The organism is Mycobacterium sp. IS-2888 (genome assembly GCF_001954215.1).
GTDB lineage: Bacteria > Actinomycetota > Actinomycetes > Mycobacteriales > Mycobacteriaceae > Mycobacterium.
The window spans coordinates 112592-223017 of record NZ_MBET01000094.1; the positions used below are offsets into that span (position 1 = coordinate 112592).

Here is a 110426-nt window from a genome sequence, read left to right on the forward strand (position 1 = left end):
TCCCCATTTTGGACCGAGAATGGGGGCTTTTGCGTCTTCTCACAAATCTCAGCTGATTGATAACTGGCGCGTGTAATGTCCTCGGACGTTCGGTAAGTCACTACGAGGATGAGGCTGGCGGCCATGACCGAGTTTCAGGGCAAGATCGAGCTGGATATTCGCGATTCGGAGCCGGACTGGGGTCCGTACGCCGCGCCGACCGCGCCGCCGAACTCGCCGAACATCCTCTATCTGGTCTGGGACGACACCGGTATCGCGACCTGGGACTGCTTCGGCGGCCTGGTCGAGATGCCCGCCATGACGCGGATCGCCGAGCGCGGGGTGCGCCTGTCCCAGTTCCACACCACCGCGCTGTGCTCACCGACCCGCGCGTCGTTGCTGACCGGTCGCAACGCCACCACCGTGGGCATGGCCACCATCGAGGAATTCACCGACGGCTTCCCCAATTGCAACGGTCGCATTCCGCCCGACACCGCACTGCTGTCCGAAGCGCTCGCCGAACGCGGCTACAACACCTATTGCGTCGGCAAGTGGCATCTGACTCCGCTCGAGGAGTCCAGCATGGCGTCGACCAAGCGGCACTGGCCGACCTCGCGCGGTTTCGAACGGTTCTACGGGTTCCTCGGGGGCGAGACCGACCAGTGGTATCCCGACCTGGTGTACGACAACCACCCGGTGAATCCGCCGGGCACACCGGAAGACGGCTATCACTTGTCGAAGGACATCGCCGACAAGACCATCGAATTCATCCGCGACGCCAAGGTGATCGCGCCCGACAAACCGTGGTTCAGCTACGTGTGCCCCGGCGCCGGACACGCGCCGCACCACGTCTTCAAGGAATGGGCCGACAAATACGCGGGCCGGTTCGACATGGGTTATGAGCGCTACCGCGAGATCGTTCTGGAAAAGCAGAAGTCGATGGGGATCGTGCCCCCGGACACCGAATTGTCGCCCGTCAACCCGTATTTGGACGTGACGGGACCGCAGGGCCAGGCGTGGCCGATGCAGGACACGGTGCGGCCGTGGGATTCGCTGGGCGACGAAGAGAAAAAGCTGTTCAACCGGATGGCCGAGGTGTTCGCCGGCTTCCTCAGCTACACCGATGCCCAGATCGGCCGAATCCTGGACTATCTCGAGGAGTCCGGCCAGCTGGACAACACCATCATCGTGGTGATCTCCGACAACGGCGCCAGCGGCGAGGGCGGTCCGAACGGATCGGTCAACGAAGGTAAGTTCTTCAACGGCTACATCGACACGGTCGAAGAGAGCATGAAGCTGTTCGACCACCTCGGCGGGCCGGAGACCTACAACCATTACCCGATCGGTTGGGCGATGGCCTTCAACACGCCCTACAAGCTCTTCAAACGCTACGCCTCGCACGAAGGCGGCATCGCCGACACCGCGATCATCTCCTGGCCCGACGGTATTGCCGCACACGGCGAGGTCCGCGACAACTACGTCAACGTCTGCGATATCACGCCCACGGTCTACGACCTGTTGGACATGACGCCGCCGGAGTCGGTCAAGGGCATCCCGCAGAAGCCGCTGGACGGCGTGAGCTTCAAAGCGGCCCTTGCCGATCCGGACGCCGACACAGGGAAGCAGACCCAGTTCTACGCCATGCTGGGCACCCGCGGAATCTGGCACCAGGGCTGGTTCGCCAACACGATCCACGCGGCGACACCGGCGGGCTGGTCGCATTTCGACGCCGACCGCTGGGAGCTGTTCCACATCGAGGCCGATCGCAGCCAATGCCACGACCTGGCCGCCGAGCAACCCGAGAAGCTGGAAGAGCTTAAGGCGCTGTGGTTTTCCGAGGCTGACAAGTACAACGGCCTTCCGCTGGCCGATCTGGACCTCATGGAAACGCTGACACGTTTCCGCCCCTACCTGGTCGGCGAGCGGACCAGCTACACCTACTATCCGAACTGCGCCGACGTCGGCATCGGCGCCGCCGCCGAGATTCGTGGCCGGTCGTTTGCCGTGCTGGCCGATGTGACCATCGATACCACCGGCGCCGAAGGCGTTCTTTTCAAGCAGGGCGGCGCCCACGGAGGGCATGTGCTGTTCATCCAGGACGGGCGCCTGCACTACGTCTACAACTTCCTCGGCGAGCGGCAGCAGCTGGTTTCGTCGTCGGACCCGGTTCCGCTGGGCCGGCACGTGTTCGGCGTCGGCTATCTGCGGACCGGAACCGTCGCGAACAGCCACACCCCGCTCGGTGACCTCACGCTGTTCGTCGACGACAAGGAAGTCGGCACGCTCGCCGATGTGAGCACCCATCCCGGAACGTTCGGGCTGGCCGGTGCCGGCATCACGGTCGGGCGCAACGGCGGTTCGGGAGTGTCCAGTCGCTACAAGGCGCCGTTCGAGTTCACCGGTGGCACCATCAAGCAGGTCGACGTCGACCTGTCCGGCCGGCCCTACATCGACGTGGAAGCCGAAGTTGCGCTTGCGTTTTCGCGCGACTGAACTGGGCATCGGCCTGCTTTGCCTGTGCGCGGGCGTCGCGGTGGGCTGCGAGCGGACCACCGGTGGCACCGCCACCCCGGTGACATCCAGACATCCCGACCCGGCCGAGCCCGTACCGGGCGTCGAAGTCACCCTGCCCGACCACATCCCGCCGAACGCCGTCGCGTGCATGCCGCCACCGCCGACCAGCGGAAGCATGGCCAGGGCGGCGGTGGCGGATCCGGTGGCACCGATGATCGTCACGCCGCTGCCGGACGGCTGGAACTCGACTTCCGGCAGCGGCGACGTGGCGCTGACATCGACCGGCCCCGAAGGGATGTCGGTGAAAGTGACCATCACCCCGACGGACCTCGATCCCGGGGGAGCGTTCCTGCGCTACGCCGCCGACCTGCGCACGGCCAAACCCGACGTCCGCCTCACCGTCGCACCGGCCCAGTTCTGCGGCTACAGCAGCCAGCTGCTGAACGGCATGGGGTCGGGCACTGCCTTCGCCGATCGCATCACCCACATCTGGACGAACACCAGGGCGTACCTGGTGGTCATCCATCTTGAAGGCCCCGCGGGCGCGCCCGGCTTCGATGCGGCGAAATCCACGGTGACGCAGCAGTTCGCGGTCGTAATCCCCTGAAAGTCCGTTTTCGTTGTTGGGCCGCTGCTAGCATCTGGCCCCGTGATGCCTCTATGACCGCCGGACCTCTGCCGCCGCCGGCGCCGGCCGGGGGGCGCGGCCGCCAGCTCGCGATCGCGTTCGCGATCCTGGTGGCCGTCATCGTCGTCTATGTCCTTTCGCTGATCGCCGTGCACCTGCTGGCCAAGTCGGCGCCCCCGCTGCCCGCGGTGGACCTGAGCAAGGTCGAGGCCGAGGACAGCGTCGTGCAGGTGCGCCTGGAGAAGCTGGATACCGTCGCCAACCGCTTGACGGTGAATGTTCTTGTCTATCCGAAGGATTCGCTGTACGACAAGAATTTCGGGGTGCTCACCACCGATGCCGCGGTTCGGCTGTATCCGGAGAACGACCTGGGGGACCTGCAGTACCCGGTGGGCAAGGCGCCGGCGCAAGTCAGCACCACCATCGGCGCGCAGGGTGACCCCGGAAACTGGCCGTTCGACTCCTACAAGACGGAGGTCATCGCGGCCGACGTGTTCACCGGCTCCGGGCCCAACCGCGAAAAGGCGCCCGCCCGTGTCGAAGCCACCGGGAAGCTCGACGGCTGGGACGCCACCGTCACCCGCGTCCACGATCCCGACGATGCCAACCCCAACGTGCAGGACAACGTGATCATCACGTTGCATAGGGCCAAGGGGCCGCTGATCTTCGACGTCGGCATCTGCCTGGTCCTGATCGCCCTGCCCGTGCTGGCGTTGTGGGTGGCCATTCCCGTGGCGTTGGGCCGGACCGCCTTCTTACCGCCGATGACAACCTGGTACGGCGCGATGCTGTTTGCGATTGTCCCGCTGCGAAACATCTTGCCCGGCAGCCCACCGTACGGTTCGTGGATCGACCAAGCCGTCGTGCTGTGGGTGTTGATCGGGCTGGTGGTCGCGATGGCGCTCTTCCTGGTCGGTTGGTGGCGCCAACGGGAGCGACGGCAAAAGCCCTGACCTACTGCGGGTTCGGTGCTCCGGTGATGGCGTCGACGGCGCTGGATACCCGTGCCTGGAAGTCGGACGACAGCGGGATGTAACCGCTTTTGTTGAGGTCGATCTGGCCGGGGCCGATGGCTGCCTGCAGAAATGCCTTGACCGCCTGGGCCACATCGGGGCTCGGGTAGGTGGAGCAGACGATCTCGTAGGTGGCCAACACGATCGGGTAGACGTCGGGCTGGGCGGGGTTGTAGAACGACGAAAGGTCGAGGACGAGGTCGTTGCCGTTGCCGATGATTTTGGCTCCGGTGATGGTCTTGCCGACCGTGTCGGTGCCGATCCGGACCGGGCGCAGCGACCTACGGCTCGCCGGGGTTTTGATCTCGGCGGCGTAAAGCCCTTGCTGCAGCGCGAAAGACAACTCGTTGTAGCTGATCGCGCCCTCGGTGGTTTTCACGGCCGCCGAGGTGCCGACGTTTCCCGCGGCACCGGTGCCGACCCCGCCGTTGAACATCTTGCCCGCGCCCTTGCTCCACGCACCGCCCGACGCGGCCTGGAGGTAGGACTGGAAGTTGTCGGTGGTGCCGGATGCGTCGCTGCGATAGATGACCCGGATGTCCTCCGCCGGCATGGATGCGTTGAGCGCCGTCAGCGCCGGGTCGTCCCAGCGCGTGATGGTGCCGTTGAAGATCTTTGCCAGCGTGGGAGCGTCGAGCACCAACGAGTCGACGGAGCTGAGGTTGTAGGTGATGGCGAGGGGGCTGAAGACCACCGGCAGGTTCCAGGCGTCGGCGCCTCCGCATCGCTGCTTGGCGGCGGCGTATTGGTCGCCCGAGAGGGGCGTGTCCGATCCACCGAAATCGGTTTTGGCACTGAGGAATTCGCTGATCCCCGCGCCCGAGCCGTTGGCCGTGTAGTTTAGCGTCTGCCCGGAGCAGACCTTGGTGTAGGCCGCGACGAATCGGGTCATCGCATGGGCCTGCGCGGTCGAGCCGCTGGCGGCCAGGGCCTGCTTGCCGCCACAGTCCACCTTGGCCCCGGCGGCATACGCCAGGGTCGCATGGGAGTTGCTGCAGGCGGTGAGGGCGATGGCGCCCGCGGCGAGCACGCTCACGGCGGCGGATGATCGCTTGTGCTTCACAGGCAGACATTTACCGCGACCGGATTAACAGGCAAACCAACACCGGATGAACGGGTTCGCTGAGAGGGTCGGCGGGTTGCCGGAAATTGCCTATTGATCGCGGAAATTTCGATTGTCCGCGCGGACCGCACCGGTTCGCTAACATCGAATCCTCGTGTGCTCGCCCACCGGGCTGCCGCAACCTCACGGAGGTCTTGACCGATGACCCACCAAGCTCCACCAGCGCCACCGCCCTCGACGCCTCCCACGCCGACGCCCGAGGCTCCACCCAAACGGGGGGGACGGCGCACGCTGTTGGTGATCGGCATCCTGGTGGCATTCATCATCGTCTACGGCCTGTCGCTCTTCGGCGTCCACTTGCTGTCCAAATCGGCGGCACCGATCAAGCCGCCGGACTTGAACGCCACCGGCGACACCGTCGTGCTGGTGCGCCTCGAAAAGCTGGAAACCGTCGCGAATCGCCTCACGGTGAAGGTGCTGGTGATCCCCGAGGATTCCATGTTCGACAAGCGCCTCGACGTCCTCAAGACCGACACCGCGGTGCGGATGGACCCTCCTAACGATCTCGGCGACCTCCAATACCCGGCGGGCAAGTCGCCCGCGCAGGTTGCCACCACGATCGAGGCGCATGGCGATCCGAACAACTGGCCGTTCGACTCTTACAGCACAGACACCCTGTCGGCGGAGGTGCTCGTCGGGCAAGGCGATGCCCGCCAGTACATACCCGCCCGGGTGGAAGTGACCGGGGCACTGGACGGTTGGGACGTCAGCGTCCAGCGCGTGGGCGAGGCCAGCCAGGAGGCGGATCGCCCGGACAACGTCATCATCACGTTGCATCGCGCCAAGGGGCCGCTGATCTTCGACCTGGGCATTTGCCTGGTCCTGTTCGCCCTACCCACGCTGGCTTTTGCCGTGGCCATTCAAATCGCGCTGGGCAGACGGAAATTCGTGCCGCCCTTCGTGACGTGGTTCGCCGCCATGCTGTTCGCCGTGATCCCGATACGCAATTTCCTGCCGGGGTCTCCGCCGCCGGGCGCATGGATCGACCAGGTTCTGGTGATCTGGGTGCTGATGGCGCTCGTCGCTGCGATGGCCCTGTACATGTTCACCTGGTACCGACAATCGGACTGAGCCGCTTCGCGGCCGTCCTACCCTGAGGGAGTGCTCACCGAGCTAGTCGACCTGCCGGGCGGATCGTTCCGCATGGGCTCGACGAGCTTCTACCCCGAAGAGGCGCCGATCCACACCGTGACCGTCGCCGCATTCGCGGTGGAGCGGCACCCGGTGACCAATGCGCAATTCGCCGAATTCGTCGACGCCACAGGATATGTGACGGTCGCCGAGCAACCGATCGATCCGACGCTGTACCCCGGTGCGGACCCGGCCGACCTGTGCCCGGGAGCGATGGTTTTCCGCCCGACGCGGGGCCCGGTCGATCTGCGCGACTGGCGGCAGTGGTGGGGCTGGGCGCCGGGTGCGACCTGGCGCCATCCGTTCGGTCCCGACGGCCCGGAAAGCACCGCCGACCGAGCCGATCACCCGGTGGTCCAGGTGGCCTATCCCGACGCCGCGGCGTACGCGCGCTGGGCGGGGCGGCGGCTGCCGACCGAGGCCGAGTGGGAGTACGCCGCGCGCGGCGGCGCCACGACGACCTACGCGTGGGGCGACGAGGAGAAGCCCGGCGGCCGGCTGATGGCCAACACTTGGCAGGGCAGCTTCCCGTACCGCAACGATGGGGCGCTCGGCTGGAAGGGGACGTCGCCGGTGGGGACCTTCCCCCCCAACGGTTTTGGCCTCGTCGACATGATCGGCAACGTCTGGGAGTGGACCGCCACCGAGTTTTCCGCGCACCACCGGCTCGACCGGCCGCCGAAGGCCTGCTGCACACCAACGGGGCCCGCCGATCCGGCCGTCAGTCAGACGTTGAAGGGTGGCTCGCACCTGTGCGCTCCGGAGTATTGCCATCGCTACCGTCCCGCCGCGCGGTCGCCTCAGTCGCAGGACACCGCGACCACCCACATCGGGTTTCGCTGCGTGGCCGATCCAGCGTCCGGCTAGCAACGTCGGGGGCACTCGCCGGTCGCGCCCGACTCGGGTCGTCCGTCCGGCAGGTGAACGGTGGATGTCCGGTGGGTGACGGAACCGCCATACGCACGCCGACATGCGATTTCGCCGCGCGGGCCGCGCGGCCGTTCGCTACCATCTGACGACGTGGCGCCCCGAAAAACTGGATCGCACCGGCCAGCTCCAGACCGGCTCCAGCAACGATGACCACGCAAGCGCGGCCGGCACCGCCCGCGGCCCCGTCGACGGACCAGCCGTCGCCGCCCGCCGTCTCGTCGACGGCGTCGTCGGGAAACGGGAAGCCACCGCAGAAGCCGAAAGCCTCGAAACCGCGCATCGCGATCGGGGTCGGTGTCCTGGTGACCGTCGTCGCCGCCTACGCCCTGTCGCTGCTGGGCGTCCACTGGCTGGAAAGGTCGGAGGGGCCGCTGCCTCCGCTGGATCTGAGCCAGGGCGGGGGAGACGCGACCATCGTGCAGCTGCGCGTCGAGGAGCTGAAGCCGGTCGCACACCGCCTCTCGGTGAATGTGCTTGTGTATCCGGGAGTTTCGGCGTATGACAACCGCTACGACGTGCTCGGCACTGATGTCGCGGTGCGCCTGTATCCGACCAGCGACCTTGGGGACCTGCATTACCCGAGGGGAAAGGCGCCCGCACAACTGAGCACCACCGTCGAGGCCCGCGGCGATCCCGGCAACTGGCCGTTCGACTCCTACCAGACCGAGCCGATCTCGGCCGATGCGTTCGTCGGAGCGGGCGACAGCCCCAAGAAAGTGCCCGCCCGCGTCGAGGTGACGGGGGAGCTGGACGGTTGGGACATCAGCGTCCACCGCGTCCACGACCCTGCCGCGCTGCCGACGTCTCGCGCCAGCGACAACGGAAATGTCGTCATCACCCTGCGAAGGGCCAAGGGGCCGTTGATCTTTGACCTGGGCATCTGCTTGGTGCTGATCAGCCTGCCTACCCTGGCGCTGTTGGTGGCCATTCCGATGGCCCTGGGCAGGAGAAAATTCCTGCCGCCGTTCGCGACCTGGTACGCCGCGAACCTGTTCGCCATCGTCCCGCTGCGCAACATCCTCCCCGGGGCCCCGCCGCCGGGCTCGTGGATCGACCAAGCGATCGTGCAGTGGGTGCTGATCGCCTTGGTGACGGCGATGAGCTTGTACATCTTCGCGTGGGTCCGGCAAGGGGACTGATTTTCGCGTGCGCCGGTGTCGGTGCTGTTAAATGCTTGTAAGAGCATAGTTTTACGCGCTGCTAGCAAACAGCTCCGTTGATAGCGTTTTACTTCGTGTCGGTGCTCAGAGACTTAGCTGCTGCCGCGGATGATCCCGCTGCCGAGGCGGCGGCCAAGTTCCTCGCGCCGGAAACCGTGGCGCCCGCTACGGGCCCCGCCAATGGCAGTGAAGCTCCGCCGGCCCCGCGACCCACTGCGACCCAGCAACAGGGACCGTCGCGGCCCGAGAAGACGGCTCATAAACCGCGACGACGACACCTCGTGCTCGATGTCTCCATCATCGTGGGAGTCGTGGTCGTCTACGTCCTATCCCTGCTCGGCTATCACTGGTTGGCCAGCGCCCCCGGTCCGTTGCCCGATCCGGACCTGAGCACCACCGACAACACCGTGGTGTTGGTGCGCTTGGAGAAGTTGGACACCATCGCAAAGCGCGTCGAAGTCAAAGTAGAGGTGATGCCGGACGATTCGATGGTCGACCATCGCCTCAATGTGTTGAACACCGACACGTCCGTGCGTTTCCTTCCGCACAACGACCTGGGAGACCTGCAATTCCCGGCCGGCAAGTCGCCGGCGCGGGTGACCACCACCATCGAGGTGCACGGCGACCCCGGTGACTGGCCTTTCGACTCATACCGGACCGATACCATCCAAGGGGACGTGCTCGTCGGAAGTGGCGAGAACCGTCAGTACATACCCGCCCGGGTCGAAGTGACCGGATCGCTGGAGGGCTGGGATCTCTCGGTCAGTCGAGTCGGGCGGGACAGCCACGACTCGGATCGCCCGGACAACGTCGTCGTGACGGTGAAGCGGGCCAAGGGTCCGCTGGTCTTCGACCTGGGTATCTGCCTGGTGCTCATCACGCTGCCGACGCTGGCACTGTTCGTGGCCATTCAGATGCTTACCGGCAGGCGACAATTCTTGCCGCCCTTTTCCACTTGGTACGCGGCGATGCTGTTTGCCGTCGTGCCGTTGCGCAACATCCTGCCCGGCACCCCGCCCGCTGGTTCGTGGATCGACCAAGCCGTTGTGATCTGGGTGCTGATTGCGCTGGCCACGGCTCTGGTGCTGTATATCGCCGCGTGGTACCGCCACTCGAGCTAGGGCGGTTGTCGTAGGGACGTGCCATACTCGAACACATGTTCGATGGACGGCTGCACGAGTACTGGGAGCCCCCGCAGACCGAGGGCTCGCGGGCGCTGGTGGACCGCATGTGCGCCTCGTGGCGAGCCGAGGCCCGGGCGGCCGCGGCTCGGCTGGACGCCATTGGCGAACTGTTCGAGATGCGGCGGGCCCAGCGCGGCGAGCGGCCCGACTGGGCAGTGGACACGTGGGCCGCGGTGGGGGCCGAAGTGGCCGCGGCGTTTCGGATCAGCCTGGCGCTGGCCGGCAGCTTCATGCGGTACGCGCTGGCGATGCGCGAGCGACTACCGGAGGTGGCTGCGGTTTTTCGCGCCGGCGACATCGACTATCGGATGTTCCAGACACTGATGTATCGCACCGATCTGATCACCGACGCCGACGTGCTGGCGGCGGTGGACGCGACCCTGGCCGCCAATGTGGTGCGGTGGCCGTCGATGACCCAGGGCCGATTGGCCGGGCAGGTCGACAAGATCGTCGCCAGGGCCGACGCGGATGCGGTGCGCCGGCGCCGAAAGAGCCAGGGCGACCGCGAGATCTGGATCGGCGATCGGGTCGCGGACGGAGTCTCGGAAATCCATGGCAGCATGCTGACCCCAGATGCGCACGCGCTGGACCAGCGGTTGAACGCGTTGGCCGCCACGGTATGTGAGCATGACCCGCGCAGCCAGCAGCAGCGCCGCGCCGATGCCCTCGGGGCACTGGCCGTTGGGGCCGACCGGCTGGGATGCCGATGCGGGCGGCGTGATTGCGCCGCCGGAAAACGCCGGCCGGCCTCGCCGGTGGTGATCCACGTGATCGCCGAGCAGGCCACCCTCGACGGCCGTGGTAGTGCCCCGGGCTCGGAGCTGGGCGCCGACGTGCTGATTCCACCCGAGCTGGTGGCCGAACTAGCCAAGTCGGCCAAGCTGATGCCGCTCAGCCACCCCAGCGATGCCCCACCCGAAAATGGTTATCTGCCCTCGGCCGCGCTGGCCGATTTCGTTCGGTGCCGGGACCTGACGTGCCGCTGGCCCGGCTGTGACCAACCGGCTGTCGACTGCGATGTGGACCACACCATCCCCTATAGCCAGGGCGGGCCCACCCACGCGAGCAACCTCAAGTGCTATTGCCGCACCCATCATCTGGTTAAGACGTTTTTCGGCTGGACCGAACAGCAGCTGCCCGACGGCACGCTGATTTTGACCTCGCCGGCCGGGCGGACATATGTCACCACCCCGGGCAGCGCGCTGCTGTTCCCCAGCCTATGTCGCTCGATGGGTGGCATGCCCGCCGCCGAGGTCGACGTGCCCCAGGATTACTGCGCCGAGCGCGCCGCGATGATGCCCAAGCGGCGGCGCACCCGCGCCCAGAACCGCGCGAGCGCCGTCGCCATCGAGCGCAACCACAACCGCCGGGCCCGCCTGGAGCGCCAGGCGCTTCTGGCCGGACCCGCCCCACCCCAGGAAGACGACGAACCGCCACCGTTCTAGGTGGAGGATGTTCCCATGCCCGCGCCGCTGCCGCCGCTCGCCGAGGAGGATCACGTCTGCGACGTCTGTGGGATCGCATTCGCGGAGACCCGGATCGACGACGCGCTTGGCGTCATTGCCGGCATACCGGACGCGGCGCGGGATGCCGCGCACGCGATACCCGCGGAGGCTCGCCGGGTTCGGCCCGGTCCCGGTGTGTGGTCGGTCAACGAGTATGTCTGCCACCTGCGGGACGTCTACGTGAGCTTCACCATCCGGCTGTACCGCGTCCGCACCGAGGACCAGCCGGCGTTCGAGCCGATGTACAACGACCTGCGGGCCCGTCGTTTCCAATACAACGAGTGCGACATCGAAGCCACGCTCGACGAGCTGGCGAGGGCGGCGGCGGGTTTCCGCGACGAAATCGCACGAGTGCGCGACGACGGCTGGGACCGCGTGGGGTCTCGGTTGCCGGGGGAGATACGCACCGCGCGGTGGCTGGTGCGGCAGGCGATGCACGAAGGCGTTCACCACCTCGGCGACATCCGCGGCATCGGCGAAATCGCCCGCTGACGGCAATTCGCCGGCAAATTTGGCCCTGAGCTGGCCGTCCCCTAGACTCTAGGGGTTGCCTTGGGCAGACCTCGGCCGGTGTGAATCGGCCCCGCGTGCCCTTCGGCCACACAGACCGCGCACGTCAGGTTTTGGGTTTCCCCTGCCGTGCACACGCAACCAGGTCAGGAGATCGAGTGATTCAGCAGGAATCGCGGCTGAAGGTCGCCGACAACACCGGCGCCAAGGAGATCTTGTGCATCCGGGTGCTCGGCGGTTCGTCGCGACGCTACGCCGGCATCGGCGACGTCATCGTTGCCACCGTCAAGGACGCCATTCCGGGCGGCAACGTCAAACGTGGTGAGGTCGTTAAAGCCGTCGTCGTGCGCACGGTCAAGGAGCGCAGACGTCCCGACGGCAGTTACATCAAGTTCGACGAGAACGCCGCGGTGATCATCAAGCCCGACAACGACCCGCGCGGGACGCGTATCTTCGGCCCGGTCGGCCGCGAACTGCGCGAGAAGCGATTCATGAAGATCATCTCGCTGGCCCCGGAGGTGCTGTAGATGAAGGTCAAAAAGGACGACACCGTCCTGGTGATCGCCGGTAAGGACAAGGGCGCCAAAGGCAAGGTGCTGAAGGTCTACCCGGACCGCAGCCGGGTGTTGGTCGAGGGCGTCAACCGAATCAAGAAGCACACCGCGGTTTCCACCACTCAGCGCGGGGCCCGGTCCGGCGGCATCGTCACCCAGGAAGCCCCGATCCACGTTTCCAACGTGATGGTGGTCGACTCGGACGGCAAGCCCGCCCGCATCGGCTACCGGCTCGACGAGGAAACCGGCAAGCGGGTCCGCATTTCCAAGCGCAACGGCAAGGACATCTGATGACAACCGCTGAGAAGGTGCAGCCGCGCCTTAAAGAGCGCTACCGCAACGAGATTCGGGACGCGTTGCACAAGCAGTTCGGCTACGGCAACGTCATGCAGATCCCGACGGTGACAAAGGTTGTCGTCAACATGGGGGTCGGTGACGCGGCCCGGGACGCCAAGCTGATCAACGGCGCGGTCAACGACCTGGCGCTAATCACCGGTCAACGCCCCGAGATTCGCAAGGCGCGCAAGTCGATCGCGCAATTCAAGCTGCGCGAAGGCATGCCGATCGGCGTGCGGGTTACCTTGCGCGGCGACCGGATGTGGGAGTTCCTCGACCGCCTCACGTCCATCGCGCTGCCACGTATTCGTGACTTCCGCGGGCTTTCGCCCAAGCAGTTCGACGGTGTCGGCAACTACACCTTCGGTCTGGCCGAGCAGTCGGTGTTCCACGAGATCGACGTCGACAAGATCGACCGGGTCCGCGGCATGGACATCAGCGTCGTCACCTCGGCGACAAACGACGACGAAGGACGAGCGCTGTTGCGGGCCCTCGGCTTTCCCTTCAAGGAGAACTGACTAGATGGCTAAGAAGGCACTGGTTAACAAGGCCGCGCGCAAGCCGAAGTTCGCGGTGCGCAGCTACACCCGCTGCAGCAAGTGCGGCCGTCCGCGCGCGGTGTTCCGCAAGTTCGGGCTCTGCAGGATCTGCCTGCGCGAGATGGCGCACGCGGGTGAGCTGCCCGGCGTGCAGAAGAGCAGCTGGTGACGGGACATAGGACGCAACTATGACGATGACCGACCCGATCGCGGACTTCTTGACACGTCTGCGCAACGCCAATTCGGCCTACCACGACGAGGTGAGCCTGCCCCACTCGAAGATCAAGGCGAACATCGCCCAGATCCTCAAGAGCGAGGGCTACATCAGCGACTACCGGACCGAGGATGCTCGGGTCGGCAAGTCGCTGGTCATCCAGCTCAAGTACGGGCCGAGCCGCGAACGCAGCATCGCCGGTTTGCGCCGGGTGTCCAAGCCGGGCCTGCGTGTGTACGCGAAATCCACCAATCTGCCGCGGGTGCTCGGCGGCCTGGGTGTGGCGATCATCTCGACCTCCTCGGGCCTGCTGACCGACCGTCAGGCAGCCAGACAGGGCGTGGGCGGCGAAGTCCTCGCATACGTGTGGTGAGGGGTTGAGGAAAAGCCATGTCGCGCATTGGTAAGCAGCCGATTCCGGTCCCCTCCGGAGTCGACGTCACGATCGAAGGCCAGAACGTCTCGGTGAAGGGACCCAAGGGCACCCTGGATCTGAAGGTCGCCGAGCCGATCGCCGTGTCGCGCAACGACGACGGTGCCATCGTGGTCACCCGTCCCGACGACGAGCGGCGCAACCGCTCCCTGCACGGGTTGTCCCGCACCCTGGTCTCCAACCTGGTCACCGGTGTCACCGAGGGTTACACCACCAAGATGGAGATCTTCGGCGTCGGCTACCGGGTCCAGCTCAAGGGTTCCAACCTCGAGTTCGCGCTGGGATACAGCCATCCCGTGGTGATCGAGGCCCCCGAGGGCATCACATTCGCGGTCCAGTCGCCGACGAAATTCACGATCACCGGGATCGACAAGCAGAAGGTCGGCCAGATTTCGGCGAATATCCGCCGCCTGCGCCGCCCCGACCCCTACAAGGGCAAGGGCGTGCGCTACGAGGGCGAGCAGATCCGCCGCAAGGTCGGAAAGACAGGTAAGTAGCCATGGCGAAATCACAAGCTGCCGCCGTGCGAAAGTCGGTGGGGCAGAGCGTGTCCGAAGCGCGACGGGTCTCGCGGGTGCGCAGGCACGCGCGGCTGCGCAAGAAGATCTCGGGCACCGGCGAGCGCCCGCGTTTGGTTGTGCACCGGTCCGCGCGGCACATTCACGTGCAGTTGGTCAACGACGAAAACGGCACCACGCTGGCCGCCGCGTCGTCGATCGAGGCCGATGTGCGCGGCGTGGACGGTGACAAGAAAGCCCACAGCGTGCGGGTCGGTCAACTGATCGCCGAGCGCGCCAAGGCCGCCGGCATCGAGAGCGCGGTGTTCGACCGCGGCGGATACACCTACGGCGGACGGATCGCGGCGCTGGCCGATGCCGCACGCGAGAACGGATTGAGTTTCTGATGACAACTGGAAGGACCGCATAATGGCGGAGCAGCCAGCCGGCGGGCAAGGCGCCCCAGAGGGCCGCGACGCGCGCGGTGACGGCCGCGATTCCCGCGGCAGGCGGGACGGCGGCGGCCGCGGCCGCGACCGTGACGGCGACAAGAGCAACTACCTGGAACGGGTCGTCGCCATCAACCGCGTCTCCAAGGTGGTCAAGGGTGGTCGGCGATTCAGCTTCACCGCACTGGTCATCGTCGGTGATGGCAACGGCATGGTCGGCGTCGGTTACGGCAAGGCCAAGGAAGTCCCGGCCGCGATCGCCAAGGGTGTGGAAGAGGCACGCAAGGGCTTCTTCCGGGTTCCCTTGATCGGCGGCACCATCACTCACCCGGTGCAGGGTGAGGCGGCCGCCGGCGTGGTGCTGTTGCGCCCGGCCAGTCCGGGTACCGGTGTGATCGCCGGTGGCGCGGCCCGCGCGGTGCTGGAATGTGCTGGGGTGCGCGACATCCTGGCCAAATCGTTGGGCAGCGACAATGCGATCAACGTGGTGCACGCCACCGTCGCCGCGCTCAAGCTCCTGCAGCGTCCCGAAGAGGTGGCCGCCCGCCGCGGACTGCCGATCGAGGACGTCGCCCCGGCCGGGATGCTCAAGGCGCGACGTGAGAGTGAAGCGCTGGCGAGTGCGACCGCGGCCCGGGAGGCGCAGCCATGAGTCAGCTGAAGATCACCCAGGTGCGCAGCACCATCGGGACACGCTGGAAGCAGCGCGAGAGCCTGCGCACGCTGGGACTGCACCGGATTCGCCATTCGGTGGTCCGCGAAGACAACCCGCAGACGCGCGGCCTGATCGCGGTGGTGAGCCATCTCGTCGAGGTGGAGCCGGCCGAGACGGGCGCCGGAGGTAAGACCAAATGACACTCAAGCTGCACGACCTACGGCCCGCGCCCGGGTCGAAAACCGCCCGCACCCGCGTCGGCCGCGGCGAGGGCTCCAAGGGCAAGACCGCGGGCCGTGGCACCAAGGGCACCAAGGCCCGCAAGAACGTCCCGGCCACCTTCGAGGGCGGGCAGATGCCGATTCACATGCGGCTGCCCAAGCTCAAGGGGTTTCGCAACCGGTTCCGCACCGAGTACGAGATCGTCAACGTCGGCGACATCAACCGGCTGTTCCCCAAGGGGGGCGCCGTCGGGGTGGACGACCTGGTGGCCAAGGGCGCCGTTCGCAAGAACTCGTTGGTCAAGGTCCTCGGCGACGGCAAGTTGACCGTGAAGGTCGACCTGTCCGCGCACAAGTTCAGCGGCAGCGCCCGCGAGAAGATCACCGCCGCGGGCGGCTCGGTCACCGAGCTCTAGTCACCGCAGCTGCGGAATCACCTCCGCGGCAAGGCGTTCCATCTGCGCGCCGTTCTCCGCGACATCCGCGGCGACGGGGTTGAGCAGCAGCATCTCCGCTCCGGCATCGATCACCTCGCGCAGTCCACGCGCCACGTCGTCGGGTGTACCCGACACCGGAACCGCATCGATGCCCGACATTTCGCCGTAGATGCGGCGCAGCCCGGCGAGTACCCGTTCGCGCGCCCGCGCGGCATCGTCGTCGATCATCAGATAGACCCGCTTGCCGATGGTGAAGTGCGCCGGGTCTTTGTGTTGTTCGTCGAGTTCGCGGCGCACGATGCCGACGGCTTCGGCGAACGCTTCGGTGGTCGAGGAGCCCGCACCCAGAAACGAGTCGCCGTGGCGCACGGCCCTGGCCAGGGCCTTGGGAGCGAGGCCGCCGAACCAGATCGGGGGGTGCGGCCGCTGCACCGGCTTGGGCTGGATGGGAAGGTCGTCCACGTCACGGAACCGGCCGTGAAAGCTCACCCGGGGTTCGTCGGACCAGGCCGCCTTCATCAGGTCCAGGCCCTCGGTGAAATAGCTTATGTAGGTTGACTTCTCGACGCCGAACGCGGCAAACCTGCGGAATCCGCCGCCGGGTGCGACGCCGACGTCGAGGCGCCCATGGCTGAGCCGGTCCACGGCGGTCACGGCCGAGGCCAACTGAAGCGGATCATGCAACGAGGACACCAGCACGGCGACCCCGAGGCGCAGTCGCTCGGTACAGGCCGCGCAGTACGCCAGCACCTCCAGCGGCGCCAGCAGCGGTGCGTCGCCGACGATCTGCTCGAGCACCCAGCCTCCCTCGAACCCGAGTTCCTCCGCGCGCGAGAGAAACACGCGCAGCCCCGCGTCATCGAAGCCGTCGAAGTCGAATTGGGGGATGGCGATCGAGAACCTCACCCCACCACCGTACGGCGGCCGATCGGTAGGCTGCGATCATGTTCGGCTTCCTGCCTTCGCTTCCCGGCATCGCACGGTGGAGGGACGAGGTGCGTGCCGTGGCCGGTCGCGTCGATACCGCCCGCCATCACGGCGTGCCCAATGGCTGCGTGCTCGAATTGAATTTGCGCTCGGTGCCGCCGGAAAGCTCGGGCTTCGACCCGCTGGCGTTCATCACCGGGGGCGGCCGGCCGATGGCGCTGCGTGACGCGGTCGCCGCAATCCACCGGGCCGCCGGGGATTCCCGGGTCGCGGGGCTGATCGCCCGCGTGCAGCTTGCGGCGGCGCCGCCGGCGGCGGTTCAGGAGCTGCGCGAGGCCGTCGCGGCCTTCACCGCCCGCAAGCCGTCGCTGGCGTGGGCCGAGACCTATCCGGGGACGCTGTCGTACTACCTGGCTTCGGCATTCGGCGAAGTGTGGATGCAGCCGTCGGGAAGCGTCGGTCTGGTCGGCTTCGCCAGCAGCGTCACCTTCCTGCGGGACGCGCTCGACAAGGCGGGCATCGAAGCCGAGTTCGTGGCGCGCGGCGAATACAAGTCGGCGATAAACCGATACACCGAGGGCGGGTTCACCGACGCCCACCGCGAAGCCGTCACCCGAATGCTGGAAAGCCTGCAAGACCAGGTGTGGCAGGCGGTCGCCGAATCACGCAGCATCGATCCTGCCGGGCTCGACGCGCTGGCCGACCGGGCCCCACTGTTGCGCGAGGAGGCCGTCGCCTCCGGTCTGATCGACCGGATCGGCTTCCGCGACGAGGCATACACGCGGATAGCGGAACTGATTGGTGCGGAAGGAATTTCGCCCGAGTCCATCGATTCCGATGAGAACGCTCCGCCGCGGCTCTACCTGTCGCGGTACGCCGGCGCGGCCCAGTCCAGGTTGGCCCCGGCCTTGCCGCCGATTCCCGGCCGCCGCCCCAAACCCACGCTCGCGCTGGTCACCGTCGCGGGCCACATCGTCGACGGGCGTGGCGGGCCCCAATTCCTGCCCTTCGGCGCCTCAGCCGTCGGCGGCGACACCATTGCGGCGGCACTGCGGGAGGCGGCCGCCAACGACGCGGTGTCCGCGATCGTACTTCGGGTGGACAGCCCGGGCGGCTCGCTCTTCGCCTCGGAGACCGTCTGGCGCGAGGTGGCGCGGGCCCGCGCACGCGGCAAACCGGTGGTGGCGTCCATGGGCTCGGTCGCCGCGTCCGGCGGCTACTACATCTCGATGGGTGCCGACGCGATCGTGGCCAGTCCCGGCACGATCACCGGGTCCATCGGTGTGTACAGCGGGAAGTTCGTTGTGCGCGATCTGAAGGGGCGGCTGGGGGTGGCCTCGGATACCGTGCGCACCAACGCAAATGCCGATGCCTGGTCGATCGACACGCCGTTCACGCCGCAGCAGCGGGCCCATCAGGAGGCCCAGGCGGACCTGGTCTACGCCAACTTCGTGGAGCGGGTGGCCGAGGGGCGCAAACTGAGCGCCGATGCCGTTGATGCCGTGGCGCGGGGGCGGGTGTGGACCGGCGCCGACGCCCTGGAGCGCGGTCTGGTCGACGAACTCGGCGGCCTGCGAACCGCCGTGCGCCGGGCCAAGGTCCTGGCCGGCCTGGACGAGGACACCGATGTCCGCATCGTCAGCTACCCGGGCTCGTCGCTGCTGGACTTCGTGCGACCCCGCGCGTCGTCGCAACCGGCCGCGGCGTCGCTGCCGGACGCGCTTGGCGCACTGCTCGGCCGGTCGATTGCCGGCATCCTCGAGGACGCCGGGCGGACGCTGTCCGGCACACACGTGCTGTGGCCGGGGGAGTGGCGCTTCTAGCCGGTGAGCCCGCCGCTGATGAAGATGATTTCGCCGAGCGGGTCGTCGTTTTCGGGAGGGGGGACCTCGATGCCGTTGCGCCGGAACAGTTCGGTGCGCGTGACGCCCTCGACGTCCCACCCCGAGGTCCGCAGATAGTCGACGACATGGTTGCGTTCGCCGGTATAGACCAGCGACGCCATGTCGATGTCGACGCCGTGATCCCGGAAGGTACCGGACATCTCCCGCGCCCGCTCGACGTCGAAATCGATGATGCCGGGCACGAATTCGGTGGCGATGGTGCTCCCGGGCGCGCTGAGCGCGGTGATGTTGTCGAACAGCCGATCCTGGGCCTCCGGCGGCAGGTAGATCAGCAGGCCTTCGGCCAGCCACGCCGTCGGCGCGGTGGTGTCCAGCCCGGCCGCCTTAAGCGCCGCCGGCCAGTCGCCGCGCAGGTCGATGGCGACCGTGCGCCGGGTGGCGGTGGGCTGCGCACCGATGCCGGCCAACGTGGTGGTCTTGAACTCGATCACCCGCGGCTGGTCGATCTCGTAGACCACCGTGCCGCCCGGCCACGGCAGCCGGAAGGCGCGCGAGTCCAATCCGGACGCCAGGATCACCACCTGACGCACGCCCGCGGCGGCGGCGTCGAGGAAGTAGTCGTCGAAGTACTTGGTGCGCACCGCCATTCCGTCGATCATCGCCTGCATGCGCACCGGCGAGGCGTTCTCGATCGCGTCCAGGTCGAGCTCGCCGTCCATCATCTTGGTGAACAGGTCTACCCCCACCGCGCGCACCAGTGGTTCGGCGAACGGGTCGTTGATCAAACCGCGCGGATCCTTCGTCGCCATGGCGCGGCCGGCCGCGACCATCGTCGCGGTCACGCCCACGCTGGACGCCAGATCCCAGTGGTCGTCGTGCGTGCGTGCCATGAGAGAAGCCTAGCTAGGCCCTACTTCAGGATGGCGGCCACGTAGCTCAAGTCGCCGAAGGAGGCCGCCATCGCGTCTTCGGGAAACTCAAACCCGTTGCTAGCGTACAACTCCCGGGCCGGGTGGGCCGTCACCTGCCATCCGTGGCCGTTCAGGTAGTCGACGACGACGCTGCGCTCGCCGCGATAGAACAGGTCGGTCGCGTTGAGGTTGAAACCGAAGCGCTGCCAGCGCTCGGAGATGCGCTGCAACCGCTCGTCGGTAAACGCGTTCGGGTCCGGGACGTGTTCGGTGGCCAGCCGGCTGCCCGGCGCGCTCAGCGCGGTGATGTTGTCGAACAGTCGATCCTGGGCGTCGGGGGGTAGGTAGGGCAACAGGCCTTCGGCGCTCCACGCGGTCGGCTGCCCGACGTCAAAACCGCTCTCCCGCAACGCCGCGGGCCAGTCGTCCCGCAGGTCGATGCTGACGGCACGGCGTTCGGCGGTCGGGTCGGCGCCCAGGCCGGCCAGCGTGTCGGTCTTGAAGGCGATGACCTGCGGCTGGTCGATCTCGTAGACCACCGTGCCCGCCGGCCACGGCAGTCGGTAGGCCCTGGTGTCCAGACCGGAAGCCAGGATGACCGCCTGTCGCACACCGTCATTGGTGGCGCCGGTGAAGAAGTCGTCGAAAAACCTGGTGCGCACCGCGATCTGCTCGCGCCGCGCCTTGCGGTTGAACAGCGGGTCGTCCTCGAAATCGAGCTCGCCGTCGATGATGCGGACGAACGGATCCAACCCCACGGCGCGGACCAGGGGATCGGCCAGTGGATCGTCGAGCAGCGCATCGGGCCCCTGCGACGCCACGGCGCGGGACGCGGCGACCATGGTCGCGGTCGCTCCCACGCTGTGCGCCGGTCCCCAGCTATCGCCGTCGGTGCGTCCAGAGCCGACTGTCATTTCAGGTATCCGCTCACGTAAACCATGTCGCCCATGCGCGTGTCGTCGTCCTCGAAGGGTGGAAGTCCGTTGTCCGCGAACAGCTCTCGGATGCTGATCCCGTTCAGTTCCCAGCCATGATCGGCCAGGTAGGGAGCCGCTTCGTTGCGCTCACCAAAGTAGACAAGCCCCGCCATGTCGAGATCGAAACCGTGCGCACGCCAGCGCTCGGAGATGCGTTGCATGCGTTCCTTCAACTTCTCCTCGTCCCCGGGCTGCGGGTTGGGCGCGCTCTCGGTGGCGAACCGGCTTCCCGGCGCGCTGAGTTCGGTGATGGTGTCCAGCAGGCGGTCCTGCGCCTCGGGCGGCAGGTAGCCGAGCAGACCCTCGGCGCTCCACGCGGTCGGGCGGGCCGGGTCGAATCCGGCGGCGCGCAGCGCGGCGGGCCAGTCGTCGCGCAGATCGACCGCGACCGTTCGCCGCTCGGCGGTGGGCGTGGCGCCCAGCTCGGCCAGCGTGCGGGTCTTGAATTCGATGACCTGCGGCTGGTCGACCTCGTAGACGACGGTCCCGGCCGGCCACGGCAGCCGGTACGCGCGGGAATCCAGCCCCGAGGCCAGGATCACGACCTGCTCGATGCCCGCGTTCGTCGCGTCGATGAAGAACTCGTCGAAGAACTTGGTGCGCACGGCCATGTTGTCGGCCATCCGCGACATGGCCCCGGGGGATCCCCCAGATTCAGCGGTGCCGTCGTGCACGTCGTTGAGCTCGCCGGGGCTCACCTCGCCGGTCGCCAGCCGGGTGAGCAGGTCCACGCCGACCGCTCTGACCAGCGGCTCCGCGTAAGGGTCGTCGATCAGTGGGCGCTCGTCCCGGCTGGCCACCGCCCGGGCCGCCGCGACCATCGTCGCGGTCACGCCGACGCTGGACGCCAGGTCCCAGGTGTCGCCCTCATACCTCGTGGAAGTCATGTTCTCCCCTACCCGGAAATAGTCAGTCTAATATTTAGCCAATATAATAAGCGCCAACCACTGTACGCCTATTCCATTTCGCGGCAACCTTGACGGATGGCATACGCGGCAGCGGGTAAACGGGTGCTCATCACCGGCGCGTCGTCGGGTCTGGGGGCGGCCCTGGCGCGACAGCTCGCCGCCCGCGAAGCGGTGGTGGGACTGATCGCCCGCCGCCGGGATCGCCTCGACGAGGTGCTGGCCGACTGCCGGCGCAGCGCGCCGGAATCGGTGATGTGGGTGGCCGACCTGGCCGACACCGCCGCCCTGGGCGAGCTGGCGCGGCGTGTGTGGGACGGACTCGGCGGCATCGACGTGCTGATCAACAACGCCGCGATGCCGAAGCGCCGGCCCGTCATCGACCTGGATCCGGACGAGGTGGAGAACGTCATGCGGGTCAACTTCTTTGCGCCGATGCGTCTGATGCTGGCGCTGCTGCCGCGGATGCTGGCGCGCGGCTCGGGCCTGATCGTCAACGTGTCCAGTGTCGGCGGCCGGCTCGGCATCATTCACGAAACCGCCTATTGTGCAAGCAAATTCGCGTTGTGCGGCTGGAGCGAGGCGATGGCCGTGGACCTCTACGGCAGCGGCGTCGCGGTGAAGCTCATCGAGCCCGGCCCGGTCGACACCGAGATCTGGGATCACCCGGGCAGCGAGGAGCCGCTCTACCAGGGGCCCAAGGTGCCCGCCGACGAGGTGGCCGAAGGCATCATCGACGCCCTGGGCAGCGACACGTTCGAGCACTACGTTCCGGACATGAAGGCCGTCGTGGACGCCAAGAACGCCGACCTCGATGCGTTCATTGCGGGCACGGCCGCGATGGCGCCGCGGTGAAGGCGCTCGTCTACGGCGTCGCGCCGGAGGCGTCGCCCGGACCTGAGGACGCACTGACCCACAGCCCGGTCGCACTGCAGGAAGTCGCGGATCCGCAACTGCCGCATCAGGATTGGGTGCTCACCCGTCCCCGCCTGACCGGCATCTGCGGTTCGGACTCCAAGCAGATCCTGATGGACTTCGGCGAGGACGACGTCGACAACGCCATGGCCGCGTTCTGTTCGTTCCCCCAAGTCATGGGCCACGAGGTGGTCGCCGACGTGGTCGCCGTGGGGCCCAAGGCGCGCGGGCTGGAGATCGGGCAGCGCGTCGTGCTGAACCCGTGGCTGTCCTGCGGGCCGCGCGGCATCGAACCGCCCTGCCCGGCTTGCGAAAGCGGCGACTACAGCCTGTGCTGGAGCTTCACCGACGGTGACATCAAGCCCGGCATCCACACCGGGGTGTCCGCCGATGTCACCGGTGGATACGCCGAGCTGATGCCCGCCCACGACAGCATGCTGTTCGGCGTTCCCGACTCGATTCCCGACGAGCTGGCCGTGTTCGCCGACCCGTTTTCGGTGTCCCTGCACGCGATCACCCGCCACCCGCCGCTCCGCGCGGGCCGCGTGCTCGTCTACGGGGCCGGCTCGCTGGGGTTGTGCGCGGTCGCGATCCTGCGGGCGCTGTATCCCGAGGTGGCCGTCGCCGTGGTGGCGCGCTTCGATGCCCAGGCGCAGTTGGCCCGGCGGTTCGGGGCCGCCAAAGTGCTCGCACACGAACCGCGCCTGGCCGTCATCGAAGAGCTCGTGGCCTGGGGCGGTGGCCGGCTGCGCCAACCGCTGCAGGGCCTGCCCATGGCCTACCCGGGACCGATCGACGTCGTCTACGACACCGTCGGCAAGCCCGAGACGTTCGAGGTCGGGGTGCGGGTCCTGCGCTCGCGGGGGACGCTGGTGAAGGCCGGCGTGCACGCGCCCGGCCGGTGGGAGTGGAGTCCGTTGTATTTCAAGGAGATCAGCTGGGTCGGGTCCAACGCCTTCGGGATCGAGGAGGTCGAAGGCCGGCGTCAGCACGCGATCGCGCACTACCTCGACCTGGTCCGCGCCGGCCGGGTGGACCTGGGCCCCATGCTGACCCACACGTTCCGGCTCGAGCAGTGGCGCGACGCGTTCCTCGCGATCGCTAACCAGGGCCAGAGCGGCGCCGTCAAGGTCGCATTCGACCAGCGCTAGACCAGCGCGCCCGGGGATCCGGTGATGGGCAAGTCAATCGGGGTGATGACGCCCGGTTGTGCGTCGCACAGGAACGGGATGGCGTTGACGGCCGCGACCGCGGTGCTGTCCATCAACACGGTCATGACGTCCTCTCCAGGGTGGCCGAACCGGATCGTCGCGTCGACATGTGGCTCGCCTTCGATCACCACGCTAAAACCCTTGGGGTCGGTCCACTTTGGCTCGAGCGCGTCGTCGCTCATGGTCCAGCAGATGGCCAGCTCGATCACCGGGCGACCGCCGCGATAGCCGCGATAGGTGCGCCGTTGGCCCCCGGCGGTGCCCGCGGCATAGTCCACCCAGCCCAGATTCAGATCCCGGGTCAGCACGGCGGGCTCGACGAATGCCTCCTTGGAGTCGAGCTCGGTACCCAGCATCGTGGCGATCATGTCCAGCGTCTCGAAGTAGCCGAGCCCGTATCGTTGCTTCTCCGGGTCGAGGTGCGTCACCGGCTCACGCGGCGGTTTGCCGAATCCGAGCACCTTCCACACGTCTTGCACGGGATAGGTTGTGCAGTCCAGCGTTTCGACGAGCTTGACGCTGCGCACCCGCGGGCAGGCGCCGGTCAGGAAGCCGGCGACGACGTTGATGAAGCCGGGCTCGAATCCCGTTCCCAGGAACGTGGATTGGCCCTGTCGCGCCGCCTCTTCGAGCGCCGGGAGTTCGACCGGGTGATGGGTGCCGGTCACGAAGTCGCCCGTGGTGACGACGTTGATGCCGCGGCGCAGCATCGTTTCCACCAAGTCGTAGTCGATGGCACGCGGCATGTAGTTCACGCAGTCCGGCGCGAGATCGAGCAACGCGTCGACATCGCTCGTCGCGGTGACTCCCGTCGGGGGTCGGTCCGCGAGCACGCCCGCGTCGCGGCCCACTTTGTCCGCGCCCAGGGCGTGTACGCCCACCACGTCGAAGTCGTCACGGTCGAGCAGGATGCCGAGCGCTCGGCTGCCGATGTTGCCGGTGGACCACTGGACTACCCGGTATGGCGCCATGGCTCACCGTAACTGTTGACTACGTCCAACCGCAGTCGCAGCGACTGGCTGATCTCACAGTCAGCGCGATTTCCCAGTTACGGAGTTGTCGACTCGCCGGGAGGCGCAGACTTTCGGACCCAGAAGTTACCCACAAACTTGGCCCATCTGCCCGTCAGTGGGGCTCGCCCCCTCGCAATGGCCCAAATGGTATCTGCGCACGGCGTTAGATTTGTCGAGGCAAGCCTGATGGCCAGCGGGTTCGGTGATGCTGGCACAGGGATCGTCGGCGCGTGCTTGTGCTGGTGGCATGCAGAGGGGTGCCAGTGTTATGGCTGCTGCCGCCGCCACGCCCGTTATTGCCCGCTTCATCAGTTCTTCCCTTTCTGACCCCAATGGGCGCAGTGCGACAGAGCATCTGGAGTGGTGACAGTAACGGCGTATTAGTTTCGGCAAGTTGCGTCGATGTGAAGACTTTGGGACGCTCGCGGAGTAGTCGCGCCTGGGCGGCATCGGGACTGGCACGCCCGCGTCGCACCCCACTTTGGTCGCGCCGAGTGGTTCAGGGTCAACCGGGAAGCCGTGCTTGAGCGTAGGCGAACATTGTTCTAATCTGAATACTGTTCGAAACCGAACGCTGTTCGAAAGGGGCGCATGTGACGGCGGTGTCCAATGCGCCGGTGCTTCGCTACGGGGCCCTGGACCGGGCCCACCTGACGAAGCACCTGCTGCGCCTGGCCAAGCGAGTGGGCGTCAGCCGGGTCACGATGCGCGAGCTGGCAGCGGAGGCCGGCACGGCGGCCTCGTCGGTGTACTACCACGTTCGCGACAAGCGGGAACTGCTCGATCTGCTGATCGAAGCGGTGCTCGCACAGATCGAGGTTCCGGAGGAAGGCGACTGGGAAGCACGTTTGATCGCGCTCTATGCCAGCGCGTGGAAGGTACTGGTCGGCGTGCCCGGGATCGCGGCTCTGCTGCAGGAGCATCCGCACACCACCGCGGCCACCGCGATGGATCTCGCCTCTCGCGAAATTCTGCGCGAATCCGGCTTGACTGCTGAGCATTTCGAGGCGGCGCACGCGGCGTTGTACATCCACCTACTGGGATCCGTGCAGCTCGAGCACAGGCGCCGCGCGGGTGGCGCGGCCCGCGGGGTCGACGACAAGGCGTTTACGTACGGATTGCGCCTCATCATGGCGGGCCTGCGCGGCGAGCTCGAGAAGTGAAGCGCACATGACAGACATGGCAATCGATCTCGCCGAGCCCTCAGTGTGGGCCTCGCGCTTTCCCGACGACATGTTCGCCGAGTTGCGCGCCAGCACGCCGGTGTTTCATCAGCATCTCACCGACCGCGTCAGATCCACTGTGGGCCGCGAGTTTTGGGTGTGCACGAAACATGACGATGTCGCGCGAGTGCACCGCGATCACGAGTCGTTTACGGCGACCCGCGGACCGCTGATTCAGGACGTAGCGCTGTTCGATTCCTATCCGGCGATCGTGAGCATGGACCCGCCGGATCACACGATTCGGCGCAAGGTCATTGCCCGCGCGTTCACCCGACGCGCGGTGGCCAAGTTGGAGGAAGGCATCCGGGCTCGGGCCAAGACCATGGCCGCTGCCCTGCGTGAGGCCGGCGGTGGTGAGTTCGTCGATCTGGCTGCGGGATTGCCAATCTCGGTGATCGGCGACATCGTCGGGATTCCCGATTCCGACCGCCCGCATGTATTCGGGTTGATCGACCGGGTGTTGAAGACTGCCGGCGCGCAGATGTCCGTGCCCGACGGGGATGACTTGCTCCCGTTCATGGAGCTGTTCCAGTACGCCAGCTCGCTGACCGCTCACAAGCGTGACCATCCCGTGGACGACATATGGAGTGCGTTGTGCACCACGGAGATCACGGAAGAATCGGGCGAGAGCTTCTTGCTGCCCTCCAATGAACTCGAAATCTTCTTCTTCATCCTCGGCTTGGCAGGCGCCGACACGACTCGAAACGCGCTGTGCGACGGCATGCGCGCCTTCGCGGCCAATCCGGACCAGATCGCAGTCTATCGATCCGACCCGGATGCGCGGCGGACGGCGGTCGAGGAGGTGATCCGTTATTCCACGCCGATCATGTTCTGGGTGCGTGGAGCAACCATGAATGTCATGATCGGCGACGTCCTGATCCCCGAGGGTGCGCGCGTGGTCACGATGTTGCGCTCGGCCAACCGCGACGAAGACGTCTTCGAGGATCCATACCGGTTCGACATTCGCCGCGATCCCAACCCCCACCAGTCCTTCGGCGGGGGCGGCGCTCATCACTGTCTCGGTGCGATGCTTGCGCGGGCGGAAATCCGGGCCGCCCTCGACGAGATCTTGCTCAACACCGGTGCCATCGAAGTCGGGGAGCCGAGGCTGACGCTCCCCGATCTCTGCAACAACATGACCGTATACGAATCGCTCCCGGTCAGTCTGGGCCAGCGCTAGGCGGGACGGGTCGCGCGATAGTAGGTGAGCCGTCCGACCACGCGTTGGCGATGCGTGGCGACTTCGGTGCAGTCGAAACCGGCACCGCGCAACAGGCGCGGAATCGCGTCGCCGAGATTGCCGGCCGCGTGCGGGCTGCGCCTGATGAGCCGCGCCAGCACGCCGCCGTCGGCCGCCGTGTCGCCGCCGATATCGACCAGGTGCAACCTGCCGCCCGGGCGCAGAACACGGAAGATCTCCTCCGCCGCAGCGGTTTTCGCGTCGTCACTCACATGGTGCAGCATCATCGACGACAGCACCCGGTCGAATTCGCCGTCGCCGTACGGCAGCCGCTCGGCGTAGCCGCGCTCGAAGCGGACCCCATCGGTCTTTCTCCGCGCCCGGTCAAGCGCCCGCGGGTCGGGGTCGCACCCAACCGCGTCCAGGTGGGGGTAGCCGCGTTTGGCGCGAATGATGAGATTGCCGGTGCCGCAGCCGATTTCCAGCACGCGACGGCAGTCGGCGAGCTCGGCCTGCGCGATCAGGGACTCGTGGACCCTTTTCATGCCCAGTAGGCGAGAGATCAGGTCGTAGCAGGGCAGCAGCGCGTCGTGGCCGGCGGCGGGCAGATAGTCATGTGGATGATGTTTCGTCACAGCATCCATGGTGAACCGGTGAACTGACCGAGAATTGGGTGATCATCGGTGAAAGTAGGACTATCTTTGGCGACATGACACGTCCAGCACGGATGGTTCGGCAGCGTGCCGGAGTGCCGATCTACGAGTACCGGACCGATCCGGACACGCCGCCGGTGTCGGTGGTGCGGTCGGGGCCCGAGGATTTCGTCGAGCGCGGTCGCCACATTCACGACTTTCCGGCGCTTTGGTACCTTCCCGCGGCCGGGCTGGTCCACGTGGCGGCCGCGGGTCAGGTGCTCGACCCGGAGCGGCTCGAGCATCGAGACGCCGGGGTCGCCGTGTTCTTCGACCCCGCCGCGCTCGGTGAAGACGCGCGATCGCCCTGGCCGGCGTGGCGGGCGCACCCGCTACTGTTCCCGTTCCTGCACGGCCAGGTCGGCGGGATACTGCGCCTGGATGTGCCCGCAGCGCGGCGGGCGGCGTGGGACGCGGCGATAAGTTCGATCGAAACCGAACTGCTCGCGCGCCAGGACGGCTATCGGCAGGCGGCGCTGGCACATCTGACCCTGTTGCTGATCGACCTGGCCCGGTTGGCCGGGCCCGTGGTGGCGGAGCTGCGGCGCAGCGGCGAGCCGCTGCTGGCCGAGGTGTTCGACGTGATCGACCGGCGTCATGCCGAGCCGTTATCGCTGCGCGACGTCGCCGGCGAACTCGGCATGACCCCGGGACACCTGACCACCGTGGTGCGCCGCCGCACCGGGCGCACGGTCGGGGAGTGGATCACCGAACGCCGCATGGCCACGGCTCGCGCGTTGCTCACGGAAACCGACCTGCCGGTCGCAGAGGTCGCAAGGAGGGTCGGCGTGCCCGATCCCGGTTACTTCAGCCGGCTATTCGGCCGGGCGCACGGCGCCTCGCCCCGCGAATGGCGTCACAGGGATTCGATGTCCAGCCAGTAGTCGACATCGAAGCGATCCTCGACGGCGCGGATCGTCGCACCGCCGCGGCCGGCATAGTGCGCGGGTATCACGGCTGCGTTCGCGCGGGCGGCCTCGGTGAATATCCGGCGGCGGGTGACCGCGGCGGCCGGGGCGTCCACGTCGAAGGCGCAGGCGTCGTCGGGTCGGCGCAGCTGCAGCGGGCTGTGCGTGAGGTCGCCGACGAAAACCGCGGTCCGACCGGCATCCAGCCAGAGCACCGACGAACCCGGCGTGTGGCCCGGCGCGGGCCGCAGCCGCAGCGACTCGCTGATCCGATAGTCATCCGACCACTGCACGATCTGCCCATCGACGGGCAAGACGCTGTCGGCGAACACGAGTTGATTGCCGGGCTCCTGGCCCGCGGGTCCGTCCGGCGAGAAGTGGCGGTAGTCGGCGGCCGGTACCAGGTATCGGGCGTTGGGAAACGTCGGCACCCAGGTGTCGTTCTCGCGCATGGTGTTCCAGCCGACGTGGTCGGAATGGATGTGGGTGTTGACCACCACGTCCACAGCGCTGCGGTCGATGCCCGCCGCAGCAAGCGCTGCCAGGAACCCGGTGTTCAGGTGGTCCAGGAACGGCATGTGCGGACGGTCGCGGTCGTTGCCCACGCCGGTGTCCACGACCACGGTCAGCCCGTCGACCTCGATGACCCAGCTCTGGACCGCGGCGTGCCACCGATCGGTGTCGGGATCGAAGAAGTCCGGCACCAGCAGGTCGGCGTTGTCGCGCCACCCGGACGGCGGGGTTCCGGGGAAGAACCGGGTCCCCAATTCGAGCGGAAGTTCCAGTACCCGCGCCACGCTCGCGCGGCCAAACTGGACCCGGCCCATCAGGCGTTGGCGCGCAGGTAGCCGTAGACCATCCCGAAGTTGCGGTTCACGTCCTCGGGGATGTCCACCGGCCCACCGAGAGCCCTTGCGCCCCAGACGATTTGCGCGGTGCGCTCGACCAGCGCGGTGATGTGCATGACCTTGTCGGGGCGGGGTCCCACGGCCACCAGGCCATGGTTGGCGATCAGCGCCGCGCCCCGGCCCTCGAGCGCCTTGACCGCATTGACGCCCACGTCCGGTGTGCCGGACGCGGCGTATTCGCTGCACCGAACGTCGCCGCCGCAATAGACCGCGAACTCGTCGATGCAGGCGGGAATCGGCTCGTGCGCGATGGCGAACATGGTCGCCCAGACGGGATGGCTGTGAATGACGCTGCCGATGTCGTCGAAGGCCTGGTAGCAGGCCAGGTGCAGCTTCATCTCCGACGATGGCGCCCGGCCCTCCGCGGCCTTCAGCACCGCGCCGTCGGGATCGACGAGCACCAGATCGTCGAGTTGCATGTCCTGGTAGTCGACGGATGACGGCGTGATGACGATGTTGCCGTCGGAGCGCCGGGCCGAGATGTTGCCGGCGGTTCCCTCGACCAGGCCCCGGCGCAGCATGTCCTTGGCGGCGTCCAGCACCGCGGTTTCCGGGTTGTCAACAAATTTCATGAGGCCAGCACCTCCGGGTTGACGATATTGGCGGGTGTCTTGCCGGACAACAGCGCTTCCAGGTCGTCGGCAACCATCTGCGCCTGCCGTGCCTCAGTGTTCCACGTGGCGCCCCCGATGTGCGGGGTCAAGACGACGTTGGGCATGCCCACCAACGGGTGATCGGTCGGCAGCCATTCGCCGACGAAGTGATCGAGGCCGGCGGCGGCCACCTTGCCGGCGCGCAGGGCGTCGACGAGCGCGTCGGTGTCGTGTAGCTGAGCCCGCGCGGTGTTGAGGAAGACCACGCCGTCGCGCATGGCCGCGAACTGCTCGGCGCCGATCATCCCGGCCGTGTCGTCGGTGACCGGCGCGTGCAGCGAGACGACGTCGGCCTCGCCCAGCAGTTCGTCAAGGCCGTGGCGGGCTTCGTCGTTGTACGGGTCGTAGGCGATGACCCGCATGCCCAGTCCGGCCAGCCGCCAGCGCAGCGCGCGGCCGACGGCACCGAGCCCGACCAGCCCGGCGGTGAGCCCGGCGATCTCCCAGCCGCGGAACCGCTGATACGGGATGACACCGTCGCGAAACATGTTGCCGCCGCGGACATCCGCGTCGGCCGTCAGCAGGTGGCGGGTGGCGGCCAGCAGTAGCGCCAGCGTCATCTCGGCGACCGCGTCGGCGTTGCGGGCCGGGGTGTTCAGCACCGGGATCCCGGCGGCGGTGGCGCCGGGCACATCGACGTTGTTGGGGTCGCCGCGGGTGGACGCGACCGCGCGCAAGTCCAAGTCGAACACCGGGCCCCCGACCGAGTCGCTTTCCACCACAACCACATCGGCGGCCTCGGCGGTGATCCGCTCGGCCAGCTGCTCCGGGCCGTAGATGCGCAGCGGGCTCTGGTCGATCCACGGGTCGTACACCACATCGGCCAGCTCCTGCAGCTTGGCGAACCCCGGTCCACGCAGCGGGGCGGTCACCAAGGCGCGCGGTCTTGACGTCACGAACCCCAATGCTGGCGTACGGTGACGCGCGTGTCACGTGAAGGCCTCACAATCGGCATCGACGTGGGCAGCACCGCGGTCAAGGCGGTGGCCGCGGACGCCGACGGCCGCGTGGCGGCCCGGGTGCGGATTCCGCACGCCTTGCGGGTGCCGGCGCCCAACCGGCTGGAACACGACGGCGACGAGGCGTGGCGCCGCGGCCCGCTGGCTGCCCTTGACCAGCTCGGCCCCGGGCCCGACGCGCGGGCGGTCGCCGTTGCGGCGATGGTCCCCTCGCTGACCGCGGTCGACGCCGCGGGCACGCCGCTGACACCGGGACTGCTGTACGGCGACGAGCGGGGCCGGGTGCCGGGCGCCGACGAGCAGCAGCTGCCGGCGCTGGGTGAGGCCGCCGAGTTCCTGCGCTGGACTGCCGCCGAGGCGCCCGACGCGGCCGGATACTGGGCGGCGCCGGCGGTGGCCAACCACGCCCTCGCAGGCGAGGCACTGATCGACGTTGCCACGGCGGCCACCGCCTTCCCCCTTTTCGACGGGACGGGCTGGGACCCGGCGGCATGCGCCGACCGCGGCGCGTCCGTCGAGCAGATGCCCCGGGTGGAGACGATCGGGACGGTGGCGGGGCAGGTGCGCGGGACCGGCGCCCTACTGGGCATCGGCGCCATCGACGCGCTGTGCGAGCAGATCGTGGCCGGCGCCGACCGCGACGGCGACGTCCTGGTGCTGTGTGGCACCACCCTGATCGTGTGGAACACGATCCCCGAGTCCCGGCAGGTGCCCGGCCTGTGGACCATCCCGCACACCGCCCCCGGCTTGAGCAAGATCGGCGGCGCCAGCAATGCCGGTGGGCTGTTCCTCGGCTGGGTCGATCGCATCCTCGGGCCGGGCGACCCCGAGTCGGTCGACCCGCGCCGGGTGCCGGTGTGGTCGCCCTACATCCGCGGGGAGCGCACGCCGTTCCACGACCCGGACCGGCGCGCCGTGCTCGACGCCCTGGATCTCACCCACGACGCCGCCTCGCTGCGCCGGGCCGCATACGAGGCGTCGGGCTTCGTCGTTCGTCAGCTCATCGAGCTCAGTGGCGCGTCGGTATCGCGCATCGTCGCCACCGGCGGTGGTACCCGGCTGCGGCCCTGGATGCAGGCCATCGCCGACGCCACCGGCCGGCCGGTCGAGGTGTCCGCGGTCGCCGAGGGCGCGGCGCTGGGGGCGGCTTTCCTCGCCCGCATCGCGGCCGGCCTCGAGACGACGATCGACGACGCGGCCCGCTGGGCCGCCACCGACCGCGTCGTCGATCCCGACCCCGCCTGGGTGGGGGCGGTCGAGGACCGCTATCGCCGGTTCCTGGAGCTGGGAAATCGGCGATCTTCTAGGCTTGTGCAATGACCGATCACGACCGCAAAGCCGCCCGCCGCGAGATCGCCGACGCCCTGTTGAACGCCCTGGAACGCAGGCATGAAATCGCCGACGTCGTGGTCGAGTCCGAAGACAAAGCCGCCGCGGTCGAGGCGATCGTCAAATTGCTCGACACGTCGCACGTGGCCGCCGAAGCGGTGATGAGCATGTCCTTCGACCAACTCACCATCAACTCGCGCAGGCAGATCCTCGCTGAACTCGAGGACCTCAACAAACAGCTGAGCTTCACGGTGGGCGAGCGGCCGGCCAGCTCGGGCGAGACGCTGCAGCTGCGGCCCTTTTCCGCCAAGCACGACCGCGACATCTTCGCCGCCCGCACCGAGGACGTCGGCGCCGCCGGCGACGGCTCCGGCGGACCGGCGGGCAACCTCGACGACGAGATCGGTGCGGCGCTGCGACGTGTCGACGACGAAGAGGCGGCGTGGTTCGTGGCCGTCGATTCGGGGCAGAAGGTCGGAATGGTATTCGGCGAGCTGGTCAACGGCGAGGTGAACGTGCGGATCTGGATTCACCCGGAGCACCGGAAGAAGGGTTACGGCACCGCCGCGCTGCGCAAGTCACGCTCGGAGATGGCGTGGTGTTTCCCCGCCGTGCCGCTGGTGGTCCGGACCCCGGCCGCCAAACCGGGCTAAGTCAGTACTGCCGACACGTATCGGATATCGCCGAACGCGACCATCGATTGGTCCGGGAATTCAAAACCGTTGGCGGCGTAGAGTTCCTGCGTGCTGTGCACCGTCGCCTGCCAGCCGTGGTCGCCCAGGTAGGCGACGACGTCGTTGCGCTCGCCGGGATAGACCAGGTCGGCCCAGTTGAGGTTCAATCCGAGGCGCCGCCAGCGCTCGCTGATCTCCTGCCCCCGCTTTTCGATGCGTTCGCGGATGTTCGGCACGTAGCCGGTGCCCAGCCGACTGCCCGCGGCGCTCAGCGCGGTGATGTTGTCGAACAAGCGGTCCTGGGCGTCCGGCGGCAGATACCCCAGCAGGCCTTCGGCGATCCAGGCCGCGGGCCGCGTGGTGTCAAATCCACTGTCGCGCAACGCCGCCGGCCAGTCGTCGCGCAGGTCGATCCCGACGGCCCTGCGGTCGGCGGTCGGGGCCGCGCCGAGGTCGGCCAGGGTGCGGGTCTTGAACTCGATCACCTTCGGCTGGTCGATCTCGTAGAGGACGGTGCCGGAAGGCCACGGCAGCCGGTAGGCGCGGGTGTCGAGGCCGGAGGCCAGGATGACGGCCTGGCGTATGCCGGCCTCGGCGGCCTCGATGAAGAAGGAGTCGAAGAACCGGGTGCGAACGGCCATCCCCTCACCGAGGCGGCGCGGGGTGAACGCCGGATCGTCCTCGGCGACTTCGATTTCCCCGTTCATCATCCGGATGAAGGCGTCCACACCCACCGCGTTCACCAGAGGCTCGGCGAAGGGATCGTCGATGAGCGGGTTCGGCCCCTTGGATGCCATCGCCCGCCGGGCGGCGACCGCGGTGGCGGTGGCTCCGACGCTGGACGCCAAATCCCAACTGTCGCCGTCGAATCGCTTGGGGTCGCTCTGTGTCATGGGCGTCCTAACCGAGTGTTGCGGTGACGCAGGTGATGTTGCGCATCTGCGCCCGCTCGTCGTCATCGGGGAAGACGCGGCCGTAATCGGCGAACATCTCCCGCCGTGGCCGCGAGTGCACCTGCCAGCCCAGACCGCTCAGGTACTCGATGACATTGCTGCGCTCACCGTCGAAGAACAGCCCGGACAGGTCGATGTCGCAGCCCAAATTGGCCCATCGCTGGTTGAACTCGGCCGCGCGGTCGGACACCGCGACACCGGAGTCGGGATGGTATTCGGTGGCGAGCTTGCTTCCCGGCGCGGACAGCGAGGTGATGTTGTCGAAGAGCCGGTCCTGGGCTTCGGGCGGCAGGTACATCAGCAGCCCCTCGGCGCTCCAGGACGTCGGCTGCGTGACGTCAAACCCGCTGGCGCGCAACGCCTCCGGCCAGTCTTCCCGCAGGTCGATGCTGACGGTTCGCCGGTCCACGGCCGGCGCGGCGCCCAGGGCGGCCATCGTGGCGCTCTTGAACTCGATGACCTGGGGCTGGTCGACCTCGTACACCACGCTGCCGAGCGGCCAGGACAGCCGGTAGGCGCGGGCGTCCAGGCCGGCTGCCAGGATCACCGATTGGCGAACCCCGTCGCGGGCTGCGTTCAGGAAGAAATCGTCGAAGAAGCGAGTCCGGACCGCGATCGAATCGGTCTCCAGCGCCAGGTCGCGTTCGCCGCCGTCGGGCTTTTCGGTGGAGACGATTTCACCGTCGACCAGGCGGCGGAAGAAATCGAGCCCGACCGCGCGCACCAGCGGCGCGGCGTATGGGTCGTTGATGATCGGGTCGGTTCCGCCACTGGCCAGGGCCCGCGCCGCGGCGACCATCGTCGCGGTGGCACCCACGCTGGAGGCCAGGTCCCAGCTGTCTTGATCGGTCCGTGTCATCGCCCTCCCCACTTATTTAGCAAATGCAACGAGCCATCAGAACTCTACGCCTTGCGGGGCCTACGCAAATCAGCTGTTAGTCTCGTACACGATTTGACGCGCGACGCCGTACGTCCTGGCCTGCGGGTGTTGGGCGCGTGACGGAGGACCACCCACGGCTGCGCAGGAGGAAGAGTGCTTTCGGCTTTCATCTCATCGCTGCGGACAGTCGACCTGAGACGGAAGATTCTTTTCACGCTTGGCATCGTCGTCCTGTACCGGCTCGGTGCCGCACTGCCGTCGCCGGGCGTCAACTTCCCGAACGTGCAGCAGTGCATCAAAGAGGCCAGCGGCGGCGAAGCGGGCCAGATCTACTCGCTGATCAACCTGTTCTCCGGTGGTGCGCTGCTGAAACTCACCGTGTTCGCGGTGGGGGTGATGCCGTACATCACGGCCAGCATCATCGTGCAGCTGCTCACGGTGGTGATCCCGCGGTTCGAGGAATTGCGCAAGGAAGGCCAGTCCGGTCAGGCCAAGATGACGCAGTACACCCGGTATCTGGCCATTGCGCTGGCCATCCTGCAGGCCACCAGCATCGTGGCCCTGGCGGCCAACGGCGGCCTGCTACAGGGCTGCTCGCTGGACATCATCGCCGATCAGAGCATTTTCACGCTGGTCGTCATCGTGCTGGTGATGACGGGCGGCGCGGCGCTGGTGATGTGGATGGGTGAGCTGATCACCGAACGCGGCATCGGCAACGGCATGTCCCTGCTGATCTTCGTCGGTATCGCCGCGCGCATCCCCTCCGAGGGCAAGACCATCCTGGACAGCCGCGGCGGGGTCATCTTCGCCGCCGTGTGTGTGGCCGCGCTGATCATCATCGTCGGCGTGGTGTTCGTCGAGCAGGGCCAGCGCCGCATCCCGGTGCAATACGCAAAGCGCATGGTGGGGCGGCGCATGTACGGCGGAACGTCGACGTATCTGCCGCTGAAGGTCAACCAGGCCGGCGTCATTCCGGTCATCTTCGCGTCGTCGCTCATCTACATACCGCACCTGATCACGCAGCTGATCCGCAGCGGCAGTGGCGGCACCGGCAACAGCTGGTGGGACAAGTTCGTCGGCAGCTACCTGTCCGACCCGAGCGACCCGGTCTACATCGGCATCTATTTCGGGCTGATCATCTTCTTCACGTACTTCTACGTCTCGGTCACCTTCAATCCCGACGAGCGCGCCGACGAGATGAAGAAATTCGGCGGCTTCATTCCGGGCATCCGGCCGGGCAAGCCCACCGCCGATTACCTGCGTTATGTGCTGAGCCGGATCACCCTGCCCGGCTCGATCTACCTGGGCGCGATCTCGGTGCTGCCGAACCTGTTCCTGCAGATCGGCAATGGCGGAGCGGTCCAGAACTTGCCCTTCGGCGGTACGGCGGTTCTGATCATGATTGGCGTCGGTTTGGATACGGTCAAACAAATCGAGAGTCAACTCATGCAGCGCAACTACGAAGGGTTCCTCAAGTGAGAGTCGTTTTGCTGGGACCGCCGGGGGCGGGCAAGGGGACGCAGGCAGGACGGCTCGCCGAGAAGCTCGGGATCCCGCAAATCTCCACCGGCGAGTTGTTTCGCCGCAACATCGAGGACGGCACCAAGCTCGGCGTGGAGGCCAAGCGCTACCTCGATGCCGGTGACCTGGTGCCCTCCGACCTGACGAACCAGCTCGTCGACGATCGGCTCGACGATGCGGACGCGGCCAACGGTTTCATCCTGGACGGGTATCCGCGCTCGCTCGAGCAGGCCAAAGCGCTGCACGAGATGCTCGGACGCCGCGGCACCGACATCGACGCGGTGCTGGAGTTCCGGGTGTCGCAGGAGGAGTTGTTCGCCCGCCTCAAGGGCCGCGGCCGCGCCGACGACACCGACGACGTCATCCTCAACCGGATGAACGTCTACCGCGACGAGACCGCCCCGCTGCTGGAGTACTACAGCGACCGGTTGAAGACCGTCGACGCCGTGGGCTCGATGGACGAGGTGTTCGCCCGCGCGCTGCAAGCGCTGGGCAAGTAGCGATGAGCCCGCTGGCACGGCTGCGGGGTCGCAGGGTCGTGCCGCAGCGCAGCGCCGCGGAACTCGATGCGATGGCCGCCGCCGGCGCCGTCGTCGCGGCCGCGCTGGACGCCGTGCGCGCCGCGGCCGTCGCGGGGGTGTCGACGCTGAGCCTGGACCAGATCGCGGAGTCGGTGATCCGCGAAGCGGGCGCGATCCCGTCGTTCCTGGGCTATCACGGCTACCCGGCGTCGATCTGCGCGTCGGTCAACGATCGCGTGGTGCACGGCATCCCCTCCGCCGGGGAAACGCTGGCGCCGGGCGACCTGGTATCCATCGACTGCGGTGCGGTCCTGGACGGCTGGCACGGTGACGCGGCGATCAGCTTCGGGGTCGGGGCGCTGGATCCGGCCGACGACGCGCTGTGCGCGGCGACCAGGGAATCGCTGGAAGCCGGCATCGCGGCGATGGTGGCCGGCAACCGGCTGACCGACGTCTCGTTTGCCATTGAGACGGGCACGCATGCCGCCGAGGCCCGCTACGGCCGCGCCTTCGGGATCGTGGAGGGGTACGGGGGCCACGGCATCGGCCGGCACATGCACATGGACCCGTTCCTGCCCAACGAGGGCTCACCCGGTCGGGGCCCGCTGCTGGCCCCCGGTTCGGTGCTGGCTATCGAACCCATGCTGACGCTCGGCACCGGCAAAACCACCATCCTGGACGACCAATGGACGGTCACAACCACCGATGGCTCACGCGCGGCACATTGGGAACACACCGTCGCGGTAACGGAGACAGGGCCGCGCATCCTGACGCTCGCGTCCTGACCCCCGACGCTTTAGTGAACTAAATACCTGTTCGACTCGTTGCAGTTGGCAGGAGGTGATCGAGTGGCTCGGGTTGCCGGCACTTGGAGGGCGTCCGGGGCTGCCGAAGCCGCTCTGATGAAGGCGCTCTACGACGAACATGCCGCGGTCCTGTGGCGCTACGCGCTGCGCCTGACCGGGGACCCGAGCCAATCGGAAGACGTGGTCCAGGAGACATTGTTACGGGCGTGGCAACACCCAGAAGTCATCGGCGACACCGACAGGTCGGCGCGGGCGTGGCTGTTCACCGTGGCCCGCAACATGATCATCGACGACCGGCGCAGCGCGCGGTACCGCAACGTGGTCGGTTCGCTGGACGAGGCGGGCGCGCCGGAGCAATCCACGCCCGACGAGGTGAACGCGGCGCTGGATCGGCTGCTGATCGCCGACGCCATGGTGCAACTATCCGCGGAGCACCGGGCCGTCATCGAGCGCTCCTACTACCGCGGATGGACCACCGCGCAGATTGCTGCGGACCTTGAGATCGCGGAAGGAACAGTGAAGTCGCGACTACACTATGCCGTACGGGCATTGCGGCTCACTCTGCAGGAACTTGGAGTTACGCGATGACGGCCCGGGGTTGTGTTCGAGGACCCATCCGGGCGGTCGTCGGCTCCGAATACTTGAGGGTGACGGGAGACGAATGACATGAGGACGCCGCAATGGGGTATCGGCCCGCCCGGTGACAACGAGGTACTTGGCGTGACGATCGAAGACAGCCACCGCTACGCGATGTGGGATGCCGCATACGTGCTGGGGTCGTTGTCTGCCGTCGACCGCCGCGAATTCGAGGCGCACATGGCCGGCTGCCCGGCGTGCCGGGAGGCCGTCGCGGAACTCAGCGGCGTGCCCGGCCTGCTCTCGCAACTCGACCATGACGAAGTGTCCGCGATCGGCGAATCCGGCCCCGCGCAAGCGGTCCCGCCGGAGATGTCGCCAGAGCTGTTGCCGTCGTTGCTGGCAACGGTGCGCTGGCGCCGCCGCCGCGCCCGCGTGACCACCTGGGTGGCCTCGTCCGCCGCGGCCGCCGTGTTGGGAGTCGGGGTGTTGGTCGGCGTGCAGGGGCATTTCTCGACGCCGCCGCAGCAGGTGGCCGCGTCCGCACAGGACATGTCGCAGGTCGGCACCACCCTGCTGACCTCCACGGTGTCGCTGTCCAGTCAGCACTGGGGGACATTCATCAACCTGAAGTGCGTCTGCCTCGCCCCGATTTATGCGCACCACGACACGCTTGCGATGGTCGTGGTCGGTCGCGACGGCAGCCAGACCCGGCTGGCGACCTGGGTGGCCGAACCCGGTCACACCGCCACGCCCGCGGGCAGCATCTCGACGCCGATCGACCAGATCGCCGCCGTGCAGGTGGTTTCCGCCGATACCGGGCAGGTCTTGCTGCAGCGCTCGCTGTAAATTTCGCACCCCGCGGTGAACTGAAGTTACCCGCCGGTCGTGTTACACACATGCCCCGCAAGCAGCGCGTGGTCGACCACGTCGTCGAGCGTCTCGCGTCCATCGGAGTCGACCACATCTTCGGTGTGGACGGTGCCAACATCGAGGATCTCTACGACGCCGCGCACTTCCGGTCCGACGTCACCGCGATTTTGGCCAAGCACGAATTTTCCGCCGCGACGATGGCCGATGGCTACAGCCGCAGCGGCGCCGGGCTGGGTGTGGTGGCGGCAACCTCGGGCGGCGGCGCGCTGAACCTTGTTGCGGCGCTCGGGGAGTCGCTGACAAGCCGCGTTCCCGTGTTGGCGTTGGTTGGCCAAACACCTACCACGATGGATGGCCGGGGCAGTTTTCAGGACACCAGCGGCAGCAACGGATCGCTGGACGCCGAGGCGGTGTTTTCCGCGGTGTCGCTGTCGTGCCGGCGGGTGCTCTCGCCGGACGACATCGCGCCCGCGTTGTCGGAGGCCATTGCGGCCGCACGCGCCGGCGGCCCGGCAGTGTTGTTGTTGCCCAAGGACATTCAGCAGGGATACGTCGAGATTGATGGCGACGGCAGTTCGCATGATCCGCGTCCGATCGGAAATCCGGCTCCGGTCGTTCCGGTGCTGCGAGACGCCGATGGCCCGATCACCATCATCGCGGGCGAGCAGGTCGCCCGGGACAACGCCCGCGCCGAGCTCGAAGCGCTGCGTGCGGTGTTGCGGGCGCGGGTGGCCACCGTGCCGGACGCCAAGGACGCCGCGGGCACACCCGGCCTCGGGTCCTCGTCGTCGCTCGGTGTGACCGGCGTGATGGGCCACCCGGGTGTGGCCGAAGCGGTGGCCGCGAGCGCCGTGTGCCTCGTCGTCGGCACCCGGCTGCCGGTCACCGCGCGGACCGGACTGGACGATGCACTGGCCGCGGTGCGGACGGTCTCGATCGGGTCGGCACCGCCGTATGTTCGGTGCACTCACGTGCAAACCGAGGACCTGCGCGGCTCGCTGCGCATGCTCACCCAGGCGCTGTCCGGGCGCGGACGGCCGACGGGCGTTCGGGTGCCCGATGTGGTGCGCCGCACCGAGCTGACGCCGCCGCCCTGCGAGGGCGACGGCGTGCGCTACCGCGACGCCATGGCGGTGCTGGACGATGCGCTGCCCGACGGGACTGACATCGTGGTCGACGCCGGCAACACCGGCGCGGCGGCGATCCACTACCTGGGCGCGCGACGCGGCGGCAGGTTCGCGGTCGCGCTCGGCATGGGCGGCATGGGATACAGCTTCGGGGCCGGCATCGGGATGGCGTTCGGGCGCGCCACGAGTGGACGGCCCCGGGGCCGCACCGTGGTGATCGCGGGCGACGGGGCGTTCTTCATGCACGGCATGGAGGTGCATACCGCCGTGCACTACCGGCTGCCGGTGACGTTCGTGCTGTTCAACAACAACGCCCACGCCATGTGCGTGACCCGCGAGCAGCTGTTCTACGACGATCTCTACAGCTACAACCGATTCCGCCCCAGCCGGCTCGGCGCGGGCCTGGCCGCGATGTTCCCGGACCTGACATCCGTCGACGCGACCGATCTGGACGGGTTCGCCGCCGCGCTGCGCGTGGCACTGGACGCCGACGGGCCGGCGGTGGTCAGCGTCGAGTGCGCAGCCGACGAAATCCCGCCGTTCGCACCGTTCCTTGCCCAGGCGCCGGCCAAAGCCACTGCCCCAGAAGAGATTCCAACCTCGAAGGAGAACCGAACCGATGTCGCTGCCAGCGCTTGAGGACATTCCGACACCCATCGACGGGGTCGTCCGCATCGAAACCAGCCCCAGGGAAAAGGCCACTCCGATCATCATGGAGATGATGCGGTCGGTGTACCCGCACGACCAGGTGTTCGGCGAATACTGCACCGTCAACGATTACATCGACTGCCCGCCCGACGAGCTGTTCGAGTACATGTCCGATACGCGCAGCCTCGAGGAGTGGACCTACAGCCTGCGCGGCTTCACCACGACCGACGAGCCGGGCCTGTGGCTGGCGCATGACCGGCTCGGCTCGGAAACCGAGATCTACACCCGCACCGTCGTCAACGAGCAGGCGCGGACCGTCGACTACCACTGCGCCTGGGATCAGGGCAAGCACCTGTGGATGATCTATCTGATGCGCGTCATCGACGCGCAGGTGGTGCTCGACAAGCCGGGTTCGGTTGTGCTGTGGACCAATTGCCACCACCCGTTCTACGACCACAACCCGTATCCGGAGACCGCGCCGCCCGGGCGCCCGGTGTGGGTCGGTGACTTCTGGGACATGTTCGGCGCCGGCCACCTGCTGGAGATGAAGAACCTCAAGGCGATCGCCGAGTACCGCCACCGCAACGGCCTTCCGGTCACCCCGAAATGGATGAGCTGAGGACACCATGAGCCAGCCCGCCGTCAGCCTGATCGACGTCTCCAGCTATCTGCCGGGTGAGCCGATCGGCGCCGAGTACTACGCGCAATTCGCCGAATCCGATGACCTGCGCGACAACGTCATGTTCCGCGCCCCGAAGTACCGCCACCACGTCGCGCCGGACGAGACCGCGATCGACATGATCGAACGGGCCGCGCAGGGGCTGATCGAACGCCACGGCCACGACGCCGTCGAAGGCGTGGACGTGTTGATCACGCACACCCAGGTGCCGGACATGGCCTTCTACGGCGAAGGGGGCGGCATCGCTCACCGGCTCGGCCTGCGGCCCTCCTGGGTGCTGGATCTGAACAACGGCGGCTGCGCCGCATTTGTGTTGGCGCTCAACGTGGCTCGTAAACTGCTGTCGACCGGCGAAGGCCACAGCGCGCTGATCGCCATCGCGCAGAACGCGGCCGGTCAGTTCTTCGACCAGCCGACGATCAGGCGCAAGGCGCAGTCGGCGGTGCCGGGTGACGGCGCCGCGGTCGGGCTGGTCACGGTCGGCGACGACTCGCCCATTCTCGACGTCGAGTGCCGCACCTACGGCGAATACGCGGGTGAGATGACGCTCTCCTACGACCCGCCCCGCAAGTGGTGGGCGGCCGGGCTCGGCGAGGGCAGCATCGGGTTCACCGAAAACAAGATCACCAAGGTGCTCGCCCGGGGCAACCGGCAGGTCCCCGAGGTGGCGCTGGCGGTCTGCGACCGAATCGGCCTGCCCGCCAAGGAGATCGACTTGCTGGTCACCAACCAACCGAATCGGGCGTTCCTGCGCAACTGGCGTGAAGCGCTCGAGTTGCCGAAGGAACGGCATCGCGACACCTTCGAAGAGTGCGGCAACCTGTTCGGCGCCGGGATCCCGGTGAACCTCGACCGCGCGATATCGGACGGACAGGTCCGGGCGGGCGACGTGGTGATGATGGCGGCCTTTGCGCACGCCGGTGACTTCGCCGGCGCGGCCGCGGTGCGGTGGGGCGGACGGGGCTGATGGTCGCGAGTCCGCTGGCGGTCGAGATCGACGACGCGTTTCCCGACGCGATCGATCCGCACGCGCTGTCGCTGAACGAAAACCCGTTTCCGCCGCTGCCGGCGGTGCGGTCGGTATTGATCCGCTCCATCGATGCGGCCAACCGCTATCCGGAGTTTCTGCCCGAGCGGTTGCGCAACCTGATCGCCGGGCGCATCGGCGTGCCCGCCGACCAGGTGGTGCTGGGCGCCGGGGCGACCGGGGTGGTGCTGCAGGCGCTGCAGGCGCTGACCGCGCCGGGGGACGCGATCGCCATGTCGACGCCGACCTTCGACGGCTATCCGATCATCGCCGAGATGACACGGCTGCGGTCGGTGACCGTTGCACTCGACGAGCACGGCCATAACGACCTCGACGGGCTGGCCGACGCCGCCGCGGCCGCGCGGGTCGTGGTGGTGTGCCGGCCGCACAACCCGACCGGCACGCTCGAGCCCGCGGCCCAGCTGTTCCGATTCCTGCGCCGCGTGCCACGCGATACCGTCGTGGTCCTCGACGAGGCCTACATCGAATTCGCCGCGGCCGAGCACCGCATTGACGTGGCGGCGCTGGTTCGGCGCTTCGGCAACGTCGTGGTGGTACGTACCTTCTCCAAGGCCTACGGGCTGGCCGGCCTGCGGATCGGTTACGGCCTGGCGTCGGGCGAGCTGGCCCGCATGCTGTGGTCCCAGCAGCTGCCGTTCGGCATCGCGATGACCAGCCTGCCCGCGGTCGCGGCGTCCTACAACGCCGAAGACCAACTGCTGCAACGGATCCGGGCGATCACCGCCGAATGTCGCTACCTCCGGATGCGCTTGGGCGCACTGGGGATCTACACCACCGACGCCCACGCCAACTTCGTGTACCTGCCGTCGAGGGGTCGGCTGTGGCGCGAGGTCTTCGCCGACAGCGGACTGCAGGTTCGCTGCTACGCGGACGGCGACGCGCGCATCACGGTGGGCAACCGGGCATCCACGCAGGCGGTGCTGTCTGCGGTGGGAAAGTCCACGCCGGGGCTGCAAGTGCGGTAAGAAAGGGCGTGGCCGCCTCCAAACGTGATCCGATCGCGGCGGCACGCGCCAACTGGGAGCGTGCCGGGTGGGGCGATGTTTCGCAGGGGATGGTCGCGGTGACGTCGGTGATGCGCGCCCATCAGATCCTCCTGGCTCGCGTCGAGGCGGCGCTGCGCCCGTACGACTTGAGCTTCTCCCGTTTTGAGCTGCTGCGGCTGCTGGCCTTCAGCCGCACCGGCGCGTTGCCGATCACCAAGGCGTCCGACCGGCTGCAGGTTCACGTCACCAGCGTGACCCACGCGATCCGCCGGCTCGAGGCCGACGGGCTGGTTCAGCGGGTACCGCACCCCACCGACGGCCGGACCACGCTGGTCCAGATCACCGACCTCGGCCGCTCCACCGTCGAGGACGCCACCGTCACCCTCAACGAGCAGGTATTCGCCGACATCGGGATGAAGGCCGACGAATCGCAGGCGTTGGTGTCCTCCATTGAAAGTCTGCGGCGCAACGCGGGAGACTTCTAAAGCATGGACCCATTAAGTGCTCACCAGCGCGCTCAGGACGCGTTCGCCCGCGTCCTCGCCAACGTCAGCCCCGACCAGCTGGGCGCCCCGACGCCCTGCTCGGAGTGGACGATTGGGGATCTGATCGAACACGTCATCGGCGGTAACGAGCACGTCGGGCTCTGGGCGCAGACCCCCATTGAGCCGCCGGCCCGGCCCGACGACCTCGTTGCCGCGCACCGGGGGTCCGCCGCCGCGGCACAGGCGGTCTTCGCGGGTCCGGACGGGATGTCCATGATGTTCAAGCTGCCATTCGCCGAGATCCCAGGACAAATGTTCATCGGACTGCGCACCAGCGACGTGCTGACCCACGCGTGGGACCTCGCGACCGCCACCGGGCAGTCGACGGATCTCGATCCGGAGTTGGCGGGCGAGCAACTCGCCGCGGTGCGGGCGTTCGTCGGGCCCCAGTTCCGCGGGCCGGGCAAGCCCTTCGCCGAGGAGCAGCCGTGTCCACCCGAGCGTGCGTCCGCGGATCAACTGGCCGCGTTTTTGGGCCGAAAGGTCCAGTGACGCGCGGTTTCCGGCTCAGCTGCCGCGCAGTACCTCGATCACCGCGCTGAAGTCTTTGTCGGCATGGTCGGCGGCGAACTTCGCGTAGATCTCGGCGGCGTGACTGCCCAGCGGCGCCGACGAGCCGGTTGAAGCCACCGCCTCCATCGCCAGGCCGAGGTCCTTGTTCATCAGCGCGGTCGCGAAACCCGGCTTGAAGTCGTTGTTGGCCGGCGACGTCGGAACCGGGCCCGGCACCGGGCAATTGGTGTGCACGGCCCAGCAGTTGCCGGTCGCGCCGGTGATCACGTCGAACAGGGATTGCGCGGACAGGCCGAGCTTCTCGGCCAGTACGAACGCTTCGCCGACCGCGATCTGTTGCACGGCCAGCACCATGTTGTTGCACACCTTGGCCGCCTGGCCGGCCCCGGCCGCACCGCAATGGATGACCTTGCCCGCCATCGGTTCCAGCACCGGCCGCGCTCGCTCCAGCGCGGACTCGTCGCCCCCGACCATGAACGCCAGCGTCCCGGCGACGGCGCCCTTGACCCCGCCGGAGACCGGTGCGTCCAGCTGCGAAACCCCCTGCGATTCCGCGAGCGAGTGCACCTCGCGGGCGTCGCTGACCGAGATCGTTGAGCTGTCGATGAACAGCGCGCCGGCCCGCGCGGCGGGCAACACGTCGACGTAGCAGCGCTTGACCAGCTCGCCACTGGGCAACATGGTGATCACCACGTCGGCCTCGGCCACCGCGTCCGCGGCGCTGTCGAATATGGTGACGCCACCCGCGGCTCCGGCCGCTGCCGCCGCCGGCACCGGATCGAACCCGCGCACGATGTGTTCGGCGGCAACAAGATTCGCCGACATCGGCGCGCCCATGTGGCCCAGTCCCAAGAACGCGATCGCCGACATTGGCTCCCTCTCCTACACGCCGGCCCGGAACCGGGCGGCCTCGGCCCGCCCGATGACGACCCGCATTATTTCGTTGGTCCCCTCCAGGATTCGATGCACCCGCAGATCGCGGACGATCTTTTCCAGACCATACTCGCGCAAGTAGCCGTAGCCGCCGTGCAGCTGCAGGGCTTTGTCCGCGATCTCGAAACAGGTATCGGTGACATAGCGTTTGGCCATCGCGCACAGCTCGACCTTGTCGGCGTCGTCGGCGTCCAGCGCGGCCGCCGCGCGCCACAACAGCATTCGCGAGGTCTCCAGCCCGGTGGCCATGTCGGCCAGGGTGAACCGGATGGTGGGCTCGTCCAGCAGGGGAGAGCCGAACGCCTGCCGTTCGCGCACATAGGCTCCCGCTTTGTCGAAGGCGGACTGCGCGCCGCCCAGCGAGCAGGCCGCGATGTTGAGCCGGCCACCGTTGAGACCGTTCATCGCGATGCCGAAGCCGGCACCCTCGCCATCCGCGCCGCCCAGCATCGCGTCGGCGGGCACCCGCACACCCTCGAAGATCACCTGCGCGGTGGGTTGCGCGTGCCAGCCCATCTTCTCCTCGGGCGAGCCGAAACTCAGCCCAGGCGTGTCCTTTTCGACGATGAAGGCCGAGATGCCGCGCGGGCCGTCGCCGCCGGTGCGGGCCATCACGACGTACACGTCGGAGGCGCCCGCGCCGGAAATGAACTGCTTGACCCCGTCGAGCACGTAGTCGCCACCCTGCTTGACGGCGCGGGTGCCCAGGGCGGCCGCGTCGGATCCCGCGTTCGGCTCGGTCAGGCAGTAGCTGGCGATGACGTCCATCGGCGCCAACCGCGGAATCCATTCCTTGCGTTGCTCGTCGGTGCCGAACGTGTCGATCATCCACGCACACATGTTGTGGATGGACAGGAACGCGGCCGTCGTCGGGTCGGCGATAGCCAACTGCTCGAAGATCCGGACCCCGTCGAGCCGGCGCAGCCCGCTCCCGCCGACGTCATCGCGGCAGTAGATCGCTGCCATGCCGAGCTCGGCGGCCTCGCGCAGCACGTCCGTCGGAAAATGCTTGGTGGTATCCCATTCCAGGGCATGCGGGGCAAGGCATTTGGCGGCGAACGCGGCCGCCGTGTCGGTGATGACGCGTTCGTCGTCGTTCAGAGTAAACATGATGCTCTAATTCATTGTGGGGATGACGAATTCGGCGCCGTCCTTGATGCCGGACGGCCAGCGCGACGTGACGGTCTTGACCTTCGTGTAGAACTGGATCGACGCTGGTCCGTGTTGGTTGAGGTCGCCGAAGCCGGAGCGCTTCCAGCCGCCGAAGGTGTGATACGCCACCGGGACCGGGATCGGCACGTTGACACCCACCATGCCCACCTGAACCCGGGAGACGAAGTCGCGCGCGGTGTCGCCGTCGCGGGTGAACACCGCCACGCCGTTGCCGTACTCGTGCTCCGAAGGCAGCGCCACTGCTTCTTCGTAGTTGTGCGCCCTTACGATGCACAGCACCGGCCCGAAGATCTCATCGGTGTAGATCGACATGTCGGGGGTGACGTGGTCGAACAGGGTCGGGCCGATGAAGAACCCGCCTTCCAGGCTGGCGTCGCCGTACGCCAGGTCGTCGCTGGTGCGGTCGCGGCCGTCGATGACGATCTCTGCTCCGGCGGCCACGCCCTGATCGATGTAATCGCGCACCCTGGCTACGGCGGCGTCGGTGACCAGTGGACCATAGTCGGCCTTGGGGTCGAGGCTGTGGCCCACCCGCAGGTTGTTGATTCGCTCGATGAGCCTGGCGCGCAACCGTTCCGCGGTTTGCTCACCGACCGGCACCGCGACGCTGATCGCCATGCAGCGTTCGCCGGCGCTGCCGTAGCCCGCCCCGATGAGCGCGTCGACGGCCTGGTCGAGGTCGGCGTCGGGCATAACGATCATGTGGTTCTTGGCACCGCCGAAGCATTGTGACCGCTTGCCGGTCGCGGCGGCGGTCGAATAGATGTAGTGGGCGATGTCGGAGCTGCCGACGAAGCCCACGGCCTTGATGTCGGGATGGTGCAGGATGGCGTCGACGGCTTCCTTGTCGCCGTGCACCACCTGGAACACGCCGGGCGGCAGGCCGGCCTCGAGGAAGAGTTCGGCCAGACGCACCGGGACCGACGGGTCACGTTCGCTGGGCTTGAGCACGAACGCGTTGCCACAGGCCAGCGCCGGTCCGGCCTTCCACAGCGGGATCATCGCCGGGAAGTTGAACGGCGTGATGCCCGCGACCACGCCCAAGGGCTGACGCAACGAATAGACGTCGATGCCCGGCCCGGCGCCCTCGCTGTACTCGCCCTTGAGCAGATGCGGGATCCCGATGCAGAACTCGATGACCTCGATGCCGCGCTGGATGTCGCCCTTGGCGTCGGCGACCGTCTTGCCGTGTTCGAGGGACAGCAGCTCGGCCAACTCGTCGCTGTTGGAGTTGACCAGCTCGATGAAGCGCATCATCACCCGGGCGCGGCGCTGCGGATTCCATGCCGCCCAATCCTTTTGGGCCTCGGCGGCCGAGGCCACCGCCGCGTCGACGTCGGCCTTGCCGGCCATCGGCACCTTCGCCTGTACCGCGCCGGTGCTGGGGTTGAAAACGTCGGCCGTGCGGCTCGATTGGCCGGCGGTGCGCTTCCCATCGATGAAGTGCGGGATCTGTGTGGTCATGGTGTCCTCGGAAGTCGTATACGCGCTAATACTTGGATATCCTAGTAACTTGGCTCGGGCGGGGCAAGGCGCTCAGTGCTTGCGCACGACGCGCTCGGCTTCGCCGTCCTTCCAGATCGTGATGTCCAGGTGGCCATCGGTCACCTCGACCGCGGACCCACCGATCAAGTCGGCCCGATAAAGGTGATCGAACTCCTGCCCTCGAATGTCGAAGCCGGTCTGTTCGTAGAGCGCTTCGGCGTACCTCTGATGCAAGTCCTTGTCACCGACGTCCTCAACAACGCCGAACAGCTTCGCGTCGCCGTCCTTGACCTCGGTGTCGACGGTGGCGGTGTGCAGGCAGAAGCGCGGATCGCGCGACAGGTCATGGAATTTCGTCGTCCCCGGCATCCCGCCGATCCAGAGCCGATCTTCGAAGAACCTCGGCTCGATGGGGCTGATCCGGGGAAACCCGTCCGAGCGAAGCGTGCCCAACATGCAGAGGTTGCCGGTCGCGGCGTGGCGGCGGAGGAATATGGTCGCGATTCGCGGGGCTGCTGCCGTGAACTCTCTCCAGCTGATCATGGTCGCGACCGTAGCCTCAGAGAGGGTAGTTCCCCGCCTCCAGGTCCTCGAGCAGGCTCGGATGGGTGGGCCGCCAGCCGAATCTCTCCTGGGTCAACTCGCTCGAGGACGGCTGATCACGGGCGAATATGGTGCCGAGGAACCCGAAATGCTCGGCGGGCACCGACGCCGCGGGGAGATCGAGCTGGCGCCCGATGGCCTCGGCGAGCGCGCGCATAGGGTCGCCCTCGTCGCCGACGGCGTGCGCCACCGTCCCGGGCGTCGCCTCCTCGAGGACCAGGCGGAAGAGCCGGGCCGCGTCGAGGACGTGCACGGCCGGCCAGCGCTGGGCGCCGTCGCCGACATATCCGGAGACCCCGGTCCGTCGGGCCGCCTCGACGAGCAGGGAGGCGAACCCGCAGGGGCCGCCCGCCCGGTGGACCGAGCGGGGGAGGCGGACCACCGCCGAGCGGACTCCTTGGGCCGCCAGTTCCAGTGCGGCGTGGGCGTTTCGGCCGCGCCCGCCGATTAGCCCCTCGGTCGGCGCGGGGTCCCGCTCGGTGGAGGCGCGGCCGGGGATGGGGGGCGTGCCCGAGGCCATGACGAACGGCTTGCCGCTCCTCGCGAGGGCCGCGCCGAAGGTCTCGACGGCGACCGCCTCCTGCGCGACGGCCCTCTCGAAATCGTCGAAGTGGAGGAAGGCGAGGTGGACGACCCCGCCGGCGTCCTTGGCGCCGGCGCGCAGGCTCTCGGGGTCGTCGAGGTCGCCGTGCAGCACGTCGGCCCCCATGGCTTTGGCGGCCTGGGCCGACGCGTCGGAGCGGGCCAGCGCCAGAACCTCGTGGCCCGCGCGGATGAGCTCGGGAACGACGGCCGAGCCGACCCCGCCGGTGGCGCCCGTGACGAAAACTCGCATGACACACTCCTCAAGTGATGGGACCAATGTCCCATCACACTACCACGGTGATGGGACAAAGGTCTCATCGCCTACCATGACGGCATGCCCCGATGGGAACCCGATGCGCGTGCGCGGCTGGTCGAGGCGGCGCTGCACCTCTTCTCCGAGCGGGGCTACGACCGAACCACCGTCGCCGAGATCGCCGATCGGGCCGGCCTGACGAAAAGCACCTTCTTCCGGTATTTCCCCGATAAGCGCGAGGTGCTGGCGGCCGGGCAGGAGACGTTGTCCCGACTCCTGACCGAGGGCATCGCCTCGGCGCCCGCGGACGCCACCCCGCTCGTCGCGGTCGCCGCCGGGCTGGAGCGCGCGGCCGGGGCGATGACCCCGCTCAATCGCGAGCTTGCTCCCCAGGTGAAGGCCGTCATCGCCACCAGCACCGAACTGCAGGAGCGCGATGCGCTCAAACAGGTCGGCCTCGCCGCGGCCATGGTGCAGGCGCTGCGAGCGCGCGGCGTGCCGGAACGGGCGGCCGCCCTGGCTGCCGAGCTGGGCGCGTTGGCTTTCAAAGAGGCATTCGCCGAATGGATTACGGCAAAGGGCGACCAGAGCCTGGCTGAACTCGCACTCAAGGCCTTGGACGAGCTGCGCACCGCGGCCGCCGAAATTCGCTGAAGCGAGCCGGGGCCGATTAGCCTTTACCCCGTATGCACACCATCGAGGCCGACTACCTCGTCGTCGGGGCCGGCGCCATGGGCATGGCGTTCATCGACACGCTGATCTCTGAGACAGAGGCACGCGTGGTGGTGGTCGATCGCTACCACCAGCCGGGCGGGCATTGGACGACGGCCTACCCGTTCGTGCGGCTGCATCAGCCGTCGGCGTTCTACGGCGTGAACTCGTTGCGCCTCGGCAGCGACACCATCGACCAAATCGGCTGGAACAAAGGGCTCTACGAACTCGCGACGGCCGGGGAAGTCTGCGCGTACTACGACCATGTGATGCGTCAGCGGTTCTTGCCGACGGGCCGGGTCAGCTACTTCCCGATGAGCGAATATCTCGGCCTGCAAGACGGCGAAGGCCGCTTCGTGACGATGGCCGGGACCGAGTACACCGTCAACGTGGCGCGCCGCGTCGTCGATGCCACCTACATGCGCGTCATGGTTCCCTCGATGCGCCCGCCCCCGTACCAGGTCGCGCCCGGTATCGAATGTGTCGCGCCCAACCACCTGCCCGGGCTCGGCGCCCGCGAGCGCTACGTCGCCGTCGGGGCCGGCAAGACCGGAATCGACACCTGCCTATGGCTACTGGGCCAGGGCATCGCGCCGGATCGGCTGACGTGGATCATGCCGCGGGATTCGTGGCTACTGGATCGCGCGACGATCCAGCCCGGCTCGTTGCTCGCCGATCAGATCAAGGCCGCGTTCACCGCGCAACTGCGGGCCGTCCGGGACGCCGAGTCCGTCGAGGACCTGTTCGCGCGCCTCGAGGACGCCGGCGCGCTGCTGCGGATCGATCCCGCGGTCCGCCCCACCATGTACCGCTGCGCAACCGTCACCCGGCTCGAACTCGAGCAGCTGCGGCGCATCTCCGACATCGTGCGGATGGGCCACGTGCTGCGTATCGACGCCGACGAAATGGTCCTCGACGGTGGATCCCTGGCGATGGACCGCCGCGCGCTGTACATCGACTGCAGCGCTGATGGCGCCGAAAAGCGGCCCGCCACACCAATTTTCGATACCGGCCGTATCACGCTGCAAAGCGTGCGCGGTTGCCAGCAAATATTCAGCGCCGCACTGGTCGGCCACGTCGAAACCGCCTACCGCGATGACGCCGTGAAAAACCGGCTGTGCGTCCCGCTGCCGCACCCGGACACCGACCTCGACTGGTTGCGCATCGCGCTGGCCGACTACGGAAACCAGCTGCGCTGGATGGAGGACCCGGACCTGACGGAATGGCTCGCCGGCGCGCGCCTGGACCTGTTCGGTCACCTGATGGGCCATCTTCTGGCGCCGGCATCGGCGAAGCCCCGCGTGCAGGACCGGATACTGGGCATGGCCAAATCGGCGCTGTCTGCCACCGCCACCAAACTCGACCAGCTGATGGTCCAGGAAGCCTCACTCACCGCGCCGTCGGTGTAACCCGAGCTGATATTGGTCGGTAAAGGAGGCACGTGGCGGCGCAAAACGAACCCGTCGGCCCGCGACCATTGCGCGCGGTGCCCGACGACGGCTATGCCGACTGGAACGCGGTGTATCAGGACAACGCGGCCTGGGTGTACCGGACGCTGTTCGCTAGAGTCGGCAACCGGGCCGACGCCGAGGACCTCACCGCCGAGGTCTTCCTCGCCGCGCTGCGGCCGCTGCGCCTGACCGCGAGCGTCGGCGAGGTCCGCGCGTACCTGCGTGCCACGGCCCGAACGGTGCTGGCCGCGCATTGGCGCGAGACCATGGGCCGCGAAATCACCGCGATCGAGGACATCGAAGCGCCACCCGACAGCGAGGAAGCGATCAGCACCGCACCACAGCGCGTCGCGCACGTTCTCGACAATCTGCCGGACCGTTATCGCCGCATTTTGGAACTGCGGTTCCTGCAAGGCAATTCGATCAAGGAGTCCGCGACCGAACTCGGGATCAGCGTCGCCAACGCCAAAGTTCTCCAACACCGCGCTCTGCGACTGGCAGCGCAAGTCAACGATGGGGGCCAGCCATGAACGCGCGCGGATTGCGCCGCTACGTCGACGACCTGCTGCGGGCCCGCCGGCCAAAACCGTTCGCGCCCGACGACTTCGAGGCGGCGCAGATCCGCACGGCAATCGAATTGCGGGCCGCCCGGCACGGCGCCGAGGTGGACGACGCCCCCAGCCCCGAATTCCTGGCCGACCTGCATGGTCGCCTCGCGGAGCAGATGTCTGGTTCGCGGCCGGCCGCCGCGCCGAAGGCCAATACCACGCGCCGCCAGGTCATCGTCGGCACCTCCGCCGCCGCCGCGGCCGCCGCCGCCGCGGTGTCCATCGATCGGGCGGTGACGGGCGGACCCGCCGAAGCCCCCGCCGTCGCGGGACAACTCATGCCCAACGACGGAAGCTGGCAGCGAGTCGCGGCCAGCTCGGACGTGCCCGACGGGCAGATGCACCCCTTCGACCTCGGCTCGGTCAGCGGATTCGTCCGTCGTGTCAACGGCAAACCCGAGGCGATCTCCGGGGTCTGCACGCATCAGGGGTGCCGGCTGTGGTTCGACGCGCCCGACGACCGGCTGCGCTGCCCCTGCCACTCGACGTCGTTCTCGCCCACCGGGCAGGTGCTCACCCACCAACTGCCGATCGCACCAAAGCCGTTGCCCACATTGATGGTTCGCGAGGTCGGCGGGGTGATCGAGGTGTTCGCCCCGGCGCGCCCCGACCAGTCGGCCTAGCCGCCCGGGCCCGTGTAACCCGTCGCCCTATCTCTTGGCATGGATATCCCCATGCTTCGAAAACATGTGATCGCGGCGGTGGCCGCCGGCGTCGTGCTGGCCGGATGCTCGTCTTCGCCGCCGGCAGCGCAACCGTCGGTCACCTTCGGGTCGGGCGCCAGCGCCACCCCCGGGATGCCGGGAATGAGCGGGATGCCGCCGGCCTCGGGAGCGCCGACGGGCTCGGCGTCGGCAACGGGATCGCCGGGGCCGGCCACGGGTGACCAGGTCAGCATCGACAACTTCGCCTTCGCGCCCGCGACGTTGACCGTCAAGGTGGGCGGCACCGTCACCTGGACTAATCGCGACGAAGAACCGCACACGGTGGCGGCGACCGACGGCTCGTTTCACTCACCGGGAATGGGCACGGGGGCTACGTTTTCGCACACCTTTCCTACGGCGGGAAAGTTCGACTACGTCTGCTCCATTCACCCGTCCATGCACGGCACCGTGGTGGTGACGGGATGACCAACAATGACCCGAACACGATGACCCGCCGTCAGCTCATCCGACACTCGGCCTGGTTCGGCGCGGCGGTCGGATTCGCCGTCGTTGGCGGCGAGGTCATCTCGCATGTCGCGGGCACGGCGTCGGCCTCGCACGCTGGGGCCCGGCCCACCCTGCGGTTCGCCCAAGTCAGCGACAGCCACATCGGCTTCTCCGGTCCGCCCAACCCGGACGTCACCGCCACGTTCGGCCATGCGATCGATCAGATCAACGGCCTCGGCTACACACCGGATTTCGTCATTCACACCGGCGACCTCACCCACCTGTCGAGCCCGGAGCAGTTCGATCAGGTGAAGCAGATGCTCTCGAAGCTGCAGACTCCGCACGTGTTCACGGTGCCCGGCGAACACGATTCGGTCGATGACGCTGGGCAGAAGTATCGGAGCGTCTTCGGTGCGGGGACTCGCGGCGACGGCTGGTACAGCTTTGACGTTGCCGGTGTCCACGTCATCGCCCTGGTGAACACCTTGAACCTGAAGAAACTTGGGCATCTGGGCACCGACCAGCTGGAGTTCGTCGAGAAGGACGTCGCGGGCTTGTCCAGCGATACTCCCATCATCGTGTTCAGCCACATCCCCCTGTTCGCGATGTACCCGGACTGGGGCTGGGGCACCGACGACGCCACCCAGGCGCTGAGCTATCTGAGCCGCTTCTCATCGGTGACATGCCTCAACGGCCATGTGCACCAACTGTTTTCCAAGACCGAAGGAAACGTGACGTTTTACAGCGGCACGACGACCGCGTATCCGCTGCCGCATCCCGGGGATGGGCCGGCGCCCAAGCCGGTCACGCTGCCGGCCGGCAAGCTGCGCGACGCCCTCGGCATTCGCGAGGTCAACTACACCAAGGGGCAGACCGCCCTGGCGTTGAAAGAGCAGAGGTTGCAATGAAATTCTTGCTTCGACTCGGCCTCGCCGCGTCCCTGGGTGTCAGCGCCGTTAGCCACGCCTACCTGTATATCCATGGCTACCAACACATCCCGATGATCGGCACCGCCTTCCTGGTCCAGGCCAGCGTGTCGTTTTCGCTCGCTGTGCTGATCGTCGCCGGCGGTCCCTGGTGGACCCAATGGGGCGCCGCCGCGATCGCGGGCGGTTCCCTGGTGGCGTTCGCACTGTCGAGGACCGTCGGGCTGTTCGGCTTTTCCGAACGCGGCTGGGACCCATCACCCCACGCGGCGCTCGCCGTCGCCTCCGAAGTGCTATGCGTGGTGCTGTGGGCCGCGCCTTTGATCAGGTCGCGTCGGCTCAGCCCCGCCTAGCAAGAACCACCGCCGTCCTAGGGGCAGGTGGCGTCGATCGTGAAGGCCTTGCTGACCTGCAGGCCCACGTTGTTCACACCGGTGGCAGTGCCGGTGATGTGGTAACTGTTGCCGTTCTTGGTGGCGCCGGCGCTGTTACCGGGCGCGCCCTCGGTGAAGCTCAGCACGACGTCGTTGATCGAGCCGAGCCCGACGTCGTGGACCACCGATGCGTCGGGCTCCAACCCGACGATCACGCCGGTGACCGCCTCGCCGATGGCGATGGAGAACTTGCCGTTGTTCGTCGCGCACACCACCGGGCCGCTGACATTCAGGGGCTCACCGCCCACGCTGACCTTCGCTTCCCCCGGCGCCGTCGCGACAGTGCTAGTCGAGGGGGCGGCACTGGAGCTGGTGCTGGGCGGGGGCGCCGAACTGGACGACGGGGCGGAGGCCTTATTGCCGCTGGAGCAGCCGGCAACGATCGTCACGGCTGCGACGGCGACTGACAACTGACGGTTCACACAAGCAGTATGTATCGCCGTTCGACTATTTGCTCGGCAAGCTGGCGATGAATCGCTGCGTGTCCTCCCAGGCGGGTAGGACACCGGATTTGCGCACTTCATCGAAGCTGGGGGCGGCCGCGTCGCGATCCGACAAGCTTGGTGCGGCGCCGTCGACCAAAGGCCAGTCGATTGCCAGTGCCGGATCCGTCGCACAGATGGTGTGCTCGCGTTGCGGGTTGTATTCCGACGAGCACAAGTACATCACCGTCGAATTGTCTTGCAGCGCAAGGAACCCGTGGGCGAGGCCTTCGGAGATGTAGATCGTCCTGCGGTCGGAGTCGTCGAGCAGCACGGAATCCCATCGGCCGAATGTCGGTGAGCCCACACGGATATCGACGACGACATCGAATACCGAGCCCGCCACGCACGTGACGTACTTGGCCTGGCTCGGTGGCAGCTGGGCGAAGTGCAGGCCACGCAACACTCCGGCGGCCGAAACCGAGCAGTTGGCTTGCCGCACGTCCAACGAGTGACCGGCGAAGGCGCTGAACCCGCGATCGGTGAGCCATTCGAAGAACAGGCCGCGCGAGTCGCCATGGATGTCGGGAGTGATTTCCCAGGCGCCGGGGATGTCGAGCTCGCGAACTTTCATCTCACTGACCGCGCGCTTCGTAGCGGGCCTCGGCATCGTCCTTCAGCGGACGCCACCAGGATTCGTTGTTCCGGTACCAGTCAATGGTGGACCGGAGACCCTCGTCGAAGTCGGTGTGCTTTGGTGCCCAATACAATTCGTCGCACAACGCCGATGAGTCGATGGCGTATCGGAGGTCATGACCGATGCGGTCGGGGACAGTGTCGAAGTCGTCGGGGTCGCGTCCCAGCATCTGCAGCAGCGTGCGCAGCACCGTCAGGTTGTCGCGCTCGCCGTCGGCGCTGATCAGATAGGTTCGGCCGATCTCGCCCTTCTCCAGGATCCGCCAGACCGCGCTGTTGTGATCGTCGACATGGATCCAGTCGCGAATGTTGGCACCGCTGCCGTACAACTTGGGTCGGCGGCCGGTGAGGACGTTGGTGATCTGACGCGGGATGAATTTCTCGACGTGCTGATACGGCCCATAGTTGTTGGAGCAGTTCGAGATTGTCGCGCGCACCCCATACGACCGCACCCAGGCCCGGACCAGCATGTCGGCGGCGGCCTTGGTCGCCGAGTAGGGGCTCGACGGGTTGTAGGGCGTCGACTCGGTGAACCGCTGCGGGTCGTCGAGCGCCAGGTCGCCGTAGACCTCGTCGGTCGACACGTGGTGCAGCCGCACACCGTAGCGCCGCACCGCTTCCAGGATGGTGTAGGTCCCGATCACATTGGTGTGCAGAAACGGCTCCGGGTCGTACAGCGCGTTGTCGACGTGGCTTTCGGCAGCAAGATGCACGACCGCGTCGGACTCGGCGACCAGCGTGGTAACCAGCGCGCCATCGGTGATATCGCCCTCCACCAGCCTGATGGCATCGCCGAGGTCCGCCAGCGACTCGCGTCGCCCGGCGTAGGTCATGGCGTCGAGCACCGTCACCGCGACATCAGGACGCTCGCGGACGGTGCTGTGCACGAAATTGGTGCCGATGAAACCGGCACCACCGGTGACCAATAGCCGCATGGTCAAACCCTAACGGGTGAGGCCCAGCGGTCCCGCCAGTTCTCCCAGTACGCGCACCACTTCGTCGTCGGGCGTCGCGTCGAGCGGCTGGACCGCGACGTGGTCTGCGCCGGCATCCAGGTGTTCGGTGAGGCGTTGCGCGATGGCCTCCGGGGTGCCGTAGGCCACCACCGCGTCGATCAACTTGTCGCTACCGGGCTTGCGCACGTCGTCGTGGGTGAATCCCGACCGCAGCCAGTTGTTCACGTAGTTGCTGAGGTCCAGGTAGAAGTTCGCGTACCGGCGGCCGATGGCACGGGCTTCGGAGGCATCGGTGCTGAGCACGACCTTGTGTTCGGGCGCCAGGAACACCGAGCTTCCGACGAGTTCGCGCGCCTTGGCCGTGTGCTGGGGTGTGGTGAGGTAGGGGTGCGCGCCGGCGCTGCGCTCGGCCGCCAGCTGCAACACCCGCGGGCCGAGCGCCGCCAGCACTCGCCGGCTGGTCGGCACCATCGCCGCGTCGAGTTCGTCGAGGTAACGGTCCAACGCGTCGTAGGGCTTGACGTACTCCTGGGTGTGCTCGCGGTGGCCCACCCCGATGCCGAGCAAAAACCTTCCGGGATAGGCGCTTTCGATGCGTTCGTACGACCGCGCGACCGCCGCGGCCGGCGCGGACCAGATGTTGACGATCCCGGTGGCCAGTTGTAGCGAGTCGGTTTCGGCAAGGGCAGGTTCGACCCAAGCCAGGTCAGCGTCCGGTGATCCGCCGATCCACACCGCGCCATAGCCCAGCGATTCGATTCGGCTGGCCAGCTGCGGCGTGATAGACCGTGATCCCAGCCATACGCCGAACCGTCCCAGATCGGGTTTTAGTGCTGCTCCCCCGGTCATTTAGGTCCCCCCTGGTGTGCTAGGTCAGCCCGAGCGGCCCCGCGAGCTCGGCCAGCGCCGAAACCAGGTTTTCATCTTTGGTCAGAACCTGCACGGGCACGTGGTCCGCTCCGGCGTCGAGGTGCTCCTTGAGCCGAGCCGCGATCTGGTCCACCGTGCCATAGGCCACCACGGCGTCGACCAGGCGGTCACTGCCCGGCCGGGTGACCTCGTCGTCGGAGTAGCCCAGGCGTTTCCAGCTGTTGCGGTAGTTGGCCAGGTTGAAATAGATGTCGAGCGCCTTGCGGCCGACCGTGCGTGCCTTGTCCGCGTCGGTGGTCAGCACCACCTTGTGTTCGGGCGCCAAGAACGCCGACGGGCCGATCAGCTCGCGTGCGTGCGCGGTGTGCTCGGGGGTGGTGAGGTAGGGGTGCGCTCCGGCGCTGCGCTCCGCCGAAAGCTTGAGAACCCGCGGTCCCAGCGCGGCCACCACGCGACGTTCGGCGGGCACGCCGTGCTCGTCGAGCTGGTCCAGGTACTCCGCCAGCGCGTCATATGGCTTGCGGTATTCGGTGTGGGCCTCGGGATGGCCGACGCCGATGCCGAGGAGGAAGCGGCCCGGGTAGGCCTCGTCGATCCGGTGGAACGATTCGGCGACCGGCGCGGCGGGCGCCGTCCAGATGTTGACGATGCCGGTGGCCACCTGCAGGGTGGTCGTGGCTTCGAGGAGGGGTTCGACCCAAGCCAGCTCGGCAGGAGGCGAACCGCCCACCCAGACCGCCCCATATCCCAGGGCTTCGATCTCCTTGGCTTGCTGGGGAGTGACGCCGCGCCCGAACGATCCGAACCGGCCAAGATTGGGCTTGCTAGCTGCAGAATCAGTCATGGTGGCTGCAACCGGCGGTGTGCGGGTGCTATTCCGCGGAGGGATTTTGGCCGGGGCCGAATAACCAGGTATCCTGGATCAACGGTGCGTCTTCGCGCCGGCTTTTGCGTGCCCAGTCCCTAGGAACTTTCCTGTCACCGGCTCACGTTTCAAGTCGGTGTGAATGCTGCGCCGATGTGGGCGCAGATGCAACGAAACTAAACGACGAGGATTTGACGAGAGGTTATGGCCAAGAAGGACGGCGCCATAGAGGTCGAGGGCCGCGTGGTCGAGCCCCTGCCCAATGCGATGTTCCGCATTGAGCTGGAGAACGGTCACAAGGTGCTTGCCCATATCAGCGGCAAGATGCGGCAGCACTACATCCGCATCCTGCCCGAGGACCGGGTGGTGGTGGAGTTGTCTCCCTACGACCTGTCCCGGGGCCGCATCGTGTACCGGTACAAATAACCCACCAACAGACGAGAACAGGATCGAAAAGCCGTGAAGGTCAACCCCAGCGTGAAGCCGATTTGCGACAAGTGCAGGGTGATCCGTCGGCATGGGCGGGTCATGGTGATCTGCTCGGATCCGCGCCACAAGCAGCGGCAGGGTTAATCCTGACGCGGCCTGAACAACTGAATGCAGACCTCCCAGCACCACTAGGCGGATACGCCGCCTACCTACGCCCGGACGGAGGCCGGGCCCCGGCCCAATTCATTTTTTGGGCAGGGAACGGACTGGGACAAGACCTCCGCATGAGATAAGAGGAAACGCCACCTATGGCTCGACTAGTAGGCGTCGATCTACCGCGTGACAAGCGGATGGAGATCGCGCTGACCTACATCTTCGGCATCGGCCGTACCCGCTCCAACGAGATCTTGGCCGCCACCGGCATCGACAAGGATCTGCGGACCAAGGATCTCACCGATGACCAGCTGACCCACCTGCGTGACTACATCGAAGCGAACTTGAAGGTGGAGGGCGATCTGCGCCGCGAGGTGCAGGGCGACATCCGCCGCAAGATCGAGATCGGCTGCTACCAGGGCCTGCGGCATCGCCGCGGCATGCCGGTGCGCGGCCAGCGGACCAAGACCAACGCGCGGACCCGCAAGGGACCCAAGCGCACCATCGCAGGCAAGAAGAAGGCCAGGTAACCGATGCCACCGAAGAAGGCAAGTGGTGCTGCGGCGCCCAAGAAGGGTCAGAAGACCCGCAGACGGGAAAAGAAGAACGTCCCGCACGGCGCCGCCCACATCAAGAGCACGTTCAACAACACGATCGTGACGATCACCGACCCCCAGGGCAACGTCATCGCCTGGGCGTCGTCGGGCCATGTCGGCTTCAAGGGTTCGCGGAAATCGACCCCGTTCGCCGCGCAGCTGGCCGCCGAGAACGCCGCCCGCAAGGCTCAGGAGCACGGCGTGCGCAAGGTCGACGTGTTCGTGAAGGGCCCCGGTTCGGGCCGGGAGACCGCGATCCGCTCGCTGCAGGCTGCGGGCCTGGAGGTGGGCGCGATCTCTGACGTCACGCCGCAGCCGCACAACGGCGTCCGCCCGCCGAAGCGACGCAGGGTCTAGGAGGAGAAACAACCGATGGCTCGTTACACCGGACCCGTCACCCGCAAGTCGCGCCGGTTCCGCACCGACCTCGTCGGCGGCGACCAGGCGTTCGAGAAGCGCCCCTACCCGCCCGGCCAGCACGGCCGCGCGCGGATCAAGGAGAGCGAATACCTGCTGCAGCTGCAGGAGAAGCAGAAGGCCCGCTTCACCTACGGCGTCATGGAAAAGCAGTTCCGCCGCTACTACGAGGAGGCCGCGGGCCGTCCCGGCAAGACCGGTGACGAGCTGCTGCAGATCCTGGAGAGCCGGCTGGACAACGTGATCTACCGAGCCGGCATCGCGCGTACCCGGCGGATGGCCCGTCAGCTGGTCACCCACGGCCACTTCACGGTCAACGGCGTGCGCGTCGACGTGCCCAGCTATCGGGTGTCGCAGTACGACATCATCGACGTGCGCGACAAGTCGGTGAACTCGGTGCCGTTCCAGATCGCGCGGGAGACCGCCGGCGAGCGCCCGATCCCGAGCTGGCTGCAGGTCGTGGGGGAGCGCCAGCGCATCCTGATCCACCAATTGCCCGAGCGCGCGCAGATCGAGGTGCCGCTCACCGAGCAGCTGATCGTCGAGTACTACTCGAAGTAGACCCCCCTGCACTGAACCCAGTGCAGGTCTTAGCGGCATCAAATAGCGGGTGCCGAGAAGGAGAAGAAGAAACACCATGCTGATCTCACAGCGACCCACACTGTCGGAGGAGATCCTCACCGACAACCGGTCCCAGTTCGTCATCGAACCGCTGGAGCCGGGATTCGGTTACACCCTGGGCAATTCGCTGCGGCGGACCCTGCTGTCGTCCATTCCCGGCGCGGCGGTCACCAGCATCCGCATCGACGGCGTGCTGCATGAGTTCACCACCGTGCCCGGCGTCAAGGAAGACGTCACCGCCATCATCCTGAACCTCAAGGGCCTGGTCGTGTCCTCGGAGGAGGACGAGCCCGTCACCATGTACCTGCGCAAGCAGGGCCCCGGTGCGGTCACCGCGGGTGACATCGTGCCGCCCGCCGGTGTCACCGTGCACAACCCCGGCATGCACATCGCGACGCTGAACGACAAGGGCAAGCTCGAGGTCGAGCTGGTCGTCGAGCGCGGCCGCGGCTACGTCCCGGCCGTGCAGAACCGGGCCTCCGGCGCCGAAATCGGCCGTATCCCAGTCGATTCCATCTACTCGCCGGTGCTCAAGGTCACCTACAAGGTGGACGCGACCCGCGTCGAGCAGCGCACCGACTTCGACAAGCTGATCCTGGACGTGGAGACCAAGAGTTCGATCACTCCCCGCGACGCGCTGGCATCGGCGGGTAAGACCCTGGTCGAATTGTTCGGTCTGGCACGCGAACTCAACGTCGAGGCCGAGGGCATCGAGATCGGGCCGTCGCCGGCCGAGGCCGACCACATCGCGTCGTTCGCGCTGCCGATCGACGACCTGGACCTGACCGTGCGGTCGTACAACTGCCTCAAGCGCGAGGGTGTGCACACCGTCGGCGAGCTGGTCAGCCGCACCGAGTCCGACCTGCTCGACATCCGCAACTTCGGCCAGAAGTCCATCGACGAGGTGAAGGTCAAGCTGCACCAGCTGGGCCTGTCGCTCAAGGACAGCCCGCCGAGCTTCGACCCGTCGGAGGTTGCGGGCTACGACGTCGCGACCGGGACCTGGTCCAGCGAGGGCGCCTACGACGACCAGGACTACGCGGAAACCGAACAGCTCTAAAGGCCAGAATCATCTAGACAGGAGCGACAGCAATGCCCAAGCCCACCAAGGGCCCTCGCCTCGGCGGGTCGTCTTCGCACCAGAAGGCCCTTCTGGCCAACCTGGCCACGTCGCTGTTCGAGCACGGTCGGATCAAGACGACCGAGCCGAAGGCCCGTGCGCTGCGGCCGTATGCGGAGAAGCTGATCACGCACGCGAAAAAGGGCACGCTGCACAACCGTCGAGAGGTTCTCAAGAAGATCCGCGACAAGGACATCGTGCACGCGTTGTTCGAGGAGATCGGGCCGTTCTACAGCGACCGCAACGGTGGCTACACCCGCATTATCAAGGTCGAGGCGCGTAAGGGTGACAACGCCCCGATGGCCGTGATCGAGCTGGTGCGGGAGAAGACGGTGACGTCGGAGGCCGATCGCGCGCGCCGGGTGAAAGCCTCGAAGAAGGCTGACGCTCCTGTCGCGGCGGCTGCGGCGCCGCAGGCCGCCGTCGAGCCGGAGGCCGCCGAGGGCCCGACGGCCGAGGAAGTCGAGGCCGAAACGGCTGAAGAAGTCGAAGCCGAGACGGCCGAAGTCGAGGCCGAGGCCGCCGATGAGGGCGACGGAGCCACCGACAGTTAGCGAGGACGTCCGTCTCCGGCTCGATATCGCCTACGACGGAACGGATTTCGCGGGCTGGGCAACCCAGGCCGGGCAGAGAACCGTCGCCGGCGTTCTCGACGAGGCGCTGACGACGGTTTTCCGCACCCCGGTGCGGCTGCGCGCCGCCGGGCGCACCGACACCGGCGTGCACGCCACCGGGCAGGTGGCACACGTCGACGTCCCGGACGACGCGCTGCCCAACGCTTACCCGCGCGCACCCCGCGTCGGCGAACCGGAATTCCTGCCGCTGCTGCGGCGCCTGGGCCGGTTCCTGCCCACCGACGTCCGGGTCCTCCGGATCGCCCGCGCCCCAGCGGGTTTCGACGCCCGCTTCTCGGCACTGCGCCGCCATTACGCTTACCGGTTGTCCACGGCGCCCTACGGCGTGGAGCCGCAGCGGGCGCGCTACGTCACCGCGTGGCCGCGCACACTGGACCTGGACGCGATGAGCACGGCGTCACGAGACCTGTTGGGGCTGCACGACTTTGCGGCGTTCTGCCGTCAGCGAGATGGCGCCACCACGATCCGGGATCTGCAGCGGTTGGACTGGTCGCGCGAGGGCGAGTTGATCACGGCGCACGTGACCGCCGATGCGTTCTGCTGGTCGATGGTGCGGTCACTGATCGGGGCGCTGCTGGCCGTCGGCGAGCATCGGCGTCCGGTCACCTGGTGTCGCCACCTGCTCACCGCGACGGACCGGTCCAGCGACTTCGCGGCCGCGCCCGCGCACGGGCTGACGCTGATCGGCGTGGACTACCCACCCGACGGCGAGCTCGCGTCGCGAATCCTGATCACCCGCGATCTGCGCACGCGCTAGAGCCGGGCGGCGGCGAAGCTGGCGGCCTGATCGATCAGGCCGGAGTTGAGATACGACGGCTGCAGGTGTGACGGCCAATTCATGCCATTGCGACAGATCGGGTCGCCCTGTGCACACTGGTCGATCGTCTTCCCCGCAAAGGCGGGGGCGACCTGCCGGGTGCCATTACCGAACAACGCAACCGCCGCGACGTGCTGATCCGCCCCCGGCGGTATCCGGCCCCAGGTCGCGAGATCAACCACTTCGGCGCCCAGGGAATACCCCCCGAGCACCTCGCGGGTGTTCGGGCACTGCTTGGCCATGGCTTGAACGTGGGCGCTGATGTCGTTGGCGCCTGCGTCGACGCTGATGTTTGCGGGATAGTTGACCCCATACGCTCCGACCGGCATAGCCGTCTTGCCGCGCAGCGAATTGAGGAACGCGTCGCCGATGACGCCGAGTCCGGGTGGTTCCTCCCGGCCCCGGGCAAATACCACCTCGGCGCCCGGGCACGCCGCCGATGCAATCGGCGCCGTGGCGGGGCTATCACCAACGTCGCGGCGAGCAATGTCGCGGCCGCGAAACCGCGCAGCCTCATGGGCCGATATATTAACCGGCCAGCCTATGCGGTCAGTGGATCGCCGAGACCAGATCAGGCGAAGGCGTGGGCGCCGCGGGCGCGGGAGCCGGCGCCGTCGTCGGAGGGATCGACGGTCCGGGCCCTGGCGCCTGTGGTACGGAACCCGGTGACTGCGGTACGGATCCCGGCGATTGCGGACCGGATCCCGGCGATTGCGGGCCGTACCCCGGTGACGTGGGGCCGTAGCCCGGTGAGGTGGGTCCGTACCCGGGTACCTGCTGGCCGGTTCCGGCCAGCAGCTTCGACGCGACGAAGGCCGCGGCCTGGGTGGTGTACACGGGCACATACCCCTCCGTGTGCCCGGTCCACTCGTTGCCCTGGCCCGCGTGGCAGATCGGGTCTTGCGGGTTGCACAGGTCGATCGCCTTGGACCCGAGCAGCGTGCTCTGGGCCGGCAGCGTTCCGCCGGCGCGGTCGGCCACGTCGCCGAAGGTGGCGACGGCCGCGATGTTGCTGGCGTATTGCGGTGGGAGCGAGTTGCCCCAGTTGATGCCGCCGATGGGAACGCCGGCCACGATGTCCATCACCGAGGCGCCCTGGGAGTAGCCGCCCAGCACGATCTTGGTGCTCGGGCACTTCTCCACGCTCTTCTTGACGCGGTCGATGGTGTCGTTGGCGCCGTCACCGCCGTGCAGCTGCAGCTTGCTGGCGGCGTAGTTCACCCCGTACGGCAGGATGTTCATGCCGGTCTGCTGGCGCAGCGAGTCGACGAAGGCGTCGCCGACGCGGCCCAGGCCGGGCGGCTCGTTGGTGCCGCGGGCGAAGATCACCTCAGCATCCGGGCAGTCGTCGGCGGAGGCCATCGACGCCGTGGGGAGGGCGAGCAGGCCGGTCGCGGTGACCAGCGCGGAAGCGCTCAGGCCGACCCAGCGAGCCGCTGACCGCGCGCCGCCCGCCCGGGGGCTACGTATGCGGTGAGTAAACACCCGGAAATTTTACCCGGATCCGGCAAACCCGAAACTCGCCCGACCTGTGGATAAACCTCAGCAGGACGCTCGGCGTGCGGTTTACCGTGAGGCGGAAATACGTATTCGACAAATTTCCCGGCGGAATTTTGGACCGATCCCTGCCGCGACAATCGCGGACCTGGCTGGCTAGATCAGGGCTGGCGGATTTCCTGGCTGATATCGACTGGGGCTGTGGAGCCATCGGTGCGGTGGTCGGTTGTGTCGCGGCATTCGCCGTTGATATCGGCTCCGACGTGACGGACAAGGCTCACCGAGGGGGGAGGGGTAGGTGCGATCGTCAGGATGGTGTTTACGCCGTTCTTCTTCAGGGTCGGCCCATGGGATTTGAAATCCGAGTCGGTGCTCCAACCATCAGCCACAAGGCCCTTGATCACCGACTGCGAGTCGACCGGCTGGTTATGCGGGATGCCAGGCAGCCAGAACGACAAATTCACAACACCGCGAAATGGTGCCTCTCCCTGGTCGTTACACGATTCATAGCTAAACGTTGCCTCGGTCACCTCGGCGTGCAAGGCAGTCACGATGTCGCGGGCAGCATCGACCACCTGGGCGCGAGCCTGTGACGAGGGCATGGGGTGACTCACGTGTTCACCACACCCGCTGAGGGCTAGGCCGATGCTTATCGCCGCGGTGGCGATCCGTGCTGCCAGAGTCCACACTCGTCACTTCCTTTCAGGGGTCTGATGCACGTCGGAGCGGTTACGAGTTAACCCGTTGCGCCAGTGTGTTGGTGCCCTGTGGTTGCTGTCCGCCACGCTTCGGGGTCGACCCATTCCGGTAAACCGTATTCGCCGCGGTGGTGCGCGGTTAGGCCGTCGTGTTGCAGGGCATCGCCGTGGCCGGAGACCACGTCGGCCATGGCGAACAGCGATTCTGAACCTTTGTCGAAGTAGTGAGAGTGATCGAAGGTCGGGTCTCCCGTGTATTGGGGGTTTTCGGCTTCGAAGCGGGTGGAGCCGAAGCCGTCAACCGAGGGGTCGTCACCGAGTCCTCCGAGGGTTGGACCGATAAGGCCGGGGCCTGTCACATGACCCGGCGCCCAGGTCACCGCGTCGCCCGAGGCCGCCCCGACATACAAATGCCCGCCGGATGCCAGGTGGAAGTCGGCCGCCGAATGCGCCAGGTCAGTGCCTGGCGAGCCCACCAGGACCACATCGTTGGTGTGCATCCCGTAGGCGGCGGCCGCATCGGACACGACGGTGGAGCCGTAGGAGTGGCCGACCACAGTCATATGCGATGGTGCCCCCAGGTGGGTGACCGGCAGCGCGTTGACATCGGCGGCCAATGACTGTGCGCCGGTCCGGGCCATGTTCGGCTCGTAGAGACCTGGGTCGTGCCAGGTGTTGGGGGCGTCGTAGCCGACCCACATCACTACGGCGGTCTCCTTGCCCCAATCAGCGCGGGCGGACTCCTCATAGAGGCGCACCCCGTCGGGATTGGACAGCGTTCCCTCCCGCACGCCGGAGCCCAACCCCTTGACCAAGACGGCGGTGTTGGCCGCTGTGTCGGGGTTTCCCATCGCGATAGCTGCAGACCCTTCTCCGCCGAATGCCTCGGGCTGGTACTTCATTAAGTACACGGGCGGGTGACGCCCGAACGCGTCCACAGCTTTTGAGGATGTGTTGAGGCCGTTTCGTGCCTGGACGGCGTTGTTGTAGCGCATGATCCCCGCCGGAGACAGCCCGTACTTGCCGGGGTCGTTGAGCACGTCTTGGACTGACACGCCATGGTTCTTGGCAATGTCCTCCACGCGGTGAAGGTCGTCGTTCATGACCGCCTCGTTGATGTCACTGCGGGCGTTGATCGGCACGCCGTTGAGATTGCCGAGTTCTTCGGGGTGCTCATCGATGAGGTGCTGGCGCTCCTGCGGTGCCAGCGATGTCCACCACTTGTGTACGTCCTCAGCACTGGTGCCGGGTGGCGGAAGCTTCGTATCTGCGTCGACTCCCCGCAGAAGGCCGTCGTTGGCATACCCGTCGGCGCGCAGACTCGCCGTCGCTCTTTGCAAGTACGCGGAGTAGCCGTCGCGTAACGAATTGAGTTGGCCCAGAGCGGATTTGGTGTCGTCGATGGCTTTCTGTTCCAGGCTGGCGATCAGCGCATCTAGCGCCTTCCGATAGCCGTCGGTGAGGTGGATGTTGTGCTCCTCTTCGACCGCTTGACCGATTTCGTCGTCGAGCTGCTGTAGTTGACTTTCCAGAGTGGAGATCAGCACCGCGCCGGTGCTTTGCGCTTGAGCAAGAGCGGCGGCGATGTTTTCCAGGTCGGCCCCGATCTTGGGTAGCTGTTCGGACTGCGCACCCAAAGCCTGGGCGGTGCGCTGTACCTCGGCGGAGTCATTGATCGGGTTCTCGCCGTTGTCGCGATTCCAGGACGCCTCAAAGCGGCGACGGGCTTCGTCGAACGCCGAATTGGACTCGGCAGTCGACCTGCCCGCAGCATGAAACGCCTGCGCCAGATCAGAAATCTGGGCTGGACGGCCTGCTTGGAGGGTTTGATTTACCGCCCATGGGTCCCCGCCGGCCTCGCCGATCAGGAGCGGAACGCTTATGTAGCGCAGCTGCATTTCACCGCTCGCGCTTTTGCGTCACTCCGCTCATTGGCGTAAGGAGAGTGCTCTGGCCCGGGCTGCAAGTCACGAGGATTGACGGTCACCGCTACCCCTTCCCGCGCGCGTGTAAGGCTACTACCGCGTATCGGTACGTCAATTCACCGAAAAACTGTGCCAGGTCGGCAAACATCGTCCAGTGTTGCTTAGCGATTGGGCGCCCGCCCGCGCGGGATTATCGCCCCACTTTCGCCCTCAACGCGTCTCGGCGTGTACGCGGAACGAAGGATGCGCCGCGCGCCGGTTTCCATCGCCTTTACGTCGGCGACCCGTCTGCCCAGGGACGAGTCGGTAGCGAAGGTAGAACTTTCGCGTAAGACTTGTTGGGGCCGTTGAGAGATGGAGTAAGGACATGCCCGGAGTGTTTGAAATTGAGCTGCAGTTCGCGCCTGGCCTAAACGACTCCTCTCAATTTGAGGCGCTGCTTGACGCGGTCGCGGACGAGTTAATGGCGCTGGGCGTCGATGCCGACTACACGGCTAGGTTGGCTGATCTGGCAGTGACTTGGACGATTGACGTGCCAGATGCGTCTGAAGATTCCCTCATCGGTGCGCTAAGCGCATTGCGATCGGCGCTCGATGCCACCGGGCGTATTTCCACTGAGAAGTTGGTCCCCAGGCACGATGTCGTCTCAACCCGCCACATGGCCCTGGCGTAGCTCCCATCGCCCTTAGCGATTCGCGGAAGCGCGCTATTCGCATGAGCAGCTGAACTCCCAGCGGTCGGGCCAAGAACCGGTGAGATCGCCGTAGCAGCAGAAGCGGATGGTCTCGCCCGTGTCGGAAGTGAGTTCGACTTCGTGCCAGTCTTCGTAGATGCGGCAGGACCAGAGGTAGAACTTGCGGGATAGCCAGCGCCGGAATGAGATCATGGCGGACCCTTCAAGGAACTCCGCTTAAGGCGAAGATGACAGTCTACCGCGACAAGCGCGCGGCACTGGATTCAAACCGACCGTCACCTGGTGGAGACGATTTTGACCTGCGGGGATGCGGGTCGGTAAGCTGCTCGGTTGGCGTGCGGTACGCCAGGGCCTCGGGTCAATGTCGGTCGCCGAGATCAAGCCCCGCCGTCAGCGCCTGACCGATGCCCGGGTCACACCGGGATCCACCTCGAGAAGAAGAAGGTAAGCGCTGTGCCCACATACGCGCCCAAGGCGGGTGACACCACGAGGTCGTGGTACGTCATCGACGCCACGGACGTGGTGCTTGGCCGCCTTGCCGTCGCGGCAGCCACCCTGCTGCGCGGTAAGCACAAGCCGACGTTCGCTCCCAATGTCGATGGCGGCGACTTCGTCATCGTCATCAACGCCGACAAGGTCGCCATCAGCGGCGACAAGCTGCAGAACAAGCTGGCCTTCACCCACTCGGGGTATCCCGGCGGCCTGCACAAGCGCACGATCGGCGAGCTGATGGAAAAGCACCCGACCCGCGTCGTGGAAAAGGCGATCGTCGGCATGCTGCCCAAGAACAAGCTCAGCCGTCAGATCCAGCGCAAGCTCCACGTCTACGCGGGCCCGGAGCATCCCCACATCGCACAAAAGCCGGTTCCGTACGAGATCAAGCAGGTGGCCCAGTGACCGAAACAACCGAGGCCGTCGAGACCGCGGCGACCCCAGAAACCCCGGAAACCCCGGCCGCTCCGGCGGAGACCCCGGCGGCCAAGCCCAGCGAGCCGTTCGTGTTCGAGCGGCCCATCCAGACCGTCGGCCGCCGCAAGGAGGCCGTGGTGCGGGTGCGCATCGTGCCCGGCACCGGCAAGTTCGACCTCAACGGCCGCAGCCTCGAGGACTACTTCCCCAACAAGGTGCACCAGCAGCTGATCAAGGCCCCGCTGGTCACCGTCGACCGGGTGGAGAGCTTCGACATCTTCGCGCTGCTGCACGGCGGGGGACCGTCGGGTCAGGCCGGCGCGCTGCGCCTGGGCATCGCCCGGGCGTTGATCCTGGCCTCGCCGGAGGACCGGCCGGCTTTGAAGAAGGCCGGGTTCCTCACCCGTGACCCGCGTGCCACCGAGCGCAAGAAGTACGGCTTGAAGAAGGCGCGCAAGGCGCCGCAGTACAGCAAGCGCTGATCACCGATCACTTTCTGGCCGCAACCGTGCATCTACTGCACCTTTAGCGGCGTGTCCGCGCGCATACACGCACGGTTTCGTCCAGAAATGAACGGGCATGTGTTAGGTGCACGACCGTCAACTGTGAGAGGTTTATCCGCATGGGTCGACTATTCGGCACCGACGGCGTTCGCGGGGTCGCCAATCGTGAGTTGACCGCCGAGCTGGCGTTGGCGCTGGGCTCTGCGGCCGCGCGGCGGCTGGCGAGCGCGGCGGGTCCGGGCCGCCGAGTCGCCGTGATCGGTCGCGACCCGCGAGCCAGCGGCGAAATGTTGGAGGCGGCGGTCATCGCCGGCCTGACCAGCGAGGGTGTGGACGCGCTGCGCGTCGGGGTGCTGCCGACCCCCGCGGTGGCCTACCTGACCGGCGCCTACGACGCCGACTTCGGGGTGATGATCTCGGCGTCGCACAACCCGATGCCCGACAACGGCATCAAGATCTTCGGCCCCGGCGGCCACAAGCTGGACGACGACACCGAGGACCAGATCGAAGAACTGGTCGCGGCCGGGCCCGGGTTGCGCCAGGTCGGCGCCGGGATCGGCCGTGTTCTCGACGCCGAGGATGCGGCCGACCGCTACCTGCGCCACGTCGGCAAGGTCAGCACGGCACCGCTCGACGGCCTGACCGTGGTCGTCGACTGCGCCCACGGCGCGGCATCGGTGGCCGCACCGCGCGCGTATCGCGCGGCCGGCGCCCGGGTCATCCCGATCCACGCCGAGCCCAACGGACTGAACATCAACGATGGCTGCGGCTCGACGCACCTCGACTCGCTGCGGGCGGCCGTCATCGACCACCGCGCCGACCTGGGCCTGGCGCACGACGGCGACGCCGACCGGTGCCTGGCCATCGACGCCAACGGCGAACTGGTCGACGGCGACGCGATCATGGTCGTGCTTGCGCGCGCGATGCAGGAGGCCGGCGAGCTGGCCTCCAACACCTTGGTGACCACGGTGATGAGCAATCTGGGCCTGCACCTGGCCATGCGCTCGGCCGGCATCACGGTGCGCACCACCGCCGTCGGCGACCGCTACGTCTTGGAGGCGTTGCGGGCCGGTGAGTACAGCCTCGGCGGTGAGCAATCCGGCCACATCGTGATGCCCGCGCTGGGGTCCACCGGCGATGGCATCGTCACCGGCCTGCGGCTGATGACCCGCATGGTGCAGACCGGCAAGTCGCTGGCCGACCTCGCCTCGCAGATGCAGACGTTGCCGCAGGTGCTGATCAACGTCGAGGTCGCCGACAAGGCCGCCGCCGCCGCGGCGCCCGCGGTGCAAGCCGCGGTGGAGCGGGCCAAAGCGGAGCTCGGTGATACCGGGCGAATTCTGTTGCGCCCCTCGGGAACTGAACCGATGATCCGGGTGATGGTGGAAGCGCCCGAAGCGGACGTGGCTCGGCACGTCGCCACCCGAGTTGCCGAAGCGGTGAGCGCTCAGGGCTGATCCGCGATCCGGGAACCCCGACGGGGGATCCCGCGGCTTGCCTTGGCACGCAATCGGATCGCTCCGCGCCCGCAGCGTTACCGGCGCGCGGGAAGCGTTGCCAACAATGTCGTCCAGTCCGGCGATCCCGCGAGAGTCGTTGTCCTGCTTGGGGATTTGGCTGCCACGGGTCGAATGGCGAAACCACCTATCGCGCCATATCGGCCTTGGTCCATTAGTCAGACGCGGCGCCCCTCCGTCTCTGGCTCGGGATAAACAGCCCGGCGACGGCCACTGCGCCTCCGACGACCAGCAAGACGGTAGTCAACATATGCATGCTGTCGAGCTTGTTATCGCACTTCTCCCCATAGCGGCTTGGAGTCCCCACGGGATGATTGAATTGGTCCTTCGATTCAGCGTCGCGACCATAGCTGCGGGTGAATGCGGAACCGCATCCGATTGTGGTGCCGTCCACAGTGATGGTCTGCTTACCGATACCCATCAAGATGCCGACGATGACGAGAATGCTTCCTAAAACAATGGCGAATGCTTTCATTTCCCTGCCTGTGTCGAGTAGTGGCTCGGCCTGCTCATTACCGGGCGCGGGACTCGCACGCGATCCCGTTGTGGTCTTTGTCCAGCGCGGGTCTGTAGGCGGGGTCGTCCGCGGGAATGTTCCAGCGGCCATCCTTGTGGGCCTCGTCGCAGTTTTTATAGAAGACCCGAGGCCGGCTGGGGGTGGTCGTGAAGTGAGTGCTCGGATAGGGGGATCGTGGAAGGGACACGCCACGCTTGGCCAGGGCCACGATGACGATGGCCACGCAGACCACGATGACCGCGATCAGTATCCAGGCGACAACATGCGCGAGTCGGTCGCGTGCCGTCTCACTAAGCGCTAGTCGTCGCACTTGATGGCGATGCGGCCGCCTTCTCCCGCCCTTGCAGCACAGTGAGGTGGTCGCGCGCGGTTTGGTATGCCCGGTGGCCGCTCTTGACGCCGCCGTGCGGGGTGATTATTTCCACCGGGCCGCGCTGAAATTGATGGCTGGCCGCCCACCACCCGCTTGACAGCCGGTGCATGACGTAGGCATGGCCCCGCCGCGTGAGCATCGATGCGCAGCACCCGTGCTCGTCCTTGGGTTCGATGTCGTTGTAATGGAAGCTGTATTGGTCTCTCATTGCTCGGAACCCCTTTGGGACGCTCGTGTTTGCCGACGTAGCCCGATTCGCCGATGGGAGCCTAAGCGCTTGGCCGAGTATTCACGCTCGGAATTGTGAAAATTTTGGGTGGCCGGTGGTAGCGCCGCCCGCTCAGCTCGCGGCGTTCATCCAGCAGCGCATCCGCCGCGTCGACGGCATTGGCCCGCGGGCAGCGTACGTCTGCCGCCTTGCTGACGCCCGCCGCTAAGGGGAGTGGGTCGCTTCCCACAGCTCGGCCTGTTCCTTCGCGGCCTCAAGCGACTCGCACATCTCCTGGTGTATGACTTTCTCGCCAACCAAATGCAGGACCATCCACCCATCGTCGCCCTGGTGTTGGATGCCGTATTGCCGCTTGCCGCGCTCGGCTTGGCAGTCAAACCGATGCGGCCCTGTCGGGATGCCTGTGGTCAACAGGATTATCTCGCCGTTGTCGCGCCACTCCAGAGTGTCGCTCATGCCGACCATTAAACTCCACACCGCGCTCCCGTGGTTGATGCTTCTAATCATGCCTCTAAACATGTTGTGCGACAACGTAATTGATCGCAAAATCGAAGGTATGACCGCCGCCCCACCCCCAAGGGCCCCTCAAAAGTCGGCGCGGCCGCTCGCGGTGCTGATCTACGTCAGCCATTTCCCCCTCCGCCGTACGGGACCCTGGAAACGCCGGCGGCGGCCAGCTACCAGTGCCTGCGGGCGATGTCTTTGAAATTTTCGCCGTACTGCTGGATCGCGATCGCAGCGCGGTCGGCGGCCCCTCCGAATAAACCGGCTTGCAACGGCTTCCACACCGAACCAGATGCGGCGTGCTCGTCGGCGAGGTCGGTAACGGGGTCGCAGTGACGGTGGGAATACCGCCAGGTCGACCGCCCGAACCATGTATTTCGGAATCGCAGCGGGCGGCCCTCGCCGGTGTCCTTCACATTCCCGAGATCTTCATTTACGACTCCGAGTACTACCTCTGCGTAATCGAATGCGCTCTGATACGCATCAGCGTCGGGGAACTGCTCGGCGAACATCTCCGTCAACAGGGCGAACATCCACTCAGCAGCTGGCGTGTGGAACTTCCCGTACTTTCGGTCGAAACCCGTTACAGCAGAGGGAAAGTCGTCGTCGCTCGTCGCAGAGCGTGCCAGCACGTGAGCGGTGATCTCACCGTAGCCGAACGGGTCCCACGGAGTGACCGACTCGATGATCGCAACCCGCTTGCCTTCGTAACCCCGGTCCGACACCATGTTGTCGACGAGGAGGGCCTTGAAGTTGTCCCAGCGCCCCTGGCCGGTCGATGCCAGCGCGGCGACCATTACGGACACCAGAACCGGGATGTGACAGAGGTCGAGCAGCACTGTCGTTCCACCCCGTGGTTTTAGTGCCTCGGCGCTCAGCGCGCGCATGCCTTTGACCCAAGGGCTGAGCGTCTCTGGTGAACCCCAGCGGGACGCGACCTGCAGTGACCAGCAGAACGGCTCGACGAGTTCCCAGTACTTCGTTGCAGTTTCGGCCAGCAGGACCGTGAGTTCGTCCTGGGTGCCGCCCGTGAACTGTTCCGGAAAGCGTCCGGTGTCCCGCATGCCGGTGAGCACCCGGGACACCTCTTGGGTAACGAGCTCGTCGAGCTCGATTTCCCTTGCGGGATCCCGGATCATTTGCTTCGTGAGATCCCGTAGGAGCCTTGGTCGATCTTCGGCGGTGGCCTCGCCGACGGCGGTGCGCACTATGGCGGGGTCGATCGTCTCCAACCCCATTACCCGCTTGATGGCCTCCACGAGCTTCACGGCGTTCTCGGCGTAGCCGTCACCGAAGAGGTCGATGTAATTGACGTCGCCCAGCATCTGGCCGGCACCCAATTCCCACGCGGGAATCTCGCAATCGTCGAGCCGAACCGGGATCAAGTAGGTTCGACCGGGCGGACGCAGGCGGAACTCCTCAATCGCGAGGGTCAACTCCTCATTCTGGAACGACTTCGGTTTGTTGCCAGATTGCGTGGAAAAGCATGCGATGAACGCGAGCGAATCTGACTTGATCGCATCGCGGATCTTCGAACGCCACATGTCGCCCGGGCCGAGCGCGGTGCGGTCTCTCCAATGGGGGATCTTCGCCGCGTCGAGAATGCGGCAGAGCCTGTCGATTTGTCCGGAGTCTTCGCGCACGTACGAAATGAATGCGTGCTTGCCGGAGCGCTGGTCGGTCACGAGTTGTCTTTCCTTTACTGATAGAAAATGTCTATGGCAGCCTTCGCTGCACCTTCCTTGGATGGCACCAGAAACACTACACCTAGTGGTCGACAAGTTACCGACATACAAGATATTCGGAATAACAGTTTTGAAATTCCCTGGTCGTGAGGTTGCTGGCGCGCAGGCATCGGCGTGTCGCTGCGCCTGCGTCGCCTGGCCTCTCGCGGGCACGAAAAAGACCCCGCCCTGTGCGGGCGGGGTCTCGTCCATTCATCGATTTATCGGATCCTGGTGCCATCCAAGGTCACGACAACTCGCGTCCGTCACTGTGCATTATTACGCGGGCCGCGTCAACCGACCACGCGGAAAAGGTCGTAGGCAAATCACCGACTGTCGGTCTTAATGACAGCTCAGGCACGAAGCGTGTTCGGATCTTGCATCGCAGCGACCGGCGGCGCTGGCAGCCAGGTGACGCGGGTGATCGCCGCGCAGTGCGCGGCCACGAGGTGGTACCCGATGCCCATGGCCAGCAGAGACGGAGCAACGCCAGGGGCCGCGTCTCGCGCCGACGTGATGCCCAGACGGGTGTTGACACCCGAATCGTCAGGTACGGGTCGCCCTGGCGATACAGGTCGCGCCCCACGAACAGGTGCGAGGAACCCCAGTTGTGCGAATCTTGTGCAGCATCGCATTTATGCTGCTCAAACCGTGGCCCCGGCAGGATTCGAACCTGCCGTGCCGATCAGCTTCCGCAGGCGGGACAGTGAGTGCTCAGGACGGCCGCAGCTGGAGCGCTTCCTCGACGAAGCGCACGGACTCTTCGGCGTCGGTCGCCATCGGGCTCACCAACAGCGTCGTGACTCCGGACTCGGCGAATGCCGCCAGGCGCTCGGCGATGAAGCCGCGTGGTCCGACGAGCGACATCCCGCGCACCAATTCGTCGGGCACCAAGTCGATCGCCTCACGCTTGCGGCCGGACAGATACAGCTCCTGGATCTTGTCCGCGACCTCGCCGTACCCGTAGCGCGTCGCGAGGTTGTGGTAGAAGTTGCGGCCCTTGGCACCCATTCCGCCGAGATAGAGGGCTAGCTGCGGCTTGGCCCACGCCAGCCGGTCGTCGACATTCTCGCCGATGGCCAGCGACGCGTGCACCATGACGTCTAACGGTCCCAGAGCCGGATCCCGTTTTGTGGCACCGGCTTTCAGCGCCTCGCCCCACACCGAGTCGGCCTTCTCGGGAAGATAGAAGACCGGCTGCCAGCCCTCGGCGATCTCGGCGGTGAGCTCGACGTTCTTCGGCCCCAGCGCCGCGATCGTTATCGGAATGCGTTCGCGCACAGGATGATTGATGAGCTGCAGGGGTTTGCCCAGACCCGTTCCGCGGTCCGCGGGCAGGGGGAGCTGGTAGTACTTGCCGTCGTATTGCACCCGCTCGCGGCGCCACACTTTCCGGCAGATCTCGACGACCTCGCGGGTGCGGCCCAGCGGGGCGTCGAACGGGACGCCGTGAAACCCCTCCATCACCTGAGGCCCCGACGTGCCGATGCCAAGACGGAACCGGCCGTCGGACACGAAGTCCAGGCCCGCGGCGGTCATCGCCAGCAGCGACGGCGTGCGGATGTAGATGGGAACCACGCCCGTGGCCAATTCGACGGTGTTGGTCTTGGCGGCCAGGTACCCGAGTTGGCTGATGGCGTCGTAGGAATACGCCTCGGCCACCACCGCGATGTCGATGCCTTCTTTCTCAAGTTCGACGACGCGGTCGACGGCCTCTTTAAATCCACCCGAATAATCCAGAGCGATCCCGATTCGCATCAACGATGCATATCACGACGTGAAATTCGCTCGACGTGGACCTCAGCCTGCCGACGTGCCCGTCCAGTACTCCGCGAACCGCTGACCGTCGCCGGTGAGACGGAGGATGTCATTGCCGGTGAACGAGACCGGGCCGTCCGGGCCCTGGCCAGTGCCGACCCACCGGCCGGCGAGGAATGCGCCGTCGGAAAAGGGCCCGATTTCAACAGAAAACTTCAAGCCCGACACCATGTTTCGTGTCTGCTCGACGATCTGCTGGAGCTCGTCTGGGCCGTGTACGTCCCGGTCGGGCCAATGGCCGACGAAGTCGTCGGTGACGATCTCGGCCGCGACCGGTCGGCCGGCCCAGAGTTCGGTGATCCAGCGGTTGTAGAGCGTTTGGACGGTAACCATTGCGCGCGACTACCCGTTCGGTGTGTCCGCAATCACTTCAGCAGCGCGACGATCTTTTCTTCCGGCGTGATCGGCGGTGCGTCGGGGTCCACGAGATCTGTCTTGGGCAGGTGCGCGTCCGGGTCTGCGAAGGCACGATAGGTCTTCTCCCCAGCCAGCGTGGCGAGCAGGTACCCGGTCAGCAGCGCCCGAACCGATCGCTGCGTGCCGCGATGCGCGCCGGGCAGCCCGACCGCTTTCGTCAGCCGCCGGCCCTCGACCAGGCCGCCGGGTTGGGCCTTGCTGACGATGCGGAGCGTGGCCGCGGTCCACGCGCGCGAAAGCGCCAAGGCGTTGGAATTCAACGTCTTTGGGTCGCCCGGCGCGGTCAGAATCAAACCCGGGACCCCTAGCGTCGCGGCCGGCTGCTCGGCCGGGGGACTGGTGACGGTCGGGAACAGCGCCGCCACGGCCGCGGGCTTGGCCGGCATGCCGGCCGCAGCGAAGACCGCGGCCGAGCCGCCGAAACCGTGGCCCACCACGCCGAGCTTGGCGGGGTGCACGCTGATCTTGCCGGGCCCGAGCCGCACGCCGGCCACGATGTCGAGGGTGGTGCCGAGATCGAAGGCCAGGTTGAGCACCGAGGGCGCCAGGCCGCGTTCGGTGTCGGGGGCGGCGGCCACGATGCCCCACGACGCCAGATGCTCCAGCAGACCCGAGTAGCGGGCGGCGCCGGCCAGCCACGTGTGACCGAACGCGACACCGGGCAGATTCAGTCCGGCTTCCGGCGTGTAGACCACCCCCGGCAAACCGGCGAACGCCAGGTCACCGCGCAAAACCCGATGTGGGCCGCGCCGGCTGAGAGCTTTGACGAGCTTGCGGGTTCGGGCCACGCGTCGACGTTAGCGCACCTCGATCAGCCCGAGCCGCCAGAGCGCCGCGTACACCTGGCGCAGCGGAATGCTCAGCAAACGAGCGGCCGTGTCCAGCACGGGGTCACCCCGATCGATCGGCGGCCGAGGGCTCGCCACCGCTTCGTCGTACGGAACAGCAGTCATGATCCGCTCCTAAAAGATTGCGCGGAAGTTCCGAGAAGAATTTGCGGATATCGGCATTGAGGTCTACGAGAGCTGACAACTAAAAACAAATTGATCGATGGTGGGGCGGTCTGTTGTTGCGGCATAACTACTGCGCCGCAACATCATTCGTCGTAGTGACGGTTCCTTTCACTTGCCGATATCCCGAATTTTAAGTGTGCGTCGCGATGGAGCAATGAAAGTATAGGAAACGTCAGAAATACATTAGGTGACAAACACGCATTGTTTAGGAATATGATTTCGGCCGAAATGTAGGCGCCGCCGTCGCCCGTGGCGTGCGTTTCGCGGACGACCGCACCCGGCGATGCCCGCCTCTCGGCACATTTACGCAGGTCAACGCGCTGCAGGTCCAGCCTGCTGGGACCGCAGGAGCCGCTCCACTACCCTGTGCAGGATGTGCGGAATCGTCGGCTACGTCGGGCAGCGCCCTGCCTTCGACGTCGTCATGGACGCACTGCGCCGGATGGAGTACCGCGGCTACGACTCGTCGGGAATCGCACTGCTGGACGGCATGGGCAAACTCACCGTGCGTCGCCGCGCCGGCCGGCTGGCCAACTTGGAGAAGACGACGGCCGAGATGCCGGCGGAAGCGCTGACCGGAACCACCGGGCTGGGCCACACCCGCTGGGCCACCCACGGCCGGCCCACCGACCGCAACGCCCACCCGCACCGCGACGCCGCCGGCAAGATCGCCGTCGTCCACAACGGGATCATCGAGAACTACGCCGACCTGCGCCACGAACTGGAGGCCGACGGCGTCGAGTTTTCCAGCGACACCGACACCGAAGTCGCGGTGCACCTGGTTTCGCAGGCCTATCGCCATGGCGCAACGGCCGGTGATTTCGTGGCCTCGGTGCTGGCCGTGCTGCGCCGGCTCGAGGGCCACTTCACCCTGGTGTTCGCCAACGCCGACGAACCCGGCACGATCGTCGCCGCCCGCCGGTCGACGCCGCTGGTGCTGGGGGTCGGGGACGGCGAGATGTTCGTGGGCTCCGACGTGGCCGCGTTCATCACCCATACCCGCAACGCCGTCGAACTCGGCCAGGACCAGGCCGTGGTGCTCAAGGCCGACGGCTACCGGATCACCGACTTCCACGGCAACGAAGACGTGGAGTACCGCGAGTTCTACATCGACTGGGACCTGTCCGCCGCCGAGAAGGGCGGCTACGAGTTCTTCATGCTCAAAGAGATCGCCGAGCAGCCCACCGCGGTGGCCGATACCCTGCTCGGCCATTTCGTCAACGGCCGGATCGTGCTCGACGAACAGCGACTGTCCGACCAGGAACTGCGCGAGATCGACAAGGTGTTCGTGGTCGCCTGCGGCACCGCGTATCACTCGGGACTGCTGGCGAAATACGCGATCGAGCACTGGACGCGGCTTCCCGTGGAAGTGGAGCTCGCCAGCGAATTCCGTTACCGGGACCCGGTTTTGGATCGCAGCACGCTGGTGGTCGCCATCTCGCAGTCGGGCGAGACTGCGGACACCCTGGAAGCGGTCCGGCACGCCAAGGATCAGAAGGCCAAGGTGCTGGCGATCTGCAACACCAACGGCTCGCAGATCCCGCGCGAGTGCGACGCGGTGCTCTACACCCGCGCCGGCCCGGAGATCGGCGTCGCCTCGACCAAGACATTCCTGGCGCAGATCGCCGCCAACTATCTCGTCGGCCTGGCGCTGGCGCAGGCCCGCGGCACCAAGTATCCCGACGAGGTCGAAAGCGAGTACCGCGAGCTGGAGGCGATGCCAGACCTGGTGGCGCGGGTGCTCGCGACGGTCGAACCTGTGGCGGCCCTTGCCCATCGGTTCGCCCAGTCCTCGACCATCCTCTTCCTGGGTCGCCACGTCGGCTACCCGGTCGCGCTGGAAGGCGCGCTGAAGCTCAAAGAGCTGGCCTACATGCACGCCGAGGGTTTCGCGGCCGGCGAACTCAAGCACGGCCCGATCGCGTTGATCGAGGACGACCTGCCCGTCATCGTCGTCATGCCCTCGCCGAAGGGGTCGGCCACGCTGCACGCCAAGCTGCTGTCCAACATCCGCGAGATCCAGTCCCGCGGCGCGGTGACGATCGTGATCGCCGAAGAGGGCGACGACACCGTGCGGCCCTACGCCGATCACTTGTTCGAAATCCCTTCCGTGTCAACACTTTTGCAGCCTCTGCTGTCGACCATCCCGCTGCAGGTGTTCGCGGCGTCCGTGGCGCAGGCCCGCGGCTATGACGTCGACAAGCCCCGAAACCTGGCCAAATCCGTCACCGTCGAATAGTCGTTGAACTCGACAGGGGGAGTCGTCGCTGATGAAATTGGGCATCGCGGGTCTGCTGCTCTTCATCGCGGCCTACATCGCATCGACCACGTTGTACGGCAGCGCCGGTAAGGGCCCGCATGACCTGACTCGAGCGCAGCCGACCTCCGACGGCACCACGGTGACGATCGACCTGCAGGACGTCGCGCAGAGCAACACCGTGCTGATGACCAACATGTCGATCGCGCCCGGGCCCGCGCTGCTGGATCCGCGCACGCACGGGCTCACCGAAGACCTCAGCGTGGTGGTCACCTCCACGGCAACGCCCACCAAGCGCACGTGGTCGAAAGACGTGCTGCCCGGCACGTTTCCGGTTCCGCTCACCCTCAGCGGTGACGTGACCAACTGGCCTTTCGACCACTACGTTTCGGGGCCGGTCACCGTCGAACTCTTCCGCGGTCCCGAGCAAAGGCCCGAACGGGCCGCGGTGAGGTTCGTGGACCGGCTGGCCGGCTGGCAGATCGACATTCCCGCCCCCGCCACGGCCGACGGCCTGGCGCCCTACCAGGTGAAGCTGCAGCGGTCGGCGGGCACTGTGGCGTTCGCCGTCGTCATCGTCGGGGTACTCGTCGGGCTGGCCGCCCTCGGCCTCGTCGTTGCGGTTCTGACGGCGCTCGACAAACGGCAGTTCCAGCCGCCGATGACGACGTGGTATGCGGCGATGCTCTTCGCGGTGGTACCGCTGCGCAACGCGCTGCCCAACGCGCCGCCGTTCGGCTCCTGGATCGACGTCCGGGTCGTGCTCTGGGTGGTCGTCGTGCTGGTGCTCTCGATGATGGTGTACATCACCTGCTGGTGGCGGCACTTACCGCCCGATTTCGTCAAACCTGGAAAGCCGGCCGAGAACCCAGCTGGGGAAGCAGCGGAGTCGCCTCCGGACGAGTCAGCGACGGCCGCGTCGCCGGCGTGCAACAGTTGAGCGGTGGCCAATGCATCGGTGAGGACACGACTGCGCGGCATGGCGCTCGCGGTCTGGCGCTTCATCATCGATGCGCCGCTGACCTACAGCTGGCTGTTGGTGCTGCTGATCACGACGATCGTGCAAAACCAACTTCCCGGGCGGGAACTGCACTCCGTGCTGCTGCACCGCTCCACCAACATCCACGAGTTGGGCACCAACCCGCTGGGTGTGCTGTTCTCCAGCCTGCTGTGGATCGACGGAAAGAACCTGGAGCCGTTCTTACTGCTGTTCACCCTTTTCCTGGCGCCGGCCGAACACTGGCTGGGCCAGCTGCGCTGGCTCACCGTGGGATTGACGTCGCACATCCTCGCCACCTACATCAGCGAAGGCATCCTCTACTACGCGATCGAGGAACACGAAGCGCCGGAAAGGCTGGTGCACGCGCGCGACATCGGCGTCAGCTATTTCCTTGTCGGCGTGATGGCCGTGCTGACCTATCACATTGCGCGGCCGTGGCGCTGGGGCTACCTCGGCGTGCTATTCGTCATCTTCGGTTTCCCGCTGCTCACGATGAACCATCACGCGCTGAACTTCACCGCGATCGGCCACTTCGCGTCGATCCTCATCGGGCTCTGCTTCTACCCGATGGCGCGTGAGCGCAAGCGCCCGCCGCTGAACCCGGCGAAACTCGGAACCGCATTCCGCCGCTTCCGGTCCGGGGAAACCTAGGCTGGCTTCGATGCGGCATTACTACTCCGTATACGCGATCCGCGACGCCGAAGCGCCGCTGCTGGCCAGCCTGCCCGACGGGGCCTTGATGAGACGGGCCGCCTTCGGGCTGGCCACCGAGATCATCGCGGAACTCACCGCCCGAACCGGCGGGGTCGCCGGCCGTCGGGTGTGTGCGGTCGTCGGCTCGGGCGACAACGGCGGCGACGCGCTGTGGGCGGCGACCTTCCTGCGCCGTCGCGGCGCGGGAGCCGATGCGGTGCTGCTCAAGCCGGATCGCACGCACCGCAAGGGGCTGGCGGCCTTCCGGAAAGCCGGCGGGCGCGTCGTCGAAAGTGTCTCGGCCACAACCGATCTCGTCATCGACGGGGTCGTGGGCATTTCCGGCTCGGGACCGCTGCGGCCGGGGGCCGCCGAGGTGTTCGCCGCCGCAGAGGGGATTCCGGTGATCGCGGTCGACACCCCCAGCGGGATCGACGTGGAGACCGGAGCGATCACCGGCCCCGCCGTGCGGGCGGCGCTGACCGTAACCTTCGGGGGGCTCAAGCCGGTGCACGCGCTGGCCGACTGCGGGCGCGTCGTCCTGGTCGACATCGGGCTCGATCTGCCGGAGACCGACATGCTGGGTTTCGAAGCCGCCGACGTGGCCGCGCGGTGGCCGGTGCCCGGCCCCCACGACGACAAGTACACCCAGGGTGTGACGGGGGTGATGGCCGGCTCGTCGACCTATCCGGGTGCGGCGGTGCTGTGCACCGGGGCCGCCGTCGCGGCCACCTCCGGCATGGTCCGCTATGCGGGTAGTGCCCACGCCGAGGTGCTCGCGCAGTGGCCGGAGGTCATCGCGGCGCCCACCCCGGCGGCCGCCGGGCGGGTGCAGTCGTGGGTGGTCGGGCCGGGCCTGGGCACCGACGACGCCGGGGCCGCGGCGCTGTGGTTCGCGCTGGAGACCGACCTGCCGGTGATCGTCGACGCCGACGGGCTGACCATCCTGGCCGCCCACCCCGATCTCGTCGCCAACCGCGCAGCGCCGACCGTGCTGACCCCGCACGCGGGCGAATTCGCGCGGCTCGCGGGTAGTCCGCCCGGCGACGATCGCGTGGGCGCCGCCCGCAAACTGGCCGACACGTTCGGCGCCACGGTGCTGCTCAAGGGCAACGTCACGATCGTCGCCGACCCCGGCGGCCCGGTCTATCTCAATCCCGCCGGGCAGTCCTGGGCCGCGACCGCGGGCTCCGGCGACGTGCTCTCGGGCATGATCGGCGCGCTGCTGGCCTCCGGGCTGCCGGCCGGTGAGGCGGCCGCGGCCGCGGCGTTCGTGCATGCCCGCGCGGCGGAGCTGTCCGCCGCCGACCCCGGACCCGGCGAGGCGCCGACGTCGTCGTCGCGGATGGTCCCGCACATCCGGGCCGCCCTGGCCGCCCTGTAGCACCAACGAAAGGATCCGCCGTGTCCCGCAGTCATCCGTCGGTGCCCGCGCACTCGATCGCCCCCGCCTACACCGGCCGCCTGTTCACCGCGCCCGTTCCCGCGCTGCGGCTGCCCGAGGAGTCGATGGAGCCGGAGGCCGCCTACCGCTTCATCCACGACGAGCTGATGCTCGACGGCAGTTCCCGGCTGAATCTGGCCACCTTCGTCACCACGTGGATGGACCCCGAGGCCGGCAAGCTGATGGCCGAGACGTTCGACAAGAACATGATCGACAAGGACGAATATCCCGCGACCGCGGCCATCGAACAGCGCTGCGTGTGCATGGTGGCCGACCTGTTCCACGCCGACGGCCTGAGCGACGACGACCCGGCCAGCGCCTGCGGGGTGTCCACCATCGGCTCCAGCGAGGCGGTGATGCTGGGCGGCCTGGCCATGAAATGGCGCTGGCGGGAGAAGGTCGGCAAGGGGTGGGAAGGCCGCACCCCGAACCTGGTGATGGGCTCCAACGTCCAAGTGGTTTGGGAGAAATTCTGCCGCTACTTCGACGTCGAACCCCGCTATCTGCCGATGGAGGAGGGGCGCTACGTCATTACACCCGAGCAGGTCGTCGACGCCGTCGACGAGAACACCATCGGCGTGGTCGCGATCCTGGGCACCACCTACACCGGCGAACTCGAGCCCATCGCCGAGATCTGCGCGGCGCTGGACAAACTCGCCGCCGACGGGGGCGTGGATGTTCCGGTGCACGTCGACGCCGCCAGCGGCGGCTTCGTGGTTCCGTTCCTGCATCCGGAGCTGAAGTGGGATTTCCGGCTGCCCAGGGTGGTGTCGATCAACGTCAGCGGCCACAAGTACGGGCTGACGTATCCCGGTGTCGGGTTCGTGGTGTGGCGAAGCAAGGAGTACCTGCCCGAGGACCTCGTGTTCCACGTGAATTACTTGGGTGGCGACATGCCGACGTTCACGCTGAACTTCTCCCGCCCCGGGAACCAGGTCGTCGGCCAGTACTACAACTTCTTGCGGCTGGGCCGCGACGGCTACACCAAGGTCATGCAGGCCCTGTCCATGACGGCGCGGTGGCTGGGCGAACAGCTACGCGAGGCCGACCACTGCGAGCTGATCTCGGACGGCTCGGCGATCCCGGTGGTCAGCTTCCGGCTCGCCCGCGGCCTGGGCTACACCGAGTTCGACGTCTCCCACGAGCTGCGCGGCTACGGGTGGCAGGTGCCCGCGTACACCATGCCCGACAACGCCACGCACATATCGGTGCTGCGCATCGTGGTTCGCGAGGGCCTGTCCGCCGACCTGGCCCGTGCCCTGCACGACGACGCCCGCACCGCGCTGGCCTCGCTCGACAAGCTCAAGCCGGGCGGGCACTACGAGGCCCAGCACTTCGCGCACTGACTCTCCCGGGCGGGCCGCGGAGCCGGTTCTGGGACAATGGCGGCCGTGGCCGTTACGCCGATATCCCTGAGCCCCGGGGTCCTCGCCGAGGCCGTCGTGGACCTGGGCGCGATCGAGCACAACGTGCGGGTGCTGCGCGAGCACGCCGGTCCCGCGCGGCTGATGGCTGTCGTCAAGGCCGACGGCTACGGCCACGGGGCCACCCGGGTCGCCCGCGCCGCACTGGCCGCCGGGGCGGCCGAGCTGGGCGTCGCCACGGTCGACGAGGCGCTGGCGCTGCGCGCCGACGGGATCACCGCGCCGGTGCTGGCCTGGCTGCACCCGCCCGGGCTCGACTTCGGGCCCGCGCTGCTCGCCGACATCGAGATCGCCGTGTCCTCGGTGCGCCAGCTCGACGAGCTGCTGGACGCGGTGCGCCGCACCGGCCGCACCGCGACCGTGACCGTCAAGGTCGACACCGGGCTGAACCGTAACGGCGTCGCCCCCGCGTCATACCCGTCGATGCTCACCGCGCTGCGCCAGGCCGTCGCCGAGGACGCCATCCGGCTGCGCGGGCTGATGTCGCACATGGTCTACGCCGACCAGCCCGACAATTCGATCAACGACGTTCAGGCGCAGCGGCTCGGCGACATGCTGGCGCAGGCGCGCGACGCGGGGGTGGCGTTCGAGCTTGCGCACCTGGCGAATTCGGCGGCCACCATGGCCCGTCCCGACCTGGCCTTCGATATGGTGCGTCCGGGCATCGCCGTGTACGGCCTGAGCCCCGTGCCGCAGCTCGGCGATCTGGGGTTGATACCCGCGATGACGGTGAAATGCGCTGTCGCGCTGGTTAAGTCAATCCGCGCCGGCGATGGTGTGTCGTACGGACACACCTGGATCGCCGAGCACGACACCACCGTGGCACTGATGCCGATCGGCTACGCGGATGGTGTTTTCCGGTCGCTGGGCGGCCGGCTTGACGTGTTGATCAACGGGCGGCGGCGCCCGGGCGTCGGGCGGATTTGCATGGACCAATTCCTCGTCGACCTGGGTCCCGGTCCGATCGACGTCACCGAGGGCGACGAGGCGATCCTGTTCGGGCCCGGCGGCAGCGGCGAACCCACCGCCCAGGACTGGGCCGACCTGCTCGGCACCATCCACTACGAAGTGGTGACCAGCCCACGCGGGCGCATCACCAGGACCTATCGCGAGGCCGGAACCGTTGAGCGATAAGAGAACCCGCAGGCGCCACCGGGAAAGGGTTTGGCTTGCGGGGGGCACCGGGCTGACTGCGGTCGCCACCATCGTCGGGGCCTCGGCCCGCCGCTCGATGATCCAACGGGCCACGGACGTCGAAGACCCTTACGCCGACGAGGATTTCGAGACAATAAGCAGCGACCGCAGCTACGTGGTGATCACGGCCGACGGCGTGCCGCTGGCCGTCCGCGAAGTCGGCCCGGTCGACGCGCCCGTGACCATGGTCTTCGCCCATGGCTTCTGTCTGCGCATGGGCGCCTTCTACTTCCAGCGAACCCGGCTCGCCGAGAAATGGGGCCCGCGGGTGCGGATGGTCTTCTACGACCAGCGCGGGCACGGGCTCTCCGGCGAAGGCGAGCCCGAGACCTACACGCTGACCCAGCTGGGCCAGGATCTGGAAGCCGTGCTGACCGAGGCAGCGCCGCAGGGGGTCGTCGTGCTGGTCGGCCATTCGATGGGCGGCATGACGGTGTTGTCGCACGCCCGGCAGTACCCCGAACAGTACGGGCGCATGATCGTCGGCGCGGCGTTGATTTCCTCCGCCGCCGAAGGCGTTGCCCGTTCCCCGTTAGGGGAGGTGCTGAAAAACCCTGCGGTGGAAGCGCTTCGGTTCACCGCCCGCTCCGCCCCGAAGCTGACGCACCGCGGCCGCAATGTGTCGCGGTCGCTGATCGCGCCGGTTCTGCGGGCCGCGTCCTACAGCGACCTGCACGTCAGCCGAAGCCTGGACGCCTTCTCCCAGCGCATGATGAACGGCACCCCGATCGCCACCCTGGTGGGATTCTTGCGGGCACTGGAAGTGCACGACGAAACCGCCGGGCTGTGGACGTTGCTGCGCATTCCGACGCTGATCGCCTGCGGTGACCACGACCTGATCACCCCCGATGAGTACTCCAGGAAGATGGCGGCCTGTCTGCCGCAGTCCGAGCTTGTCATCGTCACCGGGGCCAGTCACCTGGCGCTGCTGGACAAACACGAAGCCATCAACGATGGTCTGGTCCGGCTGGTCAACCGCGCCACGCCGAGCAAGGTGGTCCTGCGCTACCGGCGTCTGCGGGAACGGTTCCGGCGTCATGCCTGAGCAGGGCACCGCCACCTGCGAGCGCGTCGAGGACACCGTCGCGCTGGGGTCCCGGCTGGGCAAGCAGCTGCGCGCCGGCGACGTGGTGGTGCTCTCCGGTCCGCTCGGCGCCGGAAAGACGGTGCTGGCCAAGGGTATTGCCGCGGCGATGGATGTCGACGGCCCGGTCACCTCACCGACGTACGTGCTGGCGCGGGTGCACCCGGCGCGGCGACCCGGCGCGCCGGCGATGATCCACGTCGACGTCTACCGGCTGCTGGACCACCGGGGCGCCGACCTGCTCGGCGAGCTCGACTCGCTGGACCTCGACACCGAGCTCGACGACGCGGTCGTCGTGGTGGAGTGGGGTGAAGGCCTGGCCGAACGCCTGTCCGAGCGGCACCTGGACGTCCGCCTCGAGCGGGTCAGCCACTCCGACGCGCGGATCGCGACCTGGGAGTGGAACAGCTCGTGAATATCGTTCTCGCCCTGGACACTTCGACGCCTGCAGTCACGGCCGGCGTCGTGCGACTGTCCGATCACGCCGTGCTGGCCGAGCGTGTCACCGTCGACGCCCGGGCGCACGCCGAACGGCTCACCCCGAATGTGCTTGCGGCGCTTGGCGATGCCGGGCTGACGATGACCGATCTGGACGCAGTCGTGGTGGGTTGCGGCCCCGGCCCGTTCACCGGCTTGCGGGCGGGGATGGCGACCGCCGCCGCGTGCGGGCACGCGCTGGGCATCCCGGTACACGGGGTGTGCAGCCTGGACGCCATCGGGGTGCGAACCACCGGCGACACCTTGGTGGTCACCGATGCCCGGCGGCGCGAGGTCTACTGGGCGCGATACAACGACGGGGTCCGTACCGCCGGCCCGGCGGTCAATGCGCCTGCCGACGTCGACCCCGGTCCCGCGCGGGCAGTCGCGGGTTCGCCCGAGCACGCGGCCCGGTACGGCCTGCCGATCTGCGAGCCGGTCTACCCGACGCCGGCCGGGCTGATCGCCGCGGTGCCCGACTGGTCGGCTGAGCCCGCGCCGCTGGTGGCGCTGTATCTACGCCGGCCCGATGCCAAGCCGTTGGCGGCTCGATGACCGCCTGCAGCGAGCCCGTGACACTCGGCGCGTTGACCCCCGCCGACGCGCAGCGGTGCGCCGAGCTAGAGGCATTGTTGTTCCCCGGTGACGACCCATGGCCGGCGGTGGCGTTCAACCGCGAACTCGCCAGCTCGCATAACCACTACGTGGCCGCGCGCGCCGCCGGCCGCGTGGTGGGCTATGCGGGCATCTCCCGGTTGGGCCGCAAACCGCCGTTCGAATACGAGGTGCACACCATCGGTGTGGACCCGGCATTCCAGGGGCGGGGCATCGGCCGCCGCTTGCTTGACGAGTTGCTGAATTTCGCCGACGGCGGCGCGGTCTATCTGGAAGTGCGCACCGACAACGAGGCGGCCATCGCGTTGTACCGCAGCGCCGGGTTCACCCAGATCGGCCTGCGCCGGCGCTACTACCGGGTCAGCGGCGCCGACGCGTACACGATGCGAAGGGTGGGGGCACCTCCCGCTTGCGGGGGAGCATTGTGACCACCATCCTGGCGATCGAAACCTCCTGCGACGAAACGGGAGTCGGCATCGCGCGGCTGGACGCCGACGGCGCAGTGACCCTGCTGGCCGACGAGGTGGCATCCAGCGTCGACGAACACGTCCGGTTCGGCGGCGTGGTGCCCGAGATCGCCTCGCGCGCGCACCTGGAAGCCCTGGGTCCCGCCATGCGCCGCGCGCTGTCCGCGGCCGGTGTGGAACGACCCGACGTCGTCGCCGCCACGATCGGGCCCGGCCTCGCCGGTGCCCTGTTGGTGGGAGTGGCTGCGGCCAAAGCGTATTCGGCCGCGTGGGACGTGCCGTTCTACGCCGTCAACCACCTGGGCGGCCACCTGGCCGCCGACGTGTACGAACACGGGCCGCTGCCCGAGTGCGTGGCGCTGCTGGTGTCCGGTGGCCACACGCATCTGCTGCACGTGCGTTCGCTCGGCGAGCCGATCGTCGAGCTGGGCAGCACCGTCGACGACGCCGCGGGCGAGGCCTACGACAAGGTCGCGCGCCTGCTGGGCCTGGGCTATCCGGGCGGAAAGGTGCTCGACGACCTGGCCCGCAGCGGCGACCGCGAGGCCATCACGTTCCCGCGCGGCATGACCGGCCCCGCCGACGACCCGCACGCGTTCAGCTTCTCCGGGCTCAAGACCGCCGTCGCGCGATACGTCGAGAGCCACCCCGACGCCGCCACGGCTGACATCGCCGCAGGCTTCCAGGAAGCCGTCGCCGACGTGCTGACCATGAAGGCGGTGCGGGCGGCGACCGAACTCGGCGTCGGAACCCTGCTGATCGCCGGGGGAGTGGCCGCCAACTCCCGGTTGCGGGAACTGGCCACGCAGCGCTGCGCGACGGCGGGCCTGACGCTACGGATCCCCAGACCGCGCCTGTGCACCGACAACGGCGCGATGATCGCCGCGTTCGCCGCGCACCTGGTGGCCGCCGGGGCGCCGCCCTCACCGCTGGACGTGCCCAGCGACCCCGGGCTGCCGGTGGTAAAAGGCCAGGTCAGCTGAGTGCTCGGCGCCAACCCGAGGGAAGCAGGTGGGCGGCCTTGAGTGCTAGCACTCTCATGTATAGAGTGCTAGGTGGCAATCGGCCAACCCCCCGTGTCGGCACCCGCGACGACGGCGCGAGGGTGCAGACGGATGCCGAAACACCTGACAATTCGGGCGGTTCGGGGCAAGCCCCCGGACCGACCGCCAACTCCGGTCCGGGCACGCCCGGACCCGACCCAAATAGTGGAGGGCTCCAATCGTGGCGAAGGTGAACATCAAGCCACTCGAGGACAAGATTCTCGTGCAGGCCAACGAGGCCGAGACCACGACCGCGTCCGGTCTGGTCATTCCTGACACCGCCAAGGAGAAGCCGCAGGAAGGCACCGTCGTCGCAGTCGGCCCCGGCCGGTGGGACGAGGACGGCGACAAGCGGATCCCGGTCGACGTGTCGGAGGGTGACACCGTCATCTACAGCAAGTACGGCGGCACCGAGATCAAGTACAACGGCGAGGAATACCTCATCCTGTCGGCACGCGACGTGCTGGCCGTCGTATCCAAGTAAAGAACCGTGTTCCGCCCCGGCGATCCCCTGTAACCACGGGTGATTTCCGGGGCGGCTCGCGTTGAAGGGGAGCCTTGATGAGCAAGCTGATTGAGTACGACGAAACCGCGCGCCGCGCCATGGAGGCCGGCGTGGACAAGCTCGCCGACGCGGTACGCGTGACGCTGGGCCCACGTGGCCGGCATGTGGTGCTGGCCAAGGCATTTGGCGGGCCCGCGATCACCAACGACGGCGTCACCGTCGCGCGCGAGATCGACCTGGAAGACCCGTTCGAGAACCTGGGCGCCCAGCTGGTGAAGTCGGTGGCCACCAAGACCAACGACGTCGCCGGTGACGGCACCACCACAGCGACCGTGTTGGCCCAGGCACTGGTCAAGGGCGGCCTGCGCATGGTCGCCGCCGGGGCCAACCCGATCGCGCTCGGCGCCGGAATCGGCAAGGCCGCCGACGCGGTGTCCGAGGCGCTGCTGGCCGCCGCCACCCCGGTGTCGGGCAAGGAAGGCATCGCGCAGGTGGCGACGGTCTCCTCGCGCGACGCGCAGATTGGTGAACTCGTCGGCGAGGCCATGAGCAAGGTGGGCCACGACGGCGTGGTCAGCGTCGAGGAATCCTCGACGCTGAGCACCGAGCTGGACTTCACCGAGGGCGTCGGCTTCGACAAGGGATTCCTGTCGGCGTACTTCGTCACCGACTTCGACTCCCAGGAGGCGGTGCTCGAAGACGCGCTGATCCTGCTGCACCAAGACAAGGTCAGCTCGCTGCCCGACCTGCTGCCGATGCTGGAGAAGATCGCCGAGGCCGGGAAGCCGCTGCTGATCATCGCCGAAGACGTCGAGGGCGAGGCCCTGGCCACGCTGGTCGTCAACTCCATCCGCAAGACGCTCAAGGCCGTCGCGGTCAAGTCGCCGTTCTTCGGCGATCGCCGCAAGGCCTTCATGGAAGACCTGGCGATCGTGACGGGCGGACAGGTCGTCAATCCCGACGCCGGCCTGCTGCTGCGCGAGGTCGGCACCGAGGTGCTGGGCACCGCGCGGCGCGTGGTGGTCAGCAAGGACGACACCATCATCGTCGAGGGCGGCGGCTCCGCGGATGCGGTCGCCAATCGCATCAAGCAGCTGCGGGCGGAGATCGAGGCGAGCGACTCGGACTGGGATCGCGAGAAGTTGCAGGAGCGGCTCGCCAAGCTGGCCGGCGGGGTGGCCGTCATCAAGGTGGGCGCCGCAACCGAGACCGCGCTCAAGGAGCGCAAGGAAAGCGTCGAGGATGCCGTCGCGGCCGCCAAGGCCGCGGTCGAGGAGGGCATCGTCGCCGGCGGAGGATCGGCGCTGATCCAGGCCGGCAAAAAGCTCCAGGAGCTGCGCGCGTCGCTGAGCGGCGACGAGGCCCTCGGTGTCGACGTGTTCGCCGAAGCGCTTCCCGCGCCGCTGTATTGGATTGCCACCAACGCGGGGCTGGACGGGGCGGTCGCGGTCAACAAGGTCAGCGAGCTACCCGCCGGGCAGGGGCTGAACGCGGACACGCTGAGCTACGGCGACCTGGTCGCCGAAGGCGTGATCGATCCCGTCAAGGTCACCCGCTCGGCGGTGCTGAACGCGGGGTCGGTGGCCCGGATGGTGCTCACCACCGAGACCGCGGTGGTGGACAAGCCCGCCGATGAGGACGACGACCACGGCCACCACCACGGCCACGCACACTAGTACCGCCTTACACGGAACAGCCCCGGCGTCATTGCCGGGGCTGTTTCAGTTAATCCACGCGGCTAGTTCGAGGGCCACGGCGACTTCAAGGCTGTTGTGGTTGAGTGGTTTGGGTAGCAGGCGTTCGGCGCGCGCGATGCGGGTCAAGACGGTGTTGCGGTGAGCGAAAAGAACTTTCGCGGCGCGCGGCGCGTTTGACTGCTCGCGGAGATAGATACGAAGGGTTTCGCGCACTTCGGGATTAGCGTCGGCGAGGTCGCCGAGCGTGTGTCGGAGGAATTGCCGCGCAGCAGCCTCGTCATGGCTGACCAACGCAACCAGTTGAATGGATTCCCATTGGGCTAGCCGCACGCGGGTTGCGCGCATGAGCAATCTCTGGGTGGCGAGCGACTCGAGATGACTGCGCCGGAAGCCGTCGATGCCACGGGCTGGGGAACCCAGCGCCACGAAGACGTGGTCGTGATTGTTGAGCACGTTGTCGAGGGAGCGGGGGTCAAAGTGATCATCGCTGGGCACCCAAACCCACAGCGCGCCCACGCTAGCGGTCACTGTCAGGGGCCGGCGCCCTCCGACGGCAGCACCCAGCGCTTCGGCGGTCTGGTCTAGGGCCGCGACGTCGGGCTCGGCCTGGTCGCTCCACACGATCGCGGCCAGGTGGGACCGATCGAGGGCGTAGCCCAGCCGGGTTTCGGCGATCGCGCGACGAACGGGTGCGCCCTGGATAAGCAGGGTGACGGTTTCAAGGCGTTCAGCCTGAGTCCCGCGGGTGAGTTGCTCGCGCTCGGCGTGCATCTGTGCCGAGACGTGGGCGATGGTGGCATCGACGTAGCCAAAGATCGACCGGGCGCTGTAGTCGAGCAGCTCCGGGAGCTCCTCCGGGTCGTCGGTGAGGCTGAACGCGATGCCCATCCAGCGTCGCCACGCGACATTTTGCCCCGCGCGCCAGGCTTGCAGAACTCCGTCGTCGAGGCCGCGGCGGGTGAGGTCGCGGGCGATGACCCTGGGCTCGGGGCCGGGGTTAGGGGGCACCGGTGCGGCGGGGTCGCGGCGAATCGATTCGGCCCAGAACACAAAGTTGGCCCGGTTGCTGCGCCTCATCTCCGCGATGAGCGCCGGGTCCTCTGCTAGGGCGGGGTCCTGATCGGTCAGCGTTGCTACGTCGATCTCGCGGAGGAGCTCGTCGAGCACCGCACCGGGTGCGTCGAGTATCTGCTGCACGCCGGCCTGCATGAGTTCTGCAACTCGTGGCGAGGGTCGCTCCCACACCATGCCGACACCATAACAGCGGCAGGGCAAATGCACATTAATGCGCCTAAATGATGGGCAGCCGCTCATTGGCTTCGGATGGTTTCGCTCGGACCATTACCAGTGACAAACAACAAAGCTCGAGCTCACCCACGCCGCGAACCCGGACCCGCATCACCGAACCGGTGATCTCAAGTCAGGAGGAAACATGTTCTCTGCCAACCAAACCTTGTCCGGCAAGACCGCGTTCATCACCGGCGCGGCCGGCGGGATCGGCGCAGCCACCGCCCGTGTCCTGCATCGTCGGGGCGCCAACGTCGTGCTCATCGACCTGCAACAGCGCGCCGCCGATGCGGTCGCGGACGAGCTGGGCTTGCACCGCACGCTGCCCCTTGCCGTCGATGTCACCGATGCCGAGTCGCTGCAGGCCGCCGTAGCTTCCGCCGTTGACGAGTTCGGCGCAATCGACGTCGTGTTCGCCAACGCCGGGATCGCCGCCGATCCCCCGACCAGCATCTTGACCATCGACCCTGCGCAGTTCGAGAAGGTCGTCGAAGTCGACTTGCTCGGAGTGTGGCGCACGGTGCGCGCAGCGCTACCCCAGATCATCGCCAACCGCGGCTATGTCCTCATCACGTCGTCGATTTATGCCTATGCAAATGGCACCATCAATGCTCCGTACGCGATGTCGAAAGCCGGTGTCGAACAACTCGGTCGCGCGCTGCGCGTCGAGCTCGCCGGAGCCGGTGCCTCGGCTGGGGTCCTCTACCCGGGCTGGGTCAAGACCAACATCGCCCGCACCGCGTTCGGCGGAAATGACACCGTCACCCGTTTCCGCGCCCGCGCCTACCCTCCGTTCCTGCGCGAGGCCATCGAGCCCGAGCAGGTGGCCGAGGCAGTAGCGGCCGGCATCGCCAAGCGGTCGCCACGGATCGTTGTACCGCGCCGCTGGATCCCCTACATCCTGCTAAACGGCGTGCTCAACCCGCTGTCTGACGCCGCGCTGGTACGCGACCGCACCGCACAGCGATTCGTTCGCGAAATCGAGCAATCCGCGGCCAACACCGAGCACGCCAAGGCATGACCCATGCCGATCACTAACCGAACCCACACCCGCGCTGACCACATCCCGAAAGGAGCAACCCATGACGACCCGTCTCGACGTGGAGTTTGTGTCTGACGACGCGACCTGCCGTGCCTGGCTGTATCTGCCGCAGACGACGCAACCACGCCCCGTCATCGTGATGGCCCACGGCTTGGGTGGCATCCGTGAGATGCGCCTCGACGCCTACGCCGAGCGGTTCTGCGCCGCCGGCTACGCGTGTCTGGTTTTCGACTACCGCCACTTCGGCGCCAGCGACGGCCAGCCGCGTCAGCTGCTTGACGTCGAGCGCCAACTGGCCGACTGGCCGGCCGCGATCGCCTTCGCCCGCAGCCGCGCCGACGTCGACAACAAGCGGATTGTGTTGTGGGGCACCTCATTTGGTGGCGGGCACGTGATCGTGGCCGCGGCTCGCGAGTCCGGCATCGCCGCCGTCATCTCACAGTGCCCATTCACCGACGGCATCGCCTCGGTGCTGGCGATGAACCCGCAGACACTGGTCAAGGTCAGCGCCCGCGCTATCGCCGATGTCGTCGCCGGCCGCCTCGGAAAGGGCCCGATCATGGTGCCCACCGCCGGTCCGCCCCGGTCGGCGGGCTTGATGACGGCACCCGACGCCGTGCCCGGCTACCTGGCGCTGGTCCCCGACGGCGCCCCGTTCCACAACGAGGTGGCCGCACGGGTAGTGCTACAGGTTCCCACGCACAGCCCGGGCCGCTACGCGGCCCGGGTGGACTGCCCGATCCTGTTCTGTGTCTGCGAGACCGACAGCGTCGCTCCGGCCAAGGCCACCCTGCGCCACGCCGTGAAGGCTCCTCACGGGGAGGTGCGCCTTTATCCCGAAGGCCACTTCGACATCTACGTCGGCGAGCCGTTCGAGCGCGTCGTCGCCGACCAAATCGCCTTCCTGCACCGGCACGTTCCGGTCATCACCTGAGCCCCACCACAACCCGAAAGAATCCATCATGGCTCGCTACCCTGTCACCGGACGCACCATCGTCATCACCGGCTCCAGCGGAGGCCTCGGTTCAGCCCTGGCCGAAGACTTACGCGCCCGCGGCGCCAACCTGGCGCTGCTGGATCTCAACCTGGACGCCACCACCGCTGCGGCCCAACAACTTGGCGGCGACACCGTTGCCAAGGGGTTCCGCGCCGACGTGCGCGACCTCACCAGCCTGCAGGCAGCCATGACCGACGCCGCCGAGCACTTCGGACGCATCGACATCGTGATCGCCAACGCCGGTATCGACACCATGGCGCCCATGGCCAGCCTCGACCCCGCGGCGTTCGAGCGGGTCATCGACATCAACCTCACCGGAGTGTGGCGCACCTTCCGCGCCGCGCTGCCCCACGTGCAACCCCACCAGGGATACCTGCTCGCCGTGTCCTCGATGGCCGCGTTCGTGCACTCCCCGCTACAGGCGTCCTACACCGCGAGCAAGGCCGGTGTCTGGGCCATGTGCGACAGCATCCGCCTCGAAGTGCGCCACCTGGGCGTCGGTGTCGGCAGCGCCCACCCCACGTTCTTCCGCACACCGATGATGGACGACGTGGTCGCCGACCCCGCTGGCCGGGAACTGTGGGGCGGCAACGAAAAAGGCCTCTGGAAGATGGTCCCGATGCAGACCGTCATCGGCGGCATCGTCGATGGTATCGAACGCCGCGCCAACCAGATCATCGTCCCAAAGACGCTGACTCTGACCGCAAAAACACCCGGATTGTTCCGACCCCTTTTCGACCGGATCGGCTTCCGCGACTCAAGCATCCGCCGGGCAATCGAACTCGCGTCCAGCACCGGATGGCATGACGACCAAGCACATTCGCGCCACCGCTAACAGTCGGTGAGGTGGACGGGCAACTCGGAGCCTTTTCGCCGCGGAAGATGATCCTGGTCGCCGGTCCGGCAGGCGGCGAGGACGACGCCGACGGCCAAGGTCATCACCATCACTAGGTAGTGCCGAAGAAACACCCCCGGGTTCATTGCCGGGGGTGTTTCGTTATTGGCATGGATCGCATCTGGCAATGGGCGTGGGATCGGTACGCGTCGAGGTACTCGTGGGCAGGTTGGGCGCTCACTCTCCCCCTGGCCCTCCCGGTTTATCTCGCCTGGTCGTTGGGCATTGTCGCTCTCGAGAGGTCCGATCGCTACGCGGAGGCGGCCGCAGTGACCGTGGTCGCCGTGCTCGCGTACCTGTATGTGCTGACTGTTCCCGGCGGAAGGGATCCCCGGCTCATCGAGCGGTGGGCCGTTGGTGACGACGTTGATCGAGAGAGCGCACTGCGCGCCACCTACAGGTATGGCAGGAAACTGATTGCGAGGGGGGTGGTCGTCACCTTTGTCTGGATCGCGGCGCTGTTCGTCGGTGTCGGGATGATTGCCGGAGCAAGCGCGTCGCGGCTCATCCAGTACGCGATTCTGGGTGCCATCGCCGGAACTGCCGGCCAGCTGATCACTGTGCACAGCTACGTCGAATCAATCCTGCGGCCCGCCAGGGCTGCGATGGTCTCAGATACGGATATCGGCGATTCCCTGCCTCGCTCTCGCCCGGCGTTCGCCACGTGGACCAACGTGGCCATGCTTGCGGTGGGATTCGCGTTTGCCGTCGCGGGCGCGATCCTGGGAGCCATTTTGGACGTCGCCAGGCACGGCCCCGCGCTCGCCATGATGATCGGTGGTGCGCTGGTGCTCGTCATCGGGCCGTCGCTCTGGGCCGCGTACTCGCCACTCCTGCAACCCATTCGCGATCTCGCCGCGGGAACTGAGCGTGTTGCGGCCGGTGATTTCAGCCAACGCCTGCCGGTGGTGCAAGATGACGACCTCGGCGCGCTGGCGGCATCGTTCAACCGCATGCAGGCGGGTTTGGCTGAGCGACAACGACTTCAGGGCGCGTTCGGGACCTATGTCGATCCGGCGCTGGCGGCCCGACTGCTCGAGCAGGGTGACGACGTCTTCGGCGGCGAGCGCCGCGAGGTAACGGTGATGTTCGTCGACATCCGCGACTTCACCCCGTTCGCCGAAGCGAACACCGCCGAGGACACCGTCGCCCGGCTCAACGCCCTGTTCGAAATCGTCGTGCCCGCGGTCGTCGATGCCGGTGGGCACGTCAACAAGTTTCTCGGCGACGGAGCACTAGCCGTTTTCGGTGCCCCCAACGATCTCGCGGATCATGCCGACGCGGCGGTGAGCGCGGCGGTGCTGATTCATCGCCTCGTCGCGCGGCGTTTCGACGGTGCGCTTCGTATCGGAATTGGCATCAACACCGGCAAGGTGATCGCCGGAACCATCGGCGGCGGGAGCAAGCTGGAGTTCACCCTGATCGGTGACACCGTCAACGTCGCCGCCCGCGTCGAGCAGCTCACCAAGACCACCGGTGACGCAATCCTTCTCACCAAACAGACTGCCGACGCCTTAGCCTGTCGACCGGCCGGACTCATCGACCGGGGATCACATGAGCTGAAAGGAAAGTCGGCCGCGGTGACGGTCTTCGGGCTCGACCCAGCGACCACTGATTAGCGGCCGCGCGGCAATACCGGCGGAGTCGTCACCGTGATGGTCGGCGTCGACGTGAAGGTCGGGGTGGTGACCGTGACGGTGCTCGTGCTCGTCGACGTGGACGGCGGCGCGACGGCCGTCGTGGTGGTGATCGTGGTGGCGGTAGTCGTCTCCGTGGTGGACGACGTCGTCGTCGCGGCCGCCGCGGCAATCACGCCGCAGGCCACCCGCTTGGCCGATTCACCGGTGGAGCCGTTGCTCAAGTTATCCGGGTCCTGGTGGATGACCAGTGCGCTACCCGAGCCGTTTCTCAGGTCCGCGGCCGTGACCGAGTTCGTTGTGGTGACGAGTTTCGCCGAGCCATCGGTGCGCACCTGCAACGCGGTCAGCTCGCCGCTCGCGGGATAGCCGGTGTGACCCGGTGCCTGGTAGACGCCCCCGGCCGAACTGAAGTCCCCGGGGTCGCATCTGCCGATCGAGTGGATCTGCAGCCCGTGGAAACCCGGGCTCAGCACCTGGTTGGCGCCGGCCTCGACGGTCACCGTCGCGTAGCCGTCGGCGAAATCGAAGGTGGCGTTGGCCACGACAGTCCCGTCAGAGCTCTTCAACTGCGTGGCCATTCTCTCCGCGCCGGCCGGCGACGTGGTCAGCGGTGACGTGTTGGGCTGGCTGCCGCGCTGGTTCGTGCATGCGCCCAGCGCTGCCGCGGTGGCGGCCAGTACCGCGGCCGCAACGGCTACTTCCCTCTTCAAGCCCGTATTCATGCTCGGGACCTACCCGAATTCGACGATGTCAAACTCGCTACAGCAGCGGGCGCGGGTCGAACACCACGCGCACCCGTTGGGCGCGCCCGTTTTCGACGTGACACCAATTCACGACGGGGACCGGCTCGCCGCCCTTCGGATGCAGGTTGAACCACGTCAGCACGTCGCGGTCGTCGGCCAACATCTTCTCGACGGTGATGTCATCGAGCATCTGGGCGAAGCCCGCGAGTTGCTTGACGTAGTCGTCGGCGCCGCTGGCGGTGCCCATCGGTCCGGAGAACGTCACGTCGTCGGCGAGGATCGCGCGCAGGCCATCGAAGTCCTTGCGCTTCCAGCTGTCGAAATATGTCTGTGCGATCTGTGTCGGTTCCATGCCTTCATCCTCCCCGCGGGAGTGGCATACGTCGAAGATATGTTGCTGATCCGACGCATAATCAGTAGTTATGGAGCTGCATCAACTCGAGTACCTAGTCGCGGTGGCGGAAGAGGCGAGTTTCACCAAGGCGGCCGCGCGCGTGCATGTCGCGCAGCCAGGGGTCAGCGCGCAGATCCGCCGACTGGAGTCCGAACTCGGCCAATCGCTGTTCGACCGCTCGGGTGGCTCGGTGCGACTGACCGACGCGGGCGCCAGGGTGCTGCCGCCGGCGCGGGCCGCGCTGGCCGCCGTTCACGAAATCACCGCTGTCGCAGAGCAACTGCGGGGGGTGCTGCGCGGGCGCGTCGCGGTCGGAATGATGCCGTCGTGCCCGCCCGACGTCATCACCGGCACGCTTGCCGTGTTTCACGACGAGCATCCCGGCGTCGAGATCAGCTTGGTGGAGGCGCCGTCGGCCGATCTGATCGCCGGCCTTCGTGACAGCGCGATCGACTTGGCCGTCGTCGGGTTCGCGTCGGCGCTCGGCCGCGGCATCGAGGTAAAGGTGATCAACGACGACGTGTTGGTGGCGGCCGTCGTACCGGGCGGCGCCCTCGCCCGACGGACTTCGATCTCATTGCGAGCGCTCGCCGAGCATCCGCTGATCTGCCTGCCGCGCGGCGCGGGCATCCGGGCCGGCCTCGACGAGGGGTGCGCGGCCGCCGGTATCCGCGCCAACATTGCGCTAGAGGCCAGCAACCCGGTGGTGGTCGGCGATCTCGCGGCACGGTCGCTCGGCGTTGCGGTGCTGCCGCAGTCCTACGTGCGCACCCGCGACGATCTGCACCCGATCCGCATCGGGCGTCCGGCAATGCGCGTTCGCGTCGGTGTGGCGTGGCGTTCCGACGGCCGGCTGTCACCGGCCGCGACGGCGCTAGTCGAGTTGTGGCGCCGGCGGGCCGATAAGTCACAGTGAGCTCAGCACGGCCGCACGGACGCGGACACGGAACTTGTTGATCGCCGATCGACGCAGTTGGGTCATTCGCTCGACCATTTGGTTACCCAGGGTGTCGAGCATGTTCTCGCTCAAATCGATTGGGGCCGGGCACAAGTCGCGCTCCTCTTCGGTGGCGTGGGCGTCCAGGACCGTGACGAACGAGTGCCATTCGTCCTCGTACTGCGGTGCGCTCGGCGGCGTCCGAAGCAGCGTCGCCAGCTGATCCCACACCTGCCGGTGTTCCGCATGGGCGATAGCGACCAGCTTGCTCGCCGCCTGTACCGCCGGATAGAAGAGGTCGTCCTCGATGCGCATATGGATGTCCAGCTCGATCAACAGCTCACCGAGGGCTTCTTGCCGCTCATCGGTATCCGGTGGTATTGCGGTGGTCTTCGCGCACAGGCCCCGTAAGACCTTGTGGTGGTCGAATAGCACTTCATAGGCATTCATGTCGCCACTCCCCGCACCTCAACGAGTCCGTCGCGGATCCGCACCGGATAACTCGGCAGCGCCGCCGTCGCAGGTCCCCGCGTCACCTCGCCCGATTCGCACGCGAACCGGGAACCGTGCCAGGGGCAGACGATTCGATCGCGATCAATCCAGCCGTCATTCATCGGTGCACCCAGATGCGGGCAGTGCGCACCCACCGCCAGCACCTTGTCGTCGTTCCGATACAGGACCACGCCCACACCGGCCACCTCGACCCGCTGCGGCTGGCCATCCAAAGCCGTTGCCGCCAGCACCGGCGTCCAACGGTCCCCACTCAGCCGAGCTCCAGAGCGATCCACCCCGGTGCCCGACGCGAACACCAAAGCGCCGCCCAGGTAGCCGGCGCCAAGGGTCAGGCCGTAGCCCAGCGCACTGCTCGCCATTCCCCGCAGATGACGGCCGTCGCGGCGCTGCCGCCACGACACTGCGTACAGTCCCGTTGCGACCGTGTTCAGCACGCCATGCACGAGACCGATCCGGCGCGATTGCTCATGGGTGTGCTGCCAGTCGGTCAGACCGGTAGCGGCCGCGCCGACGCTTCCGACAAGTCCGACACCCAACGCAAACCGTGCAGCGTCACGAAGCCCGGTGGCGCGTCCGGGGAGCAGGCTGGCCGCGTCGATCGCGACCGTCGTCGCCACCGCTCCCGTCGGCACGGACGTCAACGCCGGATGAAGCGGATGACCGAGCCAGGTGCCATGCAGTGCGTTGCTGACGCGATCCCGGTATCGGCCCGTGGCCGCGAATGCGAACATCAGGGCGTGCTCGAGACGGTAGCTGGGTCGATCCAGCCACGCTTGCTGTCCCACCGTTGTCCTTACGGCGAGTCCGGCATTGCGGACCCGAGTTTCAAAATTGTGCCAGCGCTTAGCCACAGCGCCCCTCCCGCGCGACGGCGAATCGACGCGGGCCCCGACACCGCGAGCGATTGAGTGAATCTAGGACCGCGCCCGGTTCGCCCAGTCCATGACTAGTACACGCGCCGCGGCGCGGAACCGTTCAATCGCAGATTGCGGGAGATCAGGCGCTGCGACGGATACCGCGAGTGCGGCCGATGTCGCCCTTCAGCAGTAGGTCGCGCTCGGATTCCGACAGGCCGCCCCAAACACCGTACGGCTCAGCGACTTCCAGCGCGTGGGCCCGGCACTCCTGGATCACCGGGCACTGCCGGCACATCTCCTTGGCGCGCTGCTCGCGTTGCATGCGCGCGCGACCGCGCTCGCCGTCCGGATGGAAGAACATCGACGAATCGACACCGCGGCACAGGCCTTGCAGTTGCCAGTTCCATATGTCGGCGTTGGGCCCAGGTAGCTGCTCCGGTTGTGGCATGGCTAGTTCCCTCTCTGCACGGCACGCCCAGAATGTCAGGATCGCGAAACGATTGTGCAACTGATTTTGGGGGGACGTCACCGATGACTGCCCGTCATTGCTAGAACTTAGGGGCGGCGGCGAATTTCCGTCAATAGGCGCTTAGTGTGGCAAAATACATGACCGTTGCTGCAGAATTAACTCTGCGTTCATCTGCGACGCATTTACCGCACAAGAGCCGTGCTACCAGCTAGTTGGTGCCCCTTGGGATTTCGCTGCTCAGGGCGGTTGGACGGGGAAGGGCCAATTTGTACACGCCGATCGTGATTAACATTTCAGTAACACAGATACCACAAACTGTTTACTACTATCACCGTGATTGAAACTCGTCACACTTCGACGATCGACGCAACGCTGGCGGACGCCGCCTTCGGAAACCGGCCGCAAAGCTGGCCTTTACCGACGGCGACCACACCCCGGCAATTGTGGCTGCGCGCCGTCGCGTGCGGTGGGCAGGGGCACTACGGCAGCGCGTATCGCGACCTCGCCGCGCTGCGCCGCAGCGGTTCCGGCGGCCGACTGGTCTCGCTGGCGCACAGCACGCAGGGATCGTTCCTGCGCCAGCTCGGCTGGCACGAGCGGGCGCGCGGCTGGGATGGTCGCGCCCTGGCTCTGGCCGGCACCGATCCCGAGGCGCGGGCCGACGCCCTGATCGGGCTGGCCGCCGACGCGCTGGGAGTCGGCCGCTTCGCCGCCGCGGCGGCGTTGTTGACGCGTGCGGACTCGACGCTGGCGGCCGCGACGGTGCCCGACCGGCTCGCGGTGCGGCGGGGATGGGTGGGCGCCGAGTTGGCCATGGCGTCCGGCGACGGCGACGTCGCCGTCTGCCGCGCCGAGGAAGCCGTCGACCTCGCGCGGCTCGAGGCCTCGGCGCGGCACCGGGTCAAAAGCGATGTGGTGCTCGCCGCGGCCCTGTGCAGTGCGAGCCGCGCCGACCGCGCCCGGGAGGTCGCCGAGGCGGCACTGGGCGCCACCGAGCGATTCGGGTTGATACCCCTTCGGTGGGCGCTGGCTTGCTTGCTGATTGATCTCGGAAGCGTCACATTTTCGGCACGAGAACTGTCCGAAATTCGCGATATCTGCGCAGGCCAGGTGCGGCGCGCCGGTGGCGCGTGGCGTTCCGCTTGAAACGGCCTTGCGGCCGTTAAAGTCATTGCGTGAGTTAGCCCGTGATAGCCCGTGCTGTGTCCGGTTCGTAACGTTGGAGATACCGCCGTCGATGACAATTCAAGCGGAACGTCTCGACGCTGTGGTTGCCGAGGCCGTAGCGGGAGACACGAAGGCATTACGGGAGGTGCTGGAGACCATCCGTCCGATTGTCGTGCGGTATTGCCGGGCTCGGGTCGGCACAATCGATCGGGGTGGCCTGTCAGCCGATGACGTGGCGCAGGAGGTTTGCTTGGCCACTATTACGGCGCTGCCGCGCTACCGGGATCGGGGCCGCCCATTCCTGGCCTTCCTGTACGGCATTGCGGCCCACAAGGTAGCCGACGCCCACCGGGCCGCCGGCCGCGATCTCGCCTTCCCCTCCGATTCGGTTCCCGAGCGCTGGTCGTCCGAGGCCGGGCCCGAACAGCGTGCCATCGAGGCCGATTCGGCCAGCCGCATGAACGAACTCCTCGAGATCTTGCCCTCCAAGCAGCGCGAGATCCTGATCCTGCGCGTCGTCGTCGGCCTGTCCGCCGAGGAGACCGCCGCCGCCGTCGGCGCGACGCCGGGCGCGGTGCGGGTGGCCCAGCACCGGGCGTTGAACCGCCTGAAATCCGAGATCGTCGCGGCGGGTGACTATGCCTGAATCCTTGGACGAATTCGCCAGCACCGATTTGCTTCTCGACGCGCTCGCCGAACGGCGGCCCGTCGATCTGGACGACCCCGACGACGACGCGCTGGCCGCCCTCCTGGCGGAATGGCGCGACGATCTGCGGTGGCCACCGGCCAGTGCGCTGGTGTCGCCGGAAGATGCGATCGAGGCGTTGCGCGCCGGACTTGCCGAACGCGGCGGGCGCAGCCGTCGTGGCCTGGCGGCGATCGGATCGGTGGCCGCGACGCTGTTGGTGCTCAGCGGCTTCGGTGCCATGGTGGTCGAGGCCCGGCCCGGGGACGCGTTGTACGGCCTGCACGCGATGTTCTACGACCAGCCGCGGGTCAACGACCAAAAAATTGAGTTGTCGGCCAAGGCCGAGCTGGCGAAGGTTCAGCAACTGATCAACGAAGGCCAATGGGCGCAGGCCCACAACCAGCTGGCCGAGGTGAGCAGTGCCGTGCAGTCCATGAACGACGGGGCCAGCCGCACCGACCTGATGGATCAGGTCAATCTGCTGAACACCCGCGTCCAGTCGCGCGACCCGAACGCCACGCTGCCGCCGCCGCAGGCCGTTACCCCGGCGCCGCAGACCAAGCCCCCGAAGGCCCCGGCCGCGTCGACCACGTCGAGTGTGTCGCCGACTCCGAGCACCACGACGCCCACGGCGGTCAGCCCGAGCCCGTCGTCGTCTGCGTCATCCGCATCCTCGACGACTCCGTCGTCGAGTCGACACCACCACCACGGGCAGACGTCCACGCCGTCTTCGACGGCGCCGGGCGGCTAGCCACCGGGCGCTGGAGGTACTGAGGCGTTCAGTGACGCCGGTGAAACCCGTCGGCGTCTGACGTCGCTTCGTTGAGCGACGCATCCGCATATCCCCGGCAGTAATCCCACGTGACGTACGCGTCGGGCTCGGGGTCGTAGGCGGGTTCGTGCGGACGGACCGTGCCGTCGATGAGCAGCTGCAGCAAATTCGCGCGCAACATGTCCCAGTCGTGGTAGTGGTCCTGCTGGCACTCGTCACAGCACACGACCAGCCCGCGAATCCCCTTGTGCGCCAACAGAGCTTCGTAAACGGCCAGGTCGGCCAGGTCGGCCTCTACCGCCATTCGCTCTTGGGCGTCCAGGGGCTGTCCCGGCTCGACGGCGTCCAGTGCCGCCGACGGGTCGCAGGGGTCGTCGGCAAACGGGTCGGGTGGCAAACCCGGTGGGAGGTGGTCGCGCACGCCTCTAGACTACGCAGGCGGGCCGTCATAACGCCAGCAGGGAGGTCGCGCGCGGCCCGGCGTAAACCGGCCCGCGGCACGCCCGGCCGAGCGAGTCTCGATGGTCTCCGCGAGCCGATAGGATGGGTTTCTCACTCCGCGCGCATGGAGGGCTTCACCGATGTCCCGTGGCATGTCCCACCTAGAAGACAGCTCCGAGCTGGTCGCCAGTCCGTACGTGCGCGACGCGCCCGTGAGTGGCCTGGCGGACGACCGGGTGGTGACCGGGGGCGACGACCCGTACAAGGTGGCGATGCTGGGCCTGACTTTCGACGACGTCTTGCTGTTGCCTGCCGCTTCCGACGTGGTGCCCGCCACCGCGGACACCTCCAGCCAGCTCACCAAGAAGATCAGACTCAAAGTGCCGCTGGTCAGCTCGGCGATGGACACCGTGACCGAATCCCGGATGGCGATCGCGATGGCCCGGGCCGGCGGCATGGGGGTGCTGCACCGCAACCTGCCGGTCGCCGAGCAGGCCGGCCAGGTCGAGATGGTCAAGCGATCCGAGGCCGGCATGGTCACCGATCCGGTCACCTGCCGGCCGGACAACACTTTGGCTCAGGTCGACGCGATGTGCGCCAAGTTCCGGATCTCCGGGCTGCCGGTGGTCGACGACGCCGGCGCGCTGGTCGGCATCATCACCAACCGCGACATGCGCTTCGAGGTCGATCAGACCAGAAAAGTCGCCGAGGTGATGACCAAGGCCCCGCTGATCACCGCCCAGGAGGGCGTCAGCGCCGACGCGGCCCTGGGCCTGTTGCGGCGCAACAAGATCGAGAAACTGCCCGTCGTCGACGGCCACGGCCGGCTGACCGGGCTGATCACCGTCAAGGACTTCGTCAAGACCGAACAACACCCGCTGGCCACCAAGGACAGCGACGGGCGGCTGCTGGTCGGCGCCGCCGTCGGCGTCGGCGGCGACGCGTGGGTGCGCGCGATGATGCTCGTCGACGCCGGGGTGGACGTGCTGATCGTGGACACCGCGCACGCGCACAACCGGCTGGTGCTCGACATGGTCGGCAAACTCAAGGCCGAGGTGGGCGAGAAGGTCGAGGTGATCGGCGGCAACGTCGCCACCAGGGCGGCCGCCGCGGCCCTGGTCGACGCCGGTGCCGACGCGGTGAAGGTCGGCGTCGGACCGGGTTCGATCTGCACCACCCGGGTGGTGGCCGGCGTCGGCGCGCCCCAGATCACCGCGATCCTGGAGGCCGTCGCGGTGTGCGGTCCGGCCGGCGTGCCGGTCATCGCCGACGGGGGCCTGCAGTACTCCGGCGATATCGCCAAGGCGCTGGCCGCCGGCGCGTCGACCGCGATGCTGGGCTCGCTGTTGGCCGGCACCGCCGAGGCGCCGGGCGAGCTGATCTTCGTCAACGGCAAGCAGTTCAAGAGCTATCGGGGGATGGGGTCGCTGGGCGCCATGCAGGGCCGCGGCGGGGCGAAGTCCTACTCCAAGGACCGCTACTTCGCCGACGACGCGCTCTCCGAGGACAAGCTGGTCCCCGAGGGCATCGAGGGCCGGGTGCCGTTCCGGGGCCCGCTGTCGTCGGTGATCCACCAGCTGACCGGCGGCCTGCGGGCCGCGATGGGATACACCGGCTCGCCCACCATTGAGGTGCTGCAGCAGGCGCAGTTCGTCCGGATCACGCCGGCCGGGCTGAAGGAGAGCCACCCGCACGACGTCTCGATGACGGTCGAAGCACCTAATTACTACGCGCGGTGAACAGCGAACTGGCCATGGTCGAGATCGGGATGGGTCGCGTCGCCCGTCGCACCTACGAACTCAGTGAAGTCAGCATCGTGCCGTCGCGGCGCACCCGCTCGTCGCAGGACGTGTCGACGGCGTGGCAGCTGGACGCCTACCGCTTCGAGATCCCGGTCGTGGCGCACCCGACCGATGCCCTGGTGTCGCCGGAGTTCGCGATCGAGCTCGGCCGGCTCGGCGGTCTCGGGGTGCTCAACGGCGAGGGGCTGATCGGCCGGCACGCCGACGTCGAGGCCAAGATCGCGCAGCTCGTCGAGGCCGCGGAAAAGGAGCCCGAACCCTCGGCGTCGATCCGGCTGCTGCAGGAGCTGCATGCGGCCCCGCTCAACCCGGACCTGTTGGGCGCCGCGGTGGCCCGCATCCGCGACGCCGGGGTCATCACCGCGGTGCGGGTTAGCCCGCAGAACGCGCAGGCGCTGACGCCAGTGCTGGTGGCGGCCGGCATCGACCTGCTGGTCATCCAGGGCACCATCGTCTCTGCCGAACGGGTGGCCAGCGACGGCGAGCCGCTGAACCTGAAGACCTTCATCTCCGAGCTCGACGTGCCGGTGGTCGCCGGCGGCGTGCTCGACCATCGCACCGCGCTGCACCTGATGCGGACCGGCGCCGCTGGCGTCATCGTCGGTTACGGCTCCACCCGGGGCGTGACCACCAGCGACGAGGTGCTGGGCATCAGCGTGCCGATGGCCACCGCGATCGCCGACGCCGCGGCCGCGCGGCGCGAATACCTCGACGAGACGGGCGGCCGCTACGTGCATGTGCTGGCCGACGGCGACATCCACACCTCCGGAGAGCTGGCCAAGGCCATCGCGTGCGGGGCCGACGCGGTAGTGCTCGGCACGCCGCTGGCCGAAAGCGCCGAGGCGCTCGGCGACGGGTGGTTCTGGCCGGCCGCGGCGGCGCATCCGTCGTTGCCGCGTGGGGCGCTGCTGCAGATCGCGGTCGGGGAGCGCCCGCCGCTGCGCCAGGTTCTCAACGGTCCGTCCGACGATCCGTTCGGCAGCCTGAACCTGGTCGGCGGGCTGCGCCGCGCCATGGCCAAGGCCGGCTATTGCGATCTCAAGGAGTTCCAGAAGGTCGGCCTGACCGTCGGCTGCTGAGCGCTTTCGGCCGCCGAACGTGCGGCCAGCCGCCCGCTGGACTCCGAACGTGCGGCCAGCCGCACGCTGGCGCCGAAGGTCGGAGTACCCGACCTGGTTTATTACCGGCCGGTACGGCCATACTGGGGCGATGAAACCGGATTACGACGTCCTGATCATCGGATCGGGTTTTGGGGGTAGCGTCAGCGCGCTGCGGCTGACCGAAAAGGGTTACCGGGTAGGCGTGTTGGAGGCCGGCCGCCGGTTCTCCGACGAGGAGTTCGCCAAGACGTCCTGGGATCTGCGCAAGTTCCTCTGGGCGCCCAGGCTGGGGTGCTACGGCATCCAACGGATCCACCCGCTGCGCAACGTCATGATCCTGGCCGGCGCGGGTGTGGGCGGCGGTTCGCTCAACTACGCCAACACGTTGTACGTCCCACCCGAGCCGTTCTTCAAAGATCCGCAGTGGTCGCACATCACCGACTGGCGCAGCGAGCTGATGCCGCACTACGAGCAGGCGCAGCGGATGCTGGGCGTCGTGCTCAACCCGACCTTCACCGACGCCGACCGCATCGTGAAAGCCGTCGCCGACGACATGGGATGCGGCGACACCTGGGTGCCCACCCCGGTGGGGGTGTTCTTCGGGCCCGACGGCACCAAGACGCCGGGCAAGACCGTTCCCGACCCGTACTTCGGCGGCGCGGGGCCGGCGCGCACCGGCTGCCTGGAATGCGGCTGCTGCATGACGGGGTGTCGCTACGGCGCCAAGAACACGCTGCTGAAGAACTACCTCGGTCTGGCGGAATCGGCTGGGGCGCAAGTGATTCCGATGACGACCGTCAAGGGGTTCGAGCAGCGGGCCGACGGGCTGTGGGAGGTCCGCACCGTTCGCACCGGAAGTTGGCTGCGCCGCGACAGGCGCACCTACACCGCCAACTACCTGATCCTGGCCGCGGGCACGTGGGGAACGCAGCACCTGTTGTTCAAGATGCGCGACAAGGGCCGGCTGCCGCGCCTGTCGAAGCGGCTGGGGGTGTTGACCCGGACCAACTCCGAATCGATCGTCGGCGCCGGGCGGTTGGAGGTCTCGCCGGATCTGGATCTGACCCACGGCGTGGCCATCACGTCGTCGATCCACCCGACGTCGGACACCCACATCGAGCCGGTGCGCTACGGCAAGGGCTCCAACGCGATGGGGCTGCTGCAGACGTTGATGACCGACGGCCCCGGCCCCGAGGGAACCGACGTGCCCCGGTGGAAGCAGTTGCTCGAGACGGGCCGCGAAGATCCGCGCGGCATGCTGCGGCTGCTCAATCCCCGCCAGTGGAGTGAGCGCACGATGATCGCGCTGGTGATGCAGCACCTGGACAACTCGATCACCACCTTCACCAAGCGCGGGAAGCTGGGCATCCGCTGGTACACCAGCAAGCAGGGGCACGGCGAGCCGAACCCGACGTGGATTCCGGTCGGCAACGAGGTCACCCGCCGCATCGCCGCCAAGATCGACGGCGTCGCCGGCGGCACCTGGGGCGAACTGTTCAACATCCCGCTGACCGCGCACTTCCTCGGCGGGGCGGTGATCGGCCACGGCCCCGAGCACGGTGTCATCGACCCGTATCACCGGGTTTATGGCTACCCGACGCTGCTGGTGGTGGACGGCGCCGCCATATCGGCGAACCTGGGCGTCAACCCGTCGCTGTCCATTACCGCCCAGGCGGAGCGGGCCGCGTCACTATGGCCGAACAAGGGCGAGATCGATGAGCGTCCCCTGCAGGGTGACGCCTACCGGCGGCTCGCCCCGATCGCGCCCCGGCACCCGGTGGTACCCCTCGACGCACCGGGCGCCCTGCGCTGGCTGCCGGTCGATCCGGTCAGCTCTGCCGGTTAGCTCGCGATCACCTCGAGGGGTGCGCCGCTGACCACCCGGCTGCGCTCGCCGTGCACGCTGACGGGCACGTCGCCCATCAATGTGACGCGGTGCATGAGGCGGGGTTGGTTGTCGTAGTCGTCGACGGCCCGGTGCTGGGTCGCCCGGTTGTCCCAGATGGCCACGTCGCCGGGCGCCCAATTCCAGCGAATCGTGTTCTCGGGCACGGTGATTCGCCGCTGCAACAAGTCCAGGAGCTGGCTTGACTCGCGGTCGTCGAGGCCGACGAAGCCGCGCACGAAATCGCCGAGCAGCAGGGTGCGCTCGCCGGTCTCCGGGTGCACCCGCACCACGGGATGCTCGGTGCGGAAATCCGGCTTCTCGAACGCCTGCCGGAACGCCCGCTGCGCGTCGGTCATCGCCAGGGCCGCTTCGGTGGTCACGTAGTCATAGCGGTTGGTGTGCAGCGCCCACAGGTTTTCGACGAGGCAGCGCAGCGGCTCGGGCAGGTGCTCGTAGGCCGCCGCGGTCGAAGCCCACAGCGTCGACCCGCCGTAGCTGGGCAGGGTGACCGCGCGCAGGATCGAGGCCGCCGGATAGTTGGCGGCGAACGTCACGTCGGTGTGCCAGCGGGTGGCCTTGCCGTACTCGGAGTTGATCGGGGTGATGATCGGCGCGTCCTTGGCGGCGAGCACCGCCGCGGCCGGGTGGCCGATCGGGGTGCCCAGCAGGCGGGCGAAGGCGAGTTGCTGTCGGTCGTCGAGGTGGTGCTGGTGGCGGAAGAAGATCACC

General features: G+C 67.3%; 123 protein-coding genes and 3 pseudogenes (1 of these 126 cut by a window edge). 82 read left to right on the forward strand and 44 right to left on the reverse strand.

Translation table 11 applies throughout. The annotated features are described in order from the left end of the window. Window positions 1-123: 123 nt before the first annotated feature. From A5745_RS17450 to A5745_RS17460, 3 genes are read left to right on the forward strand one after another with little or no spacing between them, the layout of a single operon-like run. Entirely contained in the window at window positions 124-2472 is a 2349-nt protein-coding gene (locus A5745_RS17450) for an arylsulfatase (RefSeq protein WP_254848607.1), read from the forward strand. Then, window positions 2453-3100, forward strand: coding sequence for a hypothetical protein (locus tag A5745_RS25105; protein WP_254848608.1), 648 nt, complete (start codon window positions 2453-2455; stop codon window positions 3098-3100). The genes A5745_RS17450 and A5745_RS25105 overlap by 20 nt, the downstream gene beginning before the upstream one ends. Before the next feature lie 53 nt (window positions 3101-3153). Beyond that, window positions 3154-4074 (forward strand): DUF4436 domain-containing protein, encoded by a 921-nt coding sequence (locus A5745_RS17460; protein ID WP_076061517.1) that lies wholly within the window; start codon window positions 3154-3156, stop codon window positions 4072-4074. Window position 4075: 1 nt separating this feature from the next. Here the strand turns inward: A5745_RS17460 and pstS are convergent, their stop codons facing one another. Next, window positions 4076-5197 (reverse strand): phosphate ABC transporter substrate-binding protein PstS, encoded by a 1122-nt coding sequence (pstS, locus tag A5745_RS17465; RefSeq protein WP_076117633.1) that lies wholly within the window; start codon window positions 5195-5197, stop codon window positions 4076-4078. A gap of 201 nt (window positions 5198-5398) precedes the next feature. Between pstS and A5745_RS17470 the strand changes: the two genes are divergently transcribed. The 16 genes from A5745_RS17470 (at window position 5399) to rplO (ending at window position 15991) form a co-directional block, all read left to right on the forward strand. Beyond that, window positions 5399-6328 carry a DUF4436 domain-containing protein gene (locus A5745_RS17470; protein WP_076117635.1) on the forward strand — a complete coding sequence of 310 codons (930 nt, stop codon included), beginning with the start codon at window positions 5399-5401 and terminating at the stop codon, window positions 6326-6328. A gap of 30 nt (window positions 6329-6358) precedes the next feature. Continuing rightward, a complete protein-coding gene (locus A5745_RS17475) occupies window positions 6359-7255 on the forward strand; it encodes a formylglycine-generating enzyme family protein (RefSeq protein WP_076117637.1) in 897 nt (298 codons plus the stop codon). A gap of 209 nt (window positions 7256-7464) precedes the next feature. Further along, entirely contained in the window at window positions 7465-8457 is a 993-nt protein-coding gene (locus tag A5745_RS17480) for a DUF4436 domain-containing protein (RefSeq protein WP_076117639.1), read from the forward strand. Between the two features lie 176 nt (window positions 8458-8633). Next, the gene (locus A5745_RS17485; protein WP_083662974.1) at window positions 8634-9599 is read left to right on the forward strand and encodes a DUF4436 domain-containing protein; all 966 of its coding nucleotides are present in this window, start codon (window positions 8634-8636) and stop codon (window positions 9597-9599) included. A 35-nt stretch (window positions 9600-9634) separates the two neighbouring features. Further along, complete coding sequence (locus tag A5745_RS17490; protein WP_076117641.1) at window positions 9635-11107, forward strand: HNH endonuclease signature motif containing protein; 1473 nt, start codon at window positions 9635-9637, stop codon at window positions 11105-11107. 15 nt (window positions 11108-11122) lie between these two features. After that, window positions 11123-11659, forward strand: coding sequence for a DinB family protein (locus A5745_RS17495; protein ID WP_076117878.1), 537 nt, complete (start codon window positions 11123-11125; stop codon window positions 11657-11659). 176 nt (window positions 11660-11835) lie between these two features. Then, window positions 11836-12204 carry a 50S ribosomal protein L14 gene (rplN, locus tag A5745_RS17500; RefSeq protein WP_076061527.1) on the forward strand — a complete coding sequence of 123 codons (369 nt, stop codon included), beginning with the start codon at window positions 11836-11838 and terminating at the stop codon, window positions 12202-12204. Further along, window positions 12205-12522 carry a 50S ribosomal protein L24 gene (gene rplX / locus A5745_RS17505; protein ID WP_076061528.1) on the forward strand — a complete coding sequence of 106 codons (318 nt, stop codon included), beginning with the start codon at window positions 12205-12207 and terminating at the stop codon, window positions 12520-12522. Next, on the forward strand, window positions 12522-13085 hold the full coding sequence (rplE, locus tag A5745_RS17510) for a 50S ribosomal protein L5 (protein ID WP_076061530.1): 564 nt from the start codon (window positions 12522-12524) through the stop codon (window positions 13083-13085). The genes rplX and rplE overlap by 1 nt, the downstream gene beginning before the upstream one ends. 4 nt (window positions 13086-13089) lie before the next feature. Next, a complete protein-coding gene (locus A5745_RS17515; RefSeq protein ID WP_076061532.1) occupies window positions 13090-13275 on the forward strand; it encodes a type Z 30S ribosomal protein S14 in 186 nt (61 codons plus the stop codon). A gap of 19 nt (window positions 13276-13294) precedes the next feature. Then, a complete protein-coding gene (rpsH, locus tag A5745_RS17520) occupies window positions 13295-13693 on the forward strand; it encodes a 30S ribosomal protein S8 (protein ID WP_076061534.1) in 399 nt (132 codons plus the stop codon). A 17-nt stretch (window positions 13694-13710) separates the two neighbouring features. Beyond that, window positions 13711-14250 (forward strand): 50S ribosomal protein L6, encoded by a 540-nt coding sequence (gene rplF / locus A5745_RS17525; protein WP_076061536.1) that lies wholly within the window; start codon window positions 13711-13713, stop codon window positions 14248-14250. A gap of 38 nt (window positions 14251-14288) precedes the next feature. Further along, window positions 14289-14657 (forward strand): 50S ribosomal protein L18, encoded by a 369-nt coding sequence (rplR, locus tag A5745_RS17530; RefSeq protein ID WP_139329682.1) that lies wholly within the window; start codon window positions 14289-14291, stop codon window positions 14655-14657. A 22-nt stretch (window positions 14658-14679) separates the two neighbouring features. Continuing rightward, window positions 14680-15351, forward strand: a complete 672-nt coding sequence (rpsE, locus tag A5745_RS17535) for a 30S ribosomal protein S5 (protein ID WP_076061540.1) — start codon at window positions 14680-14682, stop codon at window positions 15349-15351. Continuing rightward, the gene (gene rpmD, locus A5745_RS17540) at window positions 15348-15554 is read left to right on the forward strand and encodes a 50S ribosomal protein L30 (RefSeq protein ID WP_076061541.1); all 207 of its coding nucleotides are present in this window, start codon (window positions 15348-15350) and stop codon (window positions 15552-15554) included. The genes rpsE and rpmD overlap by 4 nt, the downstream gene beginning before the upstream one ends. Continuing rightward, the gene (gene rplO / locus A5745_RS17545) at window positions 15551-15991 is read left to right on the forward strand and encodes a 50S ribosomal protein L15 (RefSeq protein ID WP_076061543.1); all 441 of its coding nucleotides are present in this window, start codon (window positions 15551-15553) and stop codon (window positions 15989-15991) included. Before rpmD ends, rplO begins: the two co-directional genes overlap by 4 nt. Here the strand turns inward: rplO and A5745_RS17550 are convergent, their stop codons facing one another. Continuing rightward, window positions 15992-16918, reverse strand: coding sequence for an LLM class flavin-dependent oxidoreductase (locus A5745_RS17550; protein WP_076117644.1), 927 nt, complete (start codon window positions 16916-16918; stop codon window positions 15992-15994). 38 nt (window positions 16919-16956) lie between these two features. Here A5745_RS17550 and sppA point away from each other — a divergent pair, with 38 nt between their 5' ends. Further along, a complete protein-coding gene (gene sppA / locus A5745_RS17555) occupies window positions 16957-18762 on the forward strand; it encodes a signal peptide peptidase SppA (protein ID WP_076117646.1) in 1806 nt (601 codons plus the stop codon). On the opposite strand, the gene A5745_RS17560 is transcribed toward sppA, so the two are convergent. From A5745_RS17560 to A5745_RS17570, 3 genes are read right to left on the reverse strand one after another with little or no spacing between them, the layout of a single operon-like run. Then, window positions 18759-19673: a class I SAM-dependent methyltransferase gene (locus A5745_RS17560; protein ID WP_076117648.1), complete on the reverse strand. Its 915-nt coding sequence runs from the start codon at window positions 19671-19673 to the stop codon at window positions 18759-18761. The genes sppA and A5745_RS17560 overlap by 4 nt on opposite strands. A 20-nt stretch (window positions 19674-19693) precedes the next feature. After that, window positions 19694-20608 (reverse strand): class I SAM-dependent methyltransferase, encoded by a 915-nt coding sequence (locus A5745_RS17565; protein WP_076117651.1) that lies wholly within the window; start codon window positions 20606-20608, stop codon window positions 19694-19696. Further along, window positions 20605-21558: a class I SAM-dependent methyltransferase gene (locus A5745_RS17570; RefSeq protein ID WP_076061552.1), complete on the reverse strand. Its 954-nt coding sequence runs from the start codon at window positions 21556-21558 to the stop codon at window positions 20605-20607. Before A5745_RS17570 ends, A5745_RS17565 begins: the two co-directional genes overlap by 4 nt. Window positions 21559-21654: 96 nt before the next feature. Here A5745_RS17570 and A5745_RS17575 point away from each other — a divergent pair, with 96 nt between their 5' ends. Next, complete coding sequence (locus A5745_RS17575; protein ID WP_076117653.1) at window positions 21655-22431, forward strand: SDR family oxidoreductase; 777 nt, start codon at window positions 21655-21657, stop codon at window positions 22429-22431. Next, a complete protein-coding gene (locus tag A5745_RS17580) occupies window positions 22428-23642 on the forward strand; it encodes a zinc-binding dehydrogenase (RefSeq protein ID WP_076117655.1) in 1215 nt (404 codons plus the stop codon). The genes A5745_RS17575 and A5745_RS17580 overlap by 4 nt, the downstream gene beginning before the upstream one ends. Here A5745_RS17580 and A5745_RS17585 read toward each other — a convergent pair. After that, window positions 23639-24673, reverse strand: coding sequence for a dihydrodipicolinate reductase (locus A5745_RS17585; RefSeq protein ID WP_076117658.1), 1035 nt, complete (start codon window positions 24671-24673; stop codon window positions 23639-23641). The genes A5745_RS17580 and A5745_RS17585 overlap by 4 nt on opposite strands. A gap of 635 nt (window positions 24674-25308) precedes the next feature. Between A5745_RS17585 and A5745_RS17590 the strand changes: the two genes are divergently transcribed. Together A5745_RS17590 and A5745_RS17595 are read left to right on the forward strand one after the other, a co-directional pair. After that, the gene (locus A5745_RS17590; RefSeq protein WP_083662965.1) at window positions 25309-25878 is read left to right on the forward strand and encodes a TetR/AcrR family transcriptional regulator; all 570 of its coding nucleotides are present in this window, start codon (window positions 25309-25311) and stop codon (window positions 25876-25878) included. Between the two features lie 7 nt (window positions 25879-25885). Next, window positions 25886-27118, forward strand: coding sequence for a cytochrome P450 (locus A5745_RS17595; RefSeq protein ID WP_076117660.1), 1233 nt, complete (start codon window positions 25886-25888; stop codon window positions 27116-27118). On the opposite strand, the gene A5745_RS17600 is transcribed toward A5745_RS17595, so the two are convergent. Next, window positions 27115-27753 (reverse strand): class I SAM-dependent methyltransferase, encoded by a 639-nt coding sequence (locus A5745_RS17600; RefSeq protein WP_371337011.1) that lies wholly within the window; start codon window positions 27751-27753, stop codon window positions 27115-27117. The genes A5745_RS17595 and A5745_RS17600 overlap by 4 nt on opposite strands. 74 nt (window positions 27754-27827) lie before the next feature. Between A5745_RS17600 and A5745_RS17605 the strand changes: the two genes are divergently transcribed. Continuing rightward, entirely contained in the window at window positions 27828-28694 is an 867-nt protein-coding gene (locus A5745_RS17605; RefSeq protein WP_076117665.1) for an AraC family transcriptional regulator, read from the forward strand. On the opposite strand, the gene A5745_RS17610 is transcribed toward A5745_RS17605, so the two are convergent. From A5745_RS17610 to A5745_RS17620, 3 genes are read right to left on the reverse strand one after another with little or no spacing between them, the layout of a single operon-like run. Beyond that, complete coding sequence (locus A5745_RS17610) at window positions 28667-29545, reverse strand: MBL fold metallo-hydrolase (RefSeq protein ID WP_076117667.1); 879 nt, start codon at window positions 29543-29545, stop codon at window positions 28667-28669. The genes A5745_RS17605 and A5745_RS17610 overlap by 28 nt on opposite strands. After that, on the reverse strand, window positions 29545-30198 hold the full coding sequence (locus A5745_RS17615) for an L-fuculose-phosphate aldolase (RefSeq protein ID WP_076061565.1): 654 nt from the start codon (window positions 30196-30198) through the stop codon (window positions 29545-29547). Before A5745_RS17615 ends, A5745_RS17610 begins: the two co-directional genes overlap by 1 nt. Beyond that, on the reverse strand, window positions 30195-31175 hold the full coding sequence (locus A5745_RS17620) for an NAD(P)-dependent oxidoreductase (RefSeq protein WP_076061566.1): 981 nt from the start codon (window positions 31173-31175) through the stop codon (window positions 30195-30197). Before A5745_RS17620 ends, A5745_RS17615 begins: the two co-directional genes overlap by 4 nt. Window positions 31176-31205: 30 nt before the next feature. Here A5745_RS17620 and A5745_RS17625 point away from each other — a divergent pair, with 30 nt between their 5' ends. Further along, on the forward strand, window positions 31206-32558 hold the full coding sequence (locus tag A5745_RS17625) for an FGGY-family carbohydrate kinase (RefSeq protein WP_076117882.1): 1353 nt from the start codon (window positions 31206-31208) through the stop codon (window positions 32556-32558). Then, window positions 32555-33220: a GNAT family N-acetyltransferase gene (locus A5745_RS17630; protein ID WP_076061569.1), complete on the forward strand. Its 666-nt coding sequence runs from the start codon at window positions 32555-32557 to the stop codon at window positions 33218-33220. Before A5745_RS17625 ends, A5745_RS17630 begins: the two co-directional genes overlap by 4 nt. Here the strand turns inward: A5745_RS17630 and A5745_RS17635 are convergent. Together A5745_RS17635 and A5745_RS17640 are read right to left on the reverse strand one after the other, a co-directional pair. Beyond that, complete coding sequence (locus A5745_RS17635; RefSeq protein WP_076061571.1) at window positions 33217-34134, reverse strand: class I SAM-dependent methyltransferase; 918 nt, start codon at window positions 34132-34134, stop codon at window positions 33217-33219. The genes A5745_RS17630 and A5745_RS17635 overlap by 4 nt on opposite strands. Window positions 34135-34141: 7 nt before the next feature. Next, a complete protein-coding gene (locus tag A5745_RS17640) occupies window positions 34142-35053 on the reverse strand; it encodes a class I SAM-dependent methyltransferase (RefSeq protein WP_076117669.1) in 912 nt (303 codons plus the stop codon). A 174-nt stretch (window positions 35054-35227) separates the two neighbouring features. Between A5745_RS17640 and secY the strand changes: the two genes are divergently transcribed. The 11 genes from secY (at window position 35228) to A5745_RS17695 (ending at window position 44896) form a co-directional block, all read left to right on the forward strand. Then, window positions 35228-36553: a preprotein translocase subunit SecY gene (gene secY, locus A5745_RS17645; protein ID WP_076061575.1), complete on the forward strand. Its 1326-nt coding sequence runs from the start codon at window positions 35228-35230 to the stop codon at window positions 36551-36553. After that, window positions 36550-37095: an adenylate kinase gene (locus A5745_RS17650; protein ID WP_076061577.1), complete on the forward strand. Its 546-nt coding sequence runs from the start codon at window positions 36550-36552 to the stop codon at window positions 37093-37095. The genes secY and A5745_RS17650 overlap by 4 nt, the downstream gene beginning before the upstream one ends. A gap of 2 nt (window positions 37096-37097) precedes the next feature. Continuing rightward, entirely contained in the window at window positions 37098-37901 is an 804-nt protein-coding gene (map, locus tag A5745_RS17655; protein WP_076117671.1) for a type I methionyl aminopeptidase, read from the forward strand. A 63-nt stretch (window positions 37902-37964) separates the two neighbouring features. Further along, a complete protein-coding gene (locus A5745_RS17660) occupies window positions 37965-38510 on the forward strand; it encodes a sigma-70 family RNA polymerase sigma factor (RefSeq protein WP_076061581.1) in 546 nt (181 codons plus the stop codon). A 78-nt stretch (window positions 38511-38588) separates the two neighbouring features. Beyond that, entirely contained in the window at window positions 38589-39347 is a 759-nt protein-coding gene (locus A5745_RS17665) for an anti-sigma factor (RefSeq protein ID WP_076117673.1), read from the forward strand. A gap of 50 nt (window positions 39348-39397) precedes the next feature. Further along, a complete protein-coding gene (locus tag A5745_RS17670; RefSeq protein WP_076117675.1) occupies window positions 39398-41137 on the forward strand; it encodes a thiamine pyrophosphate-binding protein in 1740 nt (579 codons plus the stop codon). Then, on the forward strand, window positions 41118-41765 hold the full coding sequence (locus tag A5745_RS17675) for an SRPBCC family protein (protein ID WP_076061587.1): 648 nt from the start codon (window positions 41118-41120) through the stop codon (window positions 41763-41765). Before A5745_RS17670 ends, A5745_RS17675 begins: the two co-directional genes overlap by 20 nt. A 7-nt stretch (window positions 41766-41772) precedes the next feature. Then, window positions 41773-42792: a 3-oxoacyl-ACP synthase III family protein gene (locus A5745_RS17680; RefSeq protein WP_076061588.1), complete on the forward strand. Its 1020-nt coding sequence runs from the start codon at window positions 41773-41775 to the stop codon at window positions 42790-42792. Next, window positions 42792-43838: a histidinol-phosphate transaminase gene (locus A5745_RS17685; RefSeq protein ID WP_076117884.1), complete on the forward strand. Its 1047-nt coding sequence runs from the start codon at window positions 42792-42794 to the stop codon at window positions 43836-43838. The genes A5745_RS17680 and A5745_RS17685 overlap by 1 nt, the downstream gene beginning before the upstream one ends. An 8-nt stretch (window positions 43839-43846) precedes the next feature. Further along, on the forward strand, window positions 43847-44344 hold the full coding sequence (locus tag A5745_RS17690) for a MarR family transcriptional regulator (protein ID WP_076061590.1): 498 nt from the start codon (window positions 43847-43849) through the stop codon (window positions 44342-44344). Between the two features lie 3 nt (window positions 44345-44347). Further along, window positions 44348-44896 (forward strand): TIGR03086 family metal-binding protein, encoded by a 549-nt coding sequence (locus A5745_RS17695; RefSeq protein WP_076061592.1) that lies wholly within the window; start codon window positions 44348-44350, stop codon window positions 44894-44896. 15 nt (window positions 44897-44911) lie between these two features. On the opposite strand, the gene mmsB is transcribed toward A5745_RS17695, so the two are convergent. From mmsB to A5745_RS17720, 5 genes are all read right to left on the reverse strand, one after another. Then, window positions 44912-45787 (reverse strand): 3-hydroxyisobutyrate dehydrogenase, encoded by an 876-nt coding sequence (gene mmsB / locus A5745_RS17700; RefSeq protein WP_076117678.1) that lies wholly within the window; start codon window positions 45785-45787, stop codon window positions 44912-44914. Window positions 45788-45799: 12 nt separating this feature from the next. Further along, on the reverse strand, window positions 45800-46960 hold the full coding sequence (locus A5745_RS17705) for an acyl-CoA dehydrogenase family protein (protein WP_076117680.1): 1161 nt from the start codon (window positions 46958-46960) through the stop codon (window positions 45800-45802). A 6-nt stretch (window positions 46961-46966) separates the two neighbouring features. Then, window positions 46967-48487 (reverse strand): CoA-acylating methylmalonate-semialdehyde dehydrogenase, encoded by a 1521-nt coding sequence (locus tag A5745_RS17710; protein WP_076117683.1) that lies wholly within the window; start codon window positions 48485-48487, stop codon window positions 46967-46969. Between the two features lie 72 nt (window positions 48488-48559). Beyond that, complete coding sequence (locus A5745_RS17715) at window positions 48560-49051, reverse strand: pyridoxamine 5'-phosphate oxidase family protein (protein ID WP_076117685.1); 492 nt, start codon at window positions 49049-49051, stop codon at window positions 48560-48562. 16 nt (window positions 49052-49067) lie between these two features. Next, window positions 49068-49946 (reverse strand): SDR family oxidoreductase, encoded by an 879-nt coding sequence (locus A5745_RS17720; RefSeq protein WP_076117687.1) that lies wholly within the window; start codon window positions 49944-49946, stop codon window positions 49068-49070. Between the two features lie 84 nt (window positions 49947-50030). Here A5745_RS17720 and A5745_RS17725 point away from each other — a divergent pair, with 84 nt between their 5' ends. Genes A5745_RS17725 through A5745_RS17755 form a run of 7 tightly spaced genes read left to right on the forward strand, consistent with a single transcriptional unit; the run spans window position 50031 to window position 55149 of the window. Continuing rightward, window positions 50031-50603 (forward strand): TetR/AcrR family transcriptional regulator, encoded by a 573-nt coding sequence (locus tag A5745_RS17725; RefSeq protein ID WP_076117689.1) that lies wholly within the window; start codon window positions 50031-50033, stop codon window positions 50601-50603. A gap of 32 nt (window positions 50604-50635) precedes the next feature. Next, the gene (locus tag A5745_RS17730) at window positions 50636-52069 is read left to right on the forward strand and encodes an NAD(P)-binding protein (protein WP_076117691.1); all 1434 of its coding nucleotides are present in this window, start codon (window positions 50636-50638) and stop codon (window positions 52067-52069) included. 32 nt (window positions 52070-52101) lie between these two features. Then, window positions 52102-52641, forward strand: a complete 540-nt coding sequence (locus A5745_RS17735) for an RNA polymerase sigma factor (RefSeq protein WP_076117693.1) — start codon at window positions 52102-52104, stop codon at window positions 52639-52641. Continuing rightward, window positions 52638-53342 (forward strand): Rieske (2Fe-2S) protein, encoded by a 705-nt coding sequence (locus tag A5745_RS17740; RefSeq protein ID WP_076117696.1) that lies wholly within the window; start codon window positions 52638-52640, stop codon window positions 53340-53342. The genes A5745_RS17735 and A5745_RS17740 overlap by 4 nt, the downstream gene beginning before the upstream one ends. Before the next feature lie 51 nt (window positions 53343-53393). Continuing rightward, window positions 53394-53849, forward strand: coding sequence for a cupredoxin family copper-binding protein (locus tag A5745_RS17745; protein ID WP_240563032.1), 456 nt, complete (start codon window positions 53394-53396; stop codon window positions 53847-53849). Further along, entirely contained in the window at window positions 53846-54778 is a 933-nt protein-coding gene (locus tag A5745_RS17750) for a metallophosphoesterase (protein WP_076061609.1), read from the forward strand. The genes A5745_RS17745 and A5745_RS17750 overlap by 4 nt, the downstream gene beginning before the upstream one ends. Continuing rightward, complete coding sequence (locus tag A5745_RS17755; protein ID WP_076061610.1) at window positions 54775-55149, forward strand: hypothetical protein; 375 nt, start codon at window positions 54775-54777, stop codon at window positions 55147-55149. Before A5745_RS17750 ends, A5745_RS17755 begins: the two co-directional genes overlap by 4 nt. Before the next feature lie 17 nt (window positions 55150-55166). Here the strand turns inward: A5745_RS17755 and A5745_RS25110 are convergent. After that, window positions 55167-55493: pseudogene (locus A5745_RS25110) on the reverse strand (lipoprotein LpqH); the annotation flags it as partial. A 19-nt stretch (window positions 55494-55512) separates the two neighbouring features. Between A5745_RS25110 and A5745_RS25200 the strand changes: the two are divergent. Then, window positions 55513-55644 carry a hypothetical protein gene (locus tag A5745_RS25200; protein ID WP_256385497.1) on the forward strand — a complete coding sequence of 44 codons (132 nt, stop codon included), beginning with the start codon at window positions 55513-55515 and terminating at the stop codon, window positions 55642-55644. A 33-nt stretch (window positions 55645-55677) separates the two neighbouring features. Here A5745_RS25200 and rfbC read toward each other — a convergent pair whose 3' ends face one another. Genes rfbC through A5745_RS17780 form a run of 4 tightly spaced genes read right to left on the reverse strand, consistent with a single transcriptional unit; the run spans window position 55678 to window position 59018 of the window. Continuing rightward, window positions 55678-56286, reverse strand: coding sequence for a dTDP-4-dehydrorhamnose 3,5-epimerase (gene rfbC / locus A5745_RS17765; protein WP_076061613.1), 609 nt, complete (start codon window positions 56284-56286; stop codon window positions 55678-55680). 1 nt (window position 56287) lies between these two features. Beyond that, a complete protein-coding gene (gene rfbB / locus A5745_RS17770; RefSeq protein ID WP_076061615.1) occupies window positions 56288-57283 on the reverse strand; it encodes a dTDP-glucose 4,6-dehydratase in 996 nt (331 codons plus the stop codon). Between the two features lie 9 nt (window positions 57284-57292). Continuing rightward, window positions 57293-58153, reverse strand: coding sequence for an LLM class F420-dependent oxidoreductase (locus tag A5745_RS17775; protein WP_076061616.1), 861 nt, complete (start codon window positions 58151-58153; stop codon window positions 57293-57295). A gap of 19 nt (window positions 58154-58172) precedes the next feature. Beyond that, window positions 58173-59018: an LLM class F420-dependent oxidoreductase gene (locus tag A5745_RS17780; RefSeq protein ID WP_076117700.1), complete on the reverse strand. Its 846-nt coding sequence runs from the start codon at window positions 59016-59018 to the stop codon at window positions 58173-58175. Between the two features lie 225 nt (window positions 59019-59243). Between A5745_RS17780 and infA the strand changes: the two genes are divergently transcribed. The 8 genes from infA (at window position 59244) to truA (ending at window position 63767) form a co-directional block, all read left to right on the forward strand. Beyond that, window positions 59244-59465 carry a translation initiation factor IF-1 gene (infA, locus tag A5745_RS17785; protein WP_003418601.1) on the forward strand — a complete coding sequence of 74 codons (222 nt, stop codon included), beginning with the start codon at window positions 59244-59246 and terminating at the stop codon, window positions 59463-59465. A gap of 33 nt (window positions 59466-59498) precedes the next feature. After that, on the forward strand, window positions 59499-59612 hold the full coding sequence (gene rpmJ, locus A5745_RS17790) for a 50S ribosomal protein L36 (protein ID WP_003879483.1): 114 nt from the start codon (window positions 59499-59501) through the stop codon (window positions 59610-59612). A 164-nt stretch (window positions 59613-59776) separates the two neighbouring features. Then, window positions 59777-60151, forward strand: a complete 375-nt coding sequence (rpsM, locus tag A5745_RS17795; RefSeq protein ID WP_076061620.1) for a 30S ribosomal protein S13 — start codon at window positions 59777-59779, stop codon at window positions 60149-60151. 3 nt (window positions 60152-60154) lie between these two features. Continuing rightward, complete coding sequence (gene rpsK / locus A5745_RS17800) at window positions 60155-60574, forward strand: 30S ribosomal protein S11 (protein ID WP_076061621.1); 420 nt, start codon at window positions 60155-60157, stop codon at window positions 60572-60574. A 15-nt stretch (window positions 60575-60589) separates the two neighbouring features. After that, window positions 60590-61195 carry a 30S ribosomal protein S4 gene (rpsD, locus tag A5745_RS17805; protein ID WP_076061623.1) on the forward strand — a complete coding sequence of 202 codons (606 nt, stop codon included), beginning with the start codon at window positions 60590-60592 and terminating at the stop codon, window positions 61193-61195. Window positions 61196-61271: 76 nt separating this feature from the next. Then, window positions 61272-62315 (forward strand): DNA-directed RNA polymerase subunit alpha, encoded by a 1044-nt coding sequence (locus A5745_RS17810; protein ID WP_076061625.1) that lies wholly within the window; start codon window positions 61272-61274, stop codon window positions 62313-62315. Window positions 62316-62347: 32 nt separating this feature from the next. After that, on the forward strand, window positions 62348-62929 hold the full coding sequence (rplQ, locus tag A5745_RS17815; protein ID WP_076061626.1) for a 50S ribosomal protein L17: 582 nt from the start codon (window positions 62348-62350) through the stop codon (window positions 62927-62929). Further along, window positions 62901-63767, forward strand: coding sequence for a tRNA pseudouridine(38-40) synthase TruA (truA, locus tag A5745_RS17820; protein WP_076117703.1), 867 nt, complete (start codon window positions 62901-62903; stop codon window positions 63765-63767). The genes rplQ and truA overlap by 29 nt, the downstream gene beginning before the upstream one ends. Here truA and A5745_RS17825 read toward each other — a convergent pair. From A5745_RS17825 to A5745_RS17840, 4 genes and pseudogenes are all read right to left on the reverse strand, one after another. Further along, a pseudogene (locus tag A5745_RS17825) lies at window positions 63764-64344 on the reverse strand (cutinase family protein). The gene truA and the pseudogene A5745_RS17825 overlap by 4 nt on opposite strands. Before the next feature lie 32 nt (window positions 64345-64376). After that, window positions 64377-65312 (reverse strand): cutinase family protein, encoded by a 936-nt coding sequence (locus A5745_RS17830; protein ID WP_175879849.1) that lies wholly within the window; start codon window positions 65310-65312, stop codon window positions 64377-64379. Window positions 65313-65485: 173 nt separating this feature from the next. After that, window positions 65486-65938: a hypothetical protein gene (locus tag A5745_RS17835; RefSeq protein ID WP_076117705.1), complete on the reverse strand. Its 453-nt coding sequence runs from the start codon at window positions 65936-65938 to the stop codon at window positions 65486-65488. A gap of 122 nt (window positions 65939-66060) precedes the next feature. Then, the gene (locus A5745_RS17840) at window positions 66061-67920 is read right to left on the reverse strand and encodes an alpha/beta hydrolase (RefSeq protein WP_076117708.1); all 1860 of its coding nucleotides are present in this window, start codon (window positions 67918-67920) and stop codon (window positions 66061-66063) included. A 394-nt stretch (window positions 67921-68314) separates the two neighbouring features. Between A5745_RS17840 and A5745_RS17845 the strand changes: the two genes are divergently transcribed. Beyond that, window positions 68315-68620 (forward strand): hypothetical protein, encoded by a 306-nt coding sequence (locus tag A5745_RS17845; protein ID WP_076117710.1) that lies wholly within the window; start codon window positions 68315-68317, stop codon window positions 68618-68620. Window positions 68621-68653: 33 nt separating this feature from the next. Here A5745_RS17845 and A5745_RS17850 read toward each other — a convergent pair whose 3' ends face one another. Then, window positions 68654-68833, reverse strand: coding sequence for a hypothetical protein (locus tag A5745_RS17850; protein ID WP_076117713.1), 180 nt, complete (start codon window positions 68831-68833; stop codon window positions 68654-68656). A gap of 261 nt (window positions 68834-69094) precedes the next feature. Here A5745_RS17850 and rplM point away from each other — a divergent pair, with 261 nt between their 5' ends. From rplM to glmM, 3 genes are all read left to right on the forward strand, one after another. Further along, a complete protein-coding gene (gene rplM / locus A5745_RS17855; RefSeq protein WP_076061642.1) occupies window positions 69095-69538 on the forward strand; it encodes a 50S ribosomal protein L13 in 444 nt (147 codons plus the stop codon). Further along, window positions 69535-70032, forward strand: a complete 498-nt coding sequence (rpsI, locus tag A5745_RS17860) for a 30S ribosomal protein S9 (protein ID WP_076061643.1) — start codon at window positions 69535-69537, stop codon at window positions 70030-70032. The genes rplM and rpsI overlap by 4 nt, the downstream gene beginning before the upstream one ends. Before the next feature lie 140 nt (window positions 70033-70172). Further along, entirely contained in the window at window positions 70173-71510 is a 1338-nt protein-coding gene (gene glmM, locus A5745_RS17865) for a phosphoglucosamine mutase (RefSeq protein WP_076117715.1), read from the forward strand. Between the two features lie 214 nt (window positions 71511-71724). On the opposite strand, the gene A5745_RS17870 is transcribed toward glmM, so the two are convergent. The 9 genes and pseudogenes from A5745_RS17870 to A5745_RS25115 all read right to left on the reverse strand — a co-directional run. After that, window positions 71725-72045, reverse strand: a complete 321-nt coding sequence (locus A5745_RS17870; protein WP_076117717.1) for a hypothetical protein — start codon at window positions 72043-72045, stop codon at window positions 71725-71727. Window positions 72046-72082: 37 nt separating this feature from the next. After that, the gene (locus A5745_RS17875) at window positions 72083-72310 is read right to left on the reverse strand and encodes an excalibur calcium-binding domain-containing protein (protein ID WP_254848610.1); all 228 of its coding nucleotides are present in this window, start codon (window positions 72308-72310) and stop codon (window positions 72083-72085) included. A 67-nt stretch (window positions 72311-72377) separates the two neighbouring features. Then, window positions 72378-72668 carry a hypothetical protein gene (locus A5745_RS17880; protein ID WP_076117719.1) on the reverse strand — a complete coding sequence of 97 codons (291 nt, stop codon included), beginning with the start codon at window positions 72666-72668 and terminating at the stop codon, window positions 72378-72380. 225 nt (window positions 72669-72893) lie between these two features. Then, a complete protein-coding gene (locus A5745_RS17885) occupies window positions 72894-73145 on the reverse strand; it encodes a hypothetical protein (protein WP_139329669.1) in 252 nt (83 codons plus the stop codon). A gap of 221 nt (window positions 73146-73366) precedes the next feature. Next, window positions 73367-74878, reverse strand: coding sequence for a toll/interleukin-1 receptor domain-containing protein (locus A5745_RS17890; RefSeq protein WP_076117724.1), 1512 nt, complete (start codon window positions 74876-74878; stop codon window positions 73367-73369). 753 nt (window positions 74879-75631) lie between these two features. Next, window positions 75632-76675: an LLM class F420-dependent oxidoreductase gene (locus tag A5745_RS17895; RefSeq protein WP_076117726.1), complete on the reverse strand. Its 1044-nt coding sequence runs from the start codon at window positions 76673-76675 to the stop codon at window positions 75632-75634. A 42-nt stretch (window positions 76676-76717) separates the two neighbouring features. Then, on the reverse strand, window positions 76718-77068 hold the full coding sequence (locus A5745_RS17900) for a nuclear transport factor 2 family protein (protein ID WP_076117728.1): 351 nt from the start codon (window positions 77066-77068) through the stop codon (window positions 76718-76720). Window positions 77069-77100: 32 nt separating this feature from the next. Continuing rightward, window positions 77101-77940: a dienelactone hydrolase family protein gene (locus A5745_RS17905; RefSeq protein ID WP_076117730.1), complete on the reverse strand. Its 840-nt coding sequence runs from the start codon at window positions 77938-77940 to the stop codon at window positions 77101-77103. 9 nt (window positions 77941-77949) lie between these two features. Continuing rightward, a pseudogene (locus A5745_RS25115) lies at window positions 77950-78060 on the reverse strand (Rv1535 family protein); the annotation flags it as partial. Between the two features lie 478 nt (window positions 78061-78538). Between A5745_RS25115 and glmS the strand changes: the two are divergent. The 13 genes from glmS to groL all read left to right on the forward strand — a co-directional run bounded on the left by glmS (window position 78539) and on the right by groL (window position 92044). Continuing rightward, entirely contained in the window at window positions 78539-80404 is a 1866-nt protein-coding gene (glmS, locus tag A5745_RS17910) for a glutamine--fructose-6-phosphate transaminase (isomerizing) (RefSeq protein WP_076117732.1), read from the forward strand. A gap of 31 nt (window positions 80405-80435) precedes the next feature. Further along, window positions 80436-81362 carry a DUF4436 domain-containing protein gene (locus tag A5745_RS17915; RefSeq protein ID WP_076061659.1) on the forward strand — a complete coding sequence of 309 codons (927 nt, stop codon included), beginning with the start codon at window positions 80436-80438 and terminating at the stop codon, window positions 81360-81362. Window positions 81363-81392: 30 nt separating this feature from the next. After that, a complete protein-coding gene (locus A5745_RS17920; protein WP_371337035.1) occupies window positions 81393-82073 on the forward strand; it encodes a rhomboid-like protein in 681 nt (226 codons plus the stop codon). A gap of 10 nt (window positions 82074-82083) precedes the next feature. Next, window positions 82084-83499 carry an NAD(P)H-hydrate dehydratase gene (locus tag A5745_RS17925; protein WP_076117734.1) on the forward strand — a complete coding sequence of 472 codons (1416 nt, stop codon included), beginning with the start codon at window positions 82084-82086 and terminating at the stop codon, window positions 83497-83499. Window positions 83500-83519: 20 nt separating this feature from the next. Beyond that, window positions 83520-84905 carry a glutamate decarboxylase gene (locus A5745_RS17930; RefSeq protein WP_076117736.1) on the forward strand — a complete coding sequence of 462 codons (1386 nt, stop codon included), beginning with the start codon at window positions 83520-83522 and terminating at the stop codon, window positions 84903-84905. Between the two features lie 45 nt (window positions 84906-84950). Further along, on the forward strand, window positions 84951-86117 hold the full coding sequence (alr, locus tag A5745_RS17935; RefSeq protein WP_217695291.1) for an alanine racemase: 1167 nt from the start codon (window positions 84951-84953) through the stop codon (window positions 86115-86117). 52 nt (window positions 86118-86169) lie between these two features. Further along, window positions 86170-87222 (forward strand): alpha/beta fold hydrolase, encoded by a 1053-nt coding sequence (locus tag A5745_RS17940; RefSeq protein WP_170874488.1) that lies wholly within the window; start codon window positions 86170-86172, stop codon window positions 87220-87222. Next, a complete protein-coding gene (gene tsaE, locus A5745_RS17945) occupies window positions 87215-87676 on the forward strand; it encodes a tRNA (adenosine(37)-N6)-threonylcarbamoyltransferase complex ATPase subunit type 1 TsaE (protein WP_076117740.1) in 462 nt (153 codons plus the stop codon). Before A5745_RS17940 ends, tsaE begins: the two co-directional genes overlap by 8 nt. Then, window positions 87673-88293, forward strand: coding sequence for a tRNA (adenosine(37)-N6)-threonylcarbamoyltransferase complex dimerization subunit type 1 TsaB (tsaB, locus tag A5745_RS17950; protein WP_076117891.1), 621 nt, complete (start codon window positions 87673-87675; stop codon window positions 88291-88293). Before tsaE ends, tsaB begins: the two co-directional genes overlap by 4 nt. Then, a complete protein-coding gene (rimI, locus tag A5745_RS17955; RefSeq protein WP_076117743.1) occupies window positions 88290-88781 on the forward strand; it encodes a ribosomal protein S18-alanine N-acetyltransferase in 492 nt (163 codons plus the stop codon). Before tsaB ends, rimI begins: the two co-directional genes overlap by 4 nt. Then, window positions 88778-89803: a tRNA (adenosine(37)-N6)-threonylcarbamoyltransferase complex transferase subunit TsaD gene (gene tsaD, locus A5745_RS17960; protein WP_076117745.1), complete on the forward strand. Its 1026-nt coding sequence runs from the start codon at window positions 88778-88780 to the stop codon at window positions 89801-89803. Before rimI ends, tsaD begins: the two co-directional genes overlap by 4 nt. A 241-nt stretch (window positions 89804-90044) precedes the next feature. Beyond that, the gene (gene groES, locus A5745_RS17965) at window positions 90045-90347 is read left to right on the forward strand and encodes a co-chaperone GroES (protein ID WP_076061676.1); all 303 of its coding nucleotides are present in this window, start codon (window positions 90045-90047) and stop codon (window positions 90345-90347) included. Window positions 90348-90424: 77 nt separating this feature from the next. Beyond that, a complete protein-coding gene (gene groL / locus A5745_RS17970; protein ID WP_076117747.1) occupies window positions 90425-92044 on the forward strand; it encodes a chaperonin GroEL in 1620 nt (539 codons plus the stop codon). A gap of 45 nt (window positions 92045-92089) precedes the next feature. Here the strand turns inward: groL and A5745_RS17975 are convergent, their stop codons facing one another. Next, window positions 92090-93313 (reverse strand): CdaR family transcriptional regulator, encoded by a 1224-nt coding sequence (locus A5745_RS17975; protein WP_076117749.1) that lies wholly within the window; start codon window positions 93311-93313, stop codon window positions 92090-92092. A 184-nt stretch (window positions 93314-93497) separates the two neighbouring features. Between A5745_RS17975 and A5745_RS17980 the strand changes: the two genes are divergently transcribed. The 4 genes from A5745_RS17980 to A5745_RS17995 all read left to right on the forward strand — a co-directional run bounded on the left by A5745_RS17980 (window position 93498) and on the right by A5745_RS17995 (window position 97905). After that, entirely contained in the window at window positions 93498-94373 is an 876-nt protein-coding gene (locus A5745_RS17980) for a short-chain dehydrogenase/reductase (protein WP_076117751.1), read from the forward strand. Window positions 94374-94434: 61 nt separating this feature from the next. Beyond that, window positions 94435-95328 carry an alpha/beta hydrolase gene (locus tag A5745_RS17985; protein WP_076117753.1) on the forward strand — a complete coding sequence of 298 codons (894 nt, stop codon included), beginning with the start codon at window positions 94435-94437 and terminating at the stop codon, window positions 95326-95328. Window positions 95329-95356: 28 nt separating this feature from the next. After that, entirely contained in the window at window positions 95357-96226 is an 870-nt protein-coding gene (locus tag A5745_RS17990) for an SDR family NAD(P)-dependent oxidoreductase (RefSeq protein ID WP_076117755.1), read from the forward strand. A gap of 170 nt (window positions 96227-96396) precedes the next feature. Further along, window positions 96397-97905 carry an adenylate/guanylate cyclase domain-containing protein gene (locus tag A5745_RS17995; RefSeq protein WP_076117757.1) on the forward strand — a complete coding sequence of 503 codons (1509 nt, stop codon included), beginning with the start codon at window positions 96397-96399 and terminating at the stop codon, window positions 97903-97905. Here A5745_RS17995 and A5745_RS18000 read toward each other — a convergent pair. Continuing rightward, the gene (locus A5745_RS18000) at window positions 97902-98648 is read right to left on the reverse strand and encodes a superoxide dismutase family protein (RefSeq protein ID WP_170874486.1); all 747 of its coding nucleotides are present in this window, start codon (window positions 98646-98648) and stop codon (window positions 97902-97904) included. The genes A5745_RS17995 and A5745_RS18000 overlap by 4 nt on opposite strands. Before the next feature lie 37 nt (window positions 98649-98685). Continuing rightward, the gene (locus A5745_RS18005; RefSeq protein WP_076117759.1) at window positions 98686-99021 is read right to left on the reverse strand and encodes a nuclear transport factor 2 family protein; all 336 of its coding nucleotides are present in this window, start codon (window positions 99019-99021) and stop codon (window positions 98686-98688) included. A 70-nt stretch (window positions 99022-99091) separates the two neighbouring features. Between A5745_RS18005 and A5745_RS18010 the strand changes: the two genes are divergently transcribed. Continuing rightward, window positions 99092-99979: a LysR family transcriptional regulator gene (locus tag A5745_RS18010; protein WP_076117761.1), complete on the forward strand. Its 888-nt coding sequence runs from the start codon at window positions 99092-99094 to the stop codon at window positions 99977-99979. Here the strand turns inward: A5745_RS18010 and A5745_RS18015 are convergent. The 3 genes from A5745_RS18015 to A5745_RS18025 form a co-directional block, all read right to left on the reverse strand. Beyond that, complete coding sequence (locus A5745_RS18015) at window positions 99971-100450, reverse strand: hemerythrin domain-containing protein (protein ID WP_076061691.1); 480 nt, start codon at window positions 100448-100450, stop codon at window positions 99971-99973. The two genes, A5745_RS18010 and A5745_RS18015, sit on opposite strands and share 9 nt — an antisense overlap. Then, window positions 100447-101244: a Rieske 2Fe-2S domain-containing protein gene (locus tag A5745_RS18020; protein ID WP_083662967.1), complete on the reverse strand. Its 798-nt coding sequence runs from the start codon at window positions 101242-101244 to the stop codon at window positions 100447-100449. Before A5745_RS18020 ends, A5745_RS18015 begins: the two co-directional genes overlap by 4 nt. A gap of 265 nt (window positions 101245-101509) precedes the next feature. Then, window positions 101510-101818, reverse strand: a complete 309-nt coding sequence (locus A5745_RS18025; protein ID WP_076061695.1) for a WhiB family transcriptional regulator — start codon at window positions 101816-101818, stop codon at window positions 101510-101512. A gap of 354 nt (window positions 101819-102172) precedes the next feature. On the opposite strand from A5745_RS18025, the gene A5745_RS18030 reads away from it, so the two are divergent. The 3 genes from A5745_RS18030 (at window position 102173) to A5745_RS18040 (ending at window position 104445) form a co-directional block, all read left to right on the forward strand. Further along, window positions 102173-102985, forward strand: a complete 813-nt coding sequence (locus A5745_RS18030) for a hypothetical protein (RefSeq protein ID WP_076117765.1) — start codon at window positions 102173-102175, stop codon at window positions 102983-102985. Window positions 102986-103076: 91 nt separating this feature from the next. Further along, complete coding sequence (locus A5745_RS18035; RefSeq protein ID WP_076061698.1) at window positions 103077-103652, forward strand: sigma-70 family RNA polymerase sigma factor; 576 nt, start codon at window positions 103077-103079, stop codon at window positions 103650-103652. Further along, window positions 103645-104445: an anti-sigma-D factor RsdA gene (locus A5745_RS18040; protein ID WP_083662968.1), complete on the forward strand. Its 801-nt coding sequence runs from the start codon at window positions 103645-103647 to the stop codon at window positions 104443-104445. Before A5745_RS18035 ends, A5745_RS18040 begins: the two co-directional genes overlap by 8 nt. Before the next feature lie 28 nt (window positions 104446-104473). Here the strand turns inward: A5745_RS18040 and A5745_RS18045 are convergent, their stop codons facing one another. Beyond that, on the reverse strand, window positions 104474-104887 hold the full coding sequence (locus A5745_RS18045) for a DUF5319 domain-containing protein (RefSeq protein ID WP_076061701.1): 414 nt from the start codon (window positions 104885-104887) through the stop codon (window positions 104474-104476). Between the two features lie 160 nt (window positions 104888-105047). On the opposite strand from A5745_RS18045, the gene guaB reads away from it, so the two are divergent. The 3 genes from guaB to A5745_RS18060 all read left to right on the forward strand — a co-directional run bounded on the left by guaB (window position 105048) and on the right by A5745_RS18060 (window position 109655). Beyond that, complete coding sequence (gene guaB / locus A5745_RS18050) at window positions 105048-106646, forward strand: IMP dehydrogenase (protein WP_076061703.1); 1599 nt, start codon at window positions 105048-105050, stop codon at window positions 106644-106646. A 14-nt stretch (window positions 106647-106660) separates the two neighbouring features. Continuing rightward, complete coding sequence (locus A5745_RS18055; protein WP_076117893.1) at window positions 106661-107788, forward strand: GuaB3 family IMP dehydrogenase-related protein; 1128 nt, start codon at window positions 106661-106663, stop codon at window positions 107786-107788. A gap of 130 nt (window positions 107789-107918) precedes the next feature. Continuing rightward, window positions 107919-109655, forward strand: coding sequence for a GMC oxidoreductase (locus A5745_RS18060; protein ID WP_076117770.1), 1737 nt, complete (start codon window positions 107919-107921; stop codon window positions 109653-109655). Here the strand turns inward: A5745_RS18060 and A5745_RS18065 are convergent. Then, window positions 109652-110426, reverse strand: the 3' portion of a protein-coding gene (locus tag A5745_RS18065; protein ID WP_076117895.1) for a TauD/TfdA family dioxygenase. The gene runs 128 nt beyond the window's last position; only the last 775 of its 903 coding nucleotides appear in the window; its start codon lies off the right edge, out of view; it ends in the stop codon at window positions 109652-109654. The two genes, A5745_RS18060 and A5745_RS18065, sit on opposite strands and share 4 nt — an antisense overlap.

Excerpts from the sequence above, each read along its gene's own strand:
- A5745_RS17895 (WP_076117726.1), bottom strand. The coding sequence starts at position 76,675 with ATGCGAATCGGGATCGCTCTGGATTATTCGGGTGGATTTAAAGAGGCC.
- A5745_RS17565 (WP_076117651.1), bottom strand. The coding sequence starts at position 20,608 with ATGACAGTCGGCTCTGGACGCACCGACGGCGATAGCTGGGGACCGGCG.
- A5745_RS17740 (WP_076117696.1), top strand. The coding sequence starts at position 52,638 with ATGAACGCGCGCGGATTGCGCCGCTACGTCGACGACCTGCTGCGGGCC.
- A5745_RS17780 (WP_076117700.1), bottom strand. The coding sequence starts at position 59,018 with ATGACTGATTCTGCAGCTAGCAAGCCCAATCTTGGCCGGTTCGGATCG.
- A5745_RS17925 (WP_076117734.1), top strand. The coding sequence starts at position 82,084 with ATGCGGCATTACTACTCCGTATACGCGATCCGCGACGCCGAAGCGCCG.
- A5745_RS17670 (WP_076117675.1), top strand. The coding sequence starts at position 39,398 with ATGCCCCGCAAGCAGCGCGTGGTCGACCACGTCGTCGAGCGTCTCGCG.
- A5745_RS17610 (WP_076117667.1), bottom strand. The coding sequence starts at position 29,545 with ATGGGCCGGGTCCAGTTTGGCCGCGCGAGCGTGGCGCGGGTACTGGAA.
- A5745_RS18015 (WP_076061691.1), bottom strand. The coding sequence starts at position 100,450 with ATGAATGCCTATGAAGTGCTATTCGACCACCACAAGGTCTTACGGGGC.
- sppA (WP_076117646.1), top strand. The coding sequence starts at position 16,957 with ATGTTCGGCTTCCTGCCTTCGCTTCCCGGCATCGCACGGTGGAGGGAC.
- A5745_RS17985 (WP_076117753.1), top strand. The coding sequence starts at position 94,435 with ATGACGACCCGTCTCGACGTGGAGTTTGTGTCTGACGACGCGACCTGC.
- A5745_RS17640 (WP_076117669.1), bottom strand. The coding sequence starts at position 35,053 with ATGACACGGACCGATCAAGACAGCTGGGACCTGGCCTCCAGCGTGGGT.
- A5745_RS17480 (WP_076117639.1), top strand. The coding sequence starts at position 7,465 with ATGACCACGCAAGCGCGGCCGGCACCGCCCGCGGCCCCGTCGACGGAC.
- rplO (WP_076061543.1), top strand. The coding sequence starts at position 15,551 with ATGACACTCAAGCTGCACGACCTACGGCCCGCGCCCGGGTCGAAAACC.
- rpmD (WP_076061541.1), top strand. The coding sequence starts at position 15,348 with ATGAGTCAGCTGAAGATCACCCAGGTGCGCAGCACCATCGGGACACGC.
- A5745_RS17885 (WP_139329669.1), bottom strand. The coding sequence starts at position 73,145 with ATGAGCGACACTCTGGAGTGGCGCGACAACGGCGAGATAATCCTGTTG.
- A5745_RS18060 (WP_076117770.1), top strand. The coding sequence starts at position 107,919 with ATGAAACCGGATTACGACGTCCTGATCATCGGATCGGGTTTTGGGGGT.
- A5745_RS17745 (WP_240563032.1), top strand. The coding sequence starts at position 53,394 with ATGCTTCGAAAACATGTGATCGCGGCGGTGGCCGCCGGCGTCGTGCTG.
- A5745_RS17980 (WP_076117751.1), top strand. The coding sequence starts at position 93,498 with ATGTTCTCTGCCAACCAAACCTTGTCCGGCAAGACCGCGTTCATCACC.
- A5745_RS17490 (WP_076117641.1), top strand. The coding sequence starts at position 9,635 with ATGTTCGATGGACGGCTGCACGAGTACTGGGAGCCCCCGCAGACCGAG.
- A5745_RS17495 (WP_076117878.1), top strand. The coding sequence starts at position 11,123 with ATGCCCGCGCCGCTGCCGCCGCTCGCCGAGGAGGATCACGTCTGCGAC.
- A5745_RS17695 (WP_076061592.1), top strand. The coding sequence starts at position 44,348 with ATGGACCCATTAAGTGCTCACCAGCGCGCTCAGGACGCGTTCGCCCGC.
- A5745_RS17460 (WP_076061517.1), top strand. The coding sequence starts at position 3,154 with ATGACCGCCGGACCTCTGCCGCCGCCGGCGCCGGCCGGGGGGCGCGGC.
- A5745_RS17705 (WP_076117680.1), bottom strand. The coding sequence starts at position 46,960 with ATGTTTACTCTGAACGACGACGAACGCGTCATCACCGACACGGCGGCC.
- A5745_RS17720 (WP_076117687.1), bottom strand. The coding sequence starts at position 49,946 with ATGCGAGTTTTCGTCACGGGCGCCACCGGCGGGGTCGGCTCGGCCGTC.
- rplQ (WP_076061626.1), top strand. The coding sequence starts at position 62,348 with ATGCCCAAGCCCACCAAGGGCCCTCGCCTCGGCGGGTCGTCTTCGCAC.
- A5745_RS17845 (WP_076117710.1), top strand. The coding sequence starts at position 68,315 with ATGCCCGGAGTGTTTGAAATTGAGCTGCAGTTCGCGCCTGGCCTAAAC.
- rpsH (WP_076061534.1), top strand. The coding sequence starts at position 13,295 with ATGACGATGACCGACCCGATCGCGGACTTCTTGACACGTCTGCGCAAC.
- infA (WP_003418601.1), top strand. The coding sequence starts at position 59,244 with ATGGCCAAGAAGGACGGCGCCATAGAGGTCGAGGGCCGCGTGGTCGAG.
- A5745_RS17575 (WP_076117653.1), top strand. The coding sequence starts at position 21,655 with ATGGCATACGCGGCAGCGGGTAAACGGGTGCTCATCACCGGCGCGTCG.
- A5745_RS17685 (WP_076117884.1), top strand. The coding sequence starts at position 42,792 with ATGGTCGCGAGTCCGCTGGCGGTCGAGATCGACGACGCGTTTCCCGAC.
- A5745_RS17450 (WP_254848607.1), top strand. The coding sequence starts at position 124 with ATGACCGAGTTTCAGGGCAAGATCGAGCTGGATATTCGCGATTCGGAG.
- A5745_RS17560 (WP_076117648.1), bottom strand. The coding sequence starts at position 19,673 with ATGGCACGCACGCACGACGACCACTGGGATCTGGCGTCCAGCGTGGGC.
- A5745_RS17775 (WP_076061616.1), bottom strand. The coding sequence starts at position 58,153 with ATGACCGGGGGAGCAGCACTAAAACCCGATCTGGGACGGTTCGGCGTA.
- rpsK (WP_076061621.1), top strand. The coding sequence starts at position 60,155 with ATGCCACCGAAGAAGGCAAGTGGTGCTGCGGCGCCCAAGAAGGGTCAG.
- A5745_RS18035 (WP_076061698.1), top strand. The coding sequence starts at position 103,077 with ATGACAATTCAAGCGGAACGTCTCGACGCTGTGGTTGCCGAGGCCGTA.
- A5745_RS17715 (WP_076117685.1), bottom strand. The coding sequence starts at position 49,051 with ATGATCAGCTGGAGAGAGTTCACGGCAGCAGCCCCGCGAATCGCGACC.
- A5745_RS17850 (WP_076117713.1), bottom strand. The coding sequence starts at position 68,833 with ATGATCTCATTCCGGCGCTGGCTATCCCGCAAGTTCTACCTCTGGTCC.
- rplF (WP_076061536.1), top strand. The coding sequence starts at position 13,711 with ATGTCGCGCATTGGTAAGCAGCCGATTCCGGTCCCCTCCGGAGTCGAC.
- A5745_RS18020 (WP_083662967.1), bottom strand. The coding sequence starts at position 101,244 with ATGTTCGCATTCGCGGCCACGGGCCGATACCGGGATCGCGTCAGCAAC.
- glmM (WP_076117715.1), top strand. The coding sequence starts at position 70,173 with ATGGGTCGACTATTCGGCACCGACGGCGTTCGCGGGGTCGCCAATCGT.
- A5745_RS17990 (WP_076117755.1), top strand. The coding sequence starts at position 95,357 with ATGGCTCGCTACCCTGTCACCGGACGCACCATCGTCATCACCGGCTCC.
- A5745_RS17595 (WP_076117660.1), top strand. The coding sequence starts at position 25,886 with ATGACAGACATGGCAATCGATCTCGCCGAGCCCTCAGTGTGGGCCTCG.
- A5745_RS17840 (WP_076117708.1), bottom strand. The coding sequence starts at position 67,920 with ATGCAGCTGCGCTACATAAGCGTTCCGCTCCTGATCGGCGAGGCCGGC.
- groL (WP_076117747.1), top strand. The coding sequence starts at position 90,425 with ATGAGCAAGCTGATTGAGTACGACGAAACCGCGCGCCGCGCCATGGAG.
- rplE (WP_076061530.1), top strand. The coding sequence starts at position 12,522 with ATGACAACCGCTGAGAAGGTGCAGCCGCGCCTTAAAGAGCGCTACCGC.
- A5745_RS17470 (WP_076117635.1), top strand. The coding sequence starts at position 5,399 with ATGACCCACCAAGCTCCACCAGCGCCACCGCCCTCGACGCCTCCCACG.
- A5745_RS17730 (WP_076117691.1), top strand. The coding sequence starts at position 50,636 with ATGCACACCATCGAGGCCGACTACCTCGTCGTCGGGGCCGGCGCCATG.
- A5745_RS18025 (WP_076061695.1), bottom strand. The coding sequence starts at position 101,818 with ATGCCACAACCGGAGCAGCTACCTGGGCCCAACGCCGACATATGGAAC.
- map (WP_076117671.1), top strand. The coding sequence starts at position 37,098 with ATGAGCCCGCTGGCACGGCTGCGGGGTCGCAGGGTCGTGCCGCAGCGC.
- A5745_RS17725 (WP_076117689.1), top strand. The coding sequence starts at position 50,031 with ATGCCCCGATGGGAACCCGATGCGCGTGCGCGGCTGGTCGAGGCGGCG.
- A5745_RS18010 (WP_076117761.1), top strand. The coding sequence starts at position 99,092 with ATGGAGCTGCATCAACTCGAGTACCTAGTCGCGGTGGCGGAAGAGGCG.
- A5745_RS17750 (WP_076061609.1), top strand. The coding sequence starts at position 53,846 with ATGACCAACAATGACCCGAACACGATGACCCGCCGTCAGCTCATCCGA.
- A5745_RS17665 (WP_076117673.1), top strand. The coding sequence starts at position 38,589 with ATGAGGACGCCGCAATGGGGTATCGGCCCGCCCGGTGACAACGAGGTA.
- A5745_RS17870 (WP_076117717.1), bottom strand. The coding sequence starts at position 72,045 with ATGAAAGCATTCGCCATTGTTTTAGGAAGCATTCTCGTCATCGTCGGC.
- A5745_RS17755 (WP_076061610.1), top strand. The coding sequence starts at position 54,775 with ATGAAATTCTTGCTTCGACTCGGCCTCGCCGCGTCCCTGGGTGTCAGC.
- A5745_RS17615 (WP_076061565.1), bottom strand. The coding sequence starts at position 30,198 with ATGAAATTTGTTGACAACCCGGAAACCGCGGTGCTGGACGCCGCCAAG.
- A5745_RS17915 (WP_076061659.1), top strand. The coding sequence starts at position 80,436 with ATGAAATTGGGCATCGCGGGTCTGCTGCTCTTCATCGCGGCCTACATC.
- rfbB (WP_076061615.1), bottom strand. The coding sequence starts at position 57,283 with ATGCGGCTATTGGTCACCGGTGGTGCCGGTTTCATCGGCACCAATTTC.
- A5745_RS17570 (WP_076061552.1), bottom strand. The coding sequence starts at position 21,558 with ATGACTTCCACGAGGTATGAGGGCGACACCTGGGACCTGGCGTCCAGC.
- A5745_RS17995 (WP_076117757.1), top strand. The coding sequence starts at position 96,397 with ATGGATCGCATCTGGCAATGGGCGTGGGATCGGTACGCGTCGAGGTAC.
- A5745_RS17975 (WP_076117749.1), bottom strand. The coding sequence starts at position 93,313 with ATGGTGTGGGAGCGACCCTCGCCACGAGTTGCAGAACTCATGCAGGCC.
- rpsE (WP_076061540.1), top strand. The coding sequence starts at position 14,680 with ATGGCGGAGCAGCCAGCCGGCGGGCAAGGCGCCCCAGAGGGCCGCGAC.
- A5745_RS18000 (WP_170874486.1), bottom strand. The coding sequence starts at position 98,648 with ATGAATACGGGCTTGAAGAGGGAAGTAGCCGTTGCGGCCGCGGTACTG.
- rimI (WP_076117743.1), top strand. The coding sequence starts at position 88,290 with ATGACCGCCTGCAGCGAGCCCGTGACACTCGGCGCGTTGACCCCCGCC.
- A5745_RS17605 (WP_076117665.1), top strand. The coding sequence starts at position 27,828 with ATGACACGTCCAGCACGGATGGTTCGGCAGCGTGCCGGAGTGCCGATC.
- A5745_RS17810 (WP_076061625.1), top strand. The coding sequence starts at position 61,272 with ATGCTGATCTCACAGCGACCCACACTGTCGGAGGAGATCCTCACCGAC.
- glmS (WP_076117732.1), top strand. The coding sequence starts at position 78,539 with ATGTGCGGAATCGTCGGCTACGTCGGGCAGCGCCCTGCCTTCGACGTC.
- A5745_RS17680 (WP_076061588.1), top strand. The coding sequence starts at position 41,773 with ATGAGCCAGCCCGCCGTCAGCCTGATCGACGTCTCCAGCTATCTGCCG.
- truA (WP_076117703.1), top strand. The coding sequence starts at position 62,901 with ATGAGGGCGACGGAGCCACCGACAGTTAGCGAGGACGTCCGTCTCCGG.
- A5745_RS17675 (WP_076061587.1), top strand. The coding sequence starts at position 41,118 with ATGTCGCTGCCAGCGCTTGAGGACATTCCGACACCCATCGACGGGGTC.
- rfbC (WP_076061613.1), bottom strand. The coding sequence starts at position 56,286 with ATGAAAGTTCGCGAGCTCGACATCCCCGGCGCCTGGGAAATCACTCCC.
- rpsM (WP_076061620.1), top strand. The coding sequence starts at position 59,777 with ATGGCTCGACTAGTAGGCGTCGATCTACCGCGTGACAAGCGGATGGAG.
- A5745_RS17880 (WP_076117719.1), bottom strand. The coding sequence starts at position 72,668 with ATGAGAGACCAATACAGCTTCCATTACAACGACATCGAACCCAAGGAC.
- A5745_RS17630 (WP_076061569.1), top strand. The coding sequence starts at position 32,555 with ATGACCGATCACGACCGCAAAGCCGCCCGCCGCGAGATCGCCGACGCC.
- rpsD (WP_076061623.1), top strand. The coding sequence starts at position 60,590 with ATGGCTCGTTACACCGGACCCGTCACCCGCAAGTCGCGCCGGTTCCGC.
- A5745_RS17900 (WP_076117728.1), bottom strand. The coding sequence starts at position 77,068 with ATGGTTACCGTCCAAACGCTCTACAACCGCTGGATCACCGAACTCTGG.
- mmsB (WP_076117678.1), bottom strand. The coding sequence starts at position 45,787 with ATGTCGGCGATCGCGTTCTTGGGACTGGGCCACATGGGCGCGCCGATG.
- A5745_RS17635 (WP_076061571.1), bottom strand. The coding sequence starts at position 34,134 with ATGACACAGAGCGACCCCAAGCGATTCGACGGCGACAGTTGGGATTTG.
- A5745_RS17515 (WP_076061532.1), top strand. The coding sequence starts at position 13,090 with ATGGCTAAGAAGGCACTGGTTAACAAGGCCGCGCGCAAGCCGAAGTTC.
- tsaE (WP_076117740.1), top strand. The coding sequence starts at position 87,215 with ATGCCTGAGCAGGGCACCGCCACCTGCGAGCGCGTCGAGGACACCGTC.
- rplX (WP_076061528.1), top strand. The coding sequence starts at position 12,205 with ATGAAGGTCAAAAAGGACGACACCGTCCTGGTGATCGCCGGTAAGGAC.
- A5745_RS18055 (WP_076117893.1), top strand. The coding sequence starts at position 106,661 with ATGGTCGAGATCGGGATGGGTCGCGTCGCCCGTCGCACCTACGAACTC.
- A5745_RS18005 (WP_076117759.1), bottom strand. The coding sequence starts at position 99,021 with ATGGAACCGACACAGATCGCACAGACATATTTCGACAGCTGGAAGCGC.
- A5745_RS18040 (WP_083662968.1), top strand. The coding sequence starts at position 103,645 with ATGCCTGAATCCTTGGACGAATTCGCCAGCACCGATTTGCTTCTCGAC.
- A5745_RS17585 (WP_076117658.1), bottom strand. The coding sequence starts at position 24,673 with ATGGCGCCATACCGGGTAGTCCAGTGGTCCACCGGCAACATCGGCAGC.
- A5745_RS17710 (WP_076117683.1), bottom strand. The coding sequence starts at position 48,487 with ATGACCACACAGATCCCGCACTTCATCGATGGGAAGCGCACCGCCGGC.
- guaB (WP_076061703.1), top strand. The coding sequence starts at position 105,048 with ATGTCCCGTGGCATGTCCCACCTAGAAGACAGCTCCGAGCTGGTCGCC.